The organism is Burkholderia sp. KBS0801 (genome assembly GCF_005937855.2).
Taxonomy (GTDB): domain Bacteria; phylum Pseudomonadota; class Gammaproteobacteria; order Burkholderiales; family Burkholderiaceae; genus Burkholderia; species Burkholderia ambifaria.
Map to the genome: position 1 here is coordinate 1,641,859 of NZ_CP042177.1, position 115,343 is coordinate 1,757,201.

The 115,343-nt window shown below is 68.0% G+C and carries 95 protein-coding genes, 1 tRNA gene and 2 riboswitches (2 of these 98 only partly in view); of the genes, 74 read left to right on the plus strand and 22 right to left on the minus strand.

The window, feature by feature from the left end; genetic code table 11:
- From ssuD to FFI87_RS34815, 13 genes are all read left to right on the plus strand, one after another.
- Positions 1 to 177, plus strand: the 3' end of a protein-coding gene (gene ssuD, locus FFI87_RS07890; protein WP_138847780.1) for an FMNH2-dependent alkanesulfonate monooxygenase. It extends 981 nt beyond the left edge of the window; 177 of the gene's 1,158 nt are visible here — the last part of the coding sequence; the start codon falls outside the window, past its left edge; it ends in the stop codon at positions 175 to 177.
- A gap of 14 nt (positions 178 to 191) precedes the next feature.
- Positions 192 to 1,004, plus strand: a complete 813-nt coding sequence (gene ssuC, locus FFI87_RS07895) for an aliphatic sulfonate ABC transporter permease SsuC (RefSeq protein ID WP_006751020.1) — start codon at positions 192 to 194, stop codon at positions 1,002 to 1,004.
- Positions 1,001 to 1,960, plus strand: a complete 960-nt coding sequence (locus tag FFI87_RS07900; RefSeq protein WP_138847779.1) for an ATP-binding cassette domain-containing protein — start codon at positions 1,001 to 1,003, stop codon at positions 1,958 to 1,960. Before ssuC ends, FFI87_RS07900 begins: the two co-directional genes overlap by 4 nt.
- A 57-nt stretch (positions 1,961 to 2,017) precedes the next feature.
- Positions 2,018 to 2,233, plus strand: coding sequence for a molybdopterin-binding protein (locus tag FFI87_RS07905; RefSeq protein WP_006400187.1), 216 nt, complete (start codon positions 2,018 to 2,020; stop codon positions 2,231 to 2,233).
- A 139-nt stretch (positions 2,234 to 2,372) separates the two neighbouring features.
- Positions 2,373 to 2,570 carry a hypothetical protein gene (locus tag FFI87_RS07910; protein WP_138847778.1) on the plus strand — a complete coding sequence of 66 codons (198 nt, stop codon included), beginning with the start codon at positions 2,373 to 2,375 and terminating at the stop codon, positions 2,568 to 2,570.
- 55 nt (positions 2,571 to 2,625) lie between these two features.
- Positions 2,626 to 2,880 (plus strand): hypothetical protein, encoded by a 255-nt coding sequence (locus FFI87_RS07915; protein WP_012363796.1) that lies wholly within the window; start codon positions 2,626 to 2,628, stop codon positions 2,878 to 2,880.
- Between the two features lie 125 nt (positions 2,881 to 3,005).
- Positions 3,006 to 3,992 (plus strand): tRNA dihydrouridine(20/20a) synthase DusA, encoded by a 987-nt coding sequence (dusA, locus tag FFI87_RS07920; RefSeq protein WP_006758002.1) that lies wholly within the window; start codon positions 3,006 to 3,008, stop codon positions 3,990 to 3,992.
- Between the two features lie 63 nt (positions 3,993 to 4,055).
- A tRNA-His gene (locus tag FFI87_RS07925) sits at positions 4,056 to 4,131 on the plus strand.
- A 122-nt stretch (positions 4,132 to 4,253) separates the two neighbouring features.
- Positions 4,254 to 5,114: a toll/interleukin-1 receptor domain-containing protein gene (locus FFI87_RS07930; RefSeq protein WP_138847777.1), complete on the plus strand. Its 861-nt coding sequence runs from the start codon at positions 4,254 to 4,256 to the stop codon at positions 5,112 to 5,114.
- A gap of 342 nt (positions 5,115 to 5,456) precedes the next feature.
- On the plus strand, positions 5,457 to 5,591 hold the full coding sequence (locus FFI87_RS34805) for a hypothetical protein (RefSeq protein WP_261378566.1): 135 nt from the start codon (positions 5,457 to 5,459) through the stop codon (positions 5,589 to 5,591).
- 11 nt (positions 5,592 to 5,602) lie between these two features.
- Positions 5,603 to 6,118 carry a hypothetical protein gene (locus tag FFI87_RS07940; RefSeq protein WP_138848486.1) on the plus strand — a complete coding sequence of 172 codons (516 nt, stop codon included), beginning with the start codon at positions 5,603 to 5,605 and terminating at the stop codon, positions 6,116 to 6,118.
- Positions 6,119 to 6,294: 176 nt separating this feature from the next.
- Entirely contained in the window at positions 6,295 to 6,519 is a 225-nt protein-coding gene (locus tag FFI87_RS34810) for a hypothetical protein (RefSeq protein WP_261378567.1), read from the plus strand.
- A gap of 78 nt (positions 6,520 to 6,597) precedes the next feature.
- Positions 6,598 to 6,822 carry a hypothetical protein gene (locus FFI87_RS34815; protein WP_261378568.1) on the plus strand — a complete coding sequence of 75 codons (225 nt, stop codon included), beginning with the start codon at positions 6,598 to 6,600 and terminating at the stop codon, positions 6,820 to 6,822.
- Positions 6,823 to 7,096: 274 nt separating this feature from the next.
- On the opposite strand, the gene FFI87_RS07950 is transcribed toward FFI87_RS34815, so the two are convergent.
- Positions 7,097 to 8,131 (minus strand): class I SAM-dependent methyltransferase, encoded by a 1,035-nt coding sequence (locus FFI87_RS07950; RefSeq protein WP_138847775.1) that lies wholly within the window; start codon positions 8,129 to 8,131, stop codon positions 7,097 to 7,099.
- A gap of 465 nt (positions 8,132 to 8,596) precedes the next feature.
- On the opposite strand from FFI87_RS07950, the gene FFI87_RS07955 reads away from it, so the two are divergent.
- Positions 8,597 to 9,115, plus strand: coding sequence for a GNAT family N-acetyltransferase (locus FFI87_RS07955; RefSeq protein WP_138848485.1), 519 nt, complete (start codon positions 8,597 to 8,599; stop codon positions 9,113 to 9,115).
- Positions 9,116 to 9,187: 72 nt separating this feature from the next.
- Here FFI87_RS07955 and FFI87_RS07960 read toward each other — a convergent pair whose 3' ends face one another.
- A complete protein-coding gene (locus FFI87_RS07960; protein WP_012363799.1) occupies positions 9,188 to 9,652 on the minus strand; it encodes a plasmid fertility inhibition factor family protein in 465 nt (154 codons plus the stop codon).
- Between the two features lie 685 nt (positions 9,653 to 10,337).
- Positions 10,338 to 11,081 carry a DUF695 domain-containing protein gene (locus FFI87_RS07965; RefSeq protein ID WP_138847774.1) on the minus strand — a complete coding sequence of 248 codons (744 nt, stop codon included), beginning with the start codon at positions 11,079 to 11,081 and terminating at the stop codon, positions 10,338 to 10,340.
- Positions 11,082 to 11,290: 209 nt separating this feature from the next.
- On the opposite strand from FFI87_RS07965, the gene FFI87_RS07970 reads away from it, so the two are divergent.
- The 4 genes from FFI87_RS07970 to FFI87_RS07985 all read left to right on the plus strand — a co-directional run bounded on the left by FFI87_RS07970 (position 11,291) and on the right by FFI87_RS07985 (position 13,084).
- Positions 11,291 to 11,599 (plus strand): hypothetical protein, encoded by a 309-nt coding sequence (locus FFI87_RS07970; RefSeq protein ID WP_006751010.1) that lies wholly within the window; start codon positions 11,291 to 11,293, stop codon positions 11,597 to 11,599.
- Positions 11,600 to 11,636: 37 nt separating this feature from the next.
- Positions 11,637 to 11,891, plus strand: a complete 255-nt coding sequence (locus FFI87_RS35210) for a hypothetical protein (RefSeq protein ID WP_138847773.1) — start codon at positions 11,637 to 11,639, stop codon at positions 11,889 to 11,891.
- Positions 11,855 to 12,448: an aspartyl-tRNA synthetase gene (locus FFI87_RS07980; RefSeq protein WP_138847772.1), complete on the plus strand. Its 594-nt coding sequence runs from the start codon at positions 11,855 to 11,857 to the stop codon at positions 12,446 to 12,448. The genes FFI87_RS35210 and FFI87_RS07980 overlap by 37 nt, the downstream gene beginning before the upstream one ends.
- Before the next feature lie 162 nt (positions 12,449 to 12,610).
- The gene (locus FFI87_RS07985) at positions 12,611 to 13,084 is read left to right on the plus strand and encodes a VOC family protein (RefSeq protein ID WP_012363804.1); all 474 of its coding nucleotides are present in this window, start codon (positions 12,611 to 12,613) and stop codon (positions 13,082 to 13,084) included.
- Positions 13,085 to 13,225: 141 nt separating this feature from the next.
- Here FFI87_RS07985 and FFI87_RS35325 read toward each other — a convergent pair whose 3' ends face one another.
- Positions 13,226 to 13,660 (minus strand): GAF domain-containing protein, encoded by a 435-nt coding sequence (locus FFI87_RS35325; protein WP_409995108.1) that lies wholly within the window; start codon positions 13,658 to 13,660, stop codon positions 13,226 to 13,228.
- 89 nt (positions 13,661 to 13,749) lie between these two features.
- On the opposite strand from FFI87_RS35325, the gene FFI87_RS08000 reads away from it, so the two are divergent.
- Entirely contained in the window at positions 13,750 to 13,968 is a 219-nt protein-coding gene (locus tag FFI87_RS08000; RefSeq protein WP_012363806.1) for a hypothetical protein, read from the plus strand.
- 171 nt (positions 13,969 to 14,139) lie between these two features.
- On the opposite strand, the gene FFI87_RS08005 is transcribed toward FFI87_RS08000, so the two are convergent.
- Both FFI87_RS08005 and FFI87_RS08010 read right to left on the minus strand, forming a co-directional pair.
- Positions 14,140 to 14,763, minus strand: coding sequence for a phospholipase D family protein (locus FFI87_RS08005; protein ID WP_041489924.1), 624 nt, complete (start codon positions 14,761 to 14,763; stop codon positions 14,140 to 14,142).
- Positions 14,764 to 15,180: 417 nt separating this feature from the next.
- A complete protein-coding gene (locus FFI87_RS08010) occupies positions 15,181 to 15,663 on the minus strand; it encodes a winged helix-turn-helix transcriptional regulator (RefSeq protein WP_012363808.1) in 483 nt (160 codons plus the stop codon).
- Positions 15,664 to 15,832: 169 nt separating this feature from the next.
- Here FFI87_RS08010 and FFI87_RS08015 point away from each other — a divergent pair, with 169 nt between their 5' ends.
- On the plus strand, positions 15,833 to 16,270 hold the full coding sequence (locus FFI87_RS08015; RefSeq protein ID WP_138847770.1) for a PaaI family thioesterase: 438 nt from the start codon (positions 15,833 to 15,835) through the stop codon (positions 16,268 to 16,270).
- 212 nt (positions 16,271 to 16,482) lie between these two features.
- Positions 16,483 to 17,535 carry an NADP(H)-dependent aldo-keto reductase gene (locus FFI87_RS08020; protein ID WP_138847769.1) on the plus strand — a complete coding sequence of 351 codons (1,053 nt, stop codon included), beginning with the start codon at positions 16,483 to 16,485 and terminating at the stop codon, positions 17,533 to 17,535.
- Positions 17,536 to 17,619: 84 nt separating this feature from the next.
- Here the strand turns inward: FFI87_RS08020 and FFI87_RS08025 are convergent, their stop codons facing one another.
- A complete protein-coding gene (locus FFI87_RS08025; RefSeq protein ID WP_012363811.1) occupies positions 17,620 to 18,906 on the minus strand; it encodes an MFS transporter in 1,287 nt (428 codons plus the stop codon).
- Positions 18,907 to 18,941: 35 nt separating this feature from the next.
- Positions 18,942 to 20,363: a M20 family metallopeptidase gene (locus FFI87_RS08030; protein WP_138847768.1), complete on the minus strand. Its 1,422-nt coding sequence runs from the start codon at positions 20,361 to 20,363 to the stop codon at positions 18,942 to 18,944.
- 163 nt (positions 20,364 to 20,526) lie between these two features.
- Here FFI87_RS08030 and FFI87_RS08035 point away from each other — a divergent pair, with 163 nt between their 5' ends.
- From FFI87_RS08035 to FFI87_RS08050, 4 genes are all read left to right on the plus strand, one after another.
- The gene (locus FFI87_RS08035; protein WP_138847767.1) at positions 20,527 to 21,480 is read left to right on the plus strand and encodes a LysR family transcriptional regulator; all 954 of its coding nucleotides are present in this window, start codon (positions 20,527 to 20,529) and stop codon (positions 21,478 to 21,480) included.
- A gap of 64 nt (positions 21,481 to 21,544) precedes the next feature.
- Entirely contained in the window at positions 21,545 to 22,672 is a 1,128-nt protein-coding gene (mnmH, locus tag FFI87_RS08040; protein ID WP_138847766.1) for a tRNA 2-selenouridine(34) synthase MnmH, read from the plus strand.
- Entirely contained in the window at positions 22,669 to 23,727 is a 1,059-nt protein-coding gene (locus FFI87_RS08045; protein WP_012363815.1) for a permease, read from the plus strand. The genes mnmH and FFI87_RS08045 overlap by 4 nt, the downstream gene beginning before the upstream one ends.
- Positions 23,728 to 23,904: 177 nt before the next feature.
- Positions 23,905 to 24,327 carry a hypothetical protein gene (locus FFI87_RS08050; RefSeq protein ID WP_006754649.1) on the plus strand — a complete coding sequence of 141 codons (423 nt, stop codon included), beginning with the start codon at positions 23,905 to 23,907 and terminating at the stop codon, positions 24,325 to 24,327.
- Between the two features lie 59 nt (positions 24,328 to 24,386).
- Here the strand turns inward: FFI87_RS08050 and FFI87_RS08055 are convergent, their stop codons facing one another.
- Positions 24,387 to 25,220, minus strand: coding sequence for an ABC transporter permease (locus FFI87_RS08055; RefSeq protein WP_138847765.1), 834 nt, complete (start codon positions 25,218 to 25,220; stop codon positions 24,387 to 24,389).
- 6 nt (positions 25,221 to 25,226) lie between these two features.
- Positions 25,227 to 26,141, minus strand: coding sequence for a nodulation factor ABC transporter ATP-binding protein NodI (gene nodI / locus FFI87_RS08060; protein WP_012363817.1), 915 nt, complete (start codon positions 26,139 to 26,141; stop codon positions 25,227 to 25,229).
- A gap of 331 nt (positions 26,142 to 26,472) precedes the next feature.
- Here nodI and FFI87_RS08065 point away from each other — a divergent pair, with 331 nt between their 5' ends.
- The gene (locus FFI87_RS08065) at positions 26,473 to 26,970 is read left to right on the plus strand and encodes a universal stress protein (protein ID WP_011656788.1); all 498 of its coding nucleotides are present in this window, start codon (positions 26,473 to 26,475) and stop codon (positions 26,968 to 26,970) included.
- A gap of 101 nt (positions 26,971 to 27,071) precedes the next feature.
- Here the strand turns inward: FFI87_RS08065 and FFI87_RS08070 are convergent, their stop codons facing one another.
- The 3 genes from FFI87_RS08070 to lexA are packed head-to-tail and all read right to left on the minus strand — an operon-like array spanning position 27,072 to position 28,824.
- Positions 27,072 to 27,782, minus strand: coding sequence for a DUF2939 domain-containing protein (locus FFI87_RS08070; RefSeq protein WP_138847764.1), 711 nt, complete (start codon positions 27,780 to 27,782; stop codon positions 27,072 to 27,074).
- A gap of 29 nt (positions 27,783 to 27,811) precedes the next feature.
- On the minus strand, positions 27,812 to 28,150 hold the full coding sequence (locus FFI87_RS08075; RefSeq protein WP_006754654.1) for a hypothetical protein: 339 nt from the start codon (positions 28,148 to 28,150) through the stop codon (positions 27,812 to 27,814).
- A gap of 26 nt (positions 28,151 to 28,176) precedes the next feature.
- Complete coding sequence (gene lexA, locus FFI87_RS08080) at positions 28,177 to 28,824, minus strand: transcriptional repressor LexA (RefSeq protein WP_006754655.1); 648 nt, start codon at positions 28,822 to 28,824, stop codon at positions 28,177 to 28,179.
- Positions 28,825 to 29,088: 264 nt separating this feature from the next.
- Between lexA and FFI87_RS08090 the strand changes: the two genes are divergently transcribed.
- The 19 genes from FFI87_RS08090 (at position 29,089) to FFI87_RS08185 (ending at position 54,388) form a co-directional block, all read left to right on the plus strand.
- A complete protein-coding gene (locus tag FFI87_RS08090) occupies positions 29,089 to 30,126 on the plus strand; it encodes a sulfate ABC transporter substrate-binding protein (RefSeq protein WP_138847763.1) in 1,038 nt (345 codons plus the stop codon).
- A gap of 146 nt (positions 30,127 to 30,272) precedes the next feature.
- Positions 30,273 to 31,172 carry a sulfate ABC transporter permease subunit CysT gene (gene cysT / locus FFI87_RS08095; RefSeq protein ID WP_012363819.1) on the plus strand — a complete coding sequence of 300 codons (900 nt, stop codon included), beginning with the start codon at positions 30,273 to 30,275 and terminating at the stop codon, positions 31,170 to 31,172.
- Positions 31,169 to 32,116, plus strand: a complete 948-nt coding sequence (gene cysW / locus FFI87_RS08100; protein WP_012363820.1) for a sulfate ABC transporter permease subunit CysW — start codon at positions 31,169 to 31,171, stop codon at positions 32,114 to 32,116. Before cysT ends, cysW begins: the two co-directional genes overlap by 4 nt.
- Before the next feature lie 13 nt (positions 32,117 to 32,129).
- Entirely contained in the window at positions 32,130 to 33,188 is a 1,059-nt protein-coding gene (locus tag FFI87_RS08105) for a sulfate/molybdate ABC transporter ATP-binding protein (protein WP_138847762.1), read from the plus strand.
- A gap of 79 nt (positions 33,189 to 33,267) precedes the next feature.
- Positions 33,268 to 34,194 carry a CysB family HTH-type transcriptional regulator gene (locus FFI87_RS08110; protein WP_006755334.1) on the plus strand — a complete coding sequence of 309 codons (927 nt, stop codon included), beginning with the start codon at positions 33,268 to 33,270 and terminating at the stop codon, positions 34,192 to 34,194.
- A gap of 496 nt (positions 34,195 to 34,690) precedes the next feature.
- Positions 34,691 to 35,641 carry a sugar ABC transporter substrate-binding protein gene (locus FFI87_RS08115; protein WP_105834347.1) on the plus strand — a complete coding sequence of 317 codons (951 nt, stop codon included), beginning with the start codon at positions 34,691 to 34,693 and terminating at the stop codon, positions 35,639 to 35,641.
- 145 nt (positions 35,642 to 35,786) lie between these two features.
- Complete coding sequence (locus tag FFI87_RS08120) at positions 35,787 to 37,400, plus strand: sugar ABC transporter ATP-binding protein (protein WP_138847761.1); 1,614 nt, start codon at positions 35,787 to 35,789, stop codon at positions 37,398 to 37,400.
- A complete protein-coding gene (locus FFI87_RS08125) occupies positions 37,397 to 38,416 on the plus strand; it encodes an ABC transporter permease (RefSeq protein ID WP_012363824.1) in 1,020 nt (339 codons plus the stop codon). Before FFI87_RS08120 ends, FFI87_RS08125 begins: the two co-directional genes overlap by 4 nt.
- Before the next feature lie 36 nt (positions 38,417 to 38,452).
- On the plus strand, positions 38,453 to 39,484 hold the full coding sequence (locus FFI87_RS08130) for a LacI family DNA-binding transcriptional regulator (protein ID WP_006759468.1): 1,032 nt from the start codon (positions 38,453 to 38,455) through the stop codon (positions 39,482 to 39,484).
- Entirely contained in the window at positions 39,481 to 40,407 is a 927-nt protein-coding gene (gene rbsK, locus FFI87_RS08135; RefSeq protein WP_012363825.1) for a ribokinase, read from the plus strand. Before FFI87_RS08130 ends, rbsK begins: the two co-directional genes overlap by 4 nt.
- A gap of 288 nt (positions 40,408 to 40,695) precedes the next feature.
- On the plus strand, positions 40,696 to 42,459 hold the full coding sequence (locus FFI87_RS08140) for a methyl-accepting chemotaxis protein (RefSeq protein ID WP_138847760.1): 1,764 nt from the start codon (positions 40,696 to 40,698) through the stop codon (positions 42,457 to 42,459).
- Between the two features lie 518 nt (positions 42,460 to 42,977).
- Positions 42,978 to 44,900, plus strand: a complete 1,923-nt coding sequence (locus FFI87_RS08150; RefSeq protein WP_006754311.1) for a PrkA family serine protein kinase — start codon at positions 42,978 to 42,980, stop codon at positions 44,898 to 44,900.
- A 125-nt stretch (positions 44,901 to 45,025) separates the two neighbouring features.
- Positions 45,026 to 46,294: a YeaH/YhbH family protein gene (locus FFI87_RS08155; RefSeq protein WP_012363827.1), complete on the plus strand. Its 1,269-nt coding sequence runs from the start codon at positions 45,026 to 45,028 to the stop codon at positions 46,292 to 46,294.
- Positions 46,291 to 47,970, plus strand: a complete 1,680-nt coding sequence (locus tag FFI87_RS08160; protein ID WP_138847759.1) for a SpoVR family protein — start codon at positions 46,291 to 46,293, stop codon at positions 47,968 to 47,970. The genes FFI87_RS08155 and FFI87_RS08160 overlap by 4 nt, the downstream gene beginning before the upstream one ends.
- A gap of 236 nt (positions 47,971 to 48,206) precedes the next feature.
- Positions 48,207 to 49,511: an MFS family transporter gene (locus FFI87_RS08165; RefSeq protein WP_138847758.1), complete on the plus strand. Its 1,305-nt coding sequence runs from the start codon at positions 48,207 to 48,209 to the stop codon at positions 49,509 to 49,511.
- Between the two features lie 397 nt (positions 49,512 to 49,908).
- Positions 49,909 to 51,798, plus strand: coding sequence for a rhomboid family intramembrane serine protease (locus FFI87_RS08170; protein WP_249177197.1), 1,890 nt, complete (start codon positions 49,909 to 49,911; stop codon positions 51,796 to 51,798).
- Between the two features lie 180 nt (positions 51,799 to 51,978).
- A complete protein-coding gene (locus tag FFI87_RS08175; protein WP_138847756.1) occupies positions 51,979 to 52,794 on the plus strand; it encodes an ABC transporter substrate-binding protein in 816 nt (271 codons plus the stop codon).
- 143 nt (positions 52,795 to 52,937) lie between these two features.
- Positions 52,938 to 53,660, plus strand: coding sequence for an amino acid ABC transporter permease (locus FFI87_RS08180; RefSeq protein WP_138847755.1), 723 nt, complete (start codon positions 52,938 to 52,940; stop codon positions 53,658 to 53,660).
- A 2-nt stretch (positions 53,661 to 53,662) separates the two neighbouring features.
- Positions 53,663 to 54,388 carry an amino acid ABC transporter permease gene (locus FFI87_RS08185; protein ID WP_138847754.1) on the plus strand — a complete coding sequence of 242 codons (726 nt, stop codon included), beginning with the start codon at positions 53,663 to 53,665 and terminating at the stop codon, positions 54,386 to 54,388.
- 71 nt (positions 54,389 to 54,459) lie between these two features.
- On the opposite strand, the gene FFI87_RS08190 is transcribed toward FFI87_RS08185, so the two are convergent.
- Both FFI87_RS08190 and FFI87_RS08195 read right to left on the minus strand, forming a co-directional pair.
- Entirely contained in the window at positions 54,460 to 55,737 is a 1,278-nt protein-coding gene (locus FFI87_RS08190) for a M23 family metallopeptidase (RefSeq protein WP_138847753.1), read from the minus strand.
- Positions 55,738 to 56,067: 330 nt separating this feature from the next.
- Positions 56,068 to 56,715, minus strand: coding sequence for a TetR family transcriptional regulator (locus FFI87_RS08195; RefSeq protein WP_012363840.1), 648 nt, complete (start codon positions 56,713 to 56,715; stop codon positions 56,068 to 56,070).
- Between the two features lie 151 nt (positions 56,716 to 56,866).
- Between FFI87_RS08195 and FFI87_RS08200 the strand changes: the two genes are divergently transcribed.
- The 14 genes from FFI87_RS08200 to FFI87_RS08265 all read left to right on the plus strand — a co-directional run bounded on the left by FFI87_RS08200 (position 56,867) and on the right by FFI87_RS08265 (position 75,631).
- Positions 56,867 to 58,054 carry a MexX/AxyX family multidrug efflux RND transporter periplasmic adaptor subunit gene (locus FFI87_RS08200; protein WP_138847752.1) on the plus strand — a complete coding sequence of 396 codons (1,188 nt, stop codon included), beginning with the start codon at positions 56,867 to 56,869 and terminating at the stop codon, positions 58,052 to 58,054.
- A gap of 18 nt (positions 58,055 to 58,072) precedes the next feature.
- Positions 58,073 to 61,210: a multidrug efflux RND transporter permease subunit gene (locus tag FFI87_RS08205; RefSeq protein WP_138847751.1), complete on the plus strand. Its 3,138-nt coding sequence runs from the start codon at positions 58,073 to 58,075 to the stop codon at positions 61,208 to 61,210.
- Positions 61,210 to 62,667 carry an efflux transporter outer membrane subunit gene (locus tag FFI87_RS08210; RefSeq protein WP_138848484.1) on the plus strand — a complete coding sequence of 486 codons (1,458 nt, stop codon included), beginning with the start codon at positions 61,210 to 61,212 and terminating at the stop codon, positions 62,665 to 62,667. Before FFI87_RS08205 ends, FFI87_RS08210 begins: the two co-directional genes overlap by 1 nt.
- 833 nt (positions 62,668 to 63,500) lie before the next feature.
- Entirely contained in the window at positions 63,501 to 64,013 is a 513-nt protein-coding gene (locus tag FFI87_RS08215; RefSeq protein ID WP_011656811.1) for a fimbrial protein, read from the plus strand.
- 122 nt (positions 64,014 to 64,135) lie between these two features.
- Entirely contained in the window at positions 64,136 to 66,589 is a 2,454-nt protein-coding gene (locus tag FFI87_RS08220; protein ID WP_138847750.1) for a fimbria/pilus outer membrane usher protein, read from the plus strand.
- A 15-nt stretch (positions 66,590 to 66,604) separates the two neighbouring features.
- Complete coding sequence (locus FFI87_RS08225) at positions 66,605 to 67,351, plus strand: molecular chaperone (RefSeq protein WP_138847749.1); 747 nt, start codon at positions 66,605 to 66,607, stop codon at positions 67,349 to 67,351.
- On the plus strand, positions 67,348 to 68,370 hold the full coding sequence (locus FFI87_RS08230) for a fimbrial protein (protein ID WP_138847748.1): 1,023 nt from the start codon (positions 67,348 to 67,350) through the stop codon (positions 68,368 to 68,370). Before FFI87_RS08225 ends, FFI87_RS08230 begins: the two co-directional genes overlap by 4 nt.
- Positions 68,371 to 68,796: 426 nt before the next feature.
- Positions 68,797 to 69,465: an RNA polymerase factor sigma-70 gene (locus tag FFI87_RS08235; RefSeq protein WP_012363847.1), complete on the plus strand. Its 669-nt coding sequence runs from the start codon at positions 68,797 to 68,799 to the stop codon at positions 69,463 to 69,465.
- A gap of 95 nt (positions 69,466 to 69,560) precedes the next feature.
- On the plus strand, positions 69,561 to 69,803 hold the full coding sequence (locus FFI87_RS08240) for an MbtH family protein (RefSeq protein WP_006753776.1): 243 nt from the start codon (positions 69,561 to 69,563) through the stop codon (positions 69,801 to 69,803).
- Between the two features lie 46 nt (positions 69,804 to 69,849).
- Positions 69,850 to 70,869 carry a TauD/TfdA family dioxygenase gene (locus FFI87_RS08245; RefSeq protein WP_138847747.1) on the plus strand — a complete coding sequence of 340 codons (1,020 nt, stop codon included), beginning with the start codon at positions 69,850 to 69,852 and terminating at the stop codon, positions 70,867 to 70,869.
- On the plus strand, positions 70,859 to 71,710 hold the full coding sequence (locus FFI87_RS08250; RefSeq protein WP_138847746.1) for an ABC transporter ATP-binding protein: 852 nt from the start codon (positions 70,859 to 70,861) through the stop codon (positions 71,708 to 71,710). Before FFI87_RS08245 ends, FFI87_RS08250 begins: the two co-directional genes overlap by 11 nt.
- Complete coding sequence (gene fhuB / locus FFI87_RS08255; RefSeq protein ID WP_138847745.1) at positions 71,707 to 73,800, plus strand: Fe(3+)-hydroxamate ABC transporter permease FhuB; 2,094 nt, start codon at positions 71,707 to 71,709, stop codon at positions 73,798 to 73,800. The genes FFI87_RS08250 and fhuB overlap by 4 nt, the downstream gene beginning before the upstream one ends.
- Positions 73,797 to 74,597 (plus strand): siderophore-iron reductase FhuF, encoded by an 801-nt coding sequence (fhuF, locus tag FFI87_RS08260; RefSeq protein ID WP_138847744.1) that lies wholly within the window; start codon positions 73,797 to 73,799, stop codon positions 74,595 to 74,597. Before fhuB ends, fhuF begins: the two co-directional genes overlap by 4 nt.
- On the plus strand, positions 74,594 to 75,631 hold the full coding sequence (locus FFI87_RS08265; protein ID WP_138847743.1) for an ABC transporter substrate-binding protein: 1,038 nt from the start codon (positions 74,594 to 74,596) through the stop codon (positions 75,629 to 75,631). The genes fhuF and FFI87_RS08265 overlap by 4 nt, the downstream gene beginning before the upstream one ends.
- 216 nt (positions 75,632 to 75,847) lie before the next feature.
- Here FFI87_RS08265 and FFI87_RS08270 read toward each other — a convergent pair whose 3' ends face one another.
- Complete coding sequence (locus FFI87_RS08270; RefSeq protein WP_012363854.1) at positions 75,848 to 77,593, minus strand: cyclic peptide export ABC transporter; 1,746 nt, start codon at positions 77,591 to 77,593, stop codon at positions 75,848 to 75,850.
- A gap of 272 nt (positions 77,594 to 77,865) precedes the next feature.
- Between FFI87_RS08270 and FFI87_RS08275 the strand changes: the two genes are divergently transcribed.
- The 9 genes from FFI87_RS08275 to FFI87_RS08315 all read left to right on the plus strand — a co-directional run bounded on the left by FFI87_RS08275 (position 77,866) and on the right by FFI87_RS08315 (position 100,203).
- The gene (locus FFI87_RS08275; protein ID WP_138847742.1) at positions 77,866 to 87,555 is read left to right on the plus strand and encodes a non-ribosomal peptide synthetase; all 9,690 of its coding nucleotides are present in this window, start codon (positions 77,866 to 77,868) and stop codon (positions 87,553 to 87,555) included.
- A gap of 9 nt (positions 87,556 to 87,564) precedes the next feature.
- Positions 87,565 to 92,565, plus strand: coding sequence for a non-ribosomal peptide synthetase (locus FFI87_RS08280; RefSeq protein WP_138847741.1), 5,001 nt, complete (start codon positions 87,565 to 87,567; stop codon positions 92,563 to 92,565).
- The gene (locus FFI87_RS08285) at positions 92,555 to 93,580 is read left to right on the plus strand and encodes a GNAT family N-acetyltransferase (protein ID WP_138847740.1); all 1,026 of its coding nucleotides are present in this window, start codon (positions 92,555 to 92,557) and stop codon (positions 93,578 to 93,580) included. The genes FFI87_RS08280 and FFI87_RS08285 overlap by 11 nt, the downstream gene beginning before the upstream one ends.
- 34 nt (positions 93,581 to 93,614) lie before the next feature.
- A complete protein-coding gene (locus tag FFI87_RS08290) occupies positions 93,615 to 94,991 on the plus strand; it encodes a lysine N(6)-hydroxylase/L-ornithine N(5)-oxygenase family protein (RefSeq protein WP_138847739.1) in 1,377 nt (458 codons plus the stop codon).
- Positions 94,992 to 95,035: 44 nt separating this feature from the next.
- Positions 95,036 to 97,297 (plus strand): TonB-dependent siderophore receptor, encoded by a 2,262-nt coding sequence (locus FFI87_RS08295; protein WP_138847738.1) that lies wholly within the window; start codon positions 95,036 to 95,038, stop codon positions 97,295 to 97,297.
- Positions 97,298 to 97,383: 86 nt separating this feature from the next.
- A complete protein-coding gene (locus FFI87_RS08300) occupies positions 97,384 to 98,223 on the plus strand; it encodes a formyltransferase family protein (protein ID WP_012363860.1) in 840 nt (279 codons plus the stop codon).
- Positions 98,223 to 99,239: a GNAT family N-acetyltransferase gene (locus tag FFI87_RS08305; protein WP_138847737.1), complete on the plus strand. Its 1,017-nt coding sequence runs from the start codon at positions 98,223 to 98,225 to the stop codon at positions 99,237 to 99,239. The genes FFI87_RS08300 and FFI87_RS08305 overlap by 1 nt, the downstream gene beginning before the upstream one ends.
- 278 nt (positions 99,240 to 99,517) lie before the next feature.
- Positions 99,518 to 99,784 carry a type II toxin-antitoxin system VapB family antitoxin gene (gene vapB, locus FFI87_RS08310; RefSeq protein ID WP_012363862.1) on the plus strand — a complete coding sequence of 89 codons (267 nt, stop codon included), beginning with the start codon at positions 99,518 to 99,520 and terminating at the stop codon, positions 99,782 to 99,784.
- A complete protein-coding gene (locus FFI87_RS08315; protein ID WP_012363863.1) occupies positions 99,781 to 100,203 on the plus strand; it encodes a type II toxin-antitoxin system VapC family toxin in 423 nt (140 codons plus the stop codon). The genes vapB and FFI87_RS08315 overlap by 4 nt, the downstream gene beginning before the upstream one ends.
- 42 nt (positions 100,204 to 100,245) lie before the next feature.
- On the opposite strand, the gene FFI87_RS08320 is transcribed toward FFI87_RS08315, so the two are convergent.
- Together FFI87_RS08320 and FFI87_RS08325 are read right to left on the minus strand one after the other, a co-directional pair.
- Positions 100,246 to 101,151, minus strand: a complete 906-nt coding sequence (locus FFI87_RS08320; protein WP_138847736.1) for a nucleotidyl transferase AbiEii/AbiGii toxin family protein — start codon at positions 101,149 to 101,151, stop codon at positions 100,246 to 100,248.
- Positions 101,120 to 102,190, minus strand: coding sequence for a type IV toxin-antitoxin system AbiEi family antitoxin (locus FFI87_RS08325; protein ID WP_138847735.1), 1,071 nt, complete (start codon positions 102,188 to 102,190; stop codon positions 101,120 to 101,122). The genes FFI87_RS08320 and FFI87_RS08325 overlap by 32 nt, the downstream gene beginning before the upstream one ends.
- A 354-nt stretch (positions 102,191 to 102,544) precedes the next feature.
- Here FFI87_RS08325 and FFI87_RS08330 point away from each other — a divergent pair, with 354 nt between their 5' ends.
- Complete coding sequence (locus tag FFI87_RS08330; RefSeq protein WP_138847734.1) at positions 102,545 to 103,708, plus strand: M20 aminoacylase family protein; 1,164 nt, start codon at positions 102,545 to 102,547, stop codon at positions 103,706 to 103,708.
- Positions 103,709 to 103,729: 21 nt separating this feature from the next.
- On the opposite strand, the gene FFI87_RS08335 is transcribed toward FFI87_RS08330, so the two are convergent.
- The 4 genes from FFI87_RS08335 to cobA are packed head-to-tail and all read right to left on the minus strand — an operon-like array spanning position 103,730 to position 106,819.
- The gene (locus FFI87_RS08335) at positions 103,730 to 105,055 is read right to left on the minus strand and encodes a cobyrinate a,c-diamide synthase (protein ID WP_138847733.1); all 1,326 of its coding nucleotides are present in this window, start codon (positions 105,053 to 105,055) and stop codon (positions 103,730 to 103,732) included.
- 3 nt (positions 105,056 to 105,058) lie between these two features.
- A complete protein-coding gene (gene cobO, locus FFI87_RS08340; protein ID WP_011656839.1) occupies positions 105,059 to 105,661 on the minus strand; it encodes a cob(I)yrinic acid a,c-diamide adenosyltransferase in 603 nt (200 codons plus the stop codon).
- Between the two features lie 34 nt (positions 105,662 to 105,695).
- Positions 105,696 to 106,073: a cobalamin biosynthesis protein gene (locus FFI87_RS08345; RefSeq protein WP_105788938.1), complete on the minus strand. Its 378-nt coding sequence runs from the start codon at positions 106,071 to 106,073 to the stop codon at positions 105,696 to 105,698.
- A complete protein-coding gene (gene cobA, locus FFI87_RS08350) occupies positions 106,070 to 106,819 on the minus strand; it encodes a uroporphyrinogen-III C-methyltransferase (protein WP_138847732.1) in 750 nt (249 codons plus the stop codon). The genes FFI87_RS08345 and cobA overlap by 4 nt, the downstream gene beginning before the upstream one ends.
- A 190-nt stretch (positions 106,820 to 107,009) precedes the next feature.
- A riboswitch (cobalamin riboswitch) is annotated at positions 107,010 to 107,175 on the minus strand.
- 189 nt (positions 107,176 to 107,364) lie between these two features.
- A riboswitch (cobalamin riboswitch) is annotated at positions 107,365 to 107,626 on the plus strand.
- Between the two features lie 186 nt (positions 107,627 to 107,812).
- Between cobA and FFI87_RS08355 the strand changes: the two genes are divergently transcribed.
- From FFI87_RS08355 to FFI87_RS08375, 5 genes are all read left to right on the plus strand, one after another.
- A complete protein-coding gene (locus tag FFI87_RS08355; protein ID WP_012363870.1) occupies positions 107,813 to 108,871 on the plus strand; it encodes a HoxN/HupN/NixA family nickel/cobalt transporter in 1,059 nt (352 codons plus the stop codon).
- Positions 108,872 to 108,897: 26 nt separating this feature from the next.
- Positions 108,898 to 109,986, plus strand: coding sequence for a cobalamin biosynthesis protein CobW (gene cobW / locus FFI87_RS08360; protein WP_138847731.1), 1,089 nt, complete (start codon positions 108,898 to 108,900; stop codon positions 109,984 to 109,986).
- Positions 109,987 to 109,992: 6 nt separating this feature from the next.
- Positions 109,993 to 113,802, plus strand: coding sequence for a cobaltochelatase subunit CobN (cobN, locus tag FFI87_RS08365; protein ID WP_138847730.1), 3,810 nt, complete (start codon positions 109,993 to 109,995; stop codon positions 113,800 to 113,802).
- Entirely contained in the window at positions 113,799 to 114,887 is a 1,089-nt protein-coding gene (locus tag FFI87_RS08370; RefSeq protein ID WP_138847729.1) for an ATP-binding protein, read from the plus strand. The genes cobN and FFI87_RS08370 overlap by 4 nt, the downstream gene beginning before the upstream one ends.
- A gap of 68 nt (positions 114,888 to 114,955) precedes the next feature.
- Positions 114,956 to 115,343, plus strand: the 5' portion of a protein-coding gene (locus FFI87_RS08375; protein WP_138847728.1) for a vWA domain-containing protein. It continues 221 nt past the right edge of the window; the window shows 388 of its 609 coding nt (coding positions 1-388); it begins with the start codon at positions 114,956 to 114,958; its stop codon lies off the right edge, out of view.

A 115,343-nucleotide genomic window follows, 5' to 3' on the forward strand; every position in this document is an offset into this window, starting at 1 on the left:
GGCATCGAAACGTTCATCCTGTCCGGCTATCCGCACCTCGAGGAGTCGTACCGTTTTGCCGAGCTCGTGTTCCCGCTGATCAAGGGTGAGGGCGCAAAGCGGCCGTCCGGCCCGCTGTCGGGGCCGTTCGGCGAGATCGTCGGCAACAACTACCTGCCCAAGGCTAGCCAGAGCTGAGAAGGAGGCCTGCGATGACAACGAAAACGTCGACGACGGGCGCCGCCGTGGCCGCCCGCGCGTGGCGCGCGATCGCGCCGTGGCTCGTGCCGCTCGCGCTGCTGGTCGTGTGGGAGGTCGGCGCGCGCGTCGGCTGGCTGTCGACCCGCGTGCTGCCCGAACCGGTGGCGGTCGTGCGCGCCGCATGGTCGCTCGTGACGTCGGGCGAAATGTGGGCGAATGTGAAGGTCAGTACCTGGCGCGCGCTGTTCGGTTTCGCGATCGGCGGTGGTGTCGGCCTGGCGCTGGGCCTTGCGACCGGCCTGTCGAAAGCGGCGGAGGTCGCGCTCGATTCGACGATCCAGATGATCCGCAACATCCCCGCGCTCGCGATGATTCCGCTCGTGATCCTGTGGTTCGGCATCGACGAGAAGGCGAAGCTGTTCCTCGTCGCGCTCGGTGTGTTCTTCCCCGTCTACATCAACACGTATCACGGGATCCGCTCGGTCGACGCAAACCTGATCGAGATGGCGAAGAGCTACGGCGTGCGCGGCTTCGCGCTGTATCGCGATGTGATCCTGCCCGGCGCGTTGCCGTCGATTCTCGTCGGCGTGCGCTTCGCGCTCGGGTTGATGTGGGTGATGCTGATCGTCGCGGAAACGATTTCCGCGCAGTCGGGCATCGGCTACATGACGATGAACGCGCGCGAATTCCTGCAAACCGATGTGGTGGTGGTCGGCATCCTGCTGTATGCGGTGCTCGGCAAGCTCGCCGACGTGCTGGCGAAATGGATCGAGCGCACGACGCTGCGTTGGCACCCCGCTTATCAATCAGGAGCAAAGGCATGAATGCGACCACTTCGGCGGCCGCCTACGGCCCGCTCGCCGGCGCGGACCTCGAGGCCGAACTGGCACAGGCACGCGTAACAGACGACGACGCACGGAATGCGGCGATCGTCGATCGGGACGGCGGTGCGTCCGTCGTTCCGCTCGCGCGGCGGCGCACCGGCAGCCCCGCACCCGACGATGCGGTGACGCTGTCGGGCGTCAGCAAGCGCTTCGGCACGCGTACCGTGCTCGACAACGTCGAACTCGGCATCGCGCGCGGCAGCTTCGTCGCCATCGTTGGCCGTAGCGGCTGCGGGAAATCCACGCTGCTGCGTCTCGTCGCCGGGCTCGAGACGCCGAGCAGCGGTGCGCTCGCGACGCGCGGCGAGGGCGGCGGCACGCTCGACACGCGGATCATGTACCAGGATGCACGGTTGCTGCCGTGGAAGACCGTGCTGCAGAACGTGATGCTGGGCCTCGGGCGCGGCGCGCGCGATCGGGCCCGCGCGGTGCTCGACGAAGTCGGACTGCTCGAGCGTGCGAACGACTGGCCCGCGCAGCTGTCGGGCGGCCAGCGGCAGCGCGTCGCGCTCGCCCGCGCACTGGTGCACCGGCCGCAACTGCTGCTGCTCGACGAGCCGCTCGGCGCGCTCGACGCGCTGACCCGCATCGAGATGCATGCGCTGATCGAGCGGTTGTGGCGCGAGCATCGGTTCACCGCGCTGCTCGTCACGCACGACGTGCAGGAAGCCGTCGCGCTCGGTGACCGCATCCTGCTGATCGAGCAGGGGCGTGTCGCCCTCGATCAGCAGGTACCGCTCGATCGGCCGCGTGCGCGCGCATCGGCCGCGTTCGCCGCGCTGGAGGACCGCGTGCTGCAACGCGTGCTCGCGGGCGGGCCGGGCGGCGCCGATCAGGAGGCGGCGCGTGAAGTCGATCACGTACGACCGGTCGGGCAGATTCGCTGGGCCGTTTAAATCCGGGCGGCGCAGGCCGCCCGTTCTCAGACTTTTTTGTTCGGAGCGATCAACCCGATGAGCATCACTGCAATCAACGTGCGTAACCAGTTCAAGGGCAAGGTGAAGGAGATCATTCGCGGGCCGGTGGTATCCGAGGTCGACGTCGAGACGCCGTTCGGCATCGTCACGTCGGTGATCACGACGCGTTCGGTCGACGAGCTCGAGCTGAAGGTCGGCGCCGAAGTCGTCGCGCTCGTGAAATCCACCGAAGTGTCGATCGCGCGCCTCTGAGCGCGGGTTGGCGCGCCGGCGCGGCGCGGGCGGTCTGACCGTACGCGACGCACCGGCTTTCGCGGCGCGCGTTTGCCTCCGTATTCGGCGTCCGGACGAAGTGCTAGGATGGAACGACACCGACGCCGGAGGCCAACGCATGACGCCCATCCTTTCTCCCGAAGCCATCGAGGTGCTGAAGTGGGTCGACCAGTTCGGCGACACCCGGGCGGTCCCCGCCGCGTTCGACGATGTCGTCTATGCGTTGTTGAACGAAGGGCTGATCTACCAGGCGGCCGCCAACCGCGTCGACCTGACCTCCGACGGCAAATCAGTTTTGTCTAACGAATACGATTGAGCGCGCGGCGCCGGCCGCCGAGGCGGCCTGGCGCTGCGTCGCCACGGAGCGAGCGATGGAACCGAGGGGCAGCGATCTCGGCGATTTCAGCGAGCCGTACCGCGGCTACGAGATCGAGGTGAAGACCGAGCAGGTGTGGGACGGCGAGCATGCGCACTACCGCGTGCTGCAAGGCGAGGCCGTGCGGATCGACTGGCGGCTCGTGAAGGTCGACGGGATGCTGCTCACCGAACGGCGCGTGATCGAGCGCGTACTCGACGAGGCGCGGCGGGCCGTCGACGCCGAACTCGGCGAGGGCGGGCCGGTCTAGTCAACCTGTCGGGCTGGGCTCGTCGCGTTGCGGTAAAATGCCGGGTTGTTCCCGCGCCGCTTGCTGCCCCGAATTCCATGTCCGCACCGTCCTCGCTTCCTCCCCGCCGCGTCTCCGTGGCGCCCATGCTCGACTGGACCGACCGCCATTGCCGGTCGTTTCATCGCACGCTGACGCGCGACACGTGGCTGTATACGGAAATGATCACCACGGGCGCGTTGCTGTTCGGCGATGCGCAGCGGCACCTCGCGTTCACGCCGAACGAATCGCCGGTCGCGCTGCAGTTGGGCGGCAGCGAGCGGGACGATCTCGCGCGCGCCGCGAAACTCGGCGAGCAATGGGGCTACGACGAGATCAACCTGAATTGCGGCTGCCCGTCCGAGCGCGTGCAGCGTGGCGCGTTCGGCGCGTGCCTGATGAACGAGCCGCAGCTCGTCGCCGACTGCGTGAAGGCGATGCGAGATGCGGTGTCGGTGCCGGTGACGGTCAAGCACCGGATCGGCGTCGACGCGGTCGAGGATTATGCGTTCGTGCGGGACTTCGTCGGCAAGGTGGCGGAAGCGGGCTGCGAGACGTTCGTCGTGCACGCGCGCAACGCGATCCTGAAGGGGCTGTCGCCGAAGGAGAACCGCGAGATCCCGCCGCTCAAGTACGACTATGCGTATCAACTGAAGCGCGATTTTCCGTCGCTGGAGATCGTGATCAACGGCGGGATCAAGACGCTCGACGAAGTCGCGCAGCATCTCGAACATGTCGACGGCGTGATGCTTGGCCGCGAGGCTTATCACAACCCGTATGTGCTCGCGGGCGTCGATGCGCGCTTCTATGGTTCGACCGCGGCGGTGCCGACCCGCGAAGAGGCCGAGGCGAAACTGATCGAATACTGCGCGGCGGAACTGAAGCGCGGCACGTATCTAGGCGCGATCGTCCGGCACGCACTCGGGCTGTATCGCGGCGTCGGCGGTGCACGCGGCTGGCGTCGCGTGCTGTCGGACAACAAGAAGCTCGCGCGCGGCGATCTGGCCGTGTTCGACGAGGCGCGCACGCATCTGAACGACGCGATCGAAAATTTCGAAAAAAATGCTTTGCAAGACGGGAAAGTGTTCGTATAATCTTGTTCTTCGCTGCTGAACACGAACGAAACGAAACAGCGAAGAAACAAAGCAGTATCAGTGGTGGCTGTAGCTCAGTTGGTAGAGTCCAGGATTGTGATTCCTGTCGTCGTGGGTTCGAGTCCCATCAGCCACCCCACCGAATTCAGGCACTTGCAGCAGAAACACGCTGACGTGTTACAAGTTTTGGAAGATGGATAATGAAGGCCCGCCAATGAGCGGGCCTTTTTGCGTCTAACAACATTGGCCAGAGGAGGCATCATGGCGCCGGGGCAGAAGCCGCTGATCTTTATCTCCCACATTCACGAGGAAGGGGCGCTCGCAAAACTGTTCAAGGACACGCTCGAGACTGAATTTGGCGGATTCGTTGAGGTGTTCGTCTCGTCCGACCATGAAGGTATTGCTCGCGGGCCCGGGATCTCGGCTGGGTCTCATTTCGTGGAAGCGGTCGAGTCAGGTCTCGTCAACTGCATCGCCGCGTTCTACCTGATTAGTCCGAAATCAGTGCGGCGTCCTTGGGTCAATTTCGAGTTGGGTGCGGTTTGGTGCCGAGGAGCAGTCCAGAAGGCCTCTGGAGGCGATCGGATTATGGCGCTGCCGGTCTGCCATTCTGGCGTGACCCCATCGGGACTTCCTGCGCCACTAAACGCCCTAAATGCAATCTCGGCGACCCGTGCCTCGGATTTGGAGTTCGCATTCAAGTCGCTGCAGCGCGCGCTTGGAGTCTCCGGTTCGCCGTTACGTACGGATTTCGACGGTTTTGCTGCAGGTACCAAGCGTTTTGAGGATCTGTATACGATCGGCGAAGTTCTTGCGAGAAACATGCTTGTGACGGTGCCGATCCGAGACGACGTCGAACGCGTAATCGATCATTGTCGGAATGAAGCAAAGCGTGGGGGCAAAAAGTTCACCATCAGTATTCCGGCGGCGCAGCAGGCAATCTCGGACGCATGGTCTGAAAGCGTCCGAGATCAGTTGTCGGGGAAAGTCTCAATTACGATCCAAAACGGCGGTTTGGGTTTAGGACCGACGGGCGCGTATAGCGTCTGTGACATTGCTTTGACGCTCGATCCCAACTTGATTGTGGAACACGCGGACACGATCTTGTCGATGTATAGGTGACGGCGGCGGCGGAGGTCCACTTCGGGTGGCTACCGCGTTGCGCGAACCCGGCGTTCCCGACGGCGATCGTACTTCTTCCGCACCATGCGCTCGTCTGCATGCCCGGTCGAATCGATAATCCGGTCGTCGCCTTCCTCCTGCCGATCGGTCACGGCCGCCGGTCGCATGTCTCGCAGCGCGAACCATTCGAACCGCACGCCGCGCGCCATTGCCTCCTTCTCACAGTGGCCCATCAGCCGCGACCAGTTGGTATTTCATCCGCTGCGCGTACCTGCCCAGCCGGCCGCGCGGTCGAGCGCCAGCAGCGCGCGGTGAATATCGACCTCCTGCAGGGGTGATTGCATGATCCTCGACATGATCATGACCTCGCCGAAGAAGATCGGCAGCATTACGGTGCAAGGCGCTGCGGATCCGGACGGCGTTCCAACCTACGAGGATTTGGGCATCGCGACTAAGGTATATTGGATGACCGGATAGACTTGAACAGTATGAGCGACGATAAAGAGCAGAAGGACCGGCTCGATTGGATCGAGAAATTGGCAATCGAGAATTTGAAGGCGCACCACGTCACGGCCGATACGATCGCCAAGGAGGCCTCCACAACCTTGACTGTATTACTTGCCGGTGCAGCCGGTGGTATGACATATGCCGCTAAGGCGCTAGACGCTCATAGTTGGACGTGGTTTTCATTTGGCGCTGCCGTCTTTACAGCTTGGATGACATGGCTATCCTATCGTTGCGTCAAGGAGTGCTTGATGATTTCGCCGATTCCGCAAATCTATAATGAGCCGCGGAATCTGGATGCCCCAGACTTGTCGTTCAATGAACTTCGAGAAGCGGAGATCCTTGGATTACAAGGCCGCATCGATGAGGCTGCGAAGAGAAATAGCGACTTGTCGAAGAAGATGAACAATATCAGGAGGCTGGCCGTAGCCAGCCCCTTGGTTTTCGCTATTTTTTCACTGGCGTGGGCGGTGGGTTACTCTTTGGGGGTGTCCGGTTGAACCCATCCTGTGACGGCGTGCGATAGACTGGCTGAGGATTTGGCCGCGGAGTCGCGGGCTTGTTGTTTGATGTAACCATGGTCTCTCTGGTTTATTACGGGTGTAGGAGCCGGTAAACATACCAGAGTCTCAGTGAACCCCGCTTCGGTGGGGTTTTTTATTGGATCTCGTCACAAATGAGCATTCAGCAGTTCGGCCGCAAGGTATCGCTGATCATCGGGCTCGACAGCGGCGAGGCGCTAGATCTGTCCGATCTGCGCATCGTGTTCCGAGTTCGGCGCGGCGACCTGCAGACGCCGAATTCGGCGCGGATCCGCGTCTACAACGTGTCCACGACAACGGCGCGACGCGCAGAAAGAGTCACGCGGGTCGTGTTGCAGGCTGGCTACGACGGCAACTGAGGTATCATCTTCGACCGTCTTATCAAGCCGGTGCGGCGCGGGCGCGAGAGCCAGACTGACACACTCCTCGACATCATCGTGGCTGACGGCGATTCCGCATACAACTTCGCCGTGGTGAATTCGACGCTCGCGGCCGGCTCGGCCGCGACGGATCATATGTCGATCGCAACGGCAGCCATGTATCCGTACGGCGTATTGGTCGGATACATGCCGCAGGTGACGTCGAACCCGCTGCAGGCGGCAGGGGATGGCGCGCGACCTCCTGCGAGGGATCGCGAAAACCGCGCCGGAAGTCTGATATAAGGATTGTGATTCCTGTCGTCGTGGGTTCGAGTCCCATCAGCCACCCCACCGAGTGCATTAACAAAACAGGCGCTTAGGCGCCTGTTTTGCTTTCCGTGGTATGAATTTCAAAATTCACGCCGTCGCGTCCGCTGATTCGATCTTCCGTCGATCGTAATGCCGATATGTCATTTCCGGATTCGCACGTGCCGCGAATCCGTGCACGTCGGCGCTTCGATTCCTGATCTTCGTCGTGATCGCGGTCGGCCATTTCTCGTCGCTGCGATGCGACGTTCTATTGAATACTTCCTGGCGGGACAAAACGCGGATTGCGCCAAGCCTGCACGCCATCCACGATCAACTCCGGTATCCAGTTCTTGACCTGATAGAAAGCCGGCCTCTCCATTTCGATCAGCCAGCCGGCGGGCGTCAGGATGTCGTAGAGTCGCCCTTCGATGTGCTTCGAGTGAGTGCCGATCAAAACGTAGGCGACCTTCTCATTGAGGAGCGACAGACACGATTCGATCAACGCAGCCTCGCCGCCTTGGATGTCGACATGCAAGAGATCAATGCGATCTCGATCGCCGATTGCCGACTCTAAAGAGATCATCGGCAAGATGTCGTGACTGCCGTTTGCCACGGCCTCGTCTTGCTGCTCTTTGGTCGCGCCGAAAACCGGCTCAAGCCCCCAGCAGTGGCCGGCATGCTCCTGACGAGGGAAGAGGGCGCTTCCCGCGCTCGCGGCTGCGACGCCGCGATACAGCGTATATTCGCCCTGCGCGAACCCGTTGCGCGCGAGTGCTTCTCGAGCGAATTCAAGGTGGCCTTCGTCGCCCTCGATGCCTATGACATGCACCTTTCGGCCGGTACGTTTGGCGGCCATGCCAGTGTTATTCATCCAGCAACCCCAGCCGCAACCCAGCTCGATCATGGTGAATGTATCGGGGCGCGCCAATTCCACGGCGTGCAATGCCGAGGCCCATTCCGCAATATCGGCATGCCAGTTGGCCGGCAGCGGAAAATGATCCAGTTTGCCGCCCTGATCTGCAAGAAAAGGCAGAATTTTCGGGTCCACCAGCACGCCAAGCCAGTTCGTCTGGAATCCAGGCGTCGGCTTTCTGTCGTGTACTTCATGACGACGCATACATTCAAGCGCGTCAAAATTGGCGTAATAGGCAAAGAAGGGCGTGCCGCGAGTCGCCTCCACTTGATTTTCCAGATCGCGAATCCTCTGTTCGGCGACTCGAAGCGCTTCCGCCAGTGCGTTACGGTTATCGTGGAGCTTGCGAATGGGACCGATCGAGCGGCCAAGACTTTTCATCAAGGTCATTCCTTCCACTCCTGCGTCTCGTGCTACGGCGATTGTTATCGTGGGATGCCGGCACGAACACTTCTCGCCCGGCGGAAGTACGCAACAAGCTTTCAGTGGGATCAAGATGATGCGCCATAGCATAGCGATCGAAGGCTTGGGGCGCTAGTCGAGCCACCATGGATATTGGATGGCCAGCCTTCTGAAGTTGGCTGGATTGTCGAGCGTGATATTGGCGGAATAAACCAGTGACTTGGCGCAACCCGCCAATGCTTAACATTCTTACATTCGTGTAATGTATCGATTCCTCGTGCTCTCGACTTTCCAGGGCCGTTCGGTCCCGTCGCCCGGAAGGCGCCGGGGCATTTTTTCGCCAGCTGCGGCGCCGTGCAACATCCGATGCGTTTAGCGACGCAATTCGCCGTTGAAAACATCGCGACTGCTACACTTTCCCGGCCTCGATTACGCAACGGAAGCGACCCCAGCATGCCGGAATCCCCAACCATCACGTTGCGCAGCGCGACGTCACACGACGCAGAGAACGTTGCGCGCTTGCACACGCTGAGCTGGCAGAGCGCATACAGCCATATCCTGCCCGCGGCCTACCTGTCCGACGAGGTGCCGACGGAACACGCGACGCGGTGGCGGCGCTATTTCGATCGCAACGAAGCGGAATGGGGCCTCGTGCTGATCGCGGAGTCCGACGGCGTGCCCATCGGTTTCGTGAGCGCCGAAAGACCGGTCGATCCGGCGCTGGGTGTCCTGCTCGATTGCCTTCACGTCCTTCCCGCATATCACGGAAGCGGTATCGGCAAGCACATGATCGAAGCCGTTCGCGCATGGACGCGAAATATCGGCGTGGACAAGGTTCATCTGTTGGTGCTCGAGGGCAACGTCCGCGCGATTGGCTTCTACGAGCACAACGGCTGGCGATTGGCGGGCGTCGAAACCAGCGTCATCGGCCGGACGGAAGTCGCCGACCGGATCTATATGATCGAGGCCTGACGGCCTGTCGGCATCGCATCGAATGGCTGCCTGCTGCACGATCCATTCCGCTATCGACCATGCGCCTGTGCGTCACTCGCCGCAATACCGCACGAGCAGATCCGCCTCCGTCTCATGCACCTCGACAGGCAGGCACGTCGCCCCCGCATACGCCAGATAGCGCGCGCGATGCTGACCGTTCCGGAAGGACGCGACGCCGACTTTCGACAGCCCCGGGATGCCGAGCAGCGTCCGCGTTCTCGTCTCGCGAAACGTGATGAAGGGCATATCGGGAATTCGCCGCTCGGCCGGGTCGAGGAATTCGCGGATGCCGGCGGCCTTGCCGGGCGCCCAGTACTGAACCGCCGGCAGCACGTAGTCGGTCGTGTCGCGATCGGCGCAGGCGAGCAGCTTCGTCAGGTCGACCGTCACGACACGATGCCGCGAGTCGTCAGACGCGAATACCCGCTTGAGATGCGTATAGGCATAGGCGGTGTGTCCCGGAAGCTGGACGATCCAGACATCGACGCCGTCATGTTGTGCCCGAGCGAGTGTCATTGTTTCCTTGGGTAGCGAAGCGATTTTGTGGCCGGAAGGCGTGGCAGCGCGCTCCTCGCGGCGGAGCCGGCAGATACTGATCGCGAAACATGATTTCACGAAAATCCGAAAAGACAAATCGCTGATTCAAGGAAAAACGGAATCATGCGGTTTTAGCTATGTAGGCGACATGCCAGAGGCTCCAGTGCGATATAAGAAATCGCCCGCATAAATCAAAAATCCGCACGCGAATCCTGAACACAGGAACGCTGCTGACTGTTGGCGCGATCGTCGCTGCCCGGCACACCTGTGTGCATGGCAGGGGCTTTCCGGTTGAAAGGGTGAGTTGCCGCACAGACGGTCGCATGGCCCACGATCACAATTTGACCGGTTGACCGTTCTACCCCGGCCCGGTCAACCGTTTCCCCGCTCGCTCGCGCAGGAGCGGGGCTTTTTGCCCGCCCGGCGCATGCAAGCCGCGTCGGCGAAACCGGACAGGCGTTCGGCACGCGGCCTTTCGCGCCCCCGGCATCCGCTCGCCCGATCCGCATGAATCGCTTTCCTCGTGCCTGAGCGGCCGCTCGGGCATATCGCCGGTTACGGCCGGCGATGCCTTGGTCCCGGCGGCGCGCGTTCGCGCTGCCGCGATGCTTTTTGTCCCGAAACCGTCAAGGCCCGGTCGCGCGCAACGCGCGTGTCGGCCGGATCAGCCGGCTTGCTCGACGCTGGTTTCCCAACCGTCGTATTCGCCGCCGAGCGAGCGTACCTCGCGATTGATCTCGAGCGTATGGTGCGTGATGTCGGCCAGCACCATCGTGCCTTCGTGCGCAAACCGCACGGCCGATTTGCCGTCCTCGGTCGGTGCGACCGATTCGACCAGATAGCCTTTCGACTCGGCCCAGTCGGCGAACTGGTGCGCGTCGCTCGGCTCCGGGAAGTAGGCCCAGTGCATCACGCGCCGGCTCACGTCGCTCACGTCGCCTTTCTGCCGCAGCGCGTCGAGCACGCGCATGTCGCGCATCAGTTGCCAGTCGTCGTCGGTCGGGTAGAGCGTGCGCCAGTACGTTTCCTTGTCCGGATCGTCCTGGTATGCGTACTGAAGTGCGTAGGTCGTCTGTTCGGCCAGCGAGTCGACGATCCCGCTCGCGGTTTCTTCGTCGAACGGCACGTAGAACAGGAAATCCTGGTGGCCGTCGACCGTGACGCGGCCCACCTGCACGCCGTTTTTCGCGGTCACGGCGGCGTCCAGCAGATCCTCGATCTTCGTGAGCTCGGCGAACTCGTCCCGGCTCGGCAGGCCTTCGGGCGTCGGATGCGCCAGCGTGACGCGTACGCTGAGCAGCGACGTGCGCGGATCGCTTTCGGCGAGTTCCGCAAAGCTCTGATTGAAGCTGATGAAAGCCTGATGGTCGCCCATTCTGGCAGGGAAGGTTCCCCAGGCGTCGGTCATGTGTTTCTCCCGTACACGATTGTCTGTTGACGGTTGCAAAGCGTCCCAATGTATCATCGAAAATCAGCGCTGGCAGATGCCGCGCCGATGATTGCCGGTCCGGCTGAGCCGGCCGGTCCGGTGGCAGTCGAATTCGCCTGCTATCGTGTAATCGTCGGCTTCCGTCGTCAGGCGTTCGCCCGGCCGCAACCGTTTCGAAGGAGATTCCGATGTCGATGTTCGCTGTGAATGGTGTCCGAATCGACGTGCTCAGTGCGCGCGTGACGCACGTGCGCTGGGCGGCCGTGAATCCGACGGATCGGTCGTGGGCGGCGACGCCGAGCGAGGCGTCGGTGGAGGAAGTGGCACGCGCGCTCGCGGCGGGCAACGACGTTCATGCCGTGTTTGACGAAGTGGACGGAACGGCGGTGGGGCCGAAACTGAAGCGCGTGCTGTATCGCGACGCGTCGGCAGGGATCGAGCTCGACATCGATGCGACGAACGAGTCGCGTACGTTGCGTGATCTTCCGCAGATCTGAAAGGCGATCGGCCCGTGTTTCCGCGAGCCGCCCACACATGAATCACGCTACCGCGCACGAAGCCATGTCCACATACGCCATTGCCCCGTTGGGAGCCGCATTCTGTCTGATGCTCGCGGCCTGTCAGACCGAATCCATACAGCCGTCGCCCGAGACCGCATCGGCCCCGGTTCCGCCGTCGTCGCCGGCGGCGCCGATTCGCGGCATCGGCGTTGCGCCGCACCTCGCCGCGCAGAGTCACTGGGCGGTCGGTCAATGCACGTCGAACGGCACGGTCAACGTGTGCAATTGACGGGAGCGGCCGAAACGGTGAGCGAAGCGAGCGAAACGGACGATTCCGGCTGGCATGTCGATCCGGTTGCCGGAACGGTGATCGGCGCGTTGCCGGTGGTCCTGCCGGTCGACGGCCGCAGTTTCAGGAGAAAGGCGATCGTCGGCGCGGTGCTGGCCGGGTTGGCCGCGTGCGGGTACGCGGTCGACCGCACGCTCTGGCCGGTTGCGGCACTGGCCGTGGTGCTGGCCCTCGCGAGCGGCGCCTTCTTCTTCGTGTCGCGCCGCAAGATGGCGCTGCATATCGACGAAACCGGCTTCAGGCTCGTCGGTTCCGTGCGCGAAAAGCCGGTGACGCGGTGGCGCGACGTGACCGAGTTCGGGATGATCAGCGTCGCGGGTAACCGTTATATCGGCTACCAGTTCTCGGCGCACTCGCCGCGCACCAGGGTGCCCGGCGGCGTGATGCTGCCGATCAACCGGTTCGCCGACCTTCCGCTCGACGCCGTTGCCGCGTTGCTCGAAGCGTGCCGCCGGCAGTTCGGCATGGCGGATGATCCGGTCGGCCGAACGGACTGATTCCACGCGTCGTGTGTGATCTGGCCGCCTTATCGCGAGCGATAAAAAATCCGGGCGTGCGTGTCGATTTCCATCGAGTCCGTCCGTCGTAGCGTTGGAGGCGTGCGCATCGTGCGTCCGTCCCGATTTCCGATACGACAACCGACTGAAGGAGCGATACCCATGGCCACGTCCGTCAACCCGATCCCGGAAGGAATGCGCACGCTGACGCCGCATCTGATCTGCGCCGGCGCAGCCGCAGCCATCGATTTCTACAAGCGTGCGTTCAACGCGACCGAACGGTTCCGATTGGCGACCCCGGACGGCCGGCTCGCGCACGCGTGCCTCGCAATCGGCGATTCGACACTGATGCTCGTGGATGAAATGCCGGAGCATGGCGCACTCGGTCCGAAGGCGCTGAAAGGCACGTCGGTCTGCCTGCACTTGTACGTGTCGGACACCGACGCGGCGATCGCGCAGGCCGTCGAGGCCGGCGCAACGGTCAAGATGCCGGCCGCCGACATGTTCTGGGGCGATCGCTATGGGCAAGTGGAGGATCCGTTCGGCCACCGCTGGTCGATCGCGACCCATCAGCGCGATCTGACGCCCGAGCAGATCGCGGAAGCGATGGCGAGCGCGCCGCCGTGCGGAAGCTGAGCTATCGGGGCTGAGCGCGGCTGGCGGGTGGCGGCTGAGGTTGCGGTTACGCCTGCGGTTGCGGTGGCGCGGATTGTCGCGTATCGGCGCGCGGTTCGTCTGCGCTCATGGGGCGGCGGCCTTGCCGCGCTGATCGTCCTCCTACCTGTGGAGATCGGGTAAGGCGAGCAGCGCGGCCACCGTATGATGCCGCGCAGGTTCGTAGGCGGCGTGACCGACACTGAACCGGATCGCATAGCCGCGTGCGTCGGACGGGTTGTGCTGCGCGAGCGCCGGCGTGACGCGCGCGAGATCGGCGCGCCGACGTCGGCCGGATCGTCGGCGCTCAAGAGCGCGATGAATGGTCGCTGCCGAGGCGGGCGAGTGCGCCGGCGCAGATTTCGCGCGGTCGCGAGTGCTGGTGGTTAGGCCGTTCGGCGCAGCGAGCGGCCTGCCTGCGTAGAAGCGGATGCCCGGCTGGCCCGTGACGAGCGGGTTGTCGTGGAAGCGATCGTCTTTGCGCGCGTCCGGGATCACCATCGGGTCGTTCGCGAGCAGTGCATGCGCCATACGCGGAGAACGATGCAGACGCTTCACGCATGCACGCGATGAATTTGTGTCCAGTGCCTCAAGCTGCCCGGTGCGATGCCGTAAACAGGGCGAGTCAATCGTTCATCTATCGCACCATGGTCCGAATTCTGTACGCGGGTTATCTCGCACTGGCGCTGTACCTGCTTTATCCGATGGTGCAGAACACGCTGACCTTCAGCTCGGACTGCGTACTGCGCGCGCTGCCGGGCGGCAATCGCGATCTGCCGAAATTTTCGTCAAGCGACGCGCATGCGGCCGCGAGCCGGTGTGTCGCGACCGCGCAAGTCGCGGAGCGATCGCCCAACATTCATTGATTTCATCGATGCTGCTGATCGCGGCACTGTCACGCTGCGTGTGCCGGCCATTCGGCCAGGTTGATGGGCGCGTCGTGCGCAGCGATCATTGACGACATCACGAAGCGAATGCATGCAACGACGCGCGTCGACCGCGCCGCATGCGAATGGCGATTGCGTTCGTGCGATGCGTCAGTACGACGAGTGGTACGGCGCGCCCTGGTCGAAGCGGCTTTGCCAATGCGCGAGGTAGCGCGACGCGAGCTGCGGATTGTTCCACACCACGACGACGTTTTCGGAATTGCGGCTGGCTGCCGAAGCGCTGTAGTTGAACGAGCCGGTCTCGACATGTTCGGCATCGATCACGAGGTACTTGTCGTGATGGATGGCATAGGCGTCGATCGTGCGCGTCGGAATGCCCGCGTTGACGAGCAGGTTCAGCGCCTGCTTGCTACTCTTGGCGCGATTGCCCTTGTCGTCCACGACGACCGCGACATTCACGCCGCGCCGCTTCGCGGCGAGCAGCGCGCGCGTGACGGGTGGCGAGGTGAACGAGTAGGCAGCCACGCGAATCGAGGTGCGCGCGGCGCCGATCGCCTTCAGCACGAGCGCCTCGGCGCCGCCGTCGGGCGAGAACGCCGATTCGACGGCTTGCGTGGCGGGTGCTTCATGGGTCGGCGTCGGCAGCAACTGCGCGATGAAGTCGATTGCCTGCTGCAGCAGCGATTCATTGTGCGTCTTGCCGAAGGCGGCGAAGGGCGTGGCAAGCAGGGAAGCGGCGAGGCAGGTGGCGGCTAGGCGTTTGCGCGACAACATCTTGGACAGCGAATGATTTCGAGACAGCGGGCCGTGAGTGTAACGCAGACACGGCGGCGCGGCCACGCCCGAATGCGAATGGAACGATGGCGTGACAGCCCGCAGCGGGCGGTGGGACGGTGCTCATCATGCCGGGTGGTTTCTGCAGCGGCCGGGTGATCGCGCCGGTTGACGGATGTCGATTGATCAGCGCGTGCGTGCGCAGGGGGAACGACAAGGCCACGCATGAAGAAATGCACGTACGTGCTGGTGCAGGTTCAATGCGCCGTGTGATTGACGAGAGGGGAACAGCAGGCCGGGCGCGGCGACCATGAATGCTCGGCAGGCATGAAACACATGCAACCATGCGCCCGCATGATGGCCGCGCCGCGCATGGCACGCGCGCTGCGTCCGGCATCGGGCATCAGACATCAGGCATCACGACTCGACCGGCCCCGCCGCCTCAGGCGCGACCCACCCTGGCCCGGGTTCCGGCTGCACGTCGTGCGCATCGAGCGGCTCGCCGCATGCCGAGCACACGGCGACTGCATGCATCAGCTCACCACAGTTGCGATGCCGCAATTGCAGGGGCGGCCCCTGGCCGTCATCCTTCCAGCGGTCGCCCCATGTCATCAGCGCGAGCAGGGCCGGATAAAGATCGAGGCCTTTTTCGGTCAACCGGTATTCGAAGCGCGGCGGGCGTTCCTGATACGCGCGCTTGACCAGCACGCCTTCGTCGACGAGGCGCGCGAGCCGCTCGGCGAGCACGTGGCGCGTGAGGCCCAGTTGCGTCTGGAATGCATCGAAGCGGCGGCAGCCGAGAAAGGCGTTGCGCAGGATCAGCATGGTCCAGCGATCGCCGAGCACGGCGAGCGTGCGCGCGACCGAACAGTTCAGCGTACCGATGTCATCCCATTTCATCGTCGAGTCTCGCGCGGCGGTTCATCAAAGAAGCGGGTTCGATTATAGAACTTACCTTCGACTGCAACGGCCATCGGCTGCGTTGACAAGCCCGGAGCAGTTGTCAATAATGAGTTCCAATTTAGAACTTACTAGCGCGGCGACGCGCCATCAACCTGGAGACAACCCGATGAATCCGCTTTCCCTGTCCGGTCTCGATCTGCTGCGTGCGGCCGCGGCCGGAGACGTGCCGCTCGCGTCGATTTCCGAAACGATCCCGATGCGTCCGCTGGGTGTCGAGCTCGGCTACGTGAAGTTTTCGGCGCGGGCGGACGGCCGGCACCTGAATCCGCTCGGCGGCGTGCACGGCGGGTTCGCCGCAGCGGTGCTCGACTCCGTCACGGGCTGCGCGGTGCATTCGATGCTCGACGCGGGCGTCGGCTACGGCACGGTCGACCTGCATGTGAAGATGCTGCGTCCCGTGCCGCGCGACGTCGACCTGATCGCCGAAGGGCGCGTGATTCACCTATCGCGTTCGCTCGGCGTCGCGGAAGGCACGCTGAAGACGCCGGACGACAAGATCGTCGCGCACGCATCGGCGACCTGCTTCATTCAGCGACCGCAGTGACACAGCGGGTGGCGGCGTCGCGGTGGCCCGGCGGCCGCCCGACGTCATCCGAACGACGCACACGCACACGCGGAGGCGGAGGCGGGCGCAATCCGCATGACCAAGTGCCGCGCACACGCCGAAGGCGGCCTGTAAGTATGCGGCTCGGCCATCTGAAGCGTTCGGTTCAATGTGATAGCGTTTCTGCTTTCCACTGACGTGACAGGAACAGCATGGAATACCGCACACTCGGCGATTCGGGCATCGAGGTCAGCCTGATTGGTCTCGGCACGATGACGTGGGGCGAGCAGAATTCGGAGCGCGACGCCCACGAGCAGATCGATTACGCGCTCGCGCAGGGCGTCACGCTGATCGACGCCGCGGAGATGTACCCGGTGCCGCCGAAGCCTGACACCCAGGGCCGCACGGAGCAGTACATCGGCACCTGGCTCGCGCAGCATCGCGCGCAACGCGACCGGATCGTGCTCGCGACGAAGATCGCGGGCCCGGCGCGGCAGCCGCACAATCCGCGCCACATTCGCGGCGAAGGCAATCAGTTCGACCGCAAGAACCTCACCGAAGCGCTCGACGGCAGCCTCAAGCGCCTGCAGACCGACTATGTCGACCTGTACCAGCTGCACTGGCCCGATCGCAGCACGACGACGTTCGGCCGTCCCGCGTATCCGTGGGTCGACGATGCGTATACGGTGCCGATCGAGGAAACGCTGGGCGTGCTCGCGGAATTCGTGAAGGCCGGCAAGGTCCGCGCGATCGGCGTGTCGAACGAAACGCCGTGGGGCGTCGCGCAATTCCTGCGCGCGGCCGAGAAGCTCGGGCTGCCGCGCATCGCGAGCATCCAGAACCCGTACAGCCTGCTGAACCGCACGTTCGAGAATGGCCTGTCCGAGTTCACGCATCGCGATGGCGTCGGCCTGCTCGCCTATTCGCCGCTCGCATTCGGCTGGCTGTCCGGCAAGTACGAGAACGGCGCGCGTCCGGCCGGCGCGCGCATCACGCTGTTCGAGCGCTTCCAGCGCTACAGCAAGCCTCACGCGGTCGAAGCGACGTCGCGCTATGTTGCGCTCGCGAAGCGCCACGGGCTGTCGCCCGCGCAGCTCGCGCTCGCGTTCGTCAACAGCCGGCCGTTCGTCCGCAGCAACCTGGTCGGCGCGACGTCGCTCGATCAGTTGAAGGAGAACATCGGCAGCATCGACGTGAAGCTGTCCGACGAGATCCTGGCCGAGATCGACGCGCTGCACGAACTGCAGCCGAACCCGGCGCCGTAAACGGCGAGCGGCCCGCGCGGCAGGGTTGCCGCGACGGGCCGCGTCCGACGCGCATCGTTACGCGCTCGTTTCCTTTGCGCGCGGTCAGCGCATTCCGAGCCGCGTGCGCGCGACCAACAGCGCGACGAGACTCAACACCGCGCAGCCCATCAGATACAGCGCGGGCGACAGCCGATTGCCGGTCGCGCTGATCAGCCACGTGATCATGAACGGCGCGAAGCCGCCGAACAGCGTGACGCCGGTGTTGTAGCTGACCGCGAGACCGGTCGCGCGGGTCTGTGCCGGGAACAGCTCGGCCATCAGCGCCGGCAGCGCGCCGCAGTACGTCGCCTTCAGCAGGCCGATCCAGATCAGCGCGGCGAGCATCGTCGAGAACGACGCGTGATGCGTGAGCCACACGAACGTCGGCCAGACGGTCGCGAGCATCAGCACGGCGGCCGCGGCCATCACGCGAATCCGCCCGGTGCGATCGGACAGATGGCCCACGAGCGGCGTGACGAGCGTCAGCACGAAGCCGGTCGCGAGCGTCGCCGCGAAGCCCGTCGAGGCCGGCAGCCCGAGCTGCTTGATTGCATACGTCGGCATGTACAGCACCATGTAGTTGATCGCGGTCGAGATCACGAGCACGCCGATCGACAGCAGCACGCGCATCTTCTGGTCCGCGAACAGCTCGCGCACGGGCGTTTCGGAGCGCGCCTGCGTCTTGAACTCGACCCCTTCGTCGACGTAGCGGCGGATATAGAGGCCGATCGGACCGATCGCGAGCCCGAACAGAAACGGCACGCGCCAGCCCCAGCTTTCGAGTTGCGCGGTGCTCAGCGTCGACGTCAGCAGCGCGCCGAAGCCCGACGCAAGCAGCGTCGCGAGCCCCTGGCTCGCGAACTGCCAGCTCGACATGAAGCCGCGCCGCTGCGGCGCATGTTCGACGAGAAACGCGGTCGAGCTCGCGAATTCGCCGCCGGCCGAAAAGCCCTGCATCAGCCGCGACAGCATGATCCCGAGCGGCGCGAGGACGCCGATCGACGCGTAGGTCGGCATCAGTGCGATCAACAGCGTGCCGACCATCATCATCGCGATCGACAGCAGCAGCGACGCCTTGCGGCCCGCGCGGTCGGCGTAGGCACCGAGCACGAAGCCGCCGATCGGCCGGATCAGGTAGGACAGCCCGAACGTGCCGAGCGTGAGCAGCAGCGACGTCGCCTCGCTGGTCGCGGGAAAGAACAGCTTGGCGATCGTCACCGCGAAAAAGCCGTAGACGATCAGGTCGAACCATTCGAGCGCATTGCCGATCGACGCGGCGAAGATGATGCGCCGGATCTTCGCGGCGCTGGGGTGCGCGGCGTCCTGCGAGGTCAGGGTGGTCGTATTCATCGTGTGAGCAGGTCCCGAGAAAGGGGCGAAGCGCGTTACAGGGCGGCGCCGGCCGCGGCGAGGGCCGCGCGGCGAACGGGCGGCGCGGCGTCGCCGAGATCCCAGAAGAGGCCGGCCATCATCTGCAGTCCCTCGCGCACGACGCTCGCGAGCAGGTGCTCGTCGGGCGCGTGCTGCGAGCAGGCCGGATACGAGTGCGGCACCCACAACGTCGGCAGCCCGAGCGTATCGGCGAACACTTCGTTCGGCAGCGTGCCGCCGAGGTTCGGCAGGATCGCGGGCTTCTTGCCGGTCGTGCGCGCGAGCGACGCGACGGCCCAGCGGACCCACGGATCGTCCGGCGGCAGGCGCGTCGCCGGCGCGCCGCGTTCGACGTCGATCTCGACGTCGGCGAAGCCATGCGCATCGAGATGCGCGCGCAGGTGCGCATGCAGCGCTTGCCAGTCGGTGCCGACCACGAAACGCAGTTGGCAGTGCGCATACGCGACGGGCGGAATCGCATTCACCGGATGGTCGGGATTGCCGGCCTTGAACGCGAGGATCTCGAACGCGTTCCAGCCGAACACGCGCTCGGCGGCAGAGAGGCCGGGCTCGCCCCAGTCGGCGTCGAGCGCCGGATCGCCCGGGCCGCCGCCGACGGACAGGTCGGCGAGCGCGGCGCGCACGGCGGCCGGAATCGGCGGCGGGCGCAGGCCCGCCACGCGGATCGCGCCGCGCGCGTCGACGAGGCTCGCGAGCGCGTTCGCGAGCACGGTCGCCGGGTTGCGCAGCAGGCCGCCCCAGTTGCCGGAGTGATGGCCGCCGTCGCGAGCGCGCAGGCTCAGCCTGAAGTTGACCGCGCCACGCGAGCCGAGGAACACGGTCGGGCGTTCGGCGGTCACGCGCGGCCCGTCGGACGCGATCAGCACGTCCGCCGCGAGCGCGTCGCGCTCCTGGCGGCACAACGCGTCGAGGCCTGGCGAACCCGCTTCCTCACCCATCTCGATCAGCAGTTTCGCGTTGAAGCCGAGCCGGCCGCCGCGCGCGTCGAGCACGCTCGCCAGCGCGGCCAGGTTGATCGTGTGCTGGCCCTTGTTGTCGGCGCTGCCGCGGCCGTACCAGCGATCGCCGTCGACGGTCAGCGTCCACGGCGACAGCGGCGCGCGCCATTGCGCGTCGTAGCCGCGCACGACGTCGCCGTGGCCGTAGATCAGGACGGTCGGCAGCGCGTCGTCCTCGTGGCGCGACGCGAGCAGAAACGGCCCGCCGCCGACGACAGGGTTCTCGACGATCCGCGATGTGAAGCCGAGTCGCGCGGCTTCCGGCGCGATCTCGTCGGTCAGGTACGCGCGCAACGCGGCGCCCGCGCCGCTGTCCTGGCTTTCGGTGCGCAGGCCGACGCGGCGGCTCAGGGTCGTGAAGAAGGCGCCCGATTCGAACTGGTTCAGCGCGTGCTGGATGGCGGCGGTACGGCTCAAGACGTGTCTCCTTGTCGGTTTTCCCGCAGGCGCGGCGCGCACGGCGGGGAGTGCGATCGATTCTAGGAAGCCGTTTTTTTTGTCACAATGATCGAATTTCGAACATTTCGTTGCCGAAAAGGCAAAGCAAAGGGGCCTGCTCAGCGGGCTGGGAGACAGAACGATGGCGGCTTTCCTGCATGGTCTTGCGCTGCGGTACTTCGTCGAAGTGGCGCGCACCGGGTCGATCAGCGACGCATCGGCGCGGCTGCACGTGGCTGTCTCGGCGATCAGCCGGCAGATCGCGAAGCTCGAGAGCGAGCTTGGCGCGCCGCTGTTCGAGCGGCGGCCGCGCGGGATGACGCTGTCGGAGGCCGGCGAACGGCTGCTGGGCTTCGCGCAGCGCAGCCTGCTGGAGGCCGAGCACGTGATGAAGGAAATAGGCGGGCTGGAGGCGCTGCACGGCAGCCTGCTGAAGATCGTCTGCTCGGAAGGGTTCGCGATCGATTTCCTGCCGGGCGCGCTCGCGGGCTTCAAGGCGCGCCACCCGGGCGTCGACTTCTCGGTGTGGGTCGTGTCGCCGGCGGAGGCGACGCGGCGCGTGCGCGACGGCGACGCCGACATCGGGCTGACGTTCAGCCTGGCGCCGGAGCAGGGCGTGCGCGTCGAACATGCGGAGCGTGCGCCGGTCTTCGCGCTCGTGCGGCGCGACCATCCGCTCGCGGCGCGCGACTCGGTATCGCTCGCCGAGGTCGCGCGGCACCCGCATGTGCTGCCGGAGGCCGGCACGACGGTGCGCCAGCTGATCGACATCGCGTGCGTGCTCGATGGGCTCATGCTCGAGCCGGAACTGACCAGCAACAACACCGCCGTGATGTACCGCTATGCGCAGCGTACCGGCGCGGTGATGTTCACGGGGCTGCTGTCGGTGCGCGACCGCTTCGACTCGGACGGTTTCGTCGTCGTGCCCGTGACGAACCCCCAGTTGCGCGAGCGCAGCATCCAGGTGCAGACCATGGCGGGGCGGGACCTGCCCGCGTCGGTACGCGCGTTTCGCGACCATCTGGTCGACGTGATGAGCGCTGCATCGCCCGCGCCAGCTGCCGCGCGCGGCCCGAGACGCCCGGGCATGAGATAATCGCGAATCCGCCTTCCATGCCCGTGCGGCTCACCGAGCCGCATCGCCCCTGTTCGACGCCAAATTGAAGAACCTGATTGTCACCCTCGATCGCGCTGGCGAGTTCGACGAGATCATCGACGTGCGTACGCCGCTCGAGTTCGCCGAAGATCATATTCCCGGCGCGCTGAACGCACCCGTGCTCAGCAACGAGGAGCGCGTGATCGTCGGCACGATGTACCGTCAGGTGTCGCCGTACGAAGCGACGCGCGTCGGCGCGGCGATGGTCGCACGCAACATCGCGCGCCATCTCGACACCACGTTCGCCGACCGTCCGCGCAACTGGCGGCCGCTAATCTACTGCTGGCGCGGCGGCAAGCGCTCGGGCTCGATGACGACCTGGTTCAACCTGATCGGCTGGCAGGCGCGGCAGCTCGACGGCGGCTACAAGGCATATCGCCGCTCGGTGTGCGCGACGCTCGATACGCTGCCCACGCGGTTCCGCTACATCGCGCTCGTTGGCCATACGGGCTGCGGCAAGACGCGGCTCTTGAACGCGCTGCGCGACGAAGGGGCGCAGACGCTCGATCTCGAGGCGCTCGCCTGCCACCGCGGCTCGCTGCTCGGCGCATTGCCGGGTGTGCCGCAGCCCGCGCAGAAGTCGTTCGATTCGGGCCTCGTCGGCACGCTGGAGCGTTTCGACCCCGCCTGGCCCGTCTTCGTCGAATCGGAAAGCCGCAAGATCGGGCTCGTGCAGCTGCCGCTCGCGCTGATGGACGCGTTTCGCGCGGGGCCGTGGGTGCAGGTCGAGGCCGAGCGTGACGAACGCATCGCGTTCCTGCTCGAGGACTACGCCCACCTGTTCGACGATCCGGCCGCGTTCAAGGCGCAGCTGCATCGCCTGATCGGCCTGCACAGCCGGGAAGAGGTCGCGCGCTGGAACGCACTGATCGACGCGAACGCGCGCGCCGAACTGTTCGGCACGCTGATCGACAAGCATTACGATCCTGCGTATGCACGCACCTATCGTTCGTCGTACGACAAATCGAACCGCGTGCTGACGTTCACGTTCCGGCCGAATGCGGCCGACGTGCGCCAGCAGGCGCGCGCGCTGCTCGACGCGCTCGCGCGCGCCGGGCTTCCGGCGTCGCCCGTCGCCGGCGACGCAGCAGGATCCAACACCGACACAAACCAATCGACCACCACACGATGACGACCACACGCACCCAACCCAATCCGGCGCTCGGCTGGATGACCTTCCTGCTGATCGCGGTCGCTGGACTGTTCTACGTGAAATGGTTCCCGTACTACAACAAGGCATTCATCGCCGCCGAGCATCATTCGATCGGCCAGTCGATCCTGATGGGCACGTCGGCGAGCGCGCCCGAGCCGTCGCTGAAGGCGGCGCTCGACTACGCATGGGCATACGGCAAGGCGATCTGGCAGGCGATGGTGCTCGGCCTGCTGCTCGGTTCTGCCGTGCAGGCGCTGCTGCCCGCGCACTGGATCGCACGCGTGCTCGGTCGCACGGGCTTCGGCAGTGTCGCCGCGGGCGGCCTGCTGTCGCTGCCCGGCATGATGTGCACGTGCTGCGCGGCGCCGGTCGTCGCCGGCCTGCGCGCGCGGCACGCGTCGCCGGGCGGCGCGGTCGCGTTCTGGCTCGGCAACACGGTGCTGAATCCGGCCGCGCTGGTGTTCATGGGCTTCGTGCTCGGCTGGCACTGGAGCGCGCTGCGGCTCGTGCTCGGCATCGCGATGGTGTTCGGGATCGGCTATCTGCTGAACCGCATCGCGCGTCCCGAGGACCGCAGCATCGACGACGCGCAACTTGCCGCACTGGCGGCCGGACAGGCCGCGGCCGGCAATCCGTTCGTCCGCTGGATCAAGCTGCTCGTGCGCATGGCCGTGCGGCTCGTGCCCGAATACATCGTGCTCGTGCTGCTGCTCGGCGCGGCACGCGCATGGCTGTTCCCGCATATCGGCCCGGACATCGGCAACCATCTCGGCTGGATCATCGCGTTCGCGGTCGCGGGCACGTTGTTCGTGATCCCGACGGCCGGCGAGGTGCCGATCATCCAGGCGATGCTGTCGCTCGGCATGGGCGTCGGTCCGGCCGCCGCGCTGCTGATGACGCTGCCGCCGATCAGCGTGCCGTCGCTCGCGATGCTCGCGCGTTCGTTCAAGCCGTACATGCTGGCGATCGTCACGGCCCTCGTGGTCGTGTTCGGGATCGCGAGCGGGCTGCTCGCGATCGCGTTCGGGTTCTGACGCAGGCGCACGGGACGGCCAGCCGGCGGGAACAAGCGCCGGGGCAGCCGGCGACCGGGCCTGCGGGATGGCCGCCGCGCCGCGCGCAGACCGATCCCGTCGCGTGATCGTCGTATTCATCCGGCGCCGCCGCTTCGCACGTGCGGCGCCCTTTACAAGAAGCAAACAGGAAAACGCATGACCCAACCGAAGATTCATCCTCGACTCGAAAAGGCGCTGACGCGCGGCGATCTCGCGATCCGCCAGGCCAATTCCGCGCGGGCGACTGCCGTGCTGAACGCGCTCGGCACGATGATCATCGAGGCCTCCGCCACGATCGGCGTCGAGGCCAGCATCGAGATTCCGCAGGGCGACCGCATTTACGATCCGGTAAACGGCCTGTGGCCGCAGAAGATGCTGGTGTCGTTCGACGGCCCGGTCGCCGAAGCCGACGCGGAAGAGCTGCGTGCGGTCTATCTGATCGCCGACGATCCGGGTACGCAATTCCGCGTCGAATGGCATCGTGCGGACGGCAAGCTCGGTCGCCAGGAAGGCGGCCCGCTGGCGACCGTCGCATTCCTGACCGACGTCGAAATCCCGTGGAGCGATGACGACGAGTAACGTCGGCCGAATGGCGTCTCAAAATCGTCGCATCGGGCCGGCGCCGGATGCGACGGCCGTCAGCGCATCATCCGCCGCCGGAACAGCCACGCGCAGACGAGGAATCCGCCGATCGCATAGCCGGCGAGCACCGCGAGATGCAGGCCGACGTCCGTCGCCGGCCGGCCGAGCATCGCGGGCCGGATCAGTTCGACCGCGTTCGCGAGCGGCAGCACGTGCGCCGCGCGCTGCGCGATCGACGGCAGCTGCGTGAGCGGGAAGAACACGCCCGACAGCAGCAGCATCGGCGTCAGCACGAGCGTCTGATAGAACATGAAGAAGTCGTAGGACGGCGCGAGCGCCGTGACGATCATCGCGGTGCTCGCGAACGCGAGGCCGGCGAGCGCGATCACGGGCAGCGCCGCGAGCATCGACGGAAAGTGCGCATAGCCGAGCAGGCCCGCGACGAGCATGATCGCGACGCCCGACAACAGCGCCTTGCTCGCGCCCCAGATAATCTCGCCGAGCACGATGTCGCCCAGCGAGAGCGGCGTGTGCATGATCGCTTCCCAGGTGCGCTGCACGTGCATCCGCGAGAAGCCCGAATACATCGACTCGAAGCTCGCGGACATCATCACGCTCGAACCGACCGTGCCGGCGGCGAGGAACGCGATATACGACACGCCGTCGACGTGGCCGAGCATCAGGCCGAGCCCGAATCCCAGCCCGAACAGGTAGATCATCGGATCGGCGAGATTGCCGAACATGGATGCGAGCGCGAGCTTGCGCCACACGAGGTAGTTGCGCCGCCACACGGCGATCCAGTTGGTCGCGTTCGCGGGCAGTGCGATCGCGAAGCGTGACTCGCGGGGCGGCGCGGACGGCGCCGTGGCGGAATAGTTGCGTGCGTCCATGATCGATCAGTCCTGCATTTCGCGGCCCGTGAGCCGCAGGAACACGTCTTCCAGATTGGCCGGGCGATGCAGATAGCGCAACCCCGTGCGTCCCTTGAGTCGCGCACTGAGCGGCTCGGGATCGGTCACGTAGCAGAACAGCGTTTCGCCGCTGATCTCGGTGTGCTTCGCGAACGGCGCCAGCTCGTCGCGCAACGCGACCGGCTCGGGCCCGTAGATCTCGATCACGTCGCAGCCGATCTCGGACTCGATCAGCGCATGCGGCGCACCTTCGGCGATCTTGCGGCCTTCCTCGATCACGCACAGCCGGTCGCACAGGCGTTCGGCTTCCTCCATGAAATGCGTGGTGATCAGGATCGTCTTGCCGCGAGCGAGCAGCGAGCGCAACCGCTCCCACATCAGGTGCCGCGCCTGCGGATCGAGGCCTGTGGTCGGCTCGTCGAGCACCAGCACGTCGGGATCGTTGACGAGCGCGCGGGCGAGCGTCAGACGCCGCTTCATCCCGCCCGACAGCTCGCCCACCTTGGCATCGGCCTTGTTTTCCAGCTTCGCGAATTCGAGCAGCGGCTGCACGAGCGCGCGCGCAGCCTGCGCCGACATCCCGAAATAGCGGCTGAACACGAGCAGGTTTTCGCGGACCGTGAAGTCCGGATCGAGGTTGTCGAACTGCGGGACGACACCGACGCGTCGGCGTGCATGCCGCGCGCGTGTCGGAACGGGTTCGCCGCACAGTGAAATGGCGCCGGCATCGGGATAGACGAGGCCGAGCAGCATCTTCAGAGTCGTGGTCTTGCCGGCGCCGTTCGGCCCGAGCAGGCCGTAGCATTCGCCGGCCTGCACGTGGAAGGAGAGGTCGTTGACGACGAGCTTGTCGCCATAGCGCTTTTCAACGTTCCGGAAATCGATCGGTGCAACGGACATGGGCAAGGTTGTCGTTGTAAGCGGGCGCGGACGCGTTTCGCGGCCGCCGGCTGGCTGGACATGCGGGCCGGCGAACGGAGCGGGCGAATGCGTGTCACATGGGCATGACCGGGGCGAACGCACGTCGAGGGCACGAACGGGCCATTCTAGTGCATCGGCTGCGTCTCTTCAGCGCATGCCGGCGCGGCATGGTGCGTCGGCGCACGGATCGTGCACCGCATCATCGCCGGCGCGCCCCGCGTGGCGAATCAGCGTTTTCCATCCCTTGCGTCCTCAATTGCGGCGCACCATGATGAGTGCATAGCGCACGTAGTCGCGATAGGGAGGTTTCATGGCTAGCTACAACAAGATTCTGCTGTGCTACGACGGCACGCTCGAGGGGCGCAAGGCATTGCGGTGCGGTGCCAACCTCGCGCTGGACCTGAAGGCGGAAACGCATTTGCTGTCGGTCGTCGACATGCGCTCGAGCATCGCGCAAAGCGCCGGGTTGCTGACCGACGTCGCGTGCGGCCGCTTCGAGGAAACCGCGCGCGAGATCCTGCAGGAAGGCGTGAACTGGCTGCGCGAGCGCGGCGTTCAGGCGGAAGGCCATTTCGCGTTCGGCTATCCGATCGACGAAATCGCGAATCTCGCGACGGAGTTGAAGGCCGACCTCGTCGTCGTCGGCCATCGGTGCCGCAGCGGGTTGTCGAGATGGTGGATGGGGTCGGGCAACACGCAACTGCTCGATCGCGTGAACTGCAGCATTCTGGTCGCATGTTCGTCGGCCGAAGAGCAAAAGGCCGAGATCGCGCGCGAACGCGAAGCGGCCATCTCGAACGGCAAGTAACGCAGCAATCGCGTGAACGGCTGGAAGGCCTGCGATTCCGGCGCAGTCGCGCGCAGTGCCGCATCAGCGGCATCGGGCGCGACCGTGACGACTGCGAGTGCTCAGGCGTGCAGGTCGATCGCGGACAGCTTCCACGAGAACAGGCCGAAGCGGCGGAATACCGCCGCATAGCGCGTGCCGTCGGCGCTGCGCTGGTAGGTCACGACGAATTCATCGATATTCCGGTAGCCGGCACTCGTTTGCTGCGGATGACCCGCGTCGCTCGGACTCGCCGGTGCCGGCGCGGGCGTGGGTGCGGGCCCCGGCGCAGATGCAGCCGACGCGTTGGCATTGCTGCCCGGCACGGGTGCGCTAGCCGGATTGGCCGGTGGCGCGGCCGGTGCGTTGCCGGGCGCACCGCCTGCCGGCGGGCCCGACCAGTCGGGTGGCCGCTCGCCCGGGTTACCGCGCGGCGGGATGCCGCTCATCAGCGCCGCCACCCCTTCCGGTGTCGCATACGCATCGACCAGCGGGCCGATCAACGCAGATCCGATCAGCGCGCCAATCACCGCGAACGGATTGTCCTTCTTCACCGCGTCGATCCGGCGCATCAATTCTTCCGTGACCTGCTGCTTCAGGCTGATGCGCAGCGACGGAAAGTCGACGTATTCGCTGACCGCCTGCGAATCGCGCGCGTCGATCGCCGATTTCAGGCGACCTAGCGCGACGTACGGCGACGCGTATGCATAGCCGACCGCCGCCAGGACGGCGACGGCCAGCACGACGATCAGCACGGGCTTGAGCCGCCACGCGCGGCCCGAAGATCCAGTCACGATGCCTCCGGTGCGAACGGGTTCCGCAATCAGAGACCGCCGTGCGTGGACGATCGTTCCTCGGCGATGCAGCGATCGATCATCCGGCACACGGCATCGATCGTCCCCACCATGATCAGCCGCGACCGACCGTGATAGACGCGCACCGGCGCACGGCGCGCCGGTTCCGCGTGATTCAGGCCGGCATTCAGCGAGACCCGCGCGAATGCGGGAAGCGCCGACGGCAGCAGCGACGCCTGCCGTTCAACTGCGACTTCTTGGCTCACCACGGGCGCCGCGGCGGACAGCGGCGCGCAGGGCGTGCGGCCGCGCAGGTGACGCAGGCGACCGAATTGACGGAAAGGCAGCAAACGGGAAAGGCGTTCCATGGTGTTCTCCTCAGCGAGACCGATTGTCAGAGTTCGCCCGAGCGGATCAGCCCGACGGCGATGCCTTCCAGCGCGAATTCCGCGCTGCCGGCCTTGACGAAGATGTTTTCGTAATCCGGGTTCTCCGCGATCAGCTCGAGGCCGCCGGGCCGGCGCATCAGGCGCTTGACCGTGACGTCGTCGCCCAGGCGCGCGACGATGATCTGGCCGTCCTTCGCTTCCGTGCGCTTCTGCACGGCGAGGAGGTCGCCATCGAGAATGCCGGCGTCGCGCATCGACAGGCCGCGCACCTTCAGCAGGTAGTCGGGCTTGCTCGTGAACAGCGCGGGATCGCACGCGTAATGCTGCGAGATGTGCTCCTGCGCGAGGATCGGGCTACCGGCCGCGACCCGGCCGACGAGCGGCAGCGACAGCTGCATCAGGCCGGCGTGCGGCAGCGTGAACTGGTGCGGCGCATCGTCGATGCCGAGCAGGCGAATGCCGCGCGACGCGCCGGCGGCCAGCTCGATCACGCCCTTGCGCGCGAGCGCCCGGAGGTGTTCCTCGGCCGCGTTCGGCGAGCTGAACCCCAGCTCGGCCGCGATCTCGGCACGCGTGGGCGGGAAACCGGAGCGCTCGATCGCCCGGCGGATCAAGTCGAACACTTGCTGCTGACGTGCGGTGAGTTTGGTCATGGCTTAACTGTATGGATAGACAGTGAGCTGTATTTTTATACAGTACTTCGCGAATTTCAAGTGTTACTTGAGGTTCGACGCGATCGCGCCGGTTCCGCCGCGATTTCGCGACGTCCGGACGCCGGTTTGTCTGCCGCAACCGTCCACCCAGTCTGCGTTAGCACTTTTGAGTATTAAAAAATGAAGAACGATTATTTTTAATCATGTAACCCGTTCGCTAGACTGGCCCGACATCGCAACATCGACAACACTGGAGAACCAAGGATGGCGAAGCGCAATACGGGTCTGGTGGGCGGAGCGGGCCGCCTGATCGCAACACTCGCGCTGGGCGCGGCGGCGGCGCTGGGCGTCGTCACGCACGCGCAGGCCGATACAACGTTCCTGAACGTGTCGTACGACCCGACGCGCGAGCTGTATCAGGACTTCAACCAGGCGTTCGGCAAGGCGTGGAAGGCGAAGACGGGCGAGACGGTCAACTTCAAGCAGTCGCACGGCGGCTCGGGCGCGCAGGCGCGCTCGGTGCTCGACGGCCTGCAGGCCGACGTCGTCACGCTGGCGCTCGCCTACGACATCGACGCGCTCGCCAACAAGGGGCTGGTGAACAAGGACTGGCAAAAGCGCCTGCCGGACAACGCATCGCCTTACACGTCGACGATCGTGTTCCTCGTGCGCAAGGGCAACCCGAAAGGGATCAAGGACTGGGACGACCTCACCAAGCCGGGCATCTCGATCGTCACGCCGAACCCGAAGACCTCGGGCGGTGCGCGCTGGAACTACCTGGCCGCGTGGTCGTATGCCGTGCACAAGCCGGGCGGCAGCGAGCAGGGCGCGAAGGAATTCGTGACGAAGCTCTACAAGAACGCAGGCGTGCTCGATTCGGGCGCGCGTGGCGCGACGACGAGCTTCGTGCAGCGCGGGATCGGCGACGTGCTGATCGCGTGGGAGAACGAGGCGTTCCTGTCGATCAAGGAATTCGGCACCGACAAGTTCGAGATCGTCGTGCCGTCGGTGAGCATCCTGGCCGAGCCGCCCGTCGCGGTGGTCGACAAGGTGGTGGACAAGAAGGGCACGCGCAAGCTGGCGGAGGCCTACCTGAATTTCCTGTACAGCCCGCAGGGCCAGGAGATCGCCGCGCGCAACTACTACCGTCCGCGTTCGAAGAACGTGCCGGCGGAGCTGACCAAGCAGTTCCCGAAGCTGAAGCTGTACACGGTCGACGACACGTTCGGCGGCTGGACGAATGCGCAGAAGACGCATTTCGCGGACGGCGGCGTGTTCGACTCGATCTACAAGCCGCAGTAACGCGAACAGTACCACCACGCAGCAAACCCATAACGACAGCGGTGCGCCACGACAGCGCGCCGCATCCCCGACGGCCGCCGGCGCGATTCCCCGCGCCGGCGTTTGCGTCGGACCCATGAGCAGCATCGACCCAGCAAGAGCATCCGATGACGACGTACACCTTTCGCAAGCCGAGCGCGCTGCCCGGCTTCGGCGTGACGCTCGGCATCACGGTGGCCTATTTGAGCCTCGTGGTGCTGATCCCGCTCGCCGCCACGTTCCTGAAGACCGCGACTTTGTCGTGGGACCAGTTCGTCACCGCCGTCACGTCGCCGCGCGTACTCGCGTCGTACCGGCTGACGTTTTCCGCCGCCCTGGGCGGCGCATTGATCAACGCCGTGTTCGGCTTTCTCGTCGCGTGGGTGCTGGTGCGCTACCGGTTCCCGTTGAAGCGCCTCGTCGACGCGATCGTCGACCTGCCGTTCGCGTTGCCGACGTCGGTCGCGGGCATTTCGCTTGCAGCCGTCTATGCGACCAACGGCTGGGTCGGCCAGTATCTCGCGCCGTTCGGCATCAAGATCGCGTTCACGCCCATCGGCGTGCTGGTGGCGCTGACCTTCATCGGGCTGCCGTTCGTCGTGCGCACCGTGCAGCCGGTGCTCGAGGATTTCGAGCGCGAGCAGGAGGAGGCCGCCGCGTGCCTCGGCGCATCGCGCTGGCTGACGTTCCGCCGCGTCGTGCTGCCGGCCGTGCTGCCGGCGCTGCTCACCGGCTTCGCGCTGGCGTTCGCGCGCGCGCTCGGCGAATACGGGTCGGTGATTTTCATCGCCGGCAACGTGCCGATGAAGTCCGAGATCACGTCGCTCCTGATCATCACGAAGCTCGAGCAGTACGACTACGCGGGCGCGACCGCGCTGGCGGTCGTGATGCTGGTCGTGTCGTTCCTGATGCTGCTCCTGATCAACACGCTGCAGTGGTATCTGCAGCGTCGTACGAGCAAGGGGGCGAGCGGCCCCGCGCCGTCGAGCGCAATCGCTGCCTCGACCGTCCAGGGAGGCCAGCAATGAGCCAGGAGTCCAGTGCCGTGCTGAACAACCCGTCCGCCGCGCGCGCGCGTGCCGCGAAACGGCCCGACCCCGTCAGCGAGTCGCGCGTCGTGCGCTGGCTGCTCACGGGCATCGCGCTGGCGTTCCTCGCGTTCTTCCTCGTCGTGCCGCTCGCCGCGGTGTTCTTCGAGGCGCTGCGCAAGGGCGTCGGCTTCTATCTCGAATCGCTCGCCGATCCGGACGCATGGTCGGCGATCAAGCTGACGCTGACGGTCGCCGTGATCGCCGTGCCGCTGAACCTCGTGTTCGGCGTGTGCGCGTCGTGGGCGATCGCGAAGTTCGAATTCCGCGGCAAGGCGTTGCTGACCACGCTGATCGACCTGCCGTTCTCCGTGTCGCCGGTGATCTCGGGCCTCGTCTACGTGCTGTTGTTCGGCGCGCAGGGCTGGCTCGGGCCGTGGCTGCAGAACCACGACGTGCAGATCATCTTCGCGGTGCCGGGCATCGTGCTCGCGACGATCTTCGTCACATTCCCGTTCGTCGCGCGCGAGCTGATCCCGCTGATGCAGGCGCAGGGCACCGACGAGGAAGAAGCCGCGCGCGTGCTCGGCGCGTCGGGCTGGCAGATCTTCCGGCGCGTGACGCTGCCGAACGTGAAGTGGGGCCTGCTGTACGGCGTGATCCTGTGCAATGCGCGCGCGATGGGCGAGTTCGGCGCGGTGTCGGTCGTGTCCGGCCACATTCGCGGCGTGACCGACACGATGCCGCTGCACGTCGAGATCCTGTACAACGAATACAACTTCGCGGCGGCGTTCGCGGTGGCGTCGGTGCTGGCGCTGCTGGCGCTCGTCACGCTCGCGCTGAAGCTGCTCGCCGAGCGTCATCTCGCCGCCGAACTGGCCGGCGCACGCGATGACGTTCCCGCTCATGCCGGCCCCGTCGCCGCCATTTCGTCGAAATCGTAAAGAGGCAACCAGAATGGGTATCACCGTCCGTCACCTTCAGAAGCGCTTCGGCGATTTCACCGCCCTCGACAACGTGTCGCTCGACTTCCCCGCGGGCGAGCTCGTCGCGCTGCTCGGGCCGTCCGGCTGCGGCAAGACCACGCTGCTGCGCGTGATCGCGGGCCTCGAGCACGCGGACGCCGGCCAGGTCGTGCTGCAGGGGCTCGACGTCGCGTCGGTCGGCGCGCGCGATCGCCAGGTCGGCTTCGTGTTCCAGCATTACGCGCTGTTTCGCCACATGACCGTGTTCGAGAACGTCGCGTTCGGGCTGCGCGTGAAGCCGCGCCGCGAGCGGCCGTCGGAAGCCGTGATCCGCGCCAAGGTGCACGAACTGCTGAAGCTCGTGCAGCTCGACTGGCTCGCGCAGCGCTATCCGTCCGAGCTGTCGGGCGGCCAGCGCCAGCGGATCGCGCTCGCCCGCGCGCTCGCGGTCGAGCCGAAGGTGCTGCTGCTCGACGAGCCGTTCGGCGCGCTCGACGCGAAGGTGCGCAAGGAACTGCGCGGCTGGCTGCGACGCCTGCACGACGACCTGCATATCTCGACGATCTTCGTCACGCACGACCAGGAAGAGGCGCTGGAAGTGGCCGACCGGATCGTCGTGCTGAACCGCGGGCACGTGGAGCAGGTCGGCAGCCCGCAGGACGTCTACGATCATCCGCAAAGCGCGTTCGTCTACGAGTTCCTCGGCGCGGCGAACCGCCTGCCGGGCACGGTCGCCGGCCGTGGCTTCGTCGCCGAGGGCGCGGCGGCGCCGATCGCGGTCGATGCCGATTTCGCGGGCCCCGCGAACGCGTACGTGCGGCCGCACGACCTGCAGCTGTGGCCGGCCGGCGACGGTCATCGCGACGGCATCGCGGTGGACGTGCGCCGCGTGATCCCGCTCGGCGGCTCGGTGCGGGTCGAACTCGAGGCGCGCACCGGCGGCGCACTCGAAGCGGAACTCGATCGCGACGCGTGGCGTGCGCTCGCGCTGCAGGTCGGCGACGGCGCGACGGCCGTGCCGCGCGCGGTCCGGGTATTTCCCGCACACTGACGCCGAACCCGGTAAAGAGAAGAGGGCGGATACCGCTCCGGAGCGACATTCGAACAACGACAGCCTAAGAGGCATACCCATGAATTTTCAGCAATTGCGTTTCGTGCGCGAAGCCGTGCGGCAGAACATGAACCTGACGGAAGTCGCGAACGTGCTGTACACGTCGCAGTCGGGCGTGTCGAAGCAGATCAAGGATCTCGAGGACGAACTGGGCGTCGACATCTTCATCCGGCGCGGCAAGCGGCTCACGGGGCTCACGGAGCCCGGCAAGGCCGTGCACCAGCTGATCGAGCGGATGCTGCTCGACGCCGAGAACCTGCGCCGCGTCGCGCGCCAGTTCGCCGACCAGGACAGCGGCCACCTCGTCGTCGCGACGACGCACACGCAGGCGCGCTACGCACTGCCGAAGGTGATCCGGCAGTTCACCGACGTGTTCCCGAAGGTGCATCTCGCGCTGCGCCAGGGCAGCCCGCAGCAGATCGCGCAGATGATCCTGAACGGCGAAGCCGATCTCGGCATCTCGACCGAGGCGCTCGACCGCTATCCGGACATCGTGACGTTCCCGTGCTATTCGTGGCACCACACGGTCGTCGTGCCGAAGGGGCATCCGCTCGTCGGCCGCGAGAACCTGACGCTCGACGAAATCGCCGAGTATCCGATCATCACGTATGACCAGGACTTCACGGGCCGCTCGCACATCGACCAGGCGTTCACGCAGGCCGGCGCGGTGCCCGACGTCGTGCTGACCGCGATCGACGCGGACGTGATCAAGACCTACGTCGAGCTGGGGATGGGGATCGGCGTCGTCGCGGCGATGGCCTTCGATCCGCAGCGCGACACCGGGCTCGTCGCGCTCGACACGCAGCACCTGTTCGAGGCGAGCACGACGCGCGTCGGGCTGCGCAAGGGCGCGTTCCTGCGCGCGTATGCGTACCGGCTGATCGAGATGTTTGCGCCGCAGCTGAACGAAGCGGAAATCGCCGCGCAGCTGCGCGAAACAGTCTGACGGCAGCGCGATGTTCCGCGGGCGCGGCCAGCGCCCGCCGGACGTGCTGCGCGATGGCTGACATGACGGCGGTTTCGCGTCGTCATGTCATGGCGTGCCGACGCGCCGGACCCGACGAAGGCCGATCATTGAACCGAAAACGGTTTCTCTTTTTCATCCATGGTCGCAACGAAGCGGCACGTCGAATTCGATGTAACGCGCCGCAATCCGCAAGCGTCGCAGCGTGCTCCGAATAAACCCTTAAATATTGATCAGACGGGTTGCGCGTCGAACCGAAACGGTACAGCATAGCTTTCACTCCGCCGGCTTCCCGCCGGCGGTGGCGTGTCGACGACAGCGCGCGCCAGGCAGTCGGCCGTCTGCCTGCTTCCATTCCTTGGTACCGACAAGCAGCATCGATGGCCAGTACCCGGGTAGTTGGGCGCAAACGTTTGCTTGCATTAAAACAACAACCAGACAACAATCGGCCCCACGGGCCAGTCGCCAGGAGATGTGTATGAATGTCCTCTTTCGCCGTCGTTTCCTGACCGCCGCGCTTGCCGCCGTCGCGGTCGCCGCCGCACCGGCCGTCCACGCGCAAGCGCCGGCCAAGCCGAAGGTCGCGCTCGTGATGAAGTCGCTCGCCAACGAGTTCTTCCTGACGATGGAAACCGGCGCGAAGGAATACCAGAAGCACAACGCCGGCCAGTTCGACCTGATCACGAACGGCATCAAGGACGAGACCGACACCGCGAACCAGATCCGCATCGTCGAGCAGATGATCGTGTCGAAGGTCGATGCGATCGTGCTCGCGCCGGCCGATTCGAAGGCGCTCGTGCCGGTCGTGAAAAAGGCGGTCGACGCGGGCATCATCGTCGTGAACATCGACAACCGGCTCGATCCGGACGTGCTGAAGTCGAAGAACCTGAACGTGCCGTTCGTCGGCCCCGACAACCGCAAGGGCGCGCGCAAGATCGGCGACTACCTCGCGAAGCGGCTGAAGGCGGGCGACCAGGTCGGCATCCTCGAAGGCGTGTCGACGACGACCAACGCGCAGCAGCGCACGGCCGGCTTCCAGGATGCGATGAAGGCGGGCGGGATGAAGGTCGTGTCGGTGCAGTCGGGCGAATGGGAGATCGACAAGGGCAATGCGGTCGCATCCGCGATGCTCAACGAATACCCGAACCTGCGCGCGCTGCTGTGCGGCAACGACAACATGGCGATCGGCGCGGTGTCGGCGGTGCGGGCCGCGGGCAAGCAGGGCAAGGTGTTCGTGGTTGGCTACGACAACATCAACGCGATCAAGCCGATGCTGAAGGACGGCCGCGTGCTCGCGACCGCCGACCAGTACGCGGCGAAGCAGGCCGTGTTCGGCATCGACACGGCGCTCAAGGCGATTGCCGAGCATCGCAAGCAGGCCGACATGACCGGTGTGGTCGAGACGCCGGTGGATCTCGTGACGAAGTAACGCCGCCCCGTCGCGGCCGCCGCCCTCAAGAATCCGGGCCGGCGGCCGTTATACGGAGTGAGCGCGATCACGGCCACTGCATGCACATGCACTTGTGAGCGTCATACCCGCGCGTCGCGTGCGCGCGGCCGCAATCAGGATCGCGATGGAACCGACCTTCCAACCCTCCCGTTCAGCCGTTCCCGTGCTGTCCGTCTCCGGCGTGGGCAAGACCTACGCCGAACCGGTGCTCGCCGACGTCACGCTGACGCTCGCACCGGGCGAGGCGCTTGCGCTGACGGGCGAGAACGGCGCAGGAAAGAGCACGCTGTCGAAGATCATCGGCGGGCTCGTCGACCCGACGACCGGCACGATGCAGCTCGGCGGCCAGGCCTATGCGCCGGCGAGCCGCACGCAGGCCGAAGCGCTCGGCGTGCGCATGGTGATGCAGGAGTTGAACCTGCTGCCGACGCTGACGGTCGCCGAAAACCTGTTTCTGAACCGTCTGCCGCGACGCTTCGGCATCATCGACCGCGCGCGGCTGCGTGACGACGCGCAGGCGGCGATGGCGCGTGTCGGGCTCGACGCGATCGACCCCGACACGCCGGTCGGTGCGCTCGGCATCGGCCACCAGCAGATGGTCGAGATCGCGCGCAACCTGATCGGCGACTGCCGCGTGCTGATCCTCGACGAGCCGACCGCGATGCTGACCGCGCGCGAGGTCGAGCTGCTGTTCGAGCAGATCGACCGGTTGAAGGCGCACGGCGTGGCGATCGTCTACATCTCGCACCGGCTCGACGAGCTCGCCCGCGTCGCCGAGCGCGTCGCGGTGCTGCGCGACGGCCGGCTCGTGCACGTCGGCGACATGGCCGCGACGACGTCCGACGGGCTCGTCACGCTGATGGTCGGGCGCGAGATCGGCGAGCACATCGATCTCGGCCCGCGCCGGATCGGCGCGCCGCGACTCGCCGTGTCGGGCATGACGCGCGGCACGGCCGTGCAGGACGTATCGCTCGAAGTGCGCTCGGGCGAAATCTTCGGCATCTCGGGGCTGATCGGCGCGGGGCGCACCGAATTGCTGCGGCTGATCTACGGCGCGGATACGCCGGACGCCGGGATGATCTCGGTCGGCGATCCGCTGACGCCGGCGCGCATCGCTTCGCCCGTCGACGCGGTGCGGCACGGCATCGCGCTGATCACCGAGGACCGCAAGGGCGAAGGGCTGCTGCTGTCGCAGTCGGTCACGTCGAACGTGTCGCTCGGCCAGCTCGAGCGGCTCGCGCGCGGCGGCATCGTCGATACGGCGCGCGAAACGGCGCTCGCCGAGCAGCAGATCGACGCGTTGCGGATCCGCACGCAGGGCGCCGCGCAAACGGTCGGCGAACTGTCGGGCGGCAACCAGCAGAAGGTCGTGATCGGCCGCTGGCTCGCGCGCGACATGGGCGTGCTGCTGTTCGACGAGCCGACCCGCGGAATCGACGTCGGCGCCAAATTCGAGATCTACACGCTGATGGGCGCGCTTGCGCGCGACGGCCGCGCGCTGGTGGTGGTCTCGAGCGACCTGCGCGAGCTGATGCTGATCTGCGACCGGATCGGCGTGATGTCGGCCGGCCGCATGACCGCCGTGTTCGAACGCGGCAACTGGACCCAGGATGCGCTGCTGGCCGCGGCGTTCGCCGGCTTCGGCCGCGATGCGCAGCCGGAAGGCACGCGCCACCCGGATGCGCAAGCGGCGCCGCGCGCGGCTTCCGGCACTTCGACCACAGGACGACAGCAATGACCCAGCCTCCCGTATCCCCGAGCGACGCAGGCGCGCAGCAGGACGTGACGGGGCGCCGCGCGCGCACGCTGTCCGGCACGCGGCTCGGCCTGTCGAACTATCTCGGGCTCGCCGGTGCGCTCGCCGCGATGATCGCGCTGTTTTCGGCGCTGAGCTCGCATTTCCTGACCTACGATACGTTCAGTACGATCGCGAACCAGATCCCCGATCTCGTCGTGATGTCGGTCGGGATGACCTTCGTGCTGATCATCGCCGGCATCGACCTGTCGGTCGGCTCGGTGCTCGCGCTGGCCGCGTCGATGGTCAGCGTGGCCGCGCTGAAATGGCAGTGGGGGCCGCTGCCGGCCGCGCTGATCGGAATCGCGGTCGCGACGGCGACCGGCTCGCTGACCGGCGCGATCACGGTTGGCTGGCGGATTCCGTCGTTCATCGTGTCGCTTGGCGTGCTCGAGGCCGCGCGCGGCGTCGCTTATCAACTGACGAATTCGCGCACGGCCTATATCGGCGACGCGTTCGATTTCCTGTCGAACCCGATCGCGCTCGGCATTTCGCCGGCGTTCCTGATCGCGGTCGCGGTGATGATCGCGGCACAGTTCGTGCTCACCCGTACCGTGTTCGGGCGCTATCTCGTCGGGATCGGTACGAACGAGGAGGCCGTGCGGCTCGCCGGGGTTAACCCGCGGCCGTATAAAATCCTCGTATTCGCATTGATGGGCGCGCTCGCCGGGCTCGCGTCGCTGTTCCAGATCTCGCGGCTCGAGGCCGCCGATCCGAACGCGGGCGCGGGCCTCGAACTGCAGGTGATCGCGGCCGTCGTGATCGGCGGCACGAGCCTGATGGGCGGGCGCGGCTCGGTGATCAGCACGTTCTTCGGCGTGTTGATCATCTCCGTGCTGGCCGCCGGGCTGGCGCAGATCGGCGCGAACGAGCCGACCAAACGGATCATCACCGGGGCGGTGATCGTGGTGGCGGTCGTGCTCGATACGTATCGCAGCCGGCGCGCGCGCGCCCGGTAAGAACTACACAGAAAGCAGACCAGAGAGAAACGGGAAATGGCGACGATCAAGGATGTGGCGGCCATGGCGGGCGTGTCGTTTACGACCGTCTCGCACGTGGTGAACAATTCGCGGCCGGTGTCCGCGGACGTGCGTGCGAAGGTCGAGGGCGCGATCCGTGAGCTGAATTACGTGCCGTCGGCCGTGGCGCGCTCGCTCAAGGCGCGTTCGACGGCGACCATCGGACTCGTCGTGCCGAACAGTACGAATCCGTACTTCGCGGAGCTCGCGCGCGGCATCGAGGATCAGTGCGCGGCCAACGGCTATTGCGTGTTCTTCTGCAACTCGGACGACGATCCCGTGAAGCAGCGCAACTACTTGCGCGTGCTGCAGGAAAAACGCATCGACGGGCTGATCGTCGCATCGGCCGGCGAGGACGCGGTGCTCGCGCAGACGCTCGCGCACGCGCATGCGCCGCTCGTCGTCGTCGACCGCAACATCGAGGGGCTCGCGGCCGACCTCGTGCAGATCGATCACGAACGCGGCGCGTACCTGGCGACGCGCCACCTGCTCGAACTCGGGCACGCGAAGATCGGCTGCATCACCGGGCCGACCGACACGGCCGTCAGCGCGATGCGCGTGCATGGCTTCATCCGCGCGATGGCCGAGCGCGGGATCGACATCGTGCCGGGCGCGATCGCGGAAAGCGATTTTTCGTGCCTCGGCGGCTATCACGCGGCGTCGCGGCTGTTCGAGTCGGTGCATCCGAGCGCGATTTTCGCGGGCAACGACCTGATGGGCGTCGGTGCGCTGCGCGCGGCGGCCGAGCGTGGATTGCGCGTGCCGGACGACTGCTCGATCATCGGCTTCGACGACATCGAATTCTCCCGCTACACGTATCCGGCGCTGTCGACGGTCGGCCAGTCGGTGCGCGCGCTCGGCGAAATGGCCGCGCAGACGCTGATCGAGCGGATCGGCGGCGGCTCGACCGCTGCGCCGAGCCGCCGCCGCGTCGTGTCGCCGCGCCTCGTGCTGCGCGAATCGACGGCGATCTACCGCGAGCCGGCCGCGCCCGGTGCTCGCGCATGACGGCGCGCACCGCGGGCGCCGGCCGCGTGACGGTGGTCGGCAGCCTCAACATGGATCTCGTCGTGCGGGCGCCGCGGCTGCCGCTGCCGGGCGAAACGCTCGCCGGCCATGCGTACGCTCAGGCGGCCGGCGGCAAGGGCGGCAACCAGGCCGTCGCGGCCGCGCGGCTCGGCGCGCGGGTCACGATGATCGGCTGCGTCGGCGCGGACGCGCATGGCGCGGCGCTGCGGGCGGGCCTCGAGGCCGAAGGCATCGATTGCGCGCGGCTCGCGACGAGCGCGGCGGCGTCGACCGGGGTTGCGCTGATCGTCGTCGACGACGCGAGCCAGAACACGATCGTGATCGTCGCCGGCGGCAACGGCGAAGTCACGCCGGAGACGGTGGCGCGGCACGACGCCGCGCTGGCCGCGACCGACGTGCTGATCTGTCAGCTCGAGACGCCGCCGGACGCCGTGTTCGCCGCGCTGTCGGCCGGACGGCGGCTCGGCCGCACCGTGGTGCTCAATCCGGCGCCGGCGGTCGCGCCGCTGCCGGACGGCTGGCTGCCGCTGGTCGATTACCTGATTCCGAACGAAGTGGAGGCGGCAGCGCTCACCGGGCTGCCGGTGCGCGACCCGGCCGACGCGGAAGCCGCGGCGCGGATGCTGCAGGCGGGCGGCGCGCGCAACGTGCTGATCACGCTCGGCGCGCGCGGCGTGCTCGCGCTGCCGGCCGACGGCGCGGCGCGCCACTATCCGGCGCCCGTCGTGCAGGCGATCGACACAACCGCGGCCGGCGATACCTTCATCGGCGGTTTCGCCGCGCGGCTCGCCGCGGGGGAAGACGTCGACACCGCGATCCGCTTCGCGCAACGCGCGGCGGCGCTGTCGGTCACGCGCGCGGGCGCGCAGCCGTCGATTCCCACCCTCGCCGAACTGGCCTGATCGGCTGCGGCGCGCATCGTGGCCGGCGCCTGCGACAGCAGGCAGCCGGCTGTCTGGCTGTCTCTTCCTGATCGGCCCGAACCCGACACTCGCTCTGCCATCTCCGAGCCCGGGCCGGCATGTTTCGCCCCTATTATTCAGCAGAATGCAATAAACCGATCAATTGCGGAGAAAATTGACGTCAATACCATCAAGTTGTGGGGCGAACGGTCGTAAATGCATCGGGGCGAAACACTGTTTCGAAAAACGGGCGCGGCCCGTTCATGACGACGCAACACAGGAAGAATGATGGTGATCGGAAACCTGACGATACGTGCGCGCATCGGTCTGACGATGGCGTTTCTCGCGGTGCTGCTGGGGTTGATCGGCGTGCTGGGCGTGTACGGGATGACGCGCTCGAACGACGCGACACGCGAAATCTTCACGAACCAGATGCCGAGCGCGGTCGACGTGGCCGTAGCGGAAATGTACGCGGCGCGCGAGCGCCTGGCGCTCGATCGCGCCGCGCTGCTGGCCGGCTCGCCCGACTCCGCTGCAGCGGTGGAGCGCAGCCGCGCAATGCGCACGCAGTCCGACGCGTGGTGGCAGAAGTACCTCGCGCTGCCGCGCGGCCCGGAGGAAGACCGCCTCGCACAGGACGTCGCCGCGAAGCGGCTGGCGTTGCAGCGCAGCTGCGACGCGTTCGGCGGCGCGATCGCGACGGGCGACCACGACCGGATCGGCGAGGGCGCCAAGCAGCTCCAGATGCTGTACAACGAGCTTTCGATCTCGGGCGAAGCGCTGCGCAATTTCCAGTTCAGCTCCGCGCAGGCGGACTTCGACCGCGCGGAATCGGTGTACGACACGCTGCGCGTGCTGTCGATCGTCGTGCTGGTGGCCGGCCTGGTCGCCGCGGCGCTGTCGTGGCTGACGCTCAGCCGTGCGATCGGCCGTCCGCTGGCCGACGCGCTCGCGCATTTCGACGCGATGGCCGCAGGTGACCTGCGCCGCTCGATCGTTGTGCATCGGCGCGACGAAATGGGCCAGCTGCTCGACGGCCTTGCGCGGATGCAGCGCGGCTTCGTCGATACGGTGCGCACCGTGCGCGGCGGCAGCGAATCGATCGCGACCGCGGCGCGGCAGATCGCCGCCGGCAACATCGACCTGTCGTCGCGCACGGAAGAACAGGCGTCGGCGCTGCAGGAAACCGCGTCGAGCATGGAGCAGCTGACCGGCACGGTGAAACAGAACGCGGACAATGCGCGGCAGGCAAGCTCGCTGGCCGCGAACGCGTCGGAGATTGCAAACAAGGGCAATACGGTGGTCGGCCAGGTGGTCGGCACGATGGGCGAGATCAACGACAGCTCCGCGAAGATCGCGGACATCATCGCGATCATCGAGGGAATCGCGTTCCAGACCAACATCCTGGCGCTGAACGCGGCCGTCGAAGCCGCGCGTGCCGGCGAGGAAGGGCGCGGCTTCGCGGTCGTCGCGGGCGAGGTGCGCAGCCTCGCGCAGCGTTCGTCGAGCGCGGCCAAGGAGATCAAGGCGCTGATCGACGCGTCGGTGGACCGCATCCGCACGGGCTCGACGCTGGTCGACGAGGCCGGTCGCACGATGAGCGACGTGATCGCGGCCGTGCAGCGCGTGACGGACATCATGGGTGAAATCGCGGCGGCATCGGAGGAGCAGAGCGGCGGCATCGATCAGGTCGCGCGCGCGGTCGCGCAGATGGATGAAGTCACGCAGCAGAACGCCGCGCTCGTCGAGGAAGCGGCGGCCGCCGCGCAGTCGCTCGACGAACAGGCCGCGCGCCTGCGCGACACGGCGGCGGTCTTCCGGATCGACGACGATGCGGCGCAGCCGGCAGCCGCTCCCGCCGCACGTCAGGCGCCGCGCGCGGTGTCCGCGCCGGCTGCCGTGCCGGTGAGCTCGCCCGCACCGGCCGCGGCGCGCGACGATCGCGACGCAGCGCCCAAGCGTGCGGCGCCGGTGCGCAAGCCGGCGGGCGCGTCCGTGGCATCCGCACCGGCTGCCGCGACTGCTGGCGGGGACGACTGGGAGACGTTCTGATTCGGGCGCCGCGCCGCTATTCCTAGCGCATCTATCCCTATTTGGCAGCACACGACGCCCGCTACTGCGGGCGTTGTCGTTTCGGCCACCGATCGAATGTGACAGCGCGTATGAACGTTCGCACAACGTCGCGTGTCGCAGGCGCGCATCGGCGCTACGGGTATCTCCGGACGATGCGAAAAAAATTTGTAACGGTGCTCGCCGCATGTCGTCGTAAACGTGCGCTCGAACGTCTAGTGATGAAGGAGGAGTGAAGGGCGCGGCGACGACGGAGGTGGCCAACGCGTGAGACGTTCCGATGCTGGACGAGACGCCGCGGATGCAGTTTCTGCGGCACGGGAGATCCATTGTAAAGCGTCAAAATGCGTTGTCCAAGCGGTGTTGCGGAGAATGACGCACTTCATACGAAGAGTTCGTGAAAAAAAATAAGAAAGGGTTTAGGATGAATTCGAACGCGCTTGCTTCTGCGCAGTCATACGAAGGCAAGCACGTCTTCAGACTCAGGCGAGGGAGGTAGCATGGATATTTACAGCAGCTTCGCGAACCGCTTCGAAAAAACGCGAGAGGAAGAGCTCTCGCTGGAGGAGTACCTCGCGCTCTGCAAGAACGATCCGTCAGCGTATGCCACGGCAGGCGAACGCATGCTGGCTGCAATCGGGGAACCCGAACAAGTCGACACCCGCAACGAACCGCGCCTGTCGCGGATCTTCGCGAACAAGGTGATCAAGGTCTATCCCGCATTCCGTGAGTTCTACGGAATGGAGGAAGTGATCGAGCAGGTGGTCGCGTATTTCCGCCACGCTGCGCAAGGGCTCGAAGAGAAGAAGCAGATTCTCTACCTGCTTGGCCCGGTGGGCGGCGGCAAGTCGTCGATCGCCGAGCGTCTGAAGCAACTGATGGAGCGCGTGCCGTTCTATGCGCTGAAGGGCTCGCCCGTCAACGAATCGCCGCTCGGGCTGTTCGACTACGACGAAGACGGCCCGATTCTCGAGGAGCAATACGGCATTCCTCGCCGCTACCTGAAGAGCATCCTGAGTCCGTGGGCCGTCAAGCGCCTGCACGAATACAACGGCGACATCCGCCAGTTCCGCGTCGTGCGCCGTTATCCGTCGATCCTGCGTCAGGTCGGCATCGCGAAGACCGAGCCGGGCGACGAGAACAACCAGGATATTTCGTCGCTCGTCGGCAAGGTCGACATCCGCAAGCTCGAGCAGTACGCGCAGGACGATGCCGATGCGTACAGCTATTCGGGCGGCCTGTGCCTTGCGAACCAGGGCCTGCTCGAGTTCGTCGAAATGTTCAAGGCGCCGATCAAGGTGCTGCACCCGCTGCTCACCGCGACGCAGGAAGGCAACTTCAAGGGCACCGAAGGATTCGGCGCGATTCCGTTCGACGGGGTGATCCTCGCGCACTCGAACGAGTCGGAGTGGAAGGCGTTCCGCAACAACCGCAACAATGAGGCACTGCTCGACCGGATCTTCGTCGTGAAGGTGCCGTACTGCCTGCGTGTGTCGGAAGAGACGAAGATCTACGAGAAGCTGATCCGCAATTCGTCGCTGGCCGAAGCCGTGTGCGCGCCGGGCACGCTGAAGATGATGTCGCAGTTCTCGGTGCTGTCGCGCCTGCACGAGCCGGAGAACTCGAGCCTGTTCTCGAAGATGCAGGTCTACGACGGCGAAAACCTGAAGGACACCGATCCGAAGGCGAAGTCGTATCAGGAGTATCGCGACTACGCGGGCGTGGACGAAGGGATGACGGGCGTGTCGACACGGTTCGCGTTCAAGATCCTGTCGCGCGTGTTCAACTTCGATTCGAGCGAGGTCGCGGCGAACCCCGTGCACCTGATGTACGTGCTCGAACAGCAGATCGAACGCGAGCAGTTCCCGCCGGAAACCGAGCAGAAGTACCTGTCCTTCGTGAAGGACGTGCTCGCGTCGCGTTACGCGGACTTCATCGGCAAGGAGATCCAGACGGCCTACCTCGAATCGTATTCGGAGTACGGGCAGAACATCTTCGACCGCTACGTCACGTATGCGGACTTCTGGATCCAGGACCAGGAATTCCGCGATCACGACACGGGCGAGAGCTTCGACCGCGCCGCGCTGAACGCGGAACTGGAGAAGATCGAGAAGCCGGCCGGGATCAGCAATCCGAAGGATTACCGCAACGAGATCGTGAACTTCGTGCTGCGCGCGCGGGCGGCGAATGCCGGGAAGAACCCCGTGTGGACGAGCTACGAGAAGTTGCGCGTCGTGATCGAGAAGAAGATGTTCTCGAATACCGAGGAACTGTTGCCGGTCATTTCGTTCAACGCGAAGGGCTCGGCGGAGGAGCAACGCAAGCATGAGGACTTTGTGAACCGGATGGTCGCGAAGGGCTATACGCCGAAGCAGGTGAGGCTGCTTTGCGACTGGTACCTGCGCGTGCGCAAGTCGTCATGACGCGCGCGGTACCGCGCCCGTGCGGTTCGTCCGCACGGGCGCCCTCAGAGACGCCGCCCGCATGACGGCAGACGGCATGTGCGGCGAGCGTCCCGGCATATCGACTTTCGAGCGGGAGACCGGGAGTGCTTCATCAAATCATCGACCGCAGGCTGGCCGGCAAGAACAAGAGCATCGCCAACCGCGAACGCTTTCTGCGTCGCGTCAAGAACTACATTCGTCGTGCCGTCTCCGACGCGGTGCGCGACCGTAGCATCAAGGATATCCAGAGCACGCAAAGCATCACGATCCCGCGCAAGGACATCGCGGAGCCGAATTTCCGGCACGCGCCGGGCGGGCGTCGTGAGTACGTGCACCCGGGCAACGAGGACTACGTCCGCGGCGACAAGATTCCGCGTCCGCAGGGCGGCTCGGGCGGCGGCGGCAGTCAGGCGAGCAACGAGGGCGAAGGGCAGGACGACTTCGTGTTCGAGCTGTCGCGCGACGAATTCATGCAGTACTTCTTCGACGATCTCGAACTGCCGCGCCTCGTGAAGACGCACCTGCTGACGGTGCCGAGCTGGAAGAACGTGCGCGCGGGCTGGTCGGCGGAAGGCACGCCGAACAACATCGACGTCGTGCGCTCGCTGAGAAGCGCGCTCGGCCGGCGCATCGCGCTCGGCTCGCCGCTCGTCAACGAATTGCGCGAGCTCGAAGCACAGCTCGAGGTGCTGAAGCTCGACCCCGAAGACCGTCGCGCGGACATCGCGACGCTCGAGGCCGAGATCCATCACCTGAAGGGGCGCATCTGGCGGATCCCGTTCATCGATCCGTTCGATCTGCGCTACATCAATCGCGTGAAGCAGCCGCAGCCGTCGAGCCAGGCCGTGATGTTCTGCCTGATGGACGTGTCGGGTTCGATGGACGAGCAGCGCAAGGATCTCGCGAAGCGCTTCTTCATCCTGTTGTATCTGTTCCTGAAGCGCAACTACGAGCGCATCGAGGTCGTGTTCATCCGTCACCACACGCGCGCCGAGGAGGTGGACGAAGACACGTTCTTCCATTCGACCGAAAGCGGCGGCACCGTCGTGTCGAGCGCGCTCGAACTGATGCGCAAGGTGATGAACGAGCGCTACTCGCCGAGCGAGTGGAACATCTACGGCGCGCAGGCGTCCGACGGCGACAACTGGACCGACGATTCGCCGAAGTGTCGCAAAATCCTGGAAGAGGATATCCTCACGAAGACGCGCTATTTCGCGTATATCCAGGTTGCCCCGGAAGAGCAGAATCTGTGGCTGGAGTACGCGCAGCTGGCGTTGTCGCAACCGCACCTCGCGATGAAGAAAGCCGAATCGGCTGCCGACATTTACCCGGTGTTTCGCGAATTGTTCGAAAAGCAGGTGGAAATGTCATGACGACCCGCCACCTGCACAACGAGTCGCGCGGCTACGCGCCGCGCCCTTCCGGCGACGCCACGGCCGGTCCTGCCGCATCGCAGCAAAGCGGCCGGGTCGAACCGGCGCCGCTGGCCGCCGACTTGCCCGGCTCCGGGCAGAAGGAAGCGCGTATGAACGTTGCCGAACGCAAGCCGCTGCCGTGCCCGTCCGACTGGACGTTCGAACTGCTCGAGGAATACGACACGCACATCTCGCAGGTCGCCGAGCAATACGAGCTCGATATCTATCCGATCCAGCTCGAACTGATCAGCGCCGAGCAGATGATGGACGCGTACGCATCGGTCGGGATGCCGGTCAACTATCGCCACTGGTCGTTCGGCAAGCACTTCCTCGCCACCGAAAAGAGCTATCGCCGCGGCCAGATGGGCCTCGCGTACGAAATCGTCATCAACTCGAACCCGTGCATCGCGTATCTGATGGAAGAGAACACGATGACGATGCAGGCGCTCGTCATCGCGCACGCGGCATACGGGCACAACTCCTTCTTCAAGGGCAACTACCTGTTCCGGCTGTGGACCGACGCGCACGCGATCATCGACTACCTCGTGTACGCGAAGAACTACGTCGCCGAATGCGAGGAGCGCTACGGCCTCGATCGCGTCGAGGAACTGCTCGATTCGTGCCATGCGCTGATGAACTATGGCGTCGACCGCTACAAGCGGCCGCAGAAACCGTCGCTGTCGAAGGAGGCCGCGCTGCGGCGCGAGCGCGAGGCGTATCTGCAGTCGCAGGTCAACGAGCTGTGGCGCACGCTGCCGGGCAAGAAGCCCGAGCAGATGGAGGAGCAGGAGGAACGCTATCCGCCGGAGCCGCAGGAGAACCTGCTGTATTTCGCGGAGAAGAACGCGCCGCTGCTCGAGCCGTGGGAGCGGGAAGTGATCCGCATCGTGCGCAAGATCGGCCAGTACTTCTATCCGCAGCGGCAGACGCAGGTGATGAACGAGGGTTGGGCGACGTTCTGGCACTACACGCTGCTGAACACGCTGTACAACCAGGGCAAGCTGGAAGACGGCTTCATGATGGAGTTCCTGCATTCGCACAGCAACGTGGTCTACCAGCCGCCCGTGACGAAGCCGTACTACAACGGGATCAACCCGTATGCGCTCGGCTTCTCGATGATGAGCGACATCCGCCGGATCTGCGAAGCACCGACGGAAGAGGACTACAAGTGGTTTCCGGAGATCGCGGGCACCCCGTGGCTGCCGGCGATGCACTACGCGATGCGCAACTTCAAGGACGAGAGCTTCATCGCGCAGTACCTGTCGCCGAACCTGATCCGCGAGATGCGGCTGTTCTCGGTGCTCGACGACGACATGCGCGATTCGCTCGAGGTGTCGGCGATCCACGACGAGGCCGGTTATCAATACGTGCGCCAGGCGCTGTCGCGGCAGTACGACATCCATCATCGCGAGCCGAACATCCAGGTCTGGGCCGTGAACACGCGCGGCGACCGTAGCCTCACGCTGCGCCACTTCATGACCGACAACCGCCATCTGTCGAACGACAGCGAAGAAGTGCTCAAGCACATGGCGCGACTCTGGCAGTTCGACGTGTTCCTGGAAAGCGTCGACGAGGCCGGTACCGTGCGCAAGCGCTACGAGTGCCGCTACGTGCCGCCCGAGGTGCGGATCTGAATCGCTCGCCTCCACAGAGCTTGCACCGGACGCCAGCCTCAGGGCTGGCGTTTTCATATGACGAACGGGAAAGCGCGAGAAAATTTTTCTACATCCGGACGAACCCGGAAAGCCTGTTACTTTACATTTCGCTAAAATCCCGTAGCGCCGTGGCACCGGAACCGGTGCCACGGCGACCGCACGCGGCGGCCCCTGGTCGTCTCGCCCAGAAAGCACTAAAAGGAACAGACCAACCCATGGACGTCCAGACCGACCAAGCTGCGCTGTCCGCGCATGACACCCGGCGGCGCGTGTTCGCCATCGTCGGCGCCTCATCGGGCAACCTCGTCGAGTGGTTCGACTTCTACATCTACTCATTCTGCGCGCTGTACTTCGCGCCGGCGTTCTTCCCGAGCGGCAACTCGACGACGCAGCTGCTGAACACGGCCGGCGTGTTCGCGGCCGGCTTCCTGATGCGTCCGATCGGCGGCTGGCTGTTCGGCCGCATCGCCGACCGTCACGGCCGCCGCGCGGCGATGATGATCTCCGTGCTGATGATGTGCGGCGGCTCGCTCGTGATCGCGGTCCTGCCGACCTATGCGCAGATCGGTGCGCTCGCACCGGCGCTGCTGCTGGTCGCGCGTTTGTTCCAGGGGCTGTCGGTGGGCGGCGAATACGGCACCAGCGCGACCTACATGAGCGAGGTCGCGCTGAAGGGGCGGCGCGGCTTCTTCGCGTCGTTCCAGTACGTGACGCTGATCGGCGGCCAGCTGTGCGCGCTGCTGGTGCTCGTGATCCTGCAGCAGACGCTGTCGAACGACGAACTGAAGGCGTGGGGCTGGCGCATTCCGTTCGTCTGCGGTGCGGCGGCCGCGCTGATCTCGCTGTACCTGCGCAAATCGCTCGACGAGACGTCGACGAGCGCGTCGCGCGACAAGAAGGACGCGGGCACGATCCGCGGCGTGTGGCAGCACAAGGGCGCATTCTTCACGGTGGTCGGCTTCACGGCCGGCGGCTCGCTGATCTTCTACACGTTCACGACGTACATGCAGAAGTACCTGGTGAACACGGCCGGCATGCATGCGAAGACGGCCAGCAATGTGATGACCGTCGCGCTGCTCGTCTACATGCTGATACAGCCGGTGTTCGGCGCGCTGTCCGACAAGATCGGCCGACGCACGTCGATGATCCTGTTCGGCACGTTCGCGGTGATCGGCACGGTGCCGCTGATGCACACGCTGAAGACAGTGACGAGCCCGACGGCCGCGTTCGTGCTGATCACGATCGCGCTGGCGATCGTCAGCTTCTACACGTCGATCAGCGGCCTCATCAAGGCCGAGATGTTCCCGCCCGAAGTGCGCGCGATGGGCGTCGGCCTGTCGTATGCGGTCGCGAATGCGCTTTTCGGCGGCTCGGCCGAGTACGTCGCGCTGTGGTTCAAGTCGGTCGGCAGCGAGGAAACCTTCTACTGGTACGTGACGGCGCTGTGCGCGGTGTCGCTGATCGTGTCGTGGCGGATGCGCGACCCGAGCAAGGAAGGGTATCTGCGTCACGAGCCGTGATCCGCGGGGCAACCCGGCTGCCGCTTCGAGCGGCTTGAAACAATGGAACGGCGCTCCGCCACGCAGGCGGCGCGCCGTTTTTTCATGGGCGGCACGTTCGCGTCGCCGCGTGCAAGCGCATTGCGCATCCCGCGCCGCGCGATATCGATATCGCAATCGCTTCGTTGTCCGCCGCCGGCGATGCTTTTATTCTGAACCCGTAGTTCGTGTGACACCTCCTTGACTGGGATTCGCGCCCGCTGCGTGCAGCGGGCGTTTTTTTATTCCCGGTTCGCCGACCGGCTTCGTCACACGCTCGTTGCTTGCGGGACGCGAAATATAATGGCGCTCGCGCGGCTCACGCGCGATAACCCATACCAAGATCCCGATGAGAGAACAACATTCTTCCAGGCCGTGGTTGACCATTCTGCTGGCCGTCGTCAATACCGTGATATTCGTGCTGATGTGGCGACAGGCGTCGTACGGTTCGCTATCGAACCCGCTGCTGCTCGACTGGGGCGCGAACTTCGCGCCGTACACGCTCACCGGGCAGCCGTGGCGGCTGCTGACCAGCGCGTTCCTGCACGGCAGCTGGACACATCTCGCGCTGAACATGTACATGCTGGTCGTGCTCGGCATCGTGCTCGAACGCGCGGGCGGCACGCTGCGGTTCGGCGTCGCGTATCTTCTGTCCGCGCTCGGCGGCTCGCTGCTGAGCGCGCTCTGGCATGGTTATCACGAAGTCGGCAGCACCAGCTTCGCGTTCGGCGTCGCGCTGGAGTCCAGCGGGATCCGGCCGGTCGTGAGTGTCGGTGCGTCGGGCGCGCTGATGGGACTGGCGGGCGCGGCCGCGGCATTCGCGCTGCAACGCCGGCGCGACAGCGCAGGCGATGCGCCGGTCGCCATCAACCTCGGCGCGCTCGGGCAGGTGATCGCGATCAACCTGGGCTCGGGCTTCCTCATCTCCGGCATCGATCAGGCCGCGCATCTCGGCGGCGTGGTCGTCGGCTTCATCGTCGGCTGGCTGATGTACGGGGCCGGCCGCTCGATGCGCGTCGCCGTGCCGGTCGTGCTCGCGGTGCTCGGCAGCGCTGCGATGTTGTTCGCCGCGCAGCGGGCCGGCAGCGAGGAACTGCAAGGCTGGCGTGACGCGACCCGCCGCGACGTCGAGCGCGACGCCGCGAAGCGCCACGCGCAACAGCAGGCGGCCGCGATTGCCGAGCAGATCCGCGACGACGAGCAGCACCGTCCGGCGCCCGTGTCGGCCGAGCAGGCGGCAGGCACCGTCGTACCAATCGGCAAGTGGCCATACACGATGGTGCTGGGCGCGTCGGGCAAACGCCTGTACGTGACCGACAACGACCGGAACACGCTCGTCGTCGTCGACGTCGAGCGGCACGAGGTCGTGCGCACGATCGCAGGCGAGCCGTTCGCGACGGGACTCGACGGCTGCCCGGGCAACATGTGCCGCGGCCGCGGCGCGAGCGGCGTGTACGTGAGCCCCGACGAGCGCTACGCGTATGTTGCATCGATGCGCGAGAACGGCCTCGCGCGCATCGACCTGAACAGCGGTGCGATCGTCGATGGCGTGACGCTCGGACGCTTTCCGCGCGCGATCGTCGCGTCCGCGTCCAACGACAGGCTGTACGTGTTGAACAGCGTCGACGACACGATTTCCGTCGTCAGTCTCGCGCACTGGCCGCAGGTCATCGCGACGCTGCCGCTCGGCGATCACGATGCATCGGGTGTCGAGTTCGGCCGTGCGTTGTCGATGTGGCTGTCGCCCGACGGCCGGCGGCTGTATGCGTACGCGATGCAGAAGGGTGCGATCGTCGCGTTCGATACGGCGACGAATGCGCAGGTACAGACCTATCCGGTCGATGCGGATTTCATCCAGGCTCAGCCTGGCGAGAAGGGCGCGGGCATCTGGGTCTACAACAAGTCGTCGGTTCAGTGGCGGGATGCGTCGAGCCTTGCCGTACGCGACAGTTATCCGGTCTGCCAGGAGTCGATGCACAGCTTCGACGGCAGCGGCGACGGTTCGCTGATCGCCGTGACCGGCTATGACGACAAGCCGATGCGCGTGATCAAGACCTCCACGCGCCGCACCGTGGGCGAGTTTCCGGTCGCGGGCGGCGTGTCGCAGGTGATCTTCGCGCCGGATCACAACACGCTGTTCGCGCTCGGCGCAGCGGGCACGCTCTCGTTCCTGCGCATGGACCGTTCGCTCGATTATCTGCAGGACGGCGGTGACGGCGAGTTCCTGTGCGCGGCGTCCGCGGCCGCCACCGACGACGATAGCGAATGACCGCGAGCGCGGGTGCGCGTCATCACGAAACCCGCAGAGCAAAGCACCATTTGTTGGTTCGGAATCGCCGCACGCGCTGATACGTTAGCGGCTTCGCGACGACACACACCGTCGCGATGTTCCTCGAACCGGGCCGCCGCGCGATCCGCGGCGGCCTTCATAACAAATCAGGTCGTGCTCATGAAAATCCACACTCTCGCCACGTGGCTCGTCGGGGCCGCACTCGTCACGGCAGGCACGGTCGCGCACGCGGACCGGCTCGACGACATCAGGAAGGCCGGCGTGCTGCGCGTCGCGACCTTCGACAGCAATCCGCCGTTCGGCTATGTCGACGCCAAGAGCAACCACATCGTCGGTCTCGACGTCGACTATGCGAAGGCGCTGGCCGACAAGCTCGGCGTGAAACTGCAACTGCAACCGACCAACCCCGCGAACCGCATTCCGTTCCTGACCTCCGGCAAGGTCGACCTGGTGCTCGCCAACTTCACGATTACCGACGAGCGCGCGAAGCAGGTCGACTTCAGCATCCCGTACTTCTCGTCGGGCCAGCAGTTTCTCGCGAAGAAGGGCGTGCTGAAATCGGCCGACCAGTTGAACAATCTGCGCGTCGGTGCGGACAAGGGCACGACGAACGAGATCACGCTGCGCGAGAAGTATCCGAAGGCGACGATCGTCGCGTACGACGACACGCCGTTCGCGTTCGCCGCGCTGCGTGCCGGCAACGTGCAGGCGATCACGCAGGACGGCCCGAAGCTGATCGGCCTGCTCGCGAACGTGCCCGACAAGCAGAACTACGAGATCCCCGCTTTCACGATCTCGAACGACTACATGGGCGTCGGTGTGCCGAAGGGCGAGACGCGCCTGCTCGGCTTCGTGAACGACACGCTGAAGGGGCTCGAGGCGAGCGGCCGCGCGGGACAGATCTACGACGCGTGGTTCGGGCCGGCGACGAAGACGCCGCTCACGCGCATCTTCCGGATCGGCGACCGGAGCTGAATTGTGCGGCCGGTGCGCCGCGTGCGCCATCTGCGCCGCGATCCGCCGCCGGCTGTGCCGGTAGGCGCGGGGCGCAGCGCTCTCCACTTGCTTCCGTCTTCTTTCGCATCTTTCGATCGCGCTTCGCGCCCGCACACCACAGCATGCTCGGCTTGGCTCCCAAATATCTGTCCTGGCTCTGGCAGGGCTTCCTGCTCACGCTCGTCCTTGCGGCAGCGTCGGCGCTCGCCGCGACCGTCGGCGGGCTGCTGCTCGCCGTCATGCGGCATGCACGCGGCACGGCAGTGCGCACGGTGGCGGCCGGCTACGTCGTCGCGTTCCGCAACACGCCGCTGCTCGTGCAATTGCTGTTCTGGTACTTCGGCGTCGCGTCGTTGCTGCCCGATACGTGGATCACGTGGCTGAACGCGCGTCATGAACTGAGCGCGGGCCCGCTCACGCTCGCGTGGCCGTCGTTCGAGTTCGTCGCCGGCTGGGTCGGCTTGAGCGCATATACCGCCGCGTTCGTCGCGGAGGAATGCGAAGCCGGGCTGCGCGGCGTGCGCCGTGCGCAACACGACGCGGCCGCGGCGCTCGGCCTCACGCCGATGCAGTCGCTGCGCTACGTGGTGCTGCCGCAGGCCGTGCGCATCGCGTTGCCGCCGCTGTTCGGCCAATACATGAATCTCGTGAAGAACTCGTCGCTCGCGATGGCGATCGGCGTCGCCGAGCTGTCGTATGCGTCGCGGCAGGTCGAGACGGAGACGTTCAAGACCTTTGCCGCGTTCGGTGTCGCGACCGTGCTGTACGTCGCCGCAGTGGCCGCGATCGAGGCCGGCGCCTACGCGGCCACGCAATGGCGCGACCGGCTCGGGGCGGGGCGTTGACGATGGATGTGTCGCTGCTGCTCGACAACCTGCCGTACCTGCTCGTCGGTGCGTTCCCGGACGGCCCGCTCGGCGGCGCCGCGCTGTCGCTCGTGCTGGCGATCGCGTCGGCCGTCGCGTCGGCGGTGCTGGGGGTGGCGCTCGGCGTCGCGATGGCGCTCGCGCGCGGCCCGCTGCGCGTGCTGCTGCTCGCGTTCATCGGCTTCTTTCGCGCGATTCCGGTGCTGATGCTGATCTTCTGGACGTACTTCCTGCTGCCGATGCTGCTGCACGTGGACGTGCCGGGCCTCGCGACGGTCGTGTGTGCGCTGGCGCTGATCGGTGGCGCGTATCTCGCTCATGCGGTGCATGCGGGCATCGCCGCGGCCGGCGACGGGCAGTGGCAGGCCGGGCTGTCGCTTGGGCTCACGCGCTGGCAGACGGTGCGTTACGTGCTGCTGCCGCAGGCGATCCGGATCATGACGCCGTCGTTCGTCAACCAGTGGGTCGCGCTCGTGAAGGACACGTCGCTCGCGTATATCGTGGGCGTGCCGGAACTGTCGTTCGTTGCGACGCAGGTGAACAACCGGCTGATGGTGTATCCGGCGCCGATCTTCCTGTTCGTCGCGGCGCTTTACCTGGTGCTGTGCACGTCGCTCGACGGCGCGGCACGCTGGCTGCTGTTACGTCGCCCGCGTGCGGCGCGCATCGCGCAGGCCGCGGCCGAACGCACGGAACCCGTGCGGTGACGGTGGGCCGCGTCGCCGCTGCGGCGAGCGGCCAGCGGCGACGGGCGTGACGGTGCTTCGCAGCGTCGGCGTCAGGACGCGCTGTAGTGCGTGTTGAAGACCGCGCGCAGCGTCGACGAGTCGGTCGCGAAGTCGCCCCACAGCGGGCCGTCGTTTTGCGCGAACGCGAACGGCGACGTCTTGATCGACGCGAGGCGGAAGCGCCATTGCGCGGCTTCCTGACGGAACGCGGTGCGCTGCATGTCGGACAGCCCCGTCTGCGCGTTCGCGAGCGCGACGAGCGGATCGACCGGATCGTTCGCGACGCGCACCTCGAAGTGCAGGTGCGGGCCGGTGGCCGCGCCGGTCATGCCGACCGAGCCGATGCGCTGGCCTTGCTTCACGGTTTCGCCCGTCTTCAGCCCGCGCGCATATGCGGACAGATGGGCGTAGTAGGTCGAATAGCCGTCCGCGTGATCGACGATCACGTAGCGGCCGTAGCCGTCCGGATCGGTGCCGACGAACGACACGATGCCATCGGCCGCCGCGTTGACGGGCGTGCCGGACGGCGCGGCGAGATCGACGCCCGTATGGAACGCCATCGCCTGCGACAGCGGGTGCACGCGTTCGCCGAAGAACGAGCTGATGCGCGTCCACTTGACGGGCATCGTGAACGCGGCCGCCTCGAGCGGTGCGCCGTCGAGCGTGTAGTACGCGCCGTGGTCGGCGCCCGGTGCGCGGAACCAGATCGCACCGAACGTGCGGCCCGCGACGCGCAGCTCGAGCGCGGTGAGGTGCGGCGTGCCGTTGTTCGTGTCATACGCGATGCGGTAGTAGTCGCCGCGCTGCGCGCTGGCGCGCAGCGCGACCTTGCCGGTGACGAGATCGCCGAGCTGGATGCGCACCTCGGGCGGCACGTCGAGGCGGTTCAGCGTATCGGACAGCGTGAGCTCGATGTCGCCGGCACGCGTCCCGTGCTGGGTTTCGGGCGCCGCGAACTGGAACAGGCTCGCATAGCCGAGCATGTCGTTGCGGTGCGCGCTGAGCGGCGCGAACAGGCCCGGCTGCGGGCTGCGGTCGCCGTGTTCGTCGAGTTCGCTGCGCTCGCCCAGCGTGCGCGCGAGCTCGCTCGTCACGAAATGCTGCGCGGTCGGAAACGGCGTGTCGGACAGCACGCGCTGCGGCAGCGCGGCCGTGCCCGAATCGACGGCGCCCGGCAGTTGCGAGACGGCGGGCAGCGCGGCGGCGAGACCGAAGGCGGCGAGGGCGCCGAGCACGGCGGCCGGCACGAGCGCGCGCACGAGGCGCTGCGCGCGCCCGGGCGCGAAAGCATCAGGAATTGCGGCAGGCTTGACCAAAAGTGTCCACATCCAGGAAAACGGTTCAAAGAGGTGTGGGCAGGAGCCATCGGCGGCACATCCGTCGGGTGACGACGGCGGCGGGCGACGGGCGTGCAACAAAACAGGCCCCGCCAGGGGCCTGTGTCGTTTCCGTTCGACCCAACTCGCGGGGGTGCCCGCTTCGAACGGCGGCGTGAGCTTTCCGGGTCGAACCCGGATTATCACGAAGACGCTAAAGAAAGATGACAGCGTCAGTCTACCGATGTTCCGCGAAATGTTAAAAATTTTAAAGAGGGTCAGCGTATTCGTTTCGCACTGCGGTAAATCGGGTTAAATCAGCATTTATTGCGCGGCTTTTCGTCAGGCAGGCAATTTTTGCGCGCGCACGCGCAGTGCGCCGGAGGTCCTGACCGCGTCGAAACCGGCGTCGAGCATCGCCTCCGCGTCGTTCCACAGATTGCCGCGCAGGCGGTTGGTCCAGATCATCGACGCGAACACGCCTTCGAGCAGCGACACGAGGTGGACAGCCGCCAGGTGCACGTCGAGATCGGCGGCGATTTCGCCGGCCGCGATCGCACGGCGCAGCAACGCCTTCGTGATGCGCAGCATCTGCAGCTCGAGCAGCATGCGGCGCCGCTGCAGCGCGCCGTTCTCCTCGCTCTGCTCGCACTTCGTATAGAGGATCACCAGCACGCGCTGCATCGAGCCCGGCTCCCCGCATTGCTGCAGGTAGTGCGACGCCGCGCGGCGCAGCGTGGCGAACGCGGGCAGGCTGTCGACCGCGTCGAAGCCTTCCGAGGTTCGCGCGAACGCGCGGTCGCACAGCGCGAGACACACTTCCATCTTGTTGCGGTAGTGGCCGTAGACGGCGCCCCGCGACATCCCGGCGGCCTCGGCGAGGTCCGCCATCGCGGTTTGCGCGACGCCTTTTTCGAGCAGGACGAGCTCGGCGGCGTCGAGGATCCGGTGCTTGATGGCGAGCGATTCTTCCCGGGTCTTGCGGGCCATGGCGTGAATTTCCTTACAGTTCGCTGTCGCTTTATTGAGACAGTGTGGCGGTTGCAGGGCAACCGGATGTATTTAATCAGTCATGACTGATTATAATCGGCCACCCTGAGCCGCCGCATTGTATCGGCGGCGAACGTTTCCGAGGTCACACATGAATAACAAACGCTCCCTCGCGCGCCGCCTCCGGCTGGCGCCCGTCGCGCTCGCGGCCATGCTGGCCGTGGCCGGATGCGGAAAGGGCGACAAGGACAAGGCGCCGGAGGCGATTCAGAACGCGACGGTCGTGACGGTGCGTCCGACGGCCGTGCCGATGACCGTCGAATTGCCGGGCCGGCTCGACGCGTATCGGCAAGCGCAGGTGCGCGCACGGGTCGCGGGCATCGTCACCGCGCGGACTTACGAGGAAGGCCAGGAAGTGAAGCAGGGCGCGGTGCTGTTCCGCATCGATCCGGCGCCGCTGAAGGCCGCGCGCGATGCCGCGCAGGGTGCGCTCGCGAAGGCGCAGGCCGCCGCGCTCGCGGCGAGCGACAAGCGCCGCCGTTACGACGACCTGGTGCGCGACCGCGCGGTCAGCGAGCGCGATCACACCGAGGCCGTCGCCGACGACACGCGCGCGAAGGCCGACGTCGCGTCCGCGAAGGCCGAGCTCGCGCGCGCGCAGCTGCAGCTCGACTATGCGACCGTCACCGCGCCGATTGCGGGCCGCGCACGACGCGCGCTCGTCACCGAGGGCGCGCTCGTCGGCCAGGACCAGGCAACGCCGCTCACGACCGTCGAGCAGCTCGATCCGATCTACGTGAATTTCTCGCAGCCGGCGGCCGACGTCGACGCGTTGCGTCGCGCGGTGAAGAGCGGGCACGCGACGGGGATCGCGCAGCACGACGTCACGGTGACGCTGCGGCGCGCCGACGGCACCGCGTATCCGCTGAAGGGCAAGCTGCTGTTCAGCGATCTCGCGGTCGATCCGACCACCGATACCGTCGCGATGCGCGCGCTGTTCCCCAACCCCGAGCGCGAGCTGCTGCCCGGCGCGTATGTGCGGATCGCGCTCGATGCGGCCGTCGACCAGCGGGCGATCCTCGTGCCGCGCGATGCGCTGCTGCGCACCGCCGAGCGCACGTCGGTGCGCGTGGTCGGCACGAATGGCAAGGTGAAGGACGTCGAGGTCGTCGCCGACCAGATGAGCGGACGCGACTGGCGCATCACGCGGGGCCTGTCGGGCGGCGAGCGCGTGATCGTCGACAACGCCGCGCAGTTCGCGCCCGATACCGCCGTCAAGCCCGTCGAGCAGGCATCGCCGACGAAGGCCGCGTCAGCCGCGGCCGCCCGTCAAACCTGACCGGTTCAATAGATCAACATGGCACGTTTCTTCATCGATCGCCCCGTCTTCGCGTGGGTGATCGCACTCTTCATCATGCTCGGCGGCGCGTTCGCGATCCGCGCGCTGCCCGTCGCGCAATATCCGGACATCGCGCCGCCCGTCGTCAGCATCTATGCGACGTATCCGGGCGCGTCCGCGCAGGTCGTCGAGGAATCGGTGACCGCGCTGATCGAGCGCGAAATGAACGGCGCGCCGGGGCTGCTGTATACGTCCGCGACGAGCAGCGCCGGGGCCGCGTCGCTGTACCTGACGTTCAAGCAGGGCGTCAACGCCGATCTCGCGGCCGTCGAAGTGCAGAACCGGCTGAAGACGGTCGAGGCGCGGCTGCCCGAACCGGTGCGGCGCGACGGCATCCAGGTCGAGAAGGCCGCGGACAACATCCAGCTCGTCGTGTCGCTGACGTCGGACGACGGCCGGATGACCGCCGTGCAGCTCGGCGAATACGCGTCGGCGAACGTCGTGCAGGCGCTGCGCCGCGTCGACGGCGTCGGCAAGGTGCAGTTCTGGGGCGCCGAATATGCGATGCGGATCTGGCCCGACCCGGTGAAGCTGGCCGGTCACGGCCTCACCGCGTCGGACATCGCGTCGGCCGTGCGCGCGCACAACGCGCGCGTGACGGTGGGCGACATCGGCCGCAGCGCGGTGCCGGACAGCGCACCGATCGCGGCGACCGTGTTCGCCGATGCGCCGCTGAAGACGCCGGCCGATTTCGGCGCGATCGCGCTGCGCACGCAGCCGGACGGCTCCGCGCTCCACCTGCGCGACGTCGCGCGCATCGAGTTCGGCGGCAACGACTACAACTATCCGTCGTACGTGAACGGCAAGGTCGCGACCGGCATGGGCATCAAGCTCGCGCCGGGCTCGAACGCGGTGGCGACCGAGAAGCGCGTGCGCGCGACGATGGACGAGCTGTCCGCGTATTTCCCGCCGGGCGTGAAATACCAGATCCCGTACGAGACGTCGTCGTTCGTGCGCGTGTCGATGAACAAGGTCGTCACGACGCTGATCGAGGCCGGCGTGCTGGTGTTCCTCGTGATGTTCCTGTTCATGCAGAACCTGCGCGCGACGCTGATCCCGACGCTCGTCGTGCCGGTCGCGCTCGCGGGCACGTTCGGCGTGATGTACGCGGCCGGCTTCTCGATCAACGTGCTGACGATGTTCGGGATGGTGCTCGCGATAGGCATCCTCGTCGACGATGCGATCGTCGTCGTCGAGAACGTCGAGCGGCTGATGGTCGAGGAGGGGCTCGCGCCCTACGACGCGACCGTCAAGGCGATGCGGCAGATCAGCGGCGCGATCGTCGGGATCACCGTGGTGCTGACGTCGGTATTCGTGCCGATGGCGTTCTTCGGCGGCGCGGTGGGCAACATCTACCGGCAGTTCGCGCTGTCGCTCGCGGTGTCGATCGGCTTCTCGGCGTTTCTCGCGCTGTCGCTCACGCCCGCGCTGTGCGCGACGCTGCTCAAGCCGGTGTCCGGCGACCATCACGAGAAGCGCGGCTTCTTCGGCTGGTTCAACGGCTTCGTCGCGCGCTCGACGCAGCGTTATGCGACGCGCGTCGGCGCGATGCTGAAGAAGCCGCTGCGCTGGCTGGTCGTGTACGGCGCGCTGACCGCGGCCGCGGCGCTGATGCTCACGCAACTGCCGAGCGCGTTCCTGCCCGACGAGGACCAGGGCAACTTCATGGTGATGGTGATCCGGCCGCAGGGCACGCCGCTCGCGGAAACGATGCAGAGCGTGCGCGAGGTCGAATCGTATATTCGCCGCGATGAGCCGGCCGCGTACACGTTCGCACTCGGCGGCTTCAACCTGTACGGCGAAGGGCCGAACGGCGGGATGATCTTCGTCACGCTGAAGAACTGGAAGGAGCGCAAGGCCGAGCGCGATCACGTGCAGGCGATCGTCGCGCGCATCAACGAGCGCTTCGCGGGCACGGCGAACACCACGGTGTTTGCGATGAACTCGCCGGCGCTGCCCGATCTCGGCTCGACGAGCGGCTTCGACTTCCGGCTGCAGAACCGCGGCGGGCTCGACTACGCCGCGTTCAGCGCCGCGCGCGAGCAACTGCTCGCGGCGAGCGGCAAGGATCCGGCGCTCACCGACGTGATGTTCGCGGGCACGCAGGACGCGCCGCAGCTGAAGCTCGACATCGATCGCGCGAAGGCGTCGGCGCTCGGCGTGTCGATGGACGAGATCAACACGACGCTCGCGGTGATGTTCGGCTCCGACTATATCGGCGACTTCATGCACGGCACGCAGGTGCGTCGCGTGATCGTGCAGGCCGACGGGCTGCACCGGCTCGATCCGGCCGACGTGCAGAAGCTGCGCGTGCGCAACGCGGGCGGCGAGATGGTGCCGCTCGCGGCGTTCGCGACGCTGCACTGGACGCTCGGGCCGCCGCAGCTCACGCGCTACAACGGTTATCCGTCGTTCACGATCAACGGCTCGGCCGCGCCCGGCCACAGCAGCGGCGAAGCGATGGCCGCGATCGAACGGATCGCCGCGAAGCTGCCGGCCGGCATCGGCCACGCGTGGTCGGGGCAGTCGTTCGAGGAGCGGTTGTCGGGCGCGCAGGCGCCGATGCTGTTCGCGCTGTCGGTGCTCGTCGTGTTCCTCGCGCTCGCGGCGCTGTACGAGAGCTGGTCGATCCCGTTCGCGGTGATGCTGGTCGTCCCGCTCGGCGTGATCGGCGCGGTGCTCGGCGTCACGCTGCGCGCGATGCCGAACGACATTTATTTCAAGGTGGGGCTGATCGCGACGATCGGGTTGTCCGCGAAGAACGCGATCCTGATCGTCGAGGTCGCGAAGGACCTGGTCGCGCAGCGCATGTCGCTCGTCGACGCCGCGCTCGAGGCCGCACGCCTGCGGCTGCGGCCGATCGTGATGACGTCGCTCGCGTTCGGCGTCGGCGTGCTGCCGCTCGCGTTCGCGTCGGGCGCCGCGTCCGGCGCGCAGATGGCGATCGGCACCGGCGTGCTCGGCGGCATGATCACGGCGACGGTGCTCGCGGTGTTTCTCGTCCCGCTGTTTTTCGTGATCGTCGGCCGCCTGTTCGACGTCGGCCCGCGCCGGCGCGGCGGCGCGCAGCCGGCGACGATGGAGGGTTCGCAGTGATGTTTGCATTGAATGCATGGGCCGAACCGAGGCTTCAGCTCGCGTTGGCCGCGGCGCTCGCGCTCGCGGGCTGCTCGCTCGCGCCGCGTTACGAGCGGCCGGTGGCGCCGGTGCCGGCCAGCTATGCGACGGTCGATGGCGACACGCAGCAGGGTGCCGGGCCGGCTTCGACGGCCGACGCCGCGCTGCTCGACGACTGGCGCGCGTATTTCACCGATTCGGCGCTGCAGGCGTGGATCGATGCCGCGCTCGCCAACAATCGCGACCTGCGGATCGCGGCCGGCCGGCTCGACGAAGCGCGCGCGCTGTACGGCGTGCAGCGCGCGGACCTGATGCCGTCGGTCGACGCGAATCTCGGCTACGAACGCACGCGCCAGTACGATCCGGTCGTGCGCGAGAGCGCGGTGAGCGGGCTGTATCGCGCGGGCGTCGGCGTCAGTGCGTACGAGCTCGACCTGTTCGGCCGCGTGCGTAGCCTGTCGGATGCGGCGCTCGCCGAGTATTTCGCGACGGCCGACGCGCAGCGCACGGTGCGCATCGGCGTGATTGCCGAAGTCGCGGGGGCGTACGTGTCGGAGCGATCGTTGCGCGAGCAACTGGCGCTGGCCCAGCGCACGCTCGACGCGCGCGAGCGCATCGCCGCGCTCACGCAGCGCCGCTACGCGGCCGGCACGAGCGACGCGATCGAACTGCGCTCGGCCGAGATGCTGGTCGCGTCCTCGCGCGCATCGCAGGCCGCGCTGCAGCGCGAGCATGCGCAATCGGTGCGCGCGCTGCAATTGCTCGCCGGCGATTTCGCACGCAGCGTGCCCGCCGACGGCACCGCGCTCGACACGCTCGCGATCGCGCCGGTGGCGCCCGGCGCGCCGAGCGCGCTGCTCGAACGGCGGCCCGACATCCGGCAGGCCGAGTCGCGGCTCAAGGCCGCGAACGCGCAGATCGGCGCGGCGCGCGCGGCATTCTTCCCGCGCGTCGCGCTGACCACCGACTACGGCTCGGTCAGCGATGCGTTCTCGAGCCTGTTCGCGGCCGGAACGAGCGTGTGGACGTTCGCGCCGCGCATCACGCTGCCGATTTTCGCGGGCGGTCGCAATCGCGCGAATCTCGACGTCGCGAATGCGCGCAAGCACATCGCGGTCGCCGAGTACGAGAAGACCGTGCAGACCGCGTTCCGCGAAGTGGCCGATGCGTTCGCCGCGCGCGACTGGATCGATCGCCAGCTCGCCGCGCAGCAGGACGTCTACGCGGCCGACGGCGCGCGGCTGAAACTCGCGGAGCGCCGGTATGCGGGCGGCGTCGCGACGTATCTCGAACTGCTCGACGCGCAGCGCAGCACGTACGAGTCCGGACACGAGCTGATCCGGCTCAAGGCGCTGCGGCTCGCGAATGCGATCGCGCTGTATCGCGCGCTCGGCGGCGGCTGGGCGCCGGCCACCGCTGGCGAAGCCGCCGCGTGATGTCTTGAGCGGGGCCGGCCAGGTGGCGGCGGCGCATCGCGATGCGTCGCCGCTGCCGCGGTCGGTGTCGCTGCTGTCGGGTTTCCGGCCATGATCGACGATACGTGCATGCGCGCTTCGTCGACTCCGTTTTTCCTCCACGCAGTCGGGTTGTAGGGCCGCCTTCCACTCGACTCGCATCCCGGCGACCGATCGCGTCGCCGCCGGCCTCCGATCGTGCCGGACTTCCTCTTATTCCGACTCCATCCAGTGCCGCGGATGTCCTTTGGGCGCGCACGGCTTTACACGCCGCTTTAATCACGGGTTGACGATTCGATTAATTCTCGCATTGCGCACAATAAGGAGCGACAAAGTGTCGCGGTAAAACGTTTGTGCGAATTTCGCAATCGTTTGCGTGAAAGTTTCGCAGCGTTGAATATCGCCCGTTAATTTCCCGTCAGTTGAAAATCATCGAATGCTTTCGTTGCGATCGGACAACGATGGCGGGATAGGGCAGAGTTTTGTCATTTCGTACCGGGTATCTCGAAAGTCCATGTCCAGCAAGGAGAAGCGAGGCTCACTCAAACCTGAAAGGGAAATGTCTTTAATTTTCAGTCGGTTCCGTAAAATAAAAAAGGACTGCGGACGAAAATATCGGAATTGACGGCCGGCAGAAAGGATTGGGTTTTGAATCCCATAAAACGAAGATTGTCATTGAGATTTGACAATGATTTACAAAACCCCTTCACTCTTATCTCGATAATGCCGCCTCGTGACGGACGGGAGCCAACCACATGCTGCCTTTTGTATCCGCCACGTCGTCCATTCCCTTTGCAATTCTCACGGAAAACGTCATGAAAAAATCCCTCCTGAGCGCGGTCGCACTCGCAGCCCTGTCCACCTCGGCCTTCGCAGCGGGCACCGGCACGATCAACTTCACGGGCGAGATCGTCGCGGGCGCATGCGGCATCGATTCGAACTCCGTCAACCAGACCGTGCAGCTCGGCAAGGTGCCGACCAACAAGTTCAAGCAAGCTGGCGACAAGTCGGACGCGGTGTCGTTCGACATCAAGCTGACCGACTGCGACACCAGCATCGCGCAGAACGCGTACTTCACGTTCACGGGCACGTCGAGCGCGGGTCAGCCGAAGCTGCTCGCGACGATCGGTTCGGCAACCAATGTGGGCATCCGCCTGCAGTCCGCATCGGGCGAATACCTCGACAACGGCGCCGAACAGAAGGCGCCGACCCTGCTGCAAAACGGCACCAACATCGCGCGCTTCGCGGCGATGTACGAAGCCACGGCCGCCGGCGTGACGCCGGGTACGGCCGACGGCGTCGCGAACTTCACGGTCCGCTACCAGTAAGCGGCCGTAGCGGAGAAGGGGTGTGCGCACCCTTTCTCCGTATTCCTTGCCTTCACGTCTCTACTTCCCCGGATTTCCGGTAGCGCCGCGTGCGAATCAGACATTCCTTCCTTTGCGTCTGCGTGCTGGTCGTCGTCAGCCCGAGCCATGCGACGGAATTCAATTCGTCGTTCCTCGACATCGACGGCACCAGCAATGTCGACCTGTCGCAGTTCTCGCAGCCCGACTTCACGCTGCCGGGCGAGTACATGCTCGATGTGCAGGTCAACGACCTGTTCTACGGGCTGCAGGCGATCCAGTTCATCGCGCTCGACGCATCCGGCGCGGGCAAGCCGTGCCTGCCGCCGGAACTCGTCGCGCGGTTCGGGCTGAAACCGTCGCTCGCGAAGGACCTGCCGCGCTTGCAGGGCGGACGTTGCGTCGATCTCGGCGCGATCGAGGGCACGACCGTCCGTTACCTGAAGAGCGACGGACGGCTGAAGATCACGATTCCTCAGGCCGCGCTCGAATTCACCGATTCGACTTATCTGCCGCCGTCGAGCTGGTCCGACGGGATTGCGGGCGCGATGCTCGACTATCGCGTGATCGCGAACACGAACCGCAACTTCGGTTCGGGCGGCGGACAGACGAATTCGATCCAGGCCTACGGAACGATCGGCGCGAACTGGGATGCATGGCGCTTTCGCGGCGACTACCAGGCGCAGTCGAACGTGGGCAACACGGCGTACGCGGACCGCACGTTCCGCTTCAGCCGGCTTTACGCGTTTCGCGCGCTGCCGTCGATCCAGTCGACGGTGACGTTCGGCGACGACTACCTCAGCTCGGACATTTTCGACACGTTCGCGCTGACGGGTGCGTCGATCCGCAGCGACGATCGGATGCTGCCGCCTTCGCTGCGCGGCTATGCGCCGCTGATCTCGGGCGTCGCGCGCACCAACGCGACCGTGACCGTGTCCCAGGCGGGACGCGTGCTGTACGTGACACGCGTGTCGCCGGGCGCGTTCGCGCTGCAGAACATCAACACGAGCGTGCAGGGTACGCTCGACGTCACGGTCGATGAGGAAGACGGCAGCGTGCAGCGCTTCCAGGTAACGACGGCCGCCGTGCCGTTCCTCGCGCGTACCGGACAACTGCGCTACAAGGCCGCGGTCGGCAAGCCGCGGCAGTTCGGCGGTGCCGGCATCACGCCGTTCTTCGGGTTCGGCGAGGCCGCGTACGGGCTGCCGTTCGACATCACGCTGTACGGCGGCTTCATCGCCGCGTCGGGCTATACGTCGATCGCACTGGGCGTCGGCCGCGATTTCGGCACGTTCGGCGCGGTATCGGCCGATGTCACGCATGCGCGTGCGCACCTGTGGTGGAACGGCGCGACGCGCAACGGCAACTCGTATCGCATCAATTATTCGAAGCACTTCGACGGGCTCGACGCGGACGTGCGCTTCTTCGGCTATCGCTTCTCCGAACGCGAGTACACCAACTTCGCGCAGTTCTCGGGCGACCCGACCGCATACGGCCTCGTCAACAGCAAGCAACGCTACTCGGCGACGATGTCCAAGCGCGTCGGCGACACGTCGACCTATTTCTCGTACGACCAGACGACCTACTGGGCTCGCGCGTCGGAGCAGCGCGTCGGCCTCACGCTCACGCGCGCATTCTCGATCGGCGCATTGCGCAACCTGAACGTCAGCGTGTCGGCGTTCCGCACGCAAAGCGCGGGCGCGAGCGGCAACCAGTTCTCGGTGACCGCGACGCTGCCGATCGGCGGCCGCCACACCGTCACGTCGAACCTGACGACGGGCAGCGGCAGCACAAGCATGAACGCGGGCTACATCTACGACGATCCGGCCGGCCGCACGTACCAGATCAACGCGGGCGCGACCGACGGCCGCGCGTCGGCGAACGCGAGCTTCCGCCAGCGCACGTCGACCTACCAGCTGAGCGCGCAGGCGTCGACGCTCGCCAACGCGTACGCGGCCGCGTCGCTCGAAGTCGACGGCTCGCTCGTCGCGACGCAGTACGGCGTGTCGGCGCATGCGAACGGCAACGCGGGCGATACGCGGCTGCTGGTCTCGACCGACGGCGTGCCCGACGTGCCGCTGTCCGGCACGCTCACGCATACCGACTCGCGCGGCTACGCGGTGCTCGACGGGATCTCGCCGTACAACGTGTACGACGCGACCGTCAACGTCGAGAAGCTGCCGCTCGAGGTGCAGGTATCGAACCCGATCCAGCGCATGGTGCTGACCGACGGCGCGATCGGTTTCGTGAAGTTCTCCGCCGCGCGCGGCAGCAATCTGTACTTGACGCTGACCGATGCGGCCGGCAAGCCGCTGCCGTTCGGCGCATCCGTGCAGGACGCAGCGAACGGCAAGGAGCTCGGCATCGTCGGCGAAGCCGGCGCCGCGTTCCTGACCCAGGTGCAGCCGAAATCCGCGCTGGTGGTGCGGGCAGGCGAACGCACGCTGTGCGCGATCAATGCATTGCCGAACCAGCTTCAACTCGAAGGCACGCCGATTCCGGTGACGTGCCAGCCGCCCGGCGAGTCGCATGCAGCGGCCGCACGGGTCGACCGATGATTTCACGGATCCCGCATGAACCCTGTTTTCTCTCTTTTCTTCCCGCGCCGCGCGGCGTGCATGCTGGCCGTGGCCAGCGCGCTGCTCGCCGGCGCCGCGCACGCGGCGATCGTGCCGGACCGCACGCGCGTGATCTTCAACGAAGGCGAACCTGCCGCGATCGTCACGATCACCAACAAGAGCACGACCTATCCGTATCTCGTGCAGTCGTGGCTCGAGGACACGCGCGGCAACAAGATCACGTCGCCGCTGATGGTCGTGCCGCCGCTGCAGCGCGTCGAGGCGAACGAGCGCAACGTGCTGCGCATCGCGAAGCTGCCCGGCGCCGCACTGCCGGCCGATCGCGAATCGGTGTTCTATCTGAACATCCGCGAAGTGCCGCCGAAGACCGATACGCCGAACACGCTGCAGATCGCGCTGCATACGCAGATGAAGCTGTTCTACCGGCCGAAGGGCGTGCAGCCCGCACGTGACGAGGACTGGACGCTGCCGATGACGCTGCGCGTCGACGCGGCCGCGCACCGGCTCGTGCTCGACAATCCGACGCCGTACCACGTGACGGTGGTCGACGTGACGGCGGGCGCGCAGAAGACGCCGGTGCCGATCGAGCCCGTGATGGTGGACCCGATGAGCACGGCCGACGTGCCGTTCAAGGCCGCGACGCCGTCGACGCTGTTCATCACGCATATCGACGATTACGGCGGCCAGGTGGCGGTCGAATATGCGTGTGATGCGGGCGCTTGCAAGAGCGTGAAGCGATGAGCGGCGCCACGCGTGAACGGCACATGCCGGCGGCATGGTTGCGCTGGATCGTGCTCGCATTGTTCGTTGTGGCGGCGCAGCCCGCGTGGGCGTTGCGGTGCCTGACCAACAGCGGCGCGACTTCGCTGACCGAGCCGATCGGCGGCGTGGCGTCGTATCCGACCGACGCGCCGGATGGCTACGTGATCTGGGTTTCTCCGGTGCGCACGACGACGGGGTATTGCTACAAGGATCTCGGTGACGCGGGCAGCCTGAGAGTCGTCGACAACATCTATTTCTACGCGAACCCGAATCGCACGGACCCGGCCGCGTGGGGGCTCGAGATCGGCATCCGCTACCGCGGCATCGACTATTTCGACAAGACGAGCAATCGCGGCGGCGGCGTGTTTACCGGCTATTCGGTGCCGCCGTGCAGCCGGTACGATTTCGACCGCGGGCGTTGCCAGCAGACCCGCATCAGCATCGACTATCAGGTCGTCGTGCGCAAGAAGGGCAACTGGGTCCAGCCGCCGAGCGATATCTACACGGTCTTCCAGTTCGACGGCGAGTTCGGGCTGAATGCGTACAGCCCGAGCTTCCAGTACCGATTGAGCGGCCTGCGCAACCTCAAGCCGACGCCGTGTTTCGTCGACGTGCTCGTCACGCCCGAACCGGGCGTCGTCAATTTCGGGCAGGTGCAGGCGGCCGGTAACGGCTTCATGCCGGCGGTGCCGCGCAAGCGGTTCTCGTTGTCATTGACCAAGAAATGCAACGTCGCGGTGCGGGTCGACGGGTATTTCGAAACGAGCTTTCCGGTGCAGAACGGCTTGCTGGTGCCGGCGAAGGACAGCAATTTCGGTATCGGCATCGAGGACAGCCAGGGCAAGGCCATTCCGTTCAATCAGCAGTTCACGCTGGCGCAGTTCGCGTCCAACGTGATGAATCAAAGCGTGTTGATGGACGCGGTGCTGAAATCGTTCGGCCCGCCGAAGCTCGGGCGATTCGATGCGACCGCAACGATCCGGTTGTTCATCTACTGACGTGCGGATGCGCTGCGGCGATGGCCGGCCCGCACTCTGAATCGGCAAGTCGACCGTACGACCCCAAAATTTCGCGGGTAATAAATCTGCGACGGCAAATGATGGCCGTATGCTCGTCGTTAGAATCATGAAAGCTTGTGCCGGCACCATGCGGGCGCGGCGCGTCGGGTGAACGCACCGTGAACCCGACGCAGCGGCGCTCGCAGAAAGGATTCGGGCCGTTTTTGGCATTGGGCATCTTTCCTTTCATGTGGAAAGCTATCTGAATGCCGCAGCCTCCATGGCTCCGGCCCATCCTCCAAAGCACCGATTCCCACAATTGATCAGACAAATCCCGACAAGCGGAAGGGGCATTCGGTAATCGCATTGAGAATGATTTGCGTTTACGTTAAATTGCCCTATCTCGGAATTCGACGGAGCAGATCGATGGCAATGGCGGAAGTGCTCGAACGCCCGGCAGCGGCAATGGCGAACCCGTTCCTCGGCAGTTATCCGGACCTGCCGTCGCGCCTCGCGCCGCGTGCGCGTCGCGCCAAGGAACCGCGTGCGCAGGGCGCGCTGCTCGACGTGCTGATTGCCCATCGCGCGATGCTCGTCAACGTTGCGCGCGGCTTCGTCGGCTGCGCGAGCCGCGCCGAGGACGTCGTCCACGACGTATTCGTGAAGCTCGTCGAATTCCCGAACCAGGACGCGGTGCGCCAGCCGGTCGCGTACGTGACGCGGATGGTGCGCAACGCATCGATCGACGCGTGCCGCCGGCAAAGCCTCGAGAACGTCTATCACACGGAAGAGGACGACGGCTTCGACGTGCCGTCGCCGGAACCGACACCCGAGGCCGCGCTGATGACGCGCGACACGCTGCGCCGCGTGTGGGCCGCGCTCGACGATCTGCCGGCACGCAGCCGGGCCGCGTTCGAGATGGTGCGGCTGCGCGAGGAGACGCTGCAAACCGCGGCGCGCGCGTTGAACGTGTCGCAGACGCTGGTGCATTTCATGGTGCGCGACGCGGAGCGGCACTGCGCGGAGTGTCTCGACGCGTGCCATCGCGGTGTCGCGTGTCCGGTGTTTCTCGGCGGTCGCGCGCGGCGCCGGTAAAAAATCGCGCCGGCCAATCGTCTTCAAGACAGGAGCGGCCGATTCGACAGTTCGCCGCTTCGCTTCCTTCAACCGTCTCCCGCTTTTTTCCGATCATGACGCAAGCCACGACGCCTTCCGCCGACACCGACGACCTGGTTTACACGGTCGTCATCAACGACGAAGAACAGTATTCGATCTGGCCGACGTTCCGGCCCGTGCCGGCCGGTTGGCGCGAGGTCGGCGTGCGCGGCCCGAAGGCCGACTGCCTCGCGCACATCGAGACGGTCTGGACCGACATGCGACCCGCGAGCCTGCGCCGCGCGATGGACGGCGAGCGCGCGACGCGCGCGTCGTGACCCGTTGCGCCGCGCTTGGCGGCGCGCCACCTGAAGAGGACGTTGCATGACCCTGCTTTCGTTGCCGACGCTCGACGACCTGCGTATCGAGCCGGGGCTGCCCACCGTCGTGTCGCCGCGCGGCGCCGACGGCATGTCGATCGACGAAGTCGCGCCGCTGGCGCGTGCCATCGCGGCCGACACGCTCGAACGGGCGGGCGGTGTGCTGTTCACGGGCTTTCACGTGCCGTCGATCGATGCGTTCCAGCAGTTCGCGGCATCGTTCGGCGAGCCGCTGATCGGCTATGAATATGCGTCGACGCCGCGCAGCCAGGTCGAAGGCGCCGTCTACACGTCGACCGAATACCCGCCGCACCGCGCGATTCCGCTGCACAACGAGCAGTCGTACACGCGTGAGTGGCCGCTGCGGATCTGGTTCCACTGCGCGCTCGCGGCGCCGAAGGGCGGGGCGACGCCGATCGCCGACAGCCGCGCGGTTTATCGCGCGCTCGATCCGGCGCTCGTCGCGCGCTTCGAGCAGCGCGAGCTGCTGTACGTGCGCAATTTCGGCCAGGGGCTCGACCTGCCGTGGCAGCAGTCGTTCGGCACCGACGAGCCGGCCGAGGTCGAGCGGATGTGCGCGGCGCGCGGGATCGAATGCACGTGGCGCACCGACGACGACGGCGAACTGCTGCTGCGCACGCGCGAACGCTGCCAGGCCGTCGCGCGCCATCCGCGCACCGGCGACCGCGTGTGGTTCAACCAGGCGAACCTGTTTCACCTGTCCGCGCTCGACGACGACATGCAGGAAGCGCTCGTCGATGCGGTCGGGCTCGAGAACGTGCCGCGCAACGTGTACTACGGCGACGGCGCGCCGCTCGAGGCCGATGCGCTCGCGGAGATCCGCGGCGTGCTCGAGCGCCAGCGCATCGTATTCCCGTGGCGCACGGGCGACGTGCTGATGCTCGACAACATGCTGACCGCGCATGCGCGCGACCCGTTCGAAGGGCCACGCAAGGTGGTCGTGGCGATGGCGCAGAGCTACACGGTCCCGCGCGCGACCGAACGGAGGACCGATGACGCGTAGTACCGCCGCGCTTGCCGCGCGCGGATTGACGGTGGGCTATCGCGACCATGTCGTGATCGACGGGCTGGACCTGTCGATCGCGGCCGGCCGCGTCACGGCGCTGTGCGGCCCGAACGGCTGCGGCAAGAGCACGCTGCTGCGTACGCTCGCGGGCCTGCAGCCCGCGCGTGCGGGCCACGTCGACGTGAACGGCAAGCCGCTCGCGTCGTTTCGCCGTCGCGCGCTCGCGCGCGAGCTCACGATGCTCGCGCAGTTCAACCAGATCCCGTCGGGGCTGACCGTGCGCGAGCTCGTCGCGTACGGCCGCTACGCGTATGGCGGCTTCCTGCGCGGGCTGTCGCGTGCCGACCATGCGGCGATCGACGAGGCGCTCGACACGAGCGGCCTTGCCGGCGACGCCGAGCGTGACGTCGGCGCGCTGTCGGGCGGCGAGCGCCAGCGTGCGTGGATCGCGATGGCGCTCGCGCAGCAGGCGCCGATCGTGCTGCTCGACGAGCCGACGACCTATCTCGACATCCATCACCAGCTCGACATCCTCGACGCGCTGCGCGCGCTGAACCGCGCGCGCGGGCTGACGATCGTATGGGTCCTGCACGACCTGAACCAGGCGGCCGCGTACAGCGACGAGATCGTGCTGATGCGGGCCGGCCGCCTCGTGGCGCAAGGTTCGCCCGACGCGATGCTGGAGCCGGCGCAGCTGCGCGCCGCGTTCGGCGTCGACATGCTGAAGCTCGCGCATCCTCAGACGGGCGCGCCGATGTGCGTGCCGGCCTACGGGCCGCCGGCATCCGACACGCCGCCCGCGTTCGAGCATGCGGTCGATCGGGATATCGCCGTATGACGACGGTCGCGGGGCGCCAGCGGCTCGCGGCGAGCGGGCAGCGCACGGTATCCGGCCGCCGCGCCGGTGCGATCGCGCTCGGCCTCGTCGTGCTGATCGCCGTACTGGCGGTGCTGCGCGTCGCGCCGGACCTGCGCGTGTGGTGGAACGCCGTGCCGGGCAGCGACGCCGCCGCGCTCGCGGGCGTGTTCCTGTTCGATCTCAACCTGCCGCGCGTCGCGGCCGCGCTCGTCGCGGGCGGCTGTCTCGGCATCGCGGGCGCGCTGTTCCAGTCGCTCACCCGCAACCCGCTCGCGTCGCCCGACCTGCTCGGCGTGACGGGCGGCGCGCAGCTCGGCCTGCTCGCGGCGATGCTGGTGCCGGCGCTCGCCGGGGTCGCATCGGTGCCGCTGCTGTTCGTCTGCGGGCTGATCGCCGCCGCGTGCGCGATCGTCGCGGCCGGCGGCTGGCGCGCGACGCCGTTGCGGCTCGTGCTCGCGGGCAGTGTCTGCATGCTGCTGTTCGCGGCGCTGTCGACACTCGTGCTCGCATTCTTCGAGCAGAACATCGCCGGCGCCGCGCTGTGGACCAACGGCAGTCTCTATCAACCGGGCGCGACCGGGCTCGCGCTCGCCGCGCGCTGGCTCGTCGTGCCGCTCGTCGCGCTGCCGTTCGTGATCCGGCCGCTGAATCCGCTCGCGCTCGGCGACGAGGCGGCGGCCGCGGCCGGCGTGCGCGTCGATGCGACGCGGCTCGCCGCGACGATCGTCGCGGTCGCGTTCACGAGCGTCGCGGTCAGCATCGCGGGCCCGCTGTCGTATGTCGGGCTCGTCGCGCCGAACCTGCTGCGCCAGGTGCGCGGGGCCCGGGCGGCGCGGCTCGGCGTGCTGGTGCCGTTGTCGGCGCTCGCGGGCGGTGCGCTCGTGCTGGTCACCGACAGCGCGGTGCTCGCGTCGGGTCTCGACGCGACGCTGTCGACGGGTGTCGCGATCGCGCTCGTCGGCACGCCGCTGATGCTCGCGATGATCCGGCGCGGCGCCGCGTGGTCGGGCGTGCTGCATGCGCAAGCCGAACGCGCGGCCGGCAGCGGCCCGACGCGCCTGGTCGGCTGGCTCGAAGGGCTCGGCTGGCCGCTGCGCACCGTGCTGTTCGTCGCGGCCGGCGTGCTCGCGGTGTTCGTCGGCGTGTCGGCCGGCCCCGAATGGCTGTCGCCCGCGCGCTGGCTGGCCGCGCTGTCGGGCCACGATGCGCTCGCGCGGATGCTGATCGACCTGCGCATGCCGCGGCTGCTGTGCGCGCTCCTCGCGGGCGCGCTGTTGGCCGTGAGCGGCGTCGCGATGCAGAGCGTCGTGCGCAACCCGCTCGCCGGCCCCGAAGTGCTCGGCGTCACGCAGGGCGCGGGGCTCGTCACGCTGTTCGCGTTGTCGACGTGGCCGCTGATGGGCCACGTGACGCTCGCCGCGGCCGCGTTGACCGGCGGTGCGCTGTCGCTCGCGATCACGCTCGCGCTGAATCATCGGCATCGTTACGCACCGCTCGCGGTCGCGCTGACCGGTATCGCGATCGGCGCGCTGTGGACCACGCTCGCGCAATGGCTGATCACGCAGGAAAGCGTGCAGCCCGCGCGCTTCGTCGTCTGGCTCGTCGGCGGCACCTACGGCCGCAGCTGGGGTGAGGTATCGATGCTGCTGCCGTGGTGCGTGCTTGCGATCCCCGTATTCGCGTGGCTCGCGCGGCCGCTCGACATGCTCGCGCTCGGCGACGACCAGGCGGCCGCGCTCGGCCTGCCGGTCGCCGCGTTGCGGCCGCTCGCGCTGACGATCGCGACGCTCGCGGCTTGCGCGGCCGTCGCGGCGGTCGGGCCGGTCGGCTTCATCGGACTGATGGCGCCGCACGTCGCGACGATGCTCGGCGCACGCCGGCATCGCACGCGGCTGTGGCTCGCGGCCGCGTGTGGCGCGCTGATCCTCGGCCTCGCCGATCTGGCGGCGCGCACGGTCGTCGCGCCGCGCGAAGTGCCGGCCGGCGTGCTGACCGCGCTGATCGGCGCGCCGTACCTGCTCGGGCTGCTGATCGTCGAGGGGCGCCGCGCCCGGCGCACGGGGCGATGACAGCGGCGCTCGACGGCGCATGCGCCACGCGCTTTTCCACGTTCGCGCCGGAGCCGTTCGCCGGGTATCTCGACGTCGTATGGCTCGGGAGGCCCGACGACACGTACGCGCCGGGCCGTATCGTCGTGCCCGTGAGCGCGCTGCCCGAGCATCGCGACGCCGTGCTCGACGCGATGGTGCGCCACTACGGCGGCGATCCGGCGCAGCATGCGCGCGCGCTGATGTCGCAATGGAGCAAGTACTACTTCGGCCGCGCGGCGCCCGCCGGCGTGGTGGCCGCGCTGACGCTCGGCCGGCCGCTCGACATGGCGCCGGAACGCACATTCGTCGCGCTCGACGACGGGATGCCGGCCGCGCTGTATTTCGCGCCGGACGCGCTGGGCGCGCCGTGCAGCGAGCCCGCGCCGCGCTATGCGGGGCTCGTCGCGCATCTCGGCGCGGTGATCGACCTGCTCGCGGCAATGGGCCGCGTCACGCCGCGCGTGCTGTGGAGCAACGCGGGCAACCTGCTCGACTATCTGCTCGACACGTACCGGTCGCTGCCGTGCGTGGCGGATCCCGTTCGTGATGCGGACTGGCTGTTCGGCGCGTCCTGCGTGCACGGCGAGCCGAATCCGCTGCGCCTGCCGGTGCGCGATGCCGTGCCGCGCTCGCCGCTGCTGCCGACACCGTTTCGCGCACGCCGCGTGTGCTGCCTGCGCTATGAAATTCCTGGAGAAACGCAACTGTGTGGAAGCTGCCCCCTGCTATTGACGATGGACGACGCGGCGCTGGCCGGGCAGGACGCGATCCGGTGACGCGTGCCGGCCGCCGCCATGCGCTCGCCGCGCTGGCCGCGCTCGGCGCCGCGTGCTGCGGCGCGCTGGTTGCACCGGCCGTCGCATTCGCTGACGACGCGCACGGCGGGCCGGGCAGCACGGCCTCGCCACAGGGCCGCTGGCTCGCCGGCAACCCCGTCGTATCGCAGGCGAGCGCGACGATGCCCGTGCGGCCGCAACGCGTGGTCGCGCTCGACTTCATGTTCGCGGAAAGCGTGATCGCGCTCGACCTCGTGCCGGTCGGCATGGCCGATACGGCGCTCTATCCGGGCTGGCTCGGCTACGGGAGCGACCGGCTCGCGCATGTGACCGACATCGGCTCGCGCCAGGAGCCGGGGCTCGAGGCGATCGCCGCGGTGAAGCCCGATCTCATCATCGGCGTCGGCTTCCGGCATGCGCCGATCTTCGCCGCGCTCGACCGGATCGCGCCGACGATCCTGTTCCAGTTCAGCCCGAACGTGTCGGAAGACGGCGTGCCCGTCACGCAGCTCGACTGGATGCGGGAGATCTTCCGGACGATCGGCGCCGTCACCGGGCGCGACGCGCGTGCGAAAGCGATCGACTCGCAACTCGACGCGGGAATCGCACGCAATGCGGCGCGGCTCAGGGCGGCCGGGCGCAGTGGTGAACGCATCGCGCTGCTGCAGGATCTCGGTCTGCCCGACCGCTACTGGGCCTATACGGGCAACAGCACGTCGGCGGGGCTGGCGCGCGCGCTCGGGCTCGAGCCGTGGCCGAAGAAGCCGACGCGCGAAGGCACGCTCTACGTGACGTCCGCCGATCTGCTGCGGCAACGCGATCTCGCCGTGCTGTTCGTCACCGCAACGGGGATGGACGTGCCGCTGTCGTCGAAACTCGATTCGCCGGTGTGGCGGTTCGTGCCCGCGCTGCGCGACCACCGGATCGCGCTCATCGAGCGCAATATCTGGGGGTTCGGCGGGCCGATGTCGGCGCTCAAGCTGGCCGACGTGATGACCGATACGATGCTGAAGCTGCCGGCCGTCGTGCGTTGAACGGCAGCGCGCCGTGAGCGGGCGGGGCGGTGTGGTCGGGAACCGCGTTGCCGTCCGCATGCCGCCCGAACGGGCTGCAACATCTGCGTGGCGTCACGCGCACGCACGCCAAACCACATGTTCTTCCGGCTGTTCCGAATCTTCCCGATCCTTCCAACCTGATACCGCCCGCGCGCCGCAACCACTGCGCGCAGGCGGCCGGTGTTCACGACATGCTTACGCACTCAGCGCATCGACACCCGCTGGTGCGCGTGAACGCGCGGGCGTCGTGTCGCTGACGATCTGACCGTTGTCGAGCTTCAGCAGCCGATCGGCGAGATCGAAATAGCGGTCGTCGTGCGTGATCACGATCACGGCCTTGCCGCGTGCGCGCAGCTCGGGCAACAGCTGCTCGTAGAACACGGCCTTGAACGACGGATCCTGGTCGGCCGCCCATTCGTCGAACAGGTAGAACGGGCGGTCTTCCAGATACGCGACGACGAGCGCGAGCCGCTTGCGCTGCCCGGTCGACAGCGCACGGTTCGAGAACGCGCCGTCGACGACCTTCACCTTGTGATCGAGCGCGAGCTTCGCGACCAGCGCGTTCGCGCGCGCATCGGCCTGCGTGCGGGCGGGATCGTCCGGATCGACGATGCCGAGCAGCGCATCGAACAGGTGGAAGTCGTTGAACACCGCGCTGAAGCGCTGCCGGTACGCGGCGCGCTCGCGCCAGCCGATCGTGCGGCCGTCGACCTCGATCGTGCCTTCCTCCGGCTCGTAGAGCCCGGTCAGCACCTTCGCGAGCGTCGTCTTGCCGCTGCCGTTGCCGCCGACGATGAACACGAGCTCGCCCGGCCGGATCGTCAGGTCGATCGGCCCGATGCGGAACATCCGTTCGTCGCGCTCGTGGAAGTACGCATGCGTGACGCCGCGCAGCGTGACGGCGCCGGCCGGCGGCACGTCGGGCGCGTCGCTGGCCGGCGGCACCGTGCGCAGCGCGCCGAACTCGGCCATCACGCCTTCGATGCGCCCGAGCGACACGCGCGCCGCGTTGACGGTCGGCAGGTTGTTCAGCAGCCCGTCGAGCGGCACCAGCATGAACAGGAACACGACGACGTAGCCGGCCGCGGTACCGGCATCGGCATGCACGCCCAGCTGCGGCCAGAACGCGGCCGCGCCGAGGAACACGTAGAACAGGAAGATGATCCAGCCCACGCCGACCGCATACGCGCTGAACGCGCGGCGGCGGTGGTCGCGCACCTCGCCGATCGCGGCGCCGAGCTGGCCGTCGACGAACTGGCGTGCGCGCGCGTCGTGCAGCTTCAGTTCCTTCGCGCCGGAGAACAGCGAGCCGAGATAGCCGAACAGGCGGTCCTGCGCCTGGCCGGCCGCTTCGAGCGACGCGATCGCGCGGCGATCGCCGGTGTGATAGCCGAGCGAGCCCGCGATGATCGCGGTCAGCGCGAGCACGCACACGGGCCACGACAGCCACGCGAGATAGCCGAGGCAGCCGAACACGATCGAGCCGTGCATCACCAGGTTCGGCAGCGCGAAGAACAGCATCGACACGTTGGTCGCGTCGTCGGTCAGCACCGACTGCACGGGCGCCGCGCCGATCCGCTCGATGTCGCGCAGCTCGGCCGCGCCGACGCGCCGCGCGAGATGCACGCGCAGCCGCGCCATCGTGTCCTGCGACAGCCGGGCGAACAGCGTGCCCGACACGATTCGCGTGACGAGCGCGATCACCGCGCACAGCGCGAAGCGCCACGCGAGCGACGCATCGGCCGCGCCGGGCTGCGCGAGCGCGCGGTTCAGCGTCGCGACGAGCAGCACGCTCGCGACGCCGTTGAGCACGCAGGCGACGAGCGCCAGCGCGAGCGACGCGCGGCTTTCGCGCAGCAGCGCGAGGATCAGGCGGGCCGCGGGGCGGCCGGGGGAGGCGTCGAGGGACGGCGGGGAAGAAGGCTCGTGGGCAGCTGTCATCGGCAACGTCGGTAAATGAAGGGCAAGCAAACCGTGCGGAAACGGCAAGACTGACGTGAAAGCAGCGCGCGGGCCGGGCCCGGTTGCGGCTTTCCTTCCTGATAGACGAACGGGCCGCGCAAATATTTAGTCGCATCGCAAAAAAGTGCATTCGTTCGGACTTTGCACGCAAAACGGTAAAAAACCGGCCGCGCCGTTCGTCACACCAGTGAAGCCGCCCCTTGCGGCCCCGAGACTTGGCCGAAGCGGCCGGACCGAAGGACTTCACGCACATGACGAGTTTCCCGACTGCGTTGCACCACCGAATTCGCGAACTGGCGCGCCGTGCGCCCGACGCACCCGCGCTCGCCGCGCCTTTCCAGAACGACCTGCGCCTGTCGCGCGGCGCGCTCGACGCGCGTGCGTCGCACCTGGCCCGTCAACTGCGCGCGGCCGGGGTCGGCACGGAAGTGCGGGTCGGCGTCTGCGTCGAACGCTCGTGCGAGCTGTTCGTCGCGCTGCTGGCCGTGCTGAAGGCGGGCGGCGTGTTCGTGCCGCTCGATCCGCGTCATCCGGCCGCGCGCCTCGACTGGATCGTGCGCGATGCGCAGCTGCGTCACGGGATCGTCGATGCGGCAGGCCGCGCGGCGCTCGGCGCGCCGTTCGAACATGCGTTCGACGCGATGTCGGCCACCGGTGACGGCGCGAATGCCGTCGCGTTCGCCGACGACGAAGACGTGCCGGTGCATCCGCGCGCGGCCGCCTACATGATCTATACGTCGGGCTCGACCGGCACGCCGAAGGCGGTGGTCGTCGAGCACGGGCCGCTCGCCGCGCATTGCGACGCGCTCGCGGCCGCGCTGCCGATCGAAGGCGGCGACCGCCTGCTGCATTTCGCGTCGGTCAATTTCGACGCCGCGCACGAATGCTGGCTCGCGCCGCTCGCGGTCGGTGCGAGCGTGACGATTGCGCCGCCGCAGCCGTTCGCACCGGACGCCGCCCATGCGCTGATGGTGCGCGAATCGGTGAGCGTCGCCGCGTTTCCGCCGGCCTACCTGCGCGAATTCGCGGCGCTCGCCGCGCGCGACGGCGTGCCGCCGGCGCTGCGCGTGCTCGCGTTCGGAGGCGAAGCGCTGCCGCAGCAGGCATTCGAATTCGTGCGCCGCACCTTTCCGTCGGTGCGCCTGATCAACGGTTACGGGCCGACCGAGGCGGTGATCTCGCCGATGCTGTGGCCGGTCGAGCCGGGCGACACGCCCGAGCTGGCCGCCAACGATGCGTATGCGTCGCTGCCGATCGGCCGCGTGATCGGTCCGCGTGTCGCGCGCATCGATGGCGACGCGACCGGCGAGTCGGATGAGTCGGGCGGGGGCGGCGAGCTGCTCCTCGGCGGCGTGTGCATCGCGCGCGGCTATCACGGCCGCCCGGCGCTGACGGCCGAACGCTTCATTCCCGATGCGCACGGCGAGCCCGGTGCGCGCGTGTACCGCACCGGCGACCTCGCGCGCCTGCGCGCCGACGGCGCATTCGACTATCTCGGCCGTCTCGACGACCAGGTGCAGGTGCGCGGCGTGCGCGTGGAGCCCGCGGAAATCGCCGCGTGCCTGCGCACGCATCCGGCGGTGGCCGACGCGGCCGTGATCGCCGAAACCGGCAACGGGCCGACGCGGCTGATCGCGTGTGTCGCGCTGCGCGCGGCCGCCGACGATGCGGCGCTGAAGGCGCACGTGGGCGCGCAGTTGCCCGTCGCGTGGCAGCCGCACCGGTTCGTGCGCTGCGATGCGCTGCCGTATACGCTGAACGGCAAGATCGACCGTGCCGCGCTGCGCGAGCGCATTGCAGCCGCGCGCGACACCGAACAACAAGCGGGCGACGCTCCGCGCACGCCGACCGAAGCGCAGATCGCCGGCTTCTGGCAGACACTGCTCGGCCTCGACACGACGCCGTCGCGTGACGACCGCTTCTTCGCACTGGGCGCCGATTCGCTCGCCGCGATGCAACTGCAGGCCGCGATTCGCGCCGCGTTGCGCGTGAACCTGCGGCTCGACACGCTGTTCGCCGATCCGTCGCTGGCGGAGCTCGCCGCGCACGTCGATCGCGCGGAACGCGAAACGGGTGAACCGCTGGTCGCGATCGCCGCGCGCCGTGCGCCGGCTGATATGGATGTGCCGCATGTCGATCGCGCGGCATCGCTCGCCCAGCAACGCTTCTGGGTACTCGCGCAGACGCGCGACGCAAGCGCCGCCTATCACATCGCCGCGCACTGGACGATCGACGGCACGCTCGACCGCGCTGCGCTGCAGCGCGCGCTCGATCACGTGATCGGTCGGCACGACGCGTGGCGCACGACGCTCGTCGACAACGACGACGGCATCGTGATGCAGCGCATCCATGCACGCCTGCCGGTGACGATCACGACGCTCGACCTGCGCGAGCAACCGCCGGCGGCACGCGACGCGGAAGCCGCCCGCATTGCCGAGCGCGACGCGGGTGCGCCGTTCGATCTGTCGCGTGGGCCGCTGCTGCGCGCGACGCTCGTCGTGCTCGCTGACGATCGCCACCGGCTGCTGCTGACCGCGCACCACGCGATCACCGACGGCTGGAGCTCGCGCTGCGCATTCGACGAGCTGTCGGCCGCGTACCGCGCGTACGCGCAAGGCCGCGAGCCGTCGTTGCCCGAACTTCCGATCCAGTACGCCGACTACGCGGACTGGCAGCGCGACATGCTCGCCGGCGGCGAAGGCGAGCGTCAGCTCGACTACTGGCGCGGCGCATTGCGCGACGTACCGCGCCCGCTCGCGCTGCCGGTCGATCGTCAGCCGGGCGCGACGCGTACGCTGCAGGGCGCACGCGTGTCGGTCCGCCTGCCCGACGCAGTGGCGGCCGAGGTGCGGAGTCTTGCGCGTGACGCGCAGGCGACGGTCTTCACGGTGCTGCTGGCCGCGCTCGACGCATGGCTGTCGCGCCTGACCGGCGAGACGGACGTGGTCGTCGCGGTGCCGGTCGCGCATCGCCAGCGCCCGGAAACGCGCGCGCTGCTCGGCCTGTTCCTGAATACGGTCGCGCTGCGCGTGCGCGTGGCGCCGACGCTGCCGTTCCGCGCGCTGGTCGACGCGGCACGCACGGCGGCGCTCGACGCAGTCGCGCACCAGGACGTGCCGTTCGAGCGCGTCGTCGATGCGGTGAAGCCGCCCGTCAAGCGCGGCGACGAATGGCTGCGCGTGAAATTCGCGCAGCAGTTCGATGCGCGCCACGACAGCGTGCTGCCGGGCGCGACCGCGGTTGCGACGCCGGGCCCCGATCTCGCCGCGCGCTTCGACTTCGCGCTGGACTTCACCGACGACGCGAACGGGATCGAACTCGTCGCCGCCTACGCGACCGATTGCATCGACGCCGATACCGCGCGCGCGTGGCTCGACAGCTATGCGTCGCTGCTCGCGTGCGCCGCGCATGAACCGCAATGCGCGACGGCCGCGCTGCCGTGCGATGCGTCGCCGGCGACGCGCCAGCCGCGCGACGGCCGTGCGCTGAGCGTCGAACACGCGGACATCGTCGCCGCATTCGCGCGGCAGGCGGCGGCCTATCCGCACCGCGTCGCGCTGGCCGATGCGTCGGCGTCGCTGACGTTCGCCGAACTCGACGACGCGTCGAACCGCATCGCGCATGCCCTGAAGCTGCAGGGCGTGATGGCCGAGGCGCCCGTCATCGTCTGCATCGAGCGTTCGGCCCGCTTCGTCGTCGGCCTGCTCGGCGCGCTGAAGGCCGGCGCGCTGGCCGTGCTGCTCGACCCGGCGCAGCCGGCCGCGCGCCTGGCGGCCGCGGCCGCCGATTGCGGCGCACGCCGCGCGCTCGTCGCGGATCTGGCCGCGTGGCCGGCCGGCACCGACGCCCAGCCGCTCGAAGTCGACACGCTCGCGCAGGACGCGACGCTCGCCCATGCGGCCGGCGTGCGCGTCGCGCCGCATCCGGAACAGGGCGCCTATCTGATCTATACGTCGGGCTCGACCGGCACGCCGAAGGGTGTCGTCGTGTCGCACGGCGCACTGGCCGATTACGTGCAGGGGATGCTCGACGAACTCACGTTCGCGCCGGACGCGTCGTTCGCGATGGTGTCGACCGTCGCCGCGGACCTCGGCCACACGACGCTGTTCGGCGCGCTCTGCGCGGGCCGAACGCTGCATCTGCTACCGGCCGCGTGCGCGTTCGATCCGGACCTGTTCGCGCAGGAAATGCGCGGCCGCGACGTCGGCGTGCTGAAGATCGTGCCGAGCCATCTGCAGGCGCTGCTCGACGCGCGCGTGCCGGCCGACGTGCTGCCGCGCCACGCGCTCGTGACCGGCGGCGAAACGCTGACGTGGGCGCTTGTTGCGCGCGTGGCCGCGCTCGCGCCGGCCTGCCGCGTGATCAACCATTACGGGCCGACCGAAGCGACCGTCGGCGCGATTGCCTGCGACACCGCGTCGATCGCGGCCGACGCGCGCGATCCGGCGAGCGGCGTGCCGCTCGGCGTGCCGCTGCCGAATGCGCGCGCGCTGGTGCTGGACGCGTTCGGCGCGTGCGTGCCGGCCGGGGCGACGGGCGAGCTGTATCTGGGCGGGCCGGGCGTGGCGCGCGGCTACCTGAACCGGCCGGCGCAGACCGCCGAGCGCTTCGTGCCCGATCCGTTCACGCCTGGTGCGCGCCTGTATCGCACCGGCGACCGCGTGCGTCTGCGCACGGACGGCCGTCTCGCGTTCCTCGGCCGCATCGACGATCAAGTGAAAATTCGCGGCTATCGCGTCGAGCCGGGCGAGGTGAGCGCGGCGGTGCGCGCGGCCGGCCCGATCGCGCAGGCCGAAACGCTCGCGATCGAGCACGACGGCCGCCTGCGGCTCGCGACGTTCGTCGTGATGCGCGATGGCGCGGCATTCGACGAGGCCGCCGTGCGCGCGGCGCTCGGCGCGACGCTGCCCGACTACATGGTGCCCGCGCAGTTCGTCGCGCTCGCCGGCCTGCCGGTGACCGCGAACGGCAAGATCGATCGCGCGGCGCTGCGCGAACGGGCGGCCGCGCCGGTGGCGACGGCCTCCGGCGACGCGCCGCGGGGCCCGGCCGAGACGGCGCTCGCCGAAGTCTGGCAAGCGGTGCTGAAGGCGCCGCACGTCGGTCGCGACGACAACTTCTTCGAACTCGGCGGCGACTCGATCCTCGTGCTGCAGGTGATCGCGCGCGCCCGCAAGCGCGGCGTGCGCTTCACGCCGAAGCAGCTGTTCGACGGCCCGACGGTCGCCGAACTCGCGCGTATCGCGAAGACCGGGGAGGCCGCCGCTGCAACGCCGATGCCCGTGCCGGCGCAGTCCGCACCGGCTGCCGAGGCGATCCTGACGCCCGCGCAGCAGCGCTTCTTCGCGCTCGACGTGCCGCATCCGGGCCACTGGAACCAGTCGGTCGCGTTCGACGTGCGCGGCCCGTTCGACGCCGATGCGTTCGCGCGTGCGTTCGATGCGTTGCTGACCCATCACGACGCATTCCGTCAGCGCTTCGCGCGCGGCGCGGACGGCAAGTGGCACGCGAGCGATGCGGCGAAGCCGTACGACGCGCTGCCGTTCGTCGAAGTTGCCGCCCGCGACGAAGCCGACGCACTGGCGCGCTTCGACGCATTGCAGTGCCGCCTCGACCTCGGCCGCGGGCCGCTTGCCTGTGCGTGCGCGGCGCGGCTGCCGGACGGTTCGACGCAACTGTATCTGGCGATCCACCATGCGATCGTCGACGGCGTGTCGTGGCGCATCCTGCTCGACGACCTGGACGCCGCGTATCGCGCTGCATGCGAGGGCGCGCCGGCTCGTCTGTCGCAGCCGGGCCTGCGCGCGGATGCATGGGCCGCCCGCCTGGCGCGTGCCGCGACGCAGCCCGGATCGCCGTTCGCCGCTGAAACCGCATACTGGGCCGGCATGGCCCACGGCGACGACCTCGTGCCCGATCATCCCGACGCGCCGGCGACGAACGCCGATGCAGCCGTGGTCGTGCAGACGATCGACGCGGCATTGACCCGCGCCGCGCTGACCGACGCCCACGCCGCATATCGCACGCAGACGATCGAACTGCTGGGCGCGGCGCTCGCGCTGGCGCTGGCCGGTGCCGGCGGCGCCGCGTCGTGCCGCGTCGAACTCGAAGGACATGGCCGCGAGGCGCTGTTCGACGATGCGGACGCGAGCCGCACGATCGGCTGGCTGACGAGCCACTATCCGGTCACGCTGCCGGTCGAAGCCACCGCGCGCGACACGCTGTGCGCGGTGAAGGATGCGTTGCGCGCGGTGCCGCACAAGGGGCTCGGCTTCGGCGTGCTCGCGCACTACGGCGATGCGGCGACGCGTGCGGCGCTGGCCGCCGTGCCGCGTCCGCGCGTCACGTTCAACTATCTCGGCCAGTTCGACGCGCCGCGCGACGCGACGCTCGTGCCGCGCTTCGGCGGCACCGGCATCGAGCGCGATCGCCAAGGCCCGCTCGGCAACACGCTCGCGATCCATGCGTACCTCGATACCGATCGCGACGGCGCACGCACGCTGAAGGTTCACTGGGTCTACGGCGCGCCGCAGTTCGAGCGCGCGACGATCGATGCATTGGCGACGCGCTTTGCCGCCGCACTGCGCGAACTCGCCGATGCCTGCGCGTCGCGGGTCGCGCATCGCGGCGGCGGCGCGACGCCGGGCGATTTCCCGCTCGCGCAGGCCGCCGGCCTCACGCAGGCCGCGATCGAACGCGCGCCGCTCGACTGGCGCACGATCGACGACGTGTATCCGCTGTCGCCGATGCAGCAGGGGATCCTGTTCCATGCGCTGTTCGCGCCCGGTCACGCCAGCTACGTGAACCAGCTCGTCGCGACCGCGACGGCGCTCGACGCCGACCGGCTCGCGGCCGCGTTCGGCGCGTCCGTCGCGCGCCACGACATCCTGCGCACCAGCGTGATGCCCGACGAGGCCGCGCCGCTGCAATGCGTGCATCGCCATGCGCAGATGCCGGTCGAGCAGCTCGACTGGCGCACGCGCGGCGACACGCTCGACGCCGATTTCGACGCGTGGCTCGCGGCCGACCGCGCCCGCGGCTTCGACTGGCGCGAGCCGCCGCTGATGCGGCTCACGCTGATCCGCGTGACGGATGACGCGTGGCGCGTCGTCTGGACGCGTCACCACGTGCTGCTCGACGGCTGGAGCACCGCGCGGCTGCTCGCGGACGTGCTGCGCGACTATCGCGACCCCGATGCGGTGTCGCCGTTCGCGAGCCGCCCGGCGCTGCGCTATCGCGACTTCATCGCGTGGCTCGGCACCCGCGATCGCGCCGCGGACGAACGCTTCTGGACCGACCGGCTCGCGCGGCTCGACGCGCCGACACTGATCGCCGAACGCGTGGCCGATCGCGCCGACGCCGAGATGGTCACGTGGCGCGCGACGATCGACACGGCTGCGACGGCGCGCGTCGCACAAACGGCGCGTGCGCTGAAGCTGACCGTCAACACGCTGGTGCAGGGCGCGTGGGCGCTCGCGCTGCAGCGCATGACGCACCAGCCGGCCGTCGCGTTCGGCGCGACCGTCGCGGGCCGTCCCGATGCGCTCGCGGACGTCGACACGGTGCTCGGCCTCTTCATCAACACGCTGCCGGTGATCACGGCGCCGGCGCCACAGCAGCGCGCGGCCGACTGGCTGCAGGCGCTGCAACGTGAGAACGCGGCGGCCGCCGAGCATGCGCACACGCCGCTCGCCGATATCCAGCGCTGGGCGCGTGGCGCCGGCGGCGCACTGTTCGACACGCTGGTCGTATTCGAGAACTATCCGGTCGACGAGACGGTGCGCGACGCCGATCCGCGCGCGCTCGCGCTGAGCGACGTGCGCAGCATCGAAGCGACCGATTTCGCGCTGACCCTCGTGATCGAGAGCGGCACCGAGCTGACGATCGACTACGGCTACGACACCGCGCGCGTCGATGCGCACCAGGTCGAGACCTGGCACCGCGCGTTCGCATGCGCGCTCGACGCGCTGGCCCGCACGCCGGATGCGCTGCTCGGCACGCTGTCGATTGCCGACGACGCGGCGCGCGCCGCACTGGCGCGGGCGCAGGACACCGCGCGGACGTGGCCGCATGCGCAACGGCAACCGCTGCATCTGCAATTCGCGGCCGCCGCACAGGCGACGCCCGATGCGATCGCGCTCGAATACGCGGATGCCGACGGCGCCGTGCAACGCGCGACCTATCGCGAACTCGATCTGAACACGACGCGCGTTGCCGCCGCATTGCGCCGGTGCGGCGTGCGGCCCGATACGCCCGTGGCGTTGTGCGTCGAGCGTTCGTTCGACATGGTGACGGCGCTCGTCGGCGTGCTGAAGGCCGGCGCGGCATACCTGCCGGTCGATCCCGACTATCCGGCCGAGCGCATCGCATACCTGCTGCGCGATGCGCGGCCGGCGGTCGCGATCACGCAGGCGCATCTGCACGAGCAGGTCGAGGCCGCACTCGGCGACGACGCGACGACGCAGCTGCTGACGGTGGCCGATCTGCTCGCCGACGAAGCAGGCGAAGCGAACGGAGCGAACGAAGCCACGGCCGACACCGACATCGACATCGACGACGCCCGCCTCGCGTACCTGATCTATACGTCCGGCTCGACCGGCAAGCCGAAGGGCGCCGGCAACTCGCACGGCGCGCTCGCGAACCGGATCGCGTGGATGCAGCACGCGTACGGGCTCACGCGCGACGACGTCGTGCTGCACAAGACGCCGTTCGGCTTCGACGTGTCCGTATGGGAATTCGTGTGGCCGCTCGCGATCGGCGCGCGGCTCGCGATCGCCGCGCCCGGCGACCACCGCGATCCGGCCCGCCTCGCGGCCGCGATCCACGCGCACGGCGTGACGGTGCTGCACTTCGTGCCGTCGATGCTGGCCGCGTTCGCCGCGTATCTCGACGATTTCTCGGCCGCCGCGCAATGCGACAGCGTGCGCCTGATCGTCGCGAGCGGCGAAGCGCTCGCGCCCGAACTCGTCGCGAAGGTCGCACGGCTCATGCCGAACGCGACGCTCGTGAACCTGTACGGGCCGACGGAAGCCGCGATCGACGTGTCGCACTGGACCTGCGGCCCCGACGACGCGAGCGCCGTCGCGGTGCCGATCGGCCATCCGATCGCGAACCTGCAGCTGCACGTGCTCGACGCGGCATGGCAGCCGGTGCCGGCCGGCGCGACCGGCGAACTGTATCTGGCGGGCGCGGGCCTCGCGCGCGGCTATCTCGGCCGCCCGGGGCTGACCGCCGAGCGCTTCGTGCCCGATCCGTTCGTGCCGGGCGCGCGCATGTATCGCACCGGCGACCTCGCACGGCGCCGCGCCGATGGCGCGCTCGACTACCTCGGCCGCGTCGACACGCAGGTGAAGCTGCGCGGCCAGCGGATCGAGCCCGGTGAAATCGAGGCGCTGCTGCGCATGGCGCCGGGCGTGCACGACGCGGTCGTGATCGTGCGCGACGAGCAACTGATCGGCTATGTCGCACGTGGCGACGCGGCTTCGCTCGACCGCGCGGCACTGCTGGATTCGCTGCGCGCGCAGTTGCCGGCATACATGGTGCCGGCGCAGTTGATCGAGCTCGACGCGCTGCCGGTCACGCCGAACGGCAAGTGCGACCGCCATGCGTTGCCGGCGCCGGTGCGCGAGGCGGCCGCGGCCGTCGAACTCGCGACCGACACGGAGCGCGCGCTCGCGGCGATCTGGCAGCGCGTGCTGCATGTGGACGCGATCGGCCGCGACGACGATTTCTTCCTGCTCGGCGGCCACTCGCTGCTCGCGACGCAGGCCCATGCGCAGGCGAACCTGCACTGGGGTCTCGCGCTGCCGCTGCGCACGCTGTTCGACAACCGCACGCTCGCACGCTGCGCGGATGCGATCGACGCGGCCTGCGCGGCACAGGGCGAAACCGACGCGGCGAGCGCGATCGACGCGCTGCTCGGCGAACTGGAAACCCAATAAGGACGACGGATGACGAAGGTTCAACCCGACTGGCTCGCGCTCGCGACGCGTTTCGCGCAACTGCCCGACGCGCAGCGCGCGGTGTTCATCGACAAGCTCGGCGCGGCCGGCATCGATTTTCGCGTGCTGCCGATCCCGCCGCGCACGCCGCGCAGCGATCGCGTGCCGGCGTCGTTCGCGCAGACGCGGCTGTGGCTGCACGCCCGGCTGATCGACGCGCCGGACGCGTATCACATCACCGAGCGGCTCGCGCTGACCGGCCCGCTCGACGCGCACGCGCTGCGGCTCGCGTGCGATGCGCTGATCGCGCGCCATGAAGCGCTGCGTACGACCTTCGACGAAGCGGAGGACGGCGTCGCGCAGACGATTCATCCGCCGCTGCGCTGTCCGTGGCGCGAGACCGATCTCGAGGCAGTGCCCGCTGCGCAGCGCGTCGCGCGTGCCGAAAGCGTCGCCGCGGCCGACGAAGCCGTTGCGTTCGATCTCGGCGCGGCGCCGCTCGTGCGCGCACACCTGATCCGCTTCGACGCGACGCATCACTGGCTCGCGCTGACCGTGCACCACATCGTGTCGGATGGTTGGTCGTCGGGCGTGATGCTGGACGAGCTTGCTGCGTTCTATCGCGCGTATGCGTCGGGCAAGCCGGTGCCGCTCGCGCCGCTGCCGATCCAGTACGCGGACTATGCGTTGTGGCAGCGCCGCTGGCTCGATGCCGGCGAACGCGATCGCCAACTGGCGTTCTGGCGCGAACGGCTCGATCCGCAGCGCGGCGTGCTCACGCTGCCCGGTGCGGCTGCGCGGCCCGCACGCCGCAGCGCGCGCGGTGCACGTCATGTGTTTTCGCTCGACACCCGTATCGGCGCCCGGCTGCGCGCGTTCGCGGCCGCATCGGGCGCGACGCCGTTCGCGGGGCTGCTCGCGGCGCTCGACGCGCTGCTCGCGCGTGCGACCGGTGATGCGCGGATCTGCGTCGGCGTGCCGGCCGCGAACCGCGAGCGCGCGGAAACGGCCGGCCTGATCGGCTTCTTCGTCAACACGCTCGCGATCGACGTCGACGTGCCGGCACACGGCGATTTTGCGTCGCTGGTCGCGCGCACGCAGCGCGCACTCGTCGATGCGCAGATGCACCAGGACGTGCCGTTCGAGCAGGTGGTCGACGCGCTCGGCGTGCCGCGCAGCGCCAGCCACCATCCGCTGTTCCAGGTGATGGCCGCGTATGGCGAGCGCCGCGCGCTGCCGGCGCTCGGCGCGGCGTCGGCCGCATTGCTGCCGTCCGGCACGCCGTCCGCGAAATTCGACCTGACGCTTGCCGTCGAAGCGACGCCCGACGGCACGTTCGATGCTGCATTCATCTACGCGCTCGACCTGTTCGACGCGGACGCGATCGAGCGGCTCGCCGCACGCTTCGTCACGCTGCTCGGCGACGCGCTCGCTCGTCCCGAGTTGCCGATCGGCGATCTCGACTGGCTGCCGGCCGATGAACGCGCGCAACTGTTCGCATGGAACGCACCGGCGGGCGCGGCCGAAGCAGAGCCGTTCGTGCCGGTGCACGCGCGCATTGCCGCGCATGCGCAGGCACGGCCCGACGCACGCGGCGTCGCCGACATCGATCGCGCGCTGACGCGCGGCGAGGTCGACGCGCGCGCGGCACGCATCGCGCGCAATCTCGTCGCGGCCGGCGTGCGGCCCGAGATGCGCGTCGGCGTCGCGCTGCAGCGTTCGGTCGACCTGCTGGTCGCGCTGATCGCGGTGCTGAAGTCGGGCGCCGCGTTCGTGCCGCTCGACCCGGCTCATCCGCGCGAACGGCTCGCGCAGATCGTCGGCGATGCGGGCATCGCGCACGTGCTGACCGACGGCGCGAGTGTGGCATCGCTGCCCGAGCTGCCGGCACTGCGTATCTGGCGCGCGGACGAAGTCGACGCGCTCGACGCGGCGGCCGATGTCGCGCTGCCGGACGTGCTGCCCGGCCACGCGGCGTATGCGATCTACACGTCGGGATCGACCGGCAAGCCGAAGGGCGTGATCGTCGATCACGCGGCGTTCGCACGGCATTGCGTGGCGATTGCCGAGCGCTACGGCGCGGGCGAGAACGACGTGTTCCTGCTGTTCCAGTCGGTCAACTTCGACGGCGCGCACGAAGGCTGGTTTTCTCAATACCTGTCGGGTGCCGCCGTGTCGGTGACGGCCGACGTGCTGTGGCCGCCCGCGCAGACCTGCGCGATGATGGTCCGCGACGGCGTGACGATGACCTACGTGCCGCCCGGCTGCGCGGCCCAGCTCGCCGAATGGGCGCTCGCGCACGGGGCGCCGCCGACGCTGCGCTCGCTGACGGTCGGCGGCGAAGCGACGTCGCGCGAAGCGTTCGCGATGCTGCGCCGCGCGATGCCGAACGTGCGCGTGGTCAACGGCTACGGCCCGACCGAAACCGTGATCACGCCGACGCTGTGGATGTTCCGTCCCGGCGACGATCTCGCGAAGCTGGGCGACGCCGCCTATCTGCCGATCGGCACGCTGGTCGGCGCGCGCACCGCGCATGTGCTCGACGAGCGGCTGCATCCGCTGCCGGTCGGCGTGATCGGCGAACTGTACCTGGGCGGCGAGGGGATCGGCGTCGCGCGCGGCTACCTCGATCGTCCCGCGCTGACGGCCGAGCGCTTCGTGCCGGATCCGTACGGCGCGCCGGGTGCACGCCTGTACCGCACGGGCGATCTCGTGCGACGCCGCGCGGACGGCGTGTTCGACTTCATCGGTCGCGCCGATCACCAGGTGAAGCTGCGCGGGCTGCGCATCGAACTCGGCGAGATCGAGGCCCAGCTGGCCGCTCACGACGCGGTGCGCGAAGCGTGCGCGGTCGTGCACGGGCAGGGCGCGCACGCGCAGCTCGTCGCGTACGTCGAACTGAGCGCCGATGCGCAGGCGGCCGCCCAGCCGGTCGAGGCCGCGACGCTCGACGCGCACTTGCGCCGCACGCTGCCCGACTACATGGTGCCCGCGCAGCTGATCATGCTCGATGCGCTGCCGCGTAATGCGAACAGCAAGGTCGACCGTGCGCGGCTGCCGGCCCCGGTGCGCGTCGAACGCGCATACGAAGCGCCGCACGACGGCGACGAAACCGCGCTCGCGGCGATCTGGCGCGACGTGCTGAACGTCGAACGCGTCGGCCGCGGCGATCACTTCTTCGAACTCGGCGGGCATTCGCTGGCGGCGGTGCGCGTCGCGACGCGCGTCGCCGAGCGGCTCGGCCGCGACGTGCCGGTGCGGGCGCTGTTCGAAGCGCCGGTGCTCACGCAATACGCGCGCCAGGTGGCCGACGCGCCGCGCGCCGCGCACGCCGGGGCCGCTGCGCCGGGCGTCGCGGTGGTCAAACCCGATGCGCATGGCGTATGGCCGCTGTCGCCCGCGCAGCTCGGCCTATGGTTTCTGTGGCGCGCGCAGCCGGACAGCGCCGCTTACAACATCCCGGTCGCGCTGCGCGTGCGCGGTCCGCTCGACGTCGATGCGCTGCGCGCGGCGTTTTCGGCGGCGGCCGCCGCGCATCCGGCGTTGCGCACACGGCTCGTCGCGCGCGACGGCATGCTGCCGGGCCAGCGCATCGACGCCGCGGTGCCCGTCGCGCTGCCGCTCGTCGATCTGTCCGCGCAGCCCGACGCGCTCGCCCGCGCGGCGGCGCTGACCGACGCCGATGCGCTCGCGCCATTCGATCTCGCGGCCGATGCGCCATTGTGGCGCGCACGCGTGCTGCGGCTCGGCGCGGACGATCATGTGCTGTCGGTGACGATCCATCACATCGTGTCGGACGGCGAATCGATCGAGCTGTGGCTCGACGCGGTGCGTGCGCGCTATGTCGCGCTGGTTCGGGGCGACGCTTCGGCAGCGGAGGCACCGGCAGAGTCATCGACGGAAAACACGTCGCTGGTGCTGCCCGCGCAGTGCCATCCCGCCCGCGTCGCGTACTGGCGCGACGCGCTGGCCGACCTGCCGTCGTCCGTGCTGCCCCAGCGCGCCAACGCGCCGGCCGTCCCGCAATGGCATGCGGCGCGCATCGCGTTCGAATTCGACGCGGCGCTGATCCGCGCCGCGCGCGACGCCGCGTCGGCCGCGCACGCGACGTTGCCGATGCTGCTGCACGCGGCGCTCAACACCGCGCTGTTCCGCGTGACGGGCGCGGCCGACCAGCCGGTCGGCGTGCTCGCGTCGACGCGCGAGCTGACGGGCGACGCGGCGCGCGATGCGCTTGGCCTGTTCATCAATTCCGTGGTCGTGCGCACGCGGATCGATGCGGCGGCCAGCCGCACGGACGTGCTCGCGCAAGTGCGCGATACGGCGCTCGCCGCGTATGCGCATGCCGACGTGCCGTTCGCCGACGTCGTCGCGGCGCTGCGCGCGCCGCGTGCCGCGCACGCCAATCCGCTGTTTCAGGTGATGTTCAACTACCTGCGCCCGACCGGCGCCGCCGCGCGCGACTGGGCCGGCCTGTCGCTCGCCGAATTCGACGACGTGCGCCATCGCGTGGTGTTCACGCTGGAGCTGGACGTCGTCGAGCATCCGGACGGCCGCGTGAGCGCCGCGTTCTCCTATGCGGACGAACTGCTCGACGGCCGCTTCGTCGACGCGCTCGTCGATCTCTATCACGACGAAGTCGCGCGTTTTGCCGGTGCGCCGGAAGCGGCGCTCGGGGCGCCCGATGCGCTGTTCGCCGCGCATACGACGGCCGCGCCGGCCGGCGACGCGGCGCGCGTCACGGCATCGAGCGACGTCGCGCCGAACGCGGCAGCCGCGCTCGCCGCGCTGTGGTCGGACACGTTCGCGACGGCCGCGCCCGCACCCGACGCCGACCTGTTCGAGGCCGGTGCGACGTCGTTCGACGTCGTGCGCTTCGTCGACGCGGCGGGCCGCGCCGGTCATGCGCTGACGGTGGCCGACGTGTTCGCATCGCCGACGCTCGCGGCGCTCGGCGCGCGAATCGAGGCCTCGGTCGAAACGGAGCAGGAGGTGCGCGATGCTGGCTGAAGTGCGTCCGGACGGCTTCACGATGCCCGGCACCTGCCGTCTCGCGTTCGCGGACGGCCTGTTCGCCGCGCGCGACGACGCGGAGATCCGCGTCGCGCAGGGCGACGGCATCGGCGCGCAGCTGCTGCGCGCGCAACTCGCGGACGACGGCACGCTGCGCCTCGTCGCGTACAACCATCGCGCGGCGCCGGCCGACCAGCGCCGCGCGCTGCTGGCCGCGCTCGCCGCCGCGTTTTCCGACGACGTGCGCCGCGCGGCGATCCGGCTCGACCCGGCCGCGTGGCCGGCGGTCGCGCTCGATGCGCTGCGCGCGAGCGGCGTGCTCGCCGACGGCGGCCTGTGCATGCGCGAAGGCTGGGCGCAGCAGGCCGATCTGTGGCGCGTCGGCACGCCGCTGCCGTGCGCGACGCTGCCGATGCTGACCGACGGCCGGCGTCATCCGCGCCGGCCGCCCGCGCCGCGCGGCGACGTGTATGCGCGCGACCTGCCGGCCCTCGGCGTGCGCTTTACATTGCGCGGCTGGCAACCGGGCGAGGACACCGCACGCGTCGCGCGCTGGTTCGACGAGCCGCGCGTGCGCGACGGCTGGCCGGGCACGCAGCCCGGCGCCGACGGCACGGCGCCCGACGCCGATCCGCACGTCACGCCGCTCGTCGGTTGCTTCGACGGCGAGCCGTTCGCGTATGTCGAGGCGTTCTGGCTGAAGGAAGATGCGCTCGCGCCGCACGTCGGCGCGCGCGACTACGACCGCGGGCTGAGGATGCTGGTCGGTGAATCGCGCTGGCGCGGCCCGCATTGCGTGGCGGGCTGGCTGCCGTCCGTCGTGCATTACCTGTTTCTCGACGACCCGCGCACCGAAGCGGTCGGCTGCGCGGTCCCGGCCGGCCGCGCGCGGGTCGTCGACACGCTCGCGCGGCATGGCTTCGCGCGGCAGTGCCGTCTGGCGCTCGCCGACGCACAGCCGCTGTGGATGCGCACGTTGCGCGAGACATTCTTCTCCGGCCGTCACGTCTGACGGGCCGGTTTCACCGACAAGGGAGCTGAGAGACATGCAGAGAGAAACCGTATTCGACCTGATCGGCGTCGGCTTCGGGCCGTCGAATCTGGCGCTGGCTATCCGTCTGGAGGAGCGGCGTGCGGCGCGCCCGCTAGCCCATTGCTTCATCGAACGACAGCCGGAATTCGGCTGGCACCGCGGCATGCTGCTCGACGACTGCCGGATGCAGATCTCGTTTCTGAAGGATCTCGTCACGATGCGCGATCCGAAGAGCCGCTACACGTTCATCAACTACCTGTTCGAACGCGGCCGACTGAACGAATTCGTCAATCTGAAGAACTTCTATCCGACCCGCGTCGAATTCCACGACTACCTGAGCTGGGTCGCCGACGCATTCGACGCGCACGTCCATTACAGCGAGACCGTGATGGCGATCGAGCCGGTGCGCGGCGACGGCGCGCGGATCGATGCGCTGCGCGTGCTGTCGTGCGACGCGGCCGGCCGCGAGCGCCAGCGTGTGACGCGTGCGCTGTCGGTCGGCGTCGGCGGCACGCCGGCGGTGCCGGATGCGTTCGCCGCGCTCGGCCGCGACCGCGTGATCCATTCGTCGTCGTACCTGACCGACATCGACCGGCTGGTCGCTTCGCCGGACGGCGAACGCCGCCGTGTCGCGGTGATCGGCGCGGGGCAGAGCGCGGCCGAGGTGTTCATCGACCTCGCGCGCCGCTTCCCGCATGTCGACGCGAACCTCGTGATGCGCGCGGGTGCGTTGAAGCCGGCCGACGACAGCCCGTTCGTCAACGAGATCTTCAGCCCCGAGTTCACCGACGTCGTCTACGCGCAGCCGCACGATGCACGCCGCGCGCTGCTCGAGCGCTACCGCGACACCAACTACGCGGTGGTCGACCGGCCGCTGATCGAACAGATCTACGAAATGCTGTACCTGCAGCGCATCGACGGCACGCCGCGTCATGCGCTGCTCGCGAACAGCGCGGTCGAGGGCGCGGTGCACACCGCCGACGGCCGCATCGAGCTGACGCTGCGCGACCGGATGAACGGCGCGACGCGCGTCGAGCGCTTCGACGCGCTGGTGCTCGCGACCGGCTATCGGCGCGACACGCATTCGGCGCTGCTCGAAGGGCTCGCGCCGCACCTCGGCGATGCGCTCACGCGCGGCGACGTCACGCGCGACTACCTGCTCGCGACGCCCGAGCACTTCGCGCCGCGCATCTACCTGCAAGGCTGCTGCGAAGACAGCCACGGCCTGTCCGACACGCTGCTGTCGGTGCTGGCACGCCGCGCGGACGAGATCTGCGCGTCGCTCGAAGACGGGATCGCGCCCGCCCATGACGATGGCGCGGCCCGGGCACTGCATGAACAACGACATCAAAACGGGGCGAGCGCGGGCCGGATGGCTTTCGCTCTTTGACAAAGGCGGTCGGAGACCGCATCAAAAAAGTGGAGCAGAGAAAGATGGAGTGGGCAACAGGCACGCGTTTGCGTGCGATCGCGGCCGCGGCGAGCGTGACGTTCGGGATGGCGGCAGGGCACGCATTCGCGCAGACGGCCCCGGCCGTGAACGCGGGTGCGGCGGCGTCGGCCGACAGTGCGCGCAACGGTACGGCGGCTGGGTCGACCGGTTCGTCGACCGGCGCGCCGAACGGCCCGGCGACCGGCACGCTGCCGGCGATCAACGTCAACGCGGGCTCGGAAGGCGACGGCACGGTCGGTCTCGTCGCGAAGCGCAGCAGGACCGGCACCAAGACCGATACGTCGATCAATGAAATTCCGCAGACGATCAACGTCGTCACCGCGCAGCAGATCGAGATGACCGGCGCGACCGACGTGAACGCGGCGCTGCGCTACGTGCCGGGCTTCTCGTCGTACGGCTCGGACAACCGCTCCGACTGGTACGCGGCGCTGCGCGGCTTCACGCCGACGGCCTACGTGAACGGCCTGCAGGTGCCGAACACGCTGAACCTGTCGAGCTGGCGCGTTGATCCGTACATGATCGACAGCATTACCGTGCTGCGCGGGCCGACGTCGGTGCTGTACGGTGCGGGCGACCCCGGCGCGATCATCGACGTGCAGACCAAGACGGCCGACGGCGAGCGCGTGCGCGAAGCCGGCGTGCAGTTCGGCAACTATGCGCGCAAGCAGTTCATGATCGACGTCGGCGACAAGCTAGACGCGGACGGCAAGTATGCGTACCGGTTCGTCGGCGTCGCGCGCGACGGCAACGCGCTGACGGGCCCGAACAACGACCAGCGCGTCGCGCTCGCACCGACGTTCCGCTGGCGCCCCGACGCCGATACGTCGCTGACGCTGTCGGCCACCTACCTGCAGGACTGGGGCGACATCTCGTCGAACTTCCTGCCGGCGCAAGGCACGGTACTGCCGAACCCGAACGGGCAGCTCGACAAGGACGTCTACGGCGGCGACCCGAATTTCAACTACTACCGCAAGAAGCAGTGGTCGCTCGGCTATCAGTTCGAGCGCAACCTGAACTCGATGTGGACGTTCCGGCAGAACGTGCGCTGGATGCACCTGTCGCTCGACAACGGTTCGGTGTTCGGCGCGGGCTTCGCGGACGGCAGCCTGACCGACATCAACCGCTGGGCCGGCGTGTTCCAGACGAACTACAGCCGCTTCGACATCGACAACAACCTGCAGGGCCGCTTCGGCACCGGGCCGCTCGAGCACACGCTGCTGCTCGGCTTCCAGTACAACCGGCAGACCGCGACCGACAGCGAATGGCTGGCCGCCGCGCCGACGCTGAACATCTACAACCCGGTCTACACGCCGGTCACGCTGTCCGTGTTCTCGCCGCCGAACACCACGTACCGTACCAATACGTACACGACGATGAACACGTTCGGGCTGTACGTGCAGGACCAGGTCAAGTGGAACCGCTGGACGCTGACGCTCGGCGGCCGCGAGGACTGGGTCAACCAGCGGCTGGACGACCGCGAGGGCGGCACGCAGTCGAAGGCCGACATCACGGCGTTCACCGGCCGAGTGGGCCTCACGTACCAGGGCGACTACGGGCTGTCGCCGTACATCAGCTACGCGACGTCGTTCAACCCGGTGATCGGCGTGAACCTGTACGGCGGCGGCCTGCCGCAGCCCACGCGCGGCAAGCAGATCGAGGCCGGCCTGCGCTGGCAGCCGCCGGGCAAGAACCTGATGGTGAACGCGGCGATCTACCAGATCAACCAGACCAACGTGCTCACGTCGACGCCGCTGAATCTCGATCCGTCCGGTACGACGTCGATCCAGACCGGCGAAGTGCGCTCACGCGGGATCGAGCTGAGCGCGACCGGCAAGCTCACGCGGAACCTGTCGCTGATCGCGTCCTACGTGTACCAGGACGTGAAGAACGTGAAGGCCAACGACGCATCGCTGAACAACTGGCCGGTCGACATTCCGCGGCCGCGCCAGATGGCGTCGCTGTGGGCCGACTGGACATGGCACACGGGGCCGCTCACGGGCTTCGGCCTCGGCGGCGGCGTGCGTTACCAGAGCGCGTCGGCCGGTGCGGCGGACAACTCGCTGACGGTATCGAGCTACACGCTGTTCGACGCGGGCGTGCACTACGACACGCGCAACTGGCGCTTTGCCGTGAACGGGACGAACCTGTTCAACCGCCACTACATCAGCGGTTGCCAGTCGACGAGCGTGTGCATTTTCGGTACCGACCGTACGGTGATCGCCACCGCGAAATACAACTGGTGACGCCGCGCGCCGCGGCGCGCCGGCCGGCCTGCGGGCCGGTGCGGGCGGGCCGCGGCGCCGTCGTCCGCTTTTTCCACGACGCCTCCATGCCGAAGAAAAATCTCGTCTACATCCAGTCGCTGCGCAACGGCGCGGCCGATCGCGCCGGCCAGCCGGTCGCTTACCAGGGCGGCACGCGCTACATGAAGGCGCCGCTCGAATTCCTCGTCGAGCGCCTGAACGATTCGCCGCTCGGCGAGCGCTACACGCTCAAGGGCGTGATCGTCGACGACGACGAAGGCTCGCCCGCCGACCGCGCCAAGGTTGCCGACTACGGGTTCGCGCGCACGCCGGGTCGCCCGTGGATCCTGCCCGACGGGCTGACCGTGCAGGGCCGGCCGGTCGACGAACTGTTCTGCACGATCGCATCGACGTACCGCCGGCTGCCGCGCGACGCGCGCGAGCGCGTGACGGGCAAGCAGGCGTTCGAGCGCCGCCTGCTCGAACGCCTGCTCGAACTCGACGCCGACGTGGTCGTGCTCGACGGGCTGCTCGTGATCCTCGACGAGCTCGTGCGCCCTGGCGCGCGCTTTCACCGCCGCATCGCGAACATCCATCCCGGCATCACGGCCGACGATTCGCCGTACCAGCGGCGCGGCGCGTGGGCGACGCTCGATGCGCTGCACGGCGCGCGCGGCGAACGCGTCGACTGGGCGAACGGCACGACGTCGCGCGTCGATCCCGTGACGATGACCGGCGCATCGTTCCACTACGTCGACAACGGCATCGATTCCGGCGAGGTGATCTGCGACGTGCTCGACACGCCGATCGCGCCGGACGACACGATTCTCGAACTGCGCTGGAACAACTTCCAGCGCAGCCTGTTTCCGGCGCTCGAGCGGGGGCTGCACATCCTCGCCGACCGCCACGACGCGGGAGCACTGTGATGGTAGACACGCTCACGAAACCGGCCGGCACGGCGGACGCCGTCGAAGGCGAGGTGGCCGCGGCGCTCGACGGCGCCGCGCCCGCGCATGCAGCGGCCGCCGCCGAGCGCACGCTCGACGCGTGGCGGCCCGACGATCCGCCGGCCGCGCTGCTCGCGGAATTCGTCGCGCTGTTCAACACGGACACGCGGCACGACGCGGCGACGGTGTCGGTGCCGCTCGGCGGCGCCGAGCCGGCGGCCGTCGCGTCGTACGTCGCGCGCGCGGTGCGCGAGGGCGTGATCGACGGCGCGCAGGCCGCGGGCGACCGGCTGCGCCTGAGCGCATCGCGCGCGACGTTCTGGCAGAACCCGCGGCCGTGGTTGAAGGCGCCTGCATCGGGCGGGATGCCGCTGCGCTACGCGATCACGAACGGCCACCGGCATCCGGTGCGGCCGCCGTCGCCGGCCGGCGAGATCTATGCGCGCTACATGCCGCAGGTCGGAATGACGTTCAGCCTGCGTACCGTCGACATCGACGAACATGCGCAGCTGTTCAGCGACTGGATGAACCTCGATCGCGTCGCGCATTTCTGGGATCAGCGCGGCACGCGCGACGAGCACGCCGCGTATCTCGCGGAGCGGCTCGCCGATCCGCACATGCATCCGATGATCGGCTATTTCGACGACACGCCGTTCGGCTATTTCGAGTTCTACTGGGCGAAGGAGGATCGCCTCGCGCCGTTCTACGACGCGCACGACTACGATCGCGGGCTGCACCTGCTGATCGGCGACTCGCGCTTCCAGAGCGCGGGCAAGCTGCATGCATGGTGGAGCGGGGTGCTGCACTACATGTTCGTCGACGAGCCGCGCACGCAGCGGCTCGTCGGCGAGCCGCGCGTCGATCACGTGCGACATATCGCGTACATGCATCGGCTCGGGTTCTACACGCTGAAGGAGTTCGACTTCCCGCACAAGCGCGCGGCGCTCACCGTGATGGAGCGCGAAACGTTCTTCGACACTTTCCGGTTGCCGTGACGGGGTGGGGGCGCGAAGCGTCGATGCGCCGATGCGTCAATTCGCAAGCGACGACGTTTCGCGTGGCTTGATGGGCTGCGGACATCGGCCGTTCGGGATATGGATCGGGCGGGCGGCATGAGGAAGAATGGATTGCATCCTCATCACGGACAGGTCCCGCCTACATGACAAGCACGCACGCGATAGCATCGGGCGCGGTCCCCGCAGCACGTTCCCCGACATTGACATATGCCAGCATATGCTTAGAATGGGCGCATCGTACTCCTGTGGAGTGGCTCATGCGCACCGTTTCCATTTTCAAGAACGCCCGTAACCAGGCGATCCGCATCCCGAAGGACATGGAGTTCGAGGGTGTGACGGAACTCGAGATCCGCCGCGAGGGCGACACGTTGCTGCTGCGTCCGGTGCGGCCGACGTGGCTGTCGTTCGCGAGTGAACCACACGCCGATGCCGACTTCCTCGTCGAGCGCCCGGCGGTCGTCGAACCTGGTCGTTTCGACCTGCCCGGCGCCGATGACGATGCACGGACGGAGTCGGACCGGTGACGACGCTCTACATGCTCGATACGAACATCTGTTCGTTCATCATGCGCGAGCGGCCATCCGCGGTGTTGTCCCGGTTGCAGTCTTGCGTCAATGCGCAGCACCGGATCGTCGTGTCGGCGATCACCTATGCCGAAATGCGGTTCGGCGCAGTCGGCAAAAAGGCTTCGCCGAAGCATGCGGAACTCGTGACGGCCTTTGTTTCGCGGCTGGATGGCGTGCTGTCGTGGGATACCGCGGCGGTCGATGCAACGACCGCGATTCGCGTCGACCTGGCCGCACGTGGCACGCCGATCGGCGCGAACGACGCGTCGATCGCCGGTCACGCGATCGCGGCCGGTGCCGTGCTTGTAACGAACAACAGTCGCGAATTCAGCCGTGTCGCGGGGTTGTCGCTCGAAGACTGGGCAGCCTCGGTCTAGGGTTGCGAATGCACGATGGCGTTGCTGTCGCGCGGCAGCGCGTCACGCGCGAGAAATGGGCGGTTCTGCCAGGAAAGCACTGCGGAACGCGTCGAGATACCTGTCAGCGTCATCGTTGAATTCACCCGGCAACAGCGCGAATGCGCGGGCCTGCAGGTCCTGCGCGAGGGTCGCGTAAACCGCTTCGTCCGATAACAGCGCGCGGATCGCCTCGTGCGTTTGCGGCGAAGCGATCCGCTTCGCATCGCGCGCGAGCAACCCGGCCGCCGCCAGCTCCGGCTGGAAACCGTGCCGTTCGAGCAGATCGGGCGCGACGTCCCAGATGCGCTCGCGATTGCCCGCGTCGTGAAAATGGGTGAGCAGGAACAGCAGGTCGTACGCGTCGCTGTTCTGGCGCGCGCGCCGATCCTTCCACGCGAGCAACTTCAGCAGCGCGAGCGCGGGCAGGCTTGCCACCGGCACAGCGATATCGACGCCGATCGACACGGCCAGCGCAGTATCGACCGCCTCCTGAAAGCCCAGCACGTTCAGCACGAAATCGCCGCGCGGCGGCCACGCGATTTCGCCGGGCGGTGCTTCTAGCGGCCCGAACGGCACGAGATCGAGCTCCGTGCGAAATCCTCGCGTCCCGCTGTCGAACAGCAGTTTCTGCTGATGCTTCGGCGCGCGCGCGAATTGCCCGGTCGCGACGAGCGCATCGACGAGCCGCTCGTGAAACGGCCAGCTCACCGCGCACACCGCGACGTCGACGTCGCGCGTCGCACGCACCGGCCGGATGCCGTGGACATGCCACATCAGGATGTCGCGCGCGGTTGCGCCGGCGACGACGAATGCTGCATCGAGTTGCACGCAGGTCGTGCCGACCGCCTGCAGCAGCGCGGCGGCCGCCGGCTCGAGCGGCCGGCGCGCGTCGACTTCAAGCGGGCGGGTGGGCGAGGTATCGGTCATGGATGTGTTCGGCGGCGGCAAGATTGCGGCTGTCTCCGGACGAGACGAGATCCGCGTAGATCAGCAGCGGAGGCACGAGCGGCACGTCCTGCTCGCGCCAGTCGAGCGCCGGCGACGGCGGCCAGAACGCTTCGAGCAGCTCGACGTCGCCGCGCTCGTCCGGGCGCAGGCGCGCCTGGAGCAGCAGGCGGTTCGACACGGCGCCGTGCGTATAGACGGTGACCGCGGCTGGCTTCAGATCGTGCGTCAGCAGGTCGGCCGCCGGTTCACCGCCGAGCCGCGCATCGAATGCCGCGAAATCGAAGCCGCGCCACCAGTCGGGTGCGACGGCGGCGAACCGCCGGGCCGGCAGTTTCGCGCGCAGCCGGCTCGGATACAGCGCGACCCATTCCTGCACGAAGCGCGGCCAGTCGGGCATCAGGCGCTCGCCATTGCGCCGCTGCGCGACGAGGCCGCGCGCGAGCAGGTCGTCCATCGCGAGGTTGACCGTGCCGAGCGCGACGCCGGACGCGGCGGCGATCGCCCGGTACGGTTGCGCGACGAGGCCCGGCTGCGTCGCGAGCGCGAACATCACGGCGAGCCCCTTGGGCGTCGTCGCGCGCGACGCCTGCCGGCGCGGCGTGCGCGCAGGTTTCGGCCGGCCGGAGATCAGCACGGTCGCCTCCGGCACGAGCAGGCTCGCGTTGCCGGCGGTATCGAGAAACGGGATGCCTTGATCGGTCAGGCGGGCGGCTAGCTCGACCGACACGTACGGTGCGACAAGCATCAGCTGCCGCTCGCCGGGCAGCAGGGCGGCGCCGCGGCGAAGCAGCGCCGCGCGGGCGTCCTGTACCGATTCGACGCCAACGCTCACGGCGGCCGGCATCTCGAAGGTCTGCCCGCCAATGCCGAAGCGGATCATCGCATCGGCATGCGCGCGGGATGCGGCCGGCACGCGCACCGGCCGTGCGTTGAAGCGTCGGGTCGCGCGTTCGAACGCGGCGCAGGCTTCGTCGAGCACGTGCTGTTCCGCTATCGACAGGGTGGCGTTCTCGGGCATTGGGAGGATCGCTTGTTCACTTTTTTGTCAGCGTACACAAAAAATGTACGGCCGTCAAAAAATGAACAAGAACGCTCAACCCTTTGATGTGACGGAATTATTCCGGAATGGCGAACGGCAATCAACGCAACCTCCCACCTCAGAAATCGAGACTGAACATGCAGTGTCGCGAATTCGGCTCATGCGCGGCAGTCGCCCGGATGGCCGGTGTGCGAGGGCGGACGATCGTTCATGGTCGGCGATGATCGACCAGCAACCCCAGGTTGTCTCCACGACGACTTTCTGTCTGTCCGGTTGCCGCTCAACGGACTATCCTTGCCAGCACATTCCCCACTAAATCCAGGAGACGACACCGTGACGCACAGCGTGATCCCCGCAGGCCTCGCCGGCGAAATGATCGAAATCCGGCATCGCATTCACGCCCACCCCGAACTGGGCTTCGAGGAATTCGCGACCAGCGACCTCGTTGCCGAGCAGTTGCAGGCATGGGGCTACACGGTGCACCGCGGGCTCGGCGGCACGGGCGTGGTCGCGCAGCTGAAGGTCGGCAACGGCACGCAGCGCCTCGGCCTGCGCGCCGACATGGACGCGCTGCCGATCCACGAATCGACCGGCCTGCCGTACCAGAGCACGATCCCCGGCAAGATGCATGCATGCGGCCACGACGGCCACACGGCGATGCTGCTCGCGGCCGCGAAGCACCTCGCGCGCGAGCGGCGCTTTTCCGGCACGCTGAACCTGATTTTCCAGCCGGCCGAGGAAGGGCTCGGCGGCGCGAAGAAAATGCTCGACGACGGGCTGTTCGAGCAGTTCCCGTGCGACGCGATCTTCGCGATGCACAACATGCCGGGCTTCCCGACGGGCAAGTTCGGCTTCCTGCCGGGGCCGTTCATGGCGTCGTCGGACACCGTGATCGTCGACGTGCAGGGGCGCGGCGGACACGGCGCGGTGCCGCACAAGGCGATCGATTCGGTCGTGGTGTGCGCGCAGATCGTCATCGCGCTGCAGACGATCGTGTCGCGCAACGTGTCGCCGCTCGACATGGCGATCGTCACGGTCGGCGCGATCCACGCGGGCGACGCGCCGAACGTGATTCCCGATCGCGCACAGATGCGCCTGTCGGTGCGCGCGCTGAAGCCAGAGGTGCGCGACCTGCTCGAAGCGCGCATCAAGGAAGTCGTTCATGCGCAGGCGGCCGTGTTCGGCGCGACCGCGACGATCGACTACCAGCGCCGCTACCCGGTGCTCGTCAACGATGCGCGGATGACCACGTTCGCACGCGACGTCGCGCGCGAGTGGGTGGGCGAAGCGAACCTGATCGACGAGATGGTGCCGCTCACCGGCAGCGAGGATTTCGCGTTCCTGCTGGAGAAGCGGCCGGGCTGCTACCTGATCATCGGCAACGGTGACGGCGAGGGCGGCTGCATGGTGCATAACCCCGGCTATGACTTCAACGACGCGGTACTGCCGACCGGCGCGTCGTACTGGGTCAAGCTGGCCGAGACGTTTCTGGTGTGACGGTGAATGCGGGGAATCGATTCAATCGCGGCACGTGTCGAACCCGAACCCATCCCCGCTGAACAACGCCACCGCCGCATCCGGATTCGACGGCCAGTACATGTGCATGTACGTCGCGACGATCGAACCCGTGCGATACACGGCTTCGCCGCTGCCGGGTTCCCCGTCGGGCCGGGCGGCGGCCGCCACCGGCGCCAGCGGCGTGTCGAGCCGCGAATAATGAAACGTATGGCCGCGCATCGGCCCGCTGCGCGTGTCCAGTTGCTGCATGCCGAGCGCCGCGAACCGGCGCTGCATCGTCGCATGGCCTGACAGCAGCCCGAGCATCGATGTCGTCGCGCCTTCGACGTCGGTCAGCGACTCGCACAGATACACCATTCCCCCGCATTCCGCGACGATCGGCCGGCCGGCCGCCGCGTGCGCGCGAATCGTCCGCGCGGCCACGGCATTCGCCGCGAGCGTCGCCGCGTGCAGTTCCGGATAGCCGCCCGGCAGGAACAGCGCGTCGCACGCGTCGGGCACGGGCTCGTCGGCCAGTGGCGAAAAGAACCGCAGCTGCGCACCGAGCGCCTCGAGCAGCGCGAGATTGGCCGGATAGATGAACGAGAACGCCGCGTCGCGCGCGATCGCGATGCGCTTGCCGGCGAGCGCGCGCGGCAGCGGGGCGCGGGCTTCCGGTTCCGCGAACGACACGGCCGGCGGCAATTCGGCGAGCGCCGTCTGCGCGAGCACGTCGGCCGCACGCTCGAGCCGCGCGTCGAGATCGCCGATGTCGGCCGGCTGGTGCAGGCCGAGATGGCGTTCCGGCAGCGCGATGCCCGCATCGGCCGGCACGTGCCCGAGCCAGCGCAAGTCATCCGGCAGTGCCTGCCGCAACAGCTCCGCGTGTCGCGGCGACCCGACGCGGTTCGCGAGCACGCCGTGAAACGGCACCTCCGGCCGGAACCGCGCAAGCCCGAACGCGATCGCCGCGAACGTCTGCGCCATCGCCTTCGCGGAAATCACCGCGACGACCGGCACGCCGAACGCGGCCGCGAGATCGGCGCTGCTCGGCGTGCCGTCGAACAGCCCCATCACGCCTTCGATCAGGATCAGGTCCGCGTCGCGCGCGGCGTCGGCGAGCAGCGCGCGGCAGCCGGCTTCACCGACCATCCCGAGGTCGAGCGCGTGCACGGGCGCGCCGCTCGCGCGTTCGAGCAGCATCGGATCGAGAAAATCCGGCCCGGTCTTGAACACGCGCACGCGCCGGCCGAGCCGGCGGTGCAGCCGCGCGAGGCCGGCCGTCACCGACGTCTTGCCCTGGCCGGACGCGGGCGCGCTGACGAACAGCGCGGGGCAGGCCGGCATCGCTCAGAACTCCACGCCGGGCTGCGCCTTCACGCCTTGCTCCTTGTACGGATGCTTGACGAGCCGCATTTCCGTGACGAGGTCGGCCGCGTCGATCAGCGCATCGGGCGCATGCCGGCCGGTGACGACGACGTGCACCGAATCCGGCCGCGCGACGAGTGTCGCGAGCACTTCGTCGAGCGGCAGGTATTCGTACTTCAGCACGGTGTTCAGCTCGTCGAGGATCACCATCCGGTACTCGCCGCTTTCGATCATCCGGCGCGCCTCGTCCCAGCCCTTGCGCGCGGTTGCGACATCGGCGTCGCGGTTCTGCGTATTCCACGTATAGCCGTCGCCCATCGTCACGAAGTCGCATTGCGCGACCGCGCCGAGGAAATCGCGCTCGGACGTGTGCAGCGCGCCCTTGATGAACTGCACGACGCCGAGCCGCATGCCATGGCCGAGCACGCGCACGGCCATGCCGAAGGCGGCCGTGCTCTTGCCCTTGCCGTTGCCGGTGTTGACGATCAGCAGGCCCTTTTCCTGGGTGGCGGCAGCCTGCTTCTTTTCATGGCCGGCGCGGCGGCGTTCGGCCATCCGCTGATGGGATTCGGCATCGGTCTTCATCGGGAATCGTCCTGTCGAAAGCGAAACAAAGGGTTCAGAGCGGGCCGGCGAGCGCGACCGTCACGCCGTCCCGGCTGGATTTGGGGCCGAGCAGCCGGCCATGCGGCGCCGCGAGTTGCGCGCACGGCTCGGCCACGCCCGCGACGCCGAAACGCGCAAGCGCGGCAGCCGACGGGCCGCTCAATGCCGGTGCGGGGCAACACGCGAGCTGCGCCGCGTCGAACGCGACGAGCGACCAGCCGCGCCGCGCGCACAGCGTGCGCAGCGGCCGGGCACGCGCCTTGTCGGCGAGCGTTGCGACGACGGCCGGCTCGGCGCCCGGGTGGCTGGCCAGCGCCGCGCGGATCGCGGCATCGAGTTGCGCGGCCGTCACGCCCGCGCGGAAACCGACGCCGAGCGCGACGCGCATCATGCGCGGCCGCCAAGCGCCGCGCGCACCGCGGGATCGTCGGCGAGCGCCGCGACGCGGCCGATCACGACGATCGCCGGCGAACCGATACCGGTCGCGCCCACGCGTTCGACGATCGTGTCGAGCGTCGCGAGCACGTGCCGCTGGCCGTCACGCGTCGCGTTCTCGATCGCCGCGCACGGCGTGTCGCCGGCCACGCCGCCGTCACGCAGCGCGGCTGCAATTGTGTCGAGCCGGCGAATGCCCATGTAGATCACGATCGTCATCCGCGTCGCGGCCAGCGCGCGCCAGTCGGGTTCGTCCGCGCCCGCGCCGTGGCCCGTGACGAAGATCACGCCCTGCGCGTCGCCGCGATGCGTGACCGGAATGCCGAGCGCGGCCGGGGCGGCGATCCCGGCCGTGATGCCGTTCACGACCTCGACCGGAAACCCGGCCGCGCCGAGCGCGAGCAATTCCTCGCCGCCGCGGCCGAACACGAACGGATCGCCGCCCTTGAGCCGCGCGACGCTGCGGCCCGCGCGCAGATGCGCGAGCATCGTGGCGACGATCGTTTCCTGCGGCGTCGACGCATGGCCGCCGCGCTTGCCGACGTGCTCGATCAGTGCGTCGGCGCGCGCGTGGCGCAGCACGTCGGGGTTCACGAGATCGTCGACGAGCAGCACGTCGGCCGCTGCGATCGCGCGCACGGCCTTCAGCGTGAGCAGATCGGCGTCGCCGGGGCCGGCGCCGACGAGCCATGCGCGGCTCATCGGGCGCGGCACGGCGCGCACCGTGTCGTGGCAGTGGAAAGGGGACAGCGAGCGGCACATCGGCGGCCGGCGGACAGGCAATGCATGACGGATCGAGCGAAGCCCGCGCGAGCGCGGGCGGAAAGCGCACCCCATCCGTCCCCCGCGGATCGGGCGTTCGGCGAGCAGCGGGCTCGCCCCTTGCGTCGGCCGGTATCCGGGCTGGCCGCTTGCCAGGCCGCAGCCTTCCCGCCCGCTGAAGGGCAGTGGCATCGCGGGCGGCCTGGGCGCGTGCGGGGAACCGCGACGCGCGGGCGGCGTACCGTTGCGGGGACAGCACAGGCCGGGCGGACTTCCGCCTCCTGTTTCCCGTTTAACTGCGCGCGCCGGAGGAGCGCGCGCGAGCACCGAACGCGGCGCATACGATAGCACAGCGCCCGGCCCGCGCGAACCCGCCGTGCGGGCGCCTGGGGGTGGCCCCGGACGTGACCCTGGACGCGCTGCCGCGGCCATGCCGGACATCCCGCGGCAGCCCGTTTCACCTTGACGCTCCTCGCACCGCCGCCTACACTCGCACGCGTTTCGGTGCTCGCGCGCGCTTCCGGCGTGCGCAGTTAAACGGGAAGCAGGGAGCCTGCCTGCGCCGCAGTCGAGCCAACCTGTGCTGCCCCCGCAACGGTAAGCGAACGCGTCGCGCCCAGCGCGACGCAGCGCCACTTCGCCGCATGCCAGCCGCATGCGGACGACCGCCACTGGATGCCGCGCATCCGGGAAGGCGAAGCGGCGTGTTCGTCAGCCCGGATACCGGCCGAAACGTTGGGGTTCAGCGCCGCGGGGAGGCGGCGCATCGTCCACGGCCGCAGCACGCCCGACGCCAGAGCGTTTCCCCCTTTCCGCGCCAACCATCCGTCGCATGCACGCGCACGGACCAGGGCGGCGAGCGGCAGGCGGCGCGGGCAGGGCCGGCGGCGGCCGTGTTGGCATTCACATGTCGACCGTTCGCACAGGAGCATCATGCTCGACTCGTTCTTCCGTCTCTTCAACGACAGTCCGTCAGGGCTGCGCGGCAAAATCGTCGCGATCTACTCATTGCTCGTCGCGTTCAACGTCGGCGCGTGGATCTGGGCCTTCGTCGCGTTTCGCGACCAGCCCGTGCTGCTGGGCACCGCGCTGCTCGCCTACGTGTTCGGGCTGCGCCACGCGGTCGACGCCGATCATATCGCCGCGATCGACAACGTCACGCGCAAGCTGATGCAGGAAGGCCGCAGCCCGCTCGGCGCCGGCCTGTTCTTCTCGCTCGGCCATTCGACGGTCGTAATCGTGATGTCGGTCGCGGTCGCGCTGACCGCCGCGTCGCTCGCGCGCTTCGAGAGCATGAAGGCCTGGGGCGGCGTGATCAGCACCAGCGTGTCCGCGTTCTTCCTGCTGGTACTCGCGGCCGCAAACCTGCTGATCCTGATTTCCGTGTACCGGACGTTTCGCGCGGCGCGCCGTGGCGAGCCGATCGTCGACGCCGATCTCGACATGCTGATGAACCAGCGCGGCGTGCTGGCCCGGTTGTTCCGGCCGTTGTTCCGCCTCGTGTCGCGCAGCTGGCACCTGTATCCGGTCGGGTTCCTGTTCGGCTTCGGCTTCGATACGGCGACCGAGATCGCGCTGTTCGGCATTTCGGCCACGCAAGTCCAGGGCGGCATGTCGTTCTGGTCGGTGATGGCGCTGCCGGTGCTGTTCACCGCGGGCATGACGCTCGTCGACACGACCGACGGCATCCTGATGATGGGCGCGTACCGGTGGGCGTACGTGCGGCCGATTCGCAAGATCTACTACAACATGACGATCACGTTCGTGTCGGTTCTGGTCGCCGCGCTGATCGGCGGCATCGAGGTGCTCGCGCTGCTCGCGGACAAACTCTCGCTGCAGGGCCCCGTATGGAATTTCTCGACGATGGTCGCATCGCATTTCGGGATGCTCGGCTACGTCGTGATCGGCCTGTTCCTCGCGTGCTGGATGGTGTCGGCCGCGATCTATCGCATCAAACGCTACGACGAGATCGACGTGACGCTCTCGGCCTGACTCCCTCATTCGCCACAGGACCTACCATGACCCTACGCAAGCTTCCCGTCACGATCGTCACGGGCTTTCTCGGCAGCGGCAAGACTACGCTGATGCGCCACATCCTGCAGCACGCCGAAGGCCGCCGCATCGCGGTGATCGTCAACGAATTCGGCGAGCTCGGCATCGACGGCGAAATCCTCAAGGGCTGCGGGATCGGCTGCGACGATACGGAGGACGCGCAGGGCGAAGCGTCGGGCCAGCTGTACGAACTCGCGAACGGCTGCCTGTGCTGCACCGTGCAGGAAGAGTTCTATCCGGTGATGGAAGCGCTCGTGGAGCGCCGCGCCGACATCGACCACGTGCTGATCGAGACGTCGGGCCTCGCGCTGCCGAAGCCGCTCGTGCAGGCCTTCAACTGGCCGACGATCCGCAACAGCTTCACGGTCGACGCGGTCGTGACCGTCGTCGACGGGCCGGCCGCCGCGAGCGGCCAGTTCGCGGAGAACCCGCAGGCCGTCGACGCGCAGCGCCGCGCCGATCCGAACCTCGACCACGAATCGCCGCTGCACGAACTGTTCGCCGACCAGCTGTCGTCCGCCGATCTCGTGATCGTGAACAAGGCCGATCTCGTCGCCGACGCGCAGTTCGCCGAAGTCGAGGCCGCGATCCGCGAAGAGGTCCCGCCGCAGGTGAAGATCGTGCGCGCGACGCGCGGCGAACTGGATCTCGCGATGCTGCTCGGGCTCGAATCGGCGTCGGAGGAAACGATCCACCTGCGGCACGACCATCACGGCTCGGCCGACGATGGCGATCACGACCACCATCACGACGATTTCGATTCGGTGGTGGTGTCGGGCGACGCAGGCTCGCGAGAAGCGACGATCGCCGCGCTGCAGCGCGTCGTCGAGACGCACACGATCTACCGCGCGAAAGGCTTCGCGGCACTGCCCGAGGCGCCGATGCGGCTCGTGATCCAGGGTGTCGGCCGCCGCTTCGACAGCTATTTCGACCGTCGCTGGCAGGACGGCGAAACGCGCGCGAGCCGCTTCGTGCTGATCGGCGAGGATCTCGACGCGGCCGAACTGCAGCGCGCGTTCGATGCCGCGTGCGCGGCTCAGACGCAGCAGGCGTAACGCGCGATGCATCTGCTGCGCACCACGCCGGGCGGCTTCGTCGACGATACGCAGGGCGTCGTCCGGATCGACCAGCAGCCGGCCGACATCGTGATCCTGAGTTCGGCCGATACGACCTTGTCGCTGCTGGCCAGTGTCGTGCCGAAGCTGCCGGCCGGCTTTCCGAGCGTGCGGCTCGCGAACGTCACGTTTCTGCGGCAGCCGGCGTCGGTCGATTTCTATGTCGACGACGTGCTGCGTCATGCGAAGACGGTCGTGATCGATCATCTCGGCGGCGAAGCGTACTGGCCGTACGGGATCGAACAGGCCGTGTCGCTCGCGTCCAAGCGCCGGCAGCAGCTCGCGATGTTCTCGGGCGACCTGCAGGAAGACCCGAACCTCGTTGCGAAGAGCACGGTCGCGCCGGCGCTGTGCCGGCTGTGGTGGCGCTACCTGCGCGACGGCGGGATGCACAACGCCGAAGCGCTGCTGCGCAGCATCGCATTCCATACGCTCGGCTTCGGCGACGAACCCGAGCCGCCGCGTCCGCTGCCGGCCGCCGCGCTGTATCACCCGGCGCGCGACCCGGCGAGCGTCGACGACTGGCGCGCGCGCTGGACGCCCGGCGCACCCGTGGTCGCGATCCTGTTCTATCGCGCGCACTGGCAGGCCGCGAACACGGCCGTGTTCGACGCGCTGGCCGATGCGCTCGTGCGCGAAGGGCTCAATCCGCTGCCGATCGCGGTCACGTCGCTGAAGGACGCGGTGAGCCGCGAGGTCATCACGCAGCTCTGCGACACGCACGACGTCGCGCTCGTGCTGAACACCACGGCCTTCGCGGCCGGTGCGATCGACAGCCCCGAGCCCGACGTGCTCGCCGGCGACGCGCCGGTGCTGCAGGTGATCCTGTCCGGCGGCAACCGCGACGCATGGGTGGCCGACAACCAGGGCCTGCACGCGCGCGACATCGCGATGCACATCGCATTGCCTGAAGTCGACGGGCGCATCGTCACGCGCGCGGTGAGCTTCAAGGGGCTCGCGTATCGGTGTCCGCACACCGAAGTCGACGTCGTGCGCTACCAGCCGGATGCCGAACGCATCGCGTTCGTCGCGGCGCTCGCGCGCGGCTGGTGCCGGCTGCGCACGCTCGACAATGCCGACAAGCGCATCGCGCTGATTCTCGCGAACTATCCGCAAAGCGAAGGGCGGATCGGCAACGGCGTCGGGCTCGATACGCCGGCGTCCGCGCTGCGCGTGCTCGCGGCGCTGCGCGACGCGGGCTATGCGGTGGCCGACCTGCCGGCCGACGGCGACGCGCTGATCGCGCGGCTCACCGAAGGCGTGACCAACGACCCGGCCGTGCGCGCACTGCGCCCCGCGTTCCAGAGTTTCGCGCTGGCCGACTACGTCGCGCATTTCGCGCGGCTGCCGGCCGCCGTGCGCGATGCGCTGAACGAGCGCTGGGGGCCGCCCGACGCGGACCCGACGCTGCGCCAGGGGCGCTTTCCGATCGCCGGCTGGCGCGCGGGCAACGTGTTCGTCGGCATCCAGCCGTCGCGTTCGCGCGGCGAGAACGACTATGCGAGCTACCACGACGCGGACCTCGTGCCGCCGCATGCGTACCTCGCGTTCTATTTCTGGCTGCGCGATGCGTTCGGCATCGACGCGGTCATCCACCTCGGCAAGCACGGCAACCTCGAATGGCTGCCGGGCAAGAGCGTCGCGCTGTCCGACGCGTGCTGGCCGGACCTGACGCTCGGGCCGCTGCCGCATCTGTATCCGTTCATCGTCAACGATCCGGGCGAGGGCAGCCAGGCGAAGCGCCGCGCGCAGGCCGTGATCATCGATCACCTGATGCCGCCGCTCACGCGCGCGGAAAACTACGGCCCGCTGCAGGATCTCGAACGGCAGGTCGACGAATACTACGAAGCGCTGATGGTCGATGCGCGGCGCGCGAAGCTGCTGCGCAAGACGATCCTCGCGACGATTGCCGAACATCGGCTGCATGACGAGCTGAGCGTGTCGCCGCCGCGCGACGCCGGCGACGAGGACGCGCTGCTCACGCGTGTCGATGCCTGGCTGTGCGAATTGAAGGAAGCGCAGATTCGCGACGGGCTGCATGTGTTCGGCGCGTCGCCGATCGACCGCCAGCGGCGCGATACGCTGCTCGCGCTCGCACGCTTTCCGGTCGGCGACGGCAAGGGCGAACGCGCGGGGCTGATCGCCGCGCTCGCGCGCGATCTCGCGCTCGGCGACGATTTCGATCCGCTCGCGGCCGACTGGGCCGCGCCGTGGACGGGCCCGCGGCCGGCCGTGCTGCAGGCGCTCGACGCGTCGCCGTGGCGTCATGCGGGCGACACGCGCGAGCGGCTCGAGCGGCTCGCGCAGCGGTGGCTCGATGGACTGTGCGCGAATGTCGGCGGCGACGCCGGCATCGATGCGACGCCGCCGGGGGCATGGACGCACACGCTCGCCGTGCTCGAACGCGTGCGCGCGACGCTGCTGCCCGCGCTCGACGCGTGCGGCGGCGAGGAACTGCGCCAGCTGCTGCGCGGGCTCGACGGCCGCTTCGTGCCGCCGGGGCCGAGCGGCTCGCCGTCGCGCGGCCGTCCCGACGTGCTGCCGACGGGACGCAACTTCTATTCGGTCGATACGCGCGCGGTGCCGACGCAGGCCGCGTGGTCGCTCGGGCTGAAATCCGCGCAGCAGCTGATCGAACGTCATCTGCAGGATCACGGCGACTATCCGCGCGCGATCGGGCTGTCGGTCTGGGGCACGGCCACGATGCGCACCGGCGGCGACGATATCGCGCAGGCGTTCGCGCTCCTCGGCGTGCGGCCGAAATGGGCGCACGGCAGTCATCGCGTGACCGACTTCGAGATCCTGCCGATCGAGATCTTCGACCGGCCGCGCATCGACGTCACGCTGCGCGTGTCGGGCTTCTTCCGCGACGCGTTTCCGAACCTGATGCACCTGTTCGACGCGGCCGTGCAGGCCGTCGCCGCGCTCGACGAGCCCGAGGCGCTGAACCCGATCCGCGCGCGCATCGAGCGCGAACGGGCGACATGGATCGAGCGGGGCGTGGCGCCCGACGAAGCGCGACGCCGCGCCGGCTGGCGCGTGTTCGGCGCGCGGCCGGGCAGCTACGGTGCGGGCCTGCAGGACATGATCGACCAGCGCCGCTGGCAGACCGACGCCGATCTCGCCGACGCGTACCGCCAGTGGGGCGGCCACGCGTACGCGCAGAACAGCGCGGGCGACGCGGCCCCCGACGTGTTCGGCGAGCGGCTCGCGACGATCGACGTCGTCGTGCAGAACCAGGACAGCCGCGAACACGACATCCTCGATTCGAATGACTACTACCAGTTCCAGGGCGGGATGACGGCAGCCGTGCGCCACCTGTCCGGCCAGCAGCCGAGCATCTACCACGGCGACCATGCGAATCCGGTCGCGCCGAAGATGCGCACGCTGCGCGAGGAGATCGCACGCGTGATCCGCTCGCGCGTCGTCAACCCGAAATGGCTCGACGGCGTGAAGCGTCACGGCTACAAGGGCGCGGCCGAAATGGCCGCGACCGTCGACTACCTCTACGGCTATGACGCGACTGCCCGCGTGCTGTCGGACCACCAGTACGCGCTCGTCGCCGACGCGTACCTGTTCGACGACGACACGCGCGCGTTCCTCGAACGACACAACCCGAAGGCGCTGCACGGCATCTGCGAACGCTTCGTCGAAGCGATGCAGCGCGGGCTGTGGCAGCAGCCGGGCGACTATCGCGAGCGGATCGAAGCGGTCTGGCTCGACAGCGAACAACTCCAGGAAGGAGGACGGCGATGACCGATCCCACGACGCCCCGCGCACGCGCGGTGTTCCCGTTCGCTGCGCTGGTCGCGCAGCAACCGTTGCAGCAGGCGCTGCTGCTCGCCGCGATCGATCCGTCGCTCGGCGGCGTGCTCGTCAGCGGGCCGCGCGGCACCGCGAAATCGACCGCCGCGCGCGCGCTGGCGGAATTGCTGCCCGAAGGCGAATTCGTCACGCTGCCGCTGTCGGCGAGCGACGAGCAGGTCACGGGCACGCTCGACCTCGCCCATGCGCTCGCCGCCAACGGCGTGCGCTTCCGGCCGGGCCTGCTCGCCCGCGCGCATCGCGGCGTGCTGTACGTCGACGAGGTGAACCTGCTCGCCGACGGGCTCGTCGATACGCTGCTCGACGTCGCCGCGAGCGGCGTGAACGTGGTCGAGCGCGATGGCGTGTCGCACGCGCACGATGCGCGCTTCGTGCTGGTCGGCACGATGAATCCCGAGGAAGGCGAGCTGCGCCCGCAACTGCTCGACCGCTTCGGGCTGATGGTCGAGCTCGAGAACTGCTTCGACGCCGCGCAGCGCGAACGGATCGTGAAGGCGCGCCTCGCGTTCGATCTCGATCCGGACGCGTTTCGTGCGCGTCACGCAAGCGCGCAGCGAGCACTCGGCGACGCGATTCATGCGGCGCGCGCCCGGCTGTCGATGCTGGATTTCGACGATGCGGTTCACGCACGCGTGAGCGCGCTGTGCATCGACGCGGCCGTCGACGGCTTGCGCGCCGACCTCGTGATGCTGCGCGCCGCGCGCGCGCTCGCGGCGCTGGAGCACGCCGACGCGGTGACGGTGTCGCATGTCGAACGCGTGGCCGACGCGGTGCTGCGGCATCGGCGTCATGCGGGCGCGCCGCCGTCGTCGGGCGCGTCGCCATCGCGCGGCGGGGGCGAGCGCGACCGCGACGACCGTTCGCCGCCCGACACGCGCCGGCAGCCCGACGATCAACCGGGCGCGGCACGCAACGATGCGAGCGCATCGCAAGGCGAGTGGGGCTACCTGCCGCCCGAACCGGCCGGCTTGCGCGACGTGAAAAGCGTGGTGCCGCTGCCGCTAAAAAAACGCTGAGCCATCGGGCCGACGCCGCCGCGAACGCCGTTCGCGGTCCTCGATGGCAGCCAGGCGCCGCCGCGCGCGTGCCGGGAACGGCACGCGCCGGCACGGCCGTGGCGTGGCCGGCGACGCTTGCCGCGAAGCGCGGCGGCCCGCTGCACGCCGGCCATCTGCGTTTTCGCAAACAGGCCGGCGCCCCGCGCGCGCTCCATTGCTTCGTGCTCGACTGTTCGGCGTCGATGTTGTCGGACGAACGGCTCGCGCTCGCGAAAGGGTTGATCGTCGCGTACTTCGACCAGGCCGCGCGCGACCGTGTGGAAACCGCGCTGATCTGCTTCGGCGGCAACGGCGCCGCGCGGCGTTTCGGCCCAGCCGTGCCGCGCTGGTGGAACGCGCGCTGGCTCGAGCCGGTGGATGGCGGCGGCGGCACGCCGCTCGCGGACGGCATCGCGGCCGCCGCGCAATTGCTCG

Coding starts and splice junctions, on each gene's coding strand:
- FFI87_RS08345 (WP_105788938.1), bottom strand. CDS start 106,073: ATGATGCGCGTCGCGCTCGGCGTCGGTTTCCGCGCGGGCGTGACGGCC.
- rbsK (WP_012363825.1), top strand. CDS start 39,481: ATGACGGCGCGCACCGCGGGCGCCGGCCGCGTGACGGTGGTCGGCAGC.
- FFI87_RS08120 (WP_138847761.1), top strand. CDS start 35,787: ATGGAACCGACCTTCCAACCCTCCCGTTCAGCCGTTCCCGTGCTGTCC.
- FFI87_RS07980 (WP_138847772.1), top strand. CDS start 11,855: ATGCACGTCGAACGGCACGGTCAACGTGTGCAATTGACGGGAGCGGCC.
- FFI87_RS08125 (WP_012363824.1), top strand. CDS start 37,397: ATGACCCAGCCTCCCGTATCCCCGAGCGACGCAGGCGCGCAGCAGGAC.
- cysT (WP_012363819.1), top strand. CDS start 30,273: ATGACGACGTACACCTTTCGCAAGCCGAGCGCGCTGCCCGGCTTCGGC.
- nodI (WP_012363817.1), bottom strand. CDS start 26,141: ATGTCCGTTGCACCGATCGATTTCCGGAACGTTGAAAAGCGCTATGGC.
- fhuF (WP_138847744.1), top strand. CDS start 73,797: ATGACAGCGGCGCTCGACGGCGCATGCGCCACGCGCTTTTCCACGTTC.
- FFI87_RS08285 (WP_138847740.1), top strand. CDS start 92,555: ATGCTGGCTGAAGTGCGTCCGGACGGCTTCACGATGCCCGGCACCTGC.
- FFI87_RS07985 (WP_012363804.1), top strand. CDS start 12,611: ATGGCCACGTCCGTCAACCCGATCCCGGAAGGAATGCGCACGCTGACG.
- FFI87_RS08150 (WP_006754311.1), top strand. CDS start 42,978: ATGGATATTTACAGCAGCTTCGCGAACCGCTTCGAAAAAACGCGAGAG.
- cobW (WP_138847731.1), top strand. CDS start 108,898: ATGACCCTACGCAAGCTTCCCGTCACGATCGTCACGGGCTTTCTCGGC.
- FFI87_RS08165 (WP_138847758.1), top strand. CDS start 48,207: ATGGACGTCCAGACCGACCAAGCTGCGCTGTCCGCGCATGACACCCGG.
- FFI87_RS08275 (WP_138847742.1), top strand. CDS start 77,866: ATGACGAGTTTCCCGACTGCGTTGCACCACCGAATTCGCGAACTGGCG.
- FFI87_RS08230 (WP_138847748.1), top strand. CDS start 67,348: ATGAGCGGCGCCACGCGTGAACGGCACATGCCGGCGGCATGGTTGCGC.
- FFI87_RS07915 (WP_012363796.1), top strand. CDS start 2,626: ATGGAACCGAGGGGCAGCGATCTCGGCGATTTCAGCGAGCCGTACCGC.
- dusA (WP_006758002.1), top strand. CDS start 3,006: ATGCTCGACTGGACCGACCGCCATTGCCGGTCGTTTCATCGCACGCTG.
- FFI87_RS08300 (WP_012363860.1), top strand. CDS start 97,384: ATGCCGAAGAAAAATCTCGTCTACATCCAGTCGCTGCGCAACGGCGCG.
- FFI87_RS08335 (WP_138847733.1), bottom strand. CDS start 105,055: ATGCCGGCCTGCCCCGCGCTGTTCGTCAGCGCGCCCGCGTCCGGCCAG.
- FFI87_RS34805 (WP_261378566.1), top strand. CDS start 5,457: ATGATCCTCGACATGATCATGACCTCGCCGAAGAAGATCGGCAGCATT.
- FFI87_RS08110 (WP_006755334.1), top strand. CDS start 33,268: ATGAATTTTCAGCAATTGCGTTTCGTGCGCGAAGCCGTGCGGCAGAAC.
- FFI87_RS08240 (WP_006753776.1), top strand. CDS start 69,561: ATGACGCAAGCCACGACGCCTTCCGCCGACACCGACGACCTGGTTTAC.
- FFI87_RS08020 (WP_138847769.1), top strand. CDS start 16,483: ATGGAATACCGCACACTCGGCGATTCGGGCATCGAGGTCAGCCTGATT.
- FFI87_RS08005 (WP_041489924.1), bottom strand. CDS start 14,763: ATGTTGTCGCGCAAACGCCTAGCCGCCACCTGCCTCGCCGCTTCCCTG.
- FFI87_RS34810 (WP_261378567.1), top strand. CDS start 6,295: ATGAGCATTCAGCAGTTCGGCCGCAAGGTATCGCTGATCATCGGGCTC.
- cobN (WP_138847730.1), top strand. CDS start 109,993: ATGCATCTGCTGCGCACCACGCCGGGCGGCTTCGTCGACGATACGCAG.
- FFI87_RS08090 (WP_138847763.1), top strand. CDS start 29,089: ATGGCGAAGCGCAATACGGGTCTGGTGGGCGGAGCGGGCCGCCTGATC.
- FFI87_RS07905 (WP_006400187.1), top strand. CDS start 2,018: ATGAGCATCACTGCAATCAACGTGCGTAACCAGTTCAAGGGCAAGGTG.
- FFI87_RS08180 (WP_138847755.1), top strand. CDS start 52,938: ATGCTCGGCTTGGCTCCCAAATATCTGTCCTGGCTCTGGCAGGGCTTC.
- lexA (WP_006754655.1), bottom strand. CDS start 28,824: ATGACCAAACTCACCGCACGTCAGCAGCAAGTGTTCGACTTGATCCGC.
- FFI87_RS08225 (WP_138847749.1), top strand. CDS start 66,605: ATGAACCCTGTTTTCTCTCTTTTCTTCCCGCGCCGCGCGGCGTGCATG.
- fhuB (WP_138847745.1), top strand. CDS start 71,707: ATGACGACGGTCGCGGGGCGCCAGCGGCTCGCGGCGAGCGGGCAGCGC.
- FFI87_RS07960 (WP_012363799.1), bottom strand. CDS start 9,652: ATGACACTCGCTCGGGCACAACATGACGGCGTCGATGTCTGGATCGTC.
- cysW (WP_012363820.1), top strand. CDS start 31,169: ATGAGCCAGGAGTCCAGTGCCGTGCTGAACAACCCGTCCGCCGCGCGC.
- cobA (WP_138847732.1), bottom strand. CDS start 106,819: ATGAGCCGCGCATGGCTCGTCGGCGCCGGCCCCGGCGACGCCGATCTG.
- FFI87_RS08200 (WP_138847752.1), top strand. CDS start 56,867: ATGAATAACAAACGCTCCCTCGCGCGCCGCCTCCGGCTGGCGCCCGTC.
- FFI87_RS07965 (WP_138847774.1), bottom strand. CDS start 11,081: ATGACCGACGCCTGGGGAACCTTCCCTGCCAGAATGGGCGACCATCAG.
- FFI87_RS07955 (WP_138848485.1), top strand. CDS start 8,597: ATGCCGGAATCCCCAACCATCACGTTGCGCAGCGCGACGTCACACGAC.
- FFI87_RS07940 (WP_138848486.1), top strand. CDS start 5,603: ATGAGCGACGATAAAGAGCAGAAGGACCGGCTCGATTGGATCGAGAAA.
- FFI87_RS08065 (WP_011656788.1), top strand. CDS start 26,473: ATGGCTAGCTACAACAAGATTCTGCTGTGCTACGACGGCACGCTCGAG.
- FFI87_RS08370 (WP_138847729.1), top strand. CDS start 113,799: ATGACCGATCCCACGACGCCCCGCGCACGCGCGGTGTTCCCGTTCGCT.
- FFI87_RS08190 (WP_138847753.1), bottom strand. CDS start 55,737: ATGTGGACACTTTTGGTCAAGCCTGCCGCAATTCCTGATGCTTTCGCG.
- FFI87_RS08185 (WP_138847754.1), top strand. CDS start 53,663: ATGGATGTGTCGCTGCTGCTCGACAACCTGCCGTACCTGCTCGTCGGT.
- FFI87_RS08075 (WP_006754654.1), bottom strand. CDS start 28,150: ATGGAACGCCTTTCCCGTTTGCTGCCTTTCCGTCAATTCGGTCGCCTG.
- FFI87_RS08000 (WP_012363806.1), top strand. CDS start 13,750: ATGGTCCGAATTCTGTACGCGGGTTATCTCGCACTGGCGCTGTACCTG.
- FFI87_RS08105 (WP_138847762.1), top strand. CDS start 32,130: ATGGGTATCACCGTCCGTCACCTTCAGAAGCGCTTCGGCGATTTCACC.
- FFI87_RS08250 (WP_138847746.1), top strand. CDS start 70,859: ATGACGCGTAGTACCGCCGCGCTTGCCGCGCGCGGATTGACGGTGGGC.
- FFI87_RS08045 (WP_012363815.1), top strand. CDS start 22,669: ATGACGACCACACGCACCCAACCCAATCCGGCGCTCGGCTGGATGACC.
- FFI87_RS08320 (WP_138847736.1), bottom strand. CDS start 101,151: ATGACCGATACCTCGCCCACCCGCCCGCTTGAAGTCGACGCGCGCCGG.
- FFI87_RS08215 (WP_011656811.1), top strand. CDS start 63,501: ATGAAAAAATCCCTCCTGAGCGCGGTCGCACTCGCAGCCCTGTCCACC.
- FFI87_RS07950 (WP_138847775.1), bottom strand. CDS start 8,131: ATGACCTTGATGAAAAGTCTTGGCCGCTCGATCGGTCCCATTCGCAAG.
- FFI87_RS07970 (WP_006751010.1), top strand. CDS start 11,291: ATGTCGATGTTCGCTGTGAATGGTGTCCGAATCGACGTGCTCAGTGCG.
- FFI87_RS35210 (WP_138847773.1), top strand. CDS start 11,637: ATGAATCACGCTACCGCGCACGAAGCCATGTCCACATACGCCATTGCC.
- FFI87_RS08130 (WP_006759468.1), top strand. CDS start 38,453: ATGGCGACGATCAAGGATGTGGCGGCCATGGCGGGCGTGTCGTTTACG.
- FFI87_RS07900 (WP_138847779.1), top strand. CDS start 1,001: ATGAATGCGACCACTTCGGCGGCCGCCTACGGCCCGCTCGCCGGCGCG.
- FFI87_RS08325 (WP_138847735.1), bottom strand. CDS start 102,190: ATGCCCGAGAACGCCACCCTGTCGATAGCGGAACAGCACGTGCTCGAC.
- FFI87_RS08175 (WP_138847756.1), top strand. CDS start 51,979: ATGAAAATCCACACTCTCGCCACGTGGCTCGTCGGGGCCGCACTCGTC.
- FFI87_RS07910 (WP_138847778.1), top strand. CDS start 2,373: ATGACGCCCATCCTTTCTCCCGAAGCCATCGAGGTGCTGAAGTGGGTC.
- FFI87_RS08015 (WP_138847770.1), top strand. CDS start 15,833: ATGAATCCGCTTTCCCTGTCCGGTCTCGATCTGCTGCGTGCGGCCGCG.
- FFI87_RS08160 (WP_138847759.1), top strand. CDS start 46,291: ATGACGACCCGCCACCTGCACAACGAGTCGCGCGGCTACGCGCCGCGC.
- FFI87_RS08050 (WP_006754649.1), top strand. CDS start 23,905: ATGACCCAACCGAAGATTCATCCTCGACTCGAAAAGGCGCTGACGCGC.
- FFI87_RS07930 (WP_138847777.1), top strand. CDS start 4,254: ATGGCGCCGGGGCAGAAGCCGCTGATCTTTATCTCCCACATTCACGAG.
- FFI87_RS08205 (WP_138847751.1), top strand. CDS start 58,073: ATGGCACGTTTCTTCATCGATCGCCCCGTCTTCGCGTGGGTGATCGCA.
- FFI87_RS08140 (WP_138847760.1), top strand. CDS start 40,696: ATGGTGATCGGAAACCTGACGATACGTGCGCGCATCGGTCTGACGATG.
- FFI87_RS08295 (WP_138847738.1), top strand. CDS start 95,036: ATGGAGTGGGCAACAGGCACGCGTTTGCGTGCGATCGCGGCCGCGGCG.
- FFI87_RS08025 (WP_012363811.1), bottom strand. CDS start 18,906: ATGAATACGACCACCCTGACCTCGCAGGACGCCGCGCACCCCAGCGCC.
- FFI87_RS08210 (WP_138848484.1), top strand. CDS start 61,210: ATGTTTGCATTGAATGCATGGGCCGAACCGAGGCTTCAGCTCGCGTTG.
- FFI87_RS08290 (WP_138847739.1), top strand. CDS start 93,615: ATGCAGAGAGAAACCGTATTCGACCTGATCGGCGTCGGCTTCGGGCCG.
- FFI87_RS08010 (WP_012363808.1), bottom strand. CDS start 15,663: ATGAAATGGGATGACATCGGTACGCTGAACTGTTCGGTCGCGCGCACG.
- FFI87_RS08195 (WP_012363840.1), bottom strand. CDS start 56,715: ATGGCCCGCAAGACCCGGGAAGAATCGCTCGCCATCAAGCACCGGATC.
- vapB (WP_012363862.1), top strand. CDS start 99,518: ATGCGCACCGTTTCCATTTTCAAGAACGCCCGTAACCAGGCGATCCGC.
- FFI87_RS08355 (WP_012363870.1), top strand. CDS start 107,813: ATGCTCGACTCGTTCTTCCGTCTCTTCAACGACAGTCCGTCAGGGCTG.
- FFI87_RS08280 (WP_138847741.1), top strand. CDS start 87,565: ATGACGAAGGTTCAACCCGACTGGCTCGCGCTCGCGACGCGTTTCGCG.
- FFI87_RS08270 (WP_012363854.1), bottom strand. CDS start 77,593: ATGACAGCTGCCCACGAGCCTTCTTCCCCGCCGTCCCTCGACGCCTCC.
- cobO (WP_011656839.1), bottom strand. CDS start 105,661: ATGAAGACCGATGCCGAATCCCATCAGCGGATGGCCGAACGCCGCCGC.
- FFI87_RS08235 (WP_012363847.1), top strand. CDS start 68,797: ATGGCAATGGCGGAAGTGCTCGAACGCCCGGCAGCGGCAATGGCGAAC.
- FFI87_RS08055 (WP_138847765.1), bottom strand. CDS start 25,220: ATGGACGCACGCAACTATTCCGCCACGGCGCCGTCCGCGCCGCCCCGC.
- ssuC (WP_006751020.1), top strand. CDS start 192: ATGACAACGAAAACGTCGACGACGGGCGCCGCCGTGGCCGCCCGCGCG.
- FFI87_RS08035 (WP_138847767.1), top strand. CDS start 20,527: ATGGCGGCTTTCCTGCATGGTCTTGCGCTGCGGTACTTCGTCGAAGTG.
- FFI87_RS08305 (WP_138847737.1), top strand. CDS start 98,223: ATGGTAGACACGCTCACGAAACCGGCCGGCACGGCGGACGCCGTCGAA.
- FFI87_RS08245 (WP_138847747.1), top strand. CDS start 69,850: ATGACCCTGCTTTCGTTGCCGACGCTCGACGACCTGCGTATCGAGCCG.
- FFI87_RS08115 (WP_105834347.1), top strand. CDS start 34,691: ATGAATGTCCTCTTTCGCCGTCGTTTCCTGACCGCCGCGCTTGCCGCC.